General features: G+C 60.5%; 110 protein-coding genes and 1 pseudogene (1 of these 111 only partly in view). 58 read left to right on the top strand and 53 right to left on the bottom strand.

Annotated features, from left to right (window positions below; all coding sequences use genetic code 11):
* Positions 1-104 precede the first annotated feature (104 nt).
* Positions 105-1,568 (bottom strand): transglycosylase SLT domain-containing protein, encoded by a 1,464-nt coding sequence (locus D8U82_RS26445; protein ID WP_130903266.1) that lies wholly within the window; start codon positions 1,566-1,568, stop codon positions 105-107.
* 99 nt (positions 1,569-1,667) lie between these two features.
* Positions 1,668-2,435 carry a hydroxyacylglutathione hydrolase gene (gene gloB, locus D8U82_RS26450; RefSeq protein ID WP_130903267.1) on the bottom strand — a complete coding sequence of 256 codons (768 nt, stop codon included), beginning with the start codon at positions 2,433-2,435 and terminating at the stop codon, positions 1,668-1,670.
* A gap of 66 nt (positions 2,436-2,501) precedes the next feature.
* Between gloB and D8U82_RS26455 the strand changes: the two genes are divergently transcribed.
* From D8U82_RS26455 to D8U82_RS26470, 4 genes are all read left to right on the top strand, one after another.
* The gene (locus tag D8U82_RS26455) at positions 2,502-3,260 is read left to right on the top strand and encodes a methyltransferase domain-containing protein (RefSeq protein WP_130903268.1); all 759 of its coding nucleotides are present in this window, start codon (positions 2,502-2,504) and stop codon (positions 3,258-3,260) included.
* Positions 3,261-3,350: 90 nt separating this feature from the next.
* On the top strand, positions 3,351-3,821 hold the full coding sequence (gene rnhA / locus D8U82_RS26460; RefSeq protein ID WP_007910572.1) for a ribonuclease HI: 471 nt from the start codon (positions 3,351-3,353) through the stop codon (positions 3,819-3,821).
* Positions 3,822-4,023: 202 nt separating this feature from the next.
* On the top strand, positions 4,024-4,782 hold the full coding sequence (gene dnaQ, locus D8U82_RS26465) for a DNA polymerase III subunit epsilon (RefSeq protein WP_024012494.1): 759 nt from the start codon (positions 4,024-4,026) through the stop codon (positions 4,780-4,782).
* 292 nt (positions 4,783-5,074) lie between these two features.
* Positions 5,075-5,689: a GNAT family N-acetyltransferase gene (locus tag D8U82_RS26470; protein WP_016774208.1), complete on the top strand. Its 615-nt coding sequence runs from the start codon at positions 5,075-5,077 to the stop codon at positions 5,687-5,689.
* On the opposite strand, the gene D8U82_RS26475 is transcribed toward D8U82_RS26470, so the two are convergent.
* Together D8U82_RS26475 and D8U82_RS28550 are read right to left on the bottom strand one after the other, a co-directional pair.
* A complete protein-coding gene (locus tag D8U82_RS26475; protein ID WP_130903269.1) occupies positions 5,655-6,548 on the bottom strand; it encodes a LysR family transcriptional regulator in 894 nt (297 codons plus the stop codon). The genes D8U82_RS26470 and D8U82_RS26475 overlap by 35 nt on opposite strands.
* Before the next feature lie 85 nt (positions 6,549-6,633).
* The gene (locus D8U82_RS28550; RefSeq protein ID WP_016774209.1) at positions 6,634-6,864 is read right to left on the bottom strand and encodes a hypothetical protein; all 231 of its coding nucleotides are present in this window, start codon (positions 6,862-6,864) and stop codon (positions 6,634-6,636) included.
* Positions 6,865-7,047: 183 nt separating this feature from the next.
* Between D8U82_RS28550 and D8U82_RS26485 the strand changes: the two genes are divergently transcribed.
* Positions 7,048-7,605 (top strand): NAD(P)H-dependent oxidoreductase, encoded by a 558-nt coding sequence (locus D8U82_RS26485; protein WP_024012496.1) that lies wholly within the window; start codon positions 7,048-7,050, stop codon positions 7,603-7,605.
* A gap of 149 nt (positions 7,606-7,754) precedes the next feature.
* Complete coding sequence (locus D8U82_RS26490) at positions 7,755-9,038, top strand: arsenic transporter (RefSeq protein ID WP_016774211.1); 1,284 nt, start codon at positions 7,755-7,757, stop codon at positions 9,036-9,038.
* Between the two features lie 111 nt (positions 9,039-9,149).
* On the opposite strand, the gene D8U82_RS26495 is transcribed toward D8U82_RS26490, so the two are convergent.
* Positions 9,150-10,100 carry a DUF1853 family protein gene (locus D8U82_RS26495; RefSeq protein ID WP_130888662.1) on the bottom strand — a complete coding sequence of 317 codons (951 nt, stop codon included), beginning with the start codon at positions 10,098-10,100 and terminating at the stop codon, positions 9,150-9,152.
* Positions 10,101-10,214: 114 nt separating this feature from the next.
* Here D8U82_RS26495 and D8U82_RS26500 point away from each other — a divergent pair, with 114 nt between their 5' ends.
* From D8U82_RS26500 to pepN, 6 genes are read left to right on the top strand one after another with little or no spacing between them, the layout of a single operon-like run.
* Positions 10,215-11,105 carry an NAD(+) kinase gene (locus tag D8U82_RS26500; protein ID WP_016774212.1) on the top strand — a complete coding sequence of 297 codons (891 nt, stop codon included), beginning with the start codon at positions 10,215-10,217 and terminating at the stop codon, positions 11,103-11,105.
* Positions 11,105-12,076, top strand: coding sequence for a metallophosphoesterase (locus D8U82_RS26505; RefSeq protein ID WP_130888661.1), 972 nt, complete (start codon positions 11,105-11,107; stop codon positions 12,074-12,076). Before D8U82_RS26500 ends, D8U82_RS26505 begins: the two co-directional genes overlap by 1 nt.
* Positions 12,073-12,942: a rhomboid family intramembrane serine protease gene (locus tag D8U82_RS26510; RefSeq protein WP_130888660.1), complete on the top strand. Its 870-nt coding sequence runs from the start codon at positions 12,073-12,075 to the stop codon at positions 12,940-12,942. Before D8U82_RS26505 ends, D8U82_RS26510 begins: the two co-directional genes overlap by 4 nt.
* 35 nt (positions 12,943-12,977) lie before the next feature.
* On the top strand, positions 12,978-13,238 hold the full coding sequence (locus D8U82_RS26515; RefSeq protein ID WP_130888659.1) for a DUF1315 family protein: 261 nt from the start codon (positions 12,978-12,980) through the stop codon (positions 13,236-13,238).
* A complete protein-coding gene (locus tag D8U82_RS26520; RefSeq protein ID WP_024012501.1) occupies positions 13,235-14,065 on the top strand; it encodes a DUF2797 domain-containing protein in 831 nt (276 codons plus the stop codon). The genes D8U82_RS26515 and D8U82_RS26520 overlap by 4 nt, the downstream gene beginning before the upstream one ends.
* 10 nt (positions 14,066-14,075) lie before the next feature.
* Positions 14,076-16,733 carry an aminopeptidase N gene (gene pepN, locus D8U82_RS26525; protein WP_130888658.1) on the top strand — a complete coding sequence of 886 codons (2,658 nt, stop codon included), beginning with the start codon at positions 14,076-14,078 and terminating at the stop codon, positions 16,731-16,733.
* Positions 16,734-16,918: 185 nt separating this feature from the next.
* Here the strand turns inward: pepN and katG are convergent, their stop codons facing one another.
* Entirely contained in the window at positions 16,919-19,195 is a 2,277-nt protein-coding gene (gene katG, locus D8U82_RS26530) for a catalase/peroxidase HPI (protein WP_130888657.1), read from the bottom strand.
* A 235-nt stretch (positions 19,196-19,430) separates the two neighbouring features.
* Complete coding sequence (locus D8U82_RS26535; RefSeq protein ID WP_130903270.1) at positions 19,431-21,641, bottom strand: LTA synthase family protein; 2,211 nt, start codon at positions 21,639-21,641, stop codon at positions 19,431-19,433.
* Positions 21,642-21,968: 327 nt separating this feature from the next.
* On the opposite strand from D8U82_RS26535, the gene D8U82_RS26540 reads away from it, so the two are divergent.
* The gene (locus D8U82_RS26540; protein WP_130903271.1) at positions 21,969-22,985 is read left to right on the top strand and encodes an ABC transporter substrate-binding protein; all 1,017 of its coding nucleotides are present in this window, start codon (positions 21,969-21,971) and stop codon (positions 22,983-22,985) included.
* A 102-nt stretch (positions 22,986-23,087) separates the two neighbouring features.
* Here D8U82_RS26540 and D8U82_RS26545 read toward each other — a convergent pair whose 3' ends face one another.
* From D8U82_RS26545 to D8U82_RS26565, 5 genes are all read right to left on the bottom strand, one after another.
* On the bottom strand, positions 23,088-23,405 hold the full coding sequence (locus D8U82_RS26545; RefSeq protein WP_130888653.1) for a hypothetical protein: 318 nt from the start codon (positions 23,403-23,405) through the stop codon (positions 23,088-23,090).
* 124 nt (positions 23,406-23,529) lie between these two features.
* Positions 23,530-23,769 carry a helix-turn-helix transcriptional regulator gene (locus tag D8U82_RS26550; protein ID WP_125926181.1) on the bottom strand — a complete coding sequence of 80 codons (240 nt, stop codon included), beginning with the start codon at positions 23,767-23,769 and terminating at the stop codon, positions 23,530-23,532.
* The gene (locus tag D8U82_RS26555) at positions 23,766-24,140 is read right to left on the bottom strand and encodes a hypothetical protein (protein ID WP_123441672.1); all 375 of its coding nucleotides are present in this window, start codon (positions 24,138-24,140) and stop codon (positions 23,766-23,768) included. Before D8U82_RS26555 ends, D8U82_RS26550 begins: the two co-directional genes overlap by 4 nt.
* A 165-nt stretch (positions 24,141-24,305) precedes the next feature.
* A complete protein-coding gene (locus tag D8U82_RS26560) occupies positions 24,306-24,785 on the bottom strand; it encodes a copper chaperone PCu(A)C (RefSeq protein ID WP_056784698.1) in 480 nt (159 codons plus the stop codon).
* Positions 24,785-25,390 (bottom strand): SCO family protein, encoded by a 606-nt coding sequence (locus tag D8U82_RS26565; protein ID WP_016774221.1) that lies wholly within the window; start codon positions 25,388-25,390, stop codon positions 24,785-24,787. The genes D8U82_RS26560 and D8U82_RS26565 overlap by 1 nt, the downstream gene beginning before the upstream one ends.
* Positions 25,391-25,664: 274 nt before the next feature.
* On the opposite strand from D8U82_RS26565, the gene D8U82_RS26570 reads away from it, so the two are divergent.
* From D8U82_RS26570 to D8U82_RS26580, 3 genes are all read left to right on the top strand, one after another.
* A complete protein-coding gene (locus tag D8U82_RS26570) occupies positions 25,665-26,591 on the top strand; it encodes a Gfo/Idh/MocA family oxidoreductase (protein WP_024012507.1) in 927 nt (308 codons plus the stop codon).
* Positions 26,592-26,720: 129 nt separating this feature from the next.
* Entirely contained in the window at positions 26,721-27,350 is a 630-nt protein-coding gene (gene ycaC / locus D8U82_RS26575) for an isochorismate family cysteine hydrolase YcaC (protein WP_016774235.1), read from the top strand.
* Positions 27,351-27,494: 144 nt separating this feature from the next.
* Positions 27,495-27,695, top strand: a complete 201-nt coding sequence (locus tag D8U82_RS26580) for a hypothetical protein (RefSeq protein ID WP_016774226.1) — start codon at positions 27,495-27,497, stop codon at positions 27,693-27,695.
* Between the two features lie 70 nt (positions 27,696-27,765).
* On the opposite strand, the gene D8U82_RS26585 is transcribed toward D8U82_RS26580, so the two are convergent.
* Positions 27,766-28,392 carry a helix-turn-helix domain-containing protein gene (locus D8U82_RS26585; RefSeq protein ID WP_024012508.1) on the bottom strand — a complete coding sequence of 209 codons (627 nt, stop codon included), beginning with the start codon at positions 28,390-28,392 and terminating at the stop codon, positions 27,766-27,768.
* 46 nt (positions 28,393-28,438) lie between these two features.
* Here D8U82_RS26585 and D8U82_RS26590 point away from each other — a divergent pair, with 46 nt between their 5' ends.
* A complete protein-coding gene (locus D8U82_RS26590) occupies positions 28,439-29,134 on the top strand; it encodes a B3/4 domain-containing protein (RefSeq protein WP_130903272.1) in 696 nt (231 codons plus the stop codon).
* 412 nt (positions 29,135-29,546) lie between these two features.
* Here the strand turns inward: D8U82_RS26590 and D8U82_RS26600 are convergent, their stop codons facing one another.
* Together D8U82_RS26600 and D8U82_RS26605 are read right to left on the bottom strand one after the other, a co-directional pair.
* On the bottom strand, positions 29,547-30,284 hold the full coding sequence (locus D8U82_RS26600) for an SDR family oxidoreductase (RefSeq protein WP_130903273.1): 738 nt from the start codon (positions 30,282-30,284) through the stop codon (positions 29,547-29,549).
* A gap of 127 nt (positions 30,285-30,411) precedes the next feature.
* Positions 30,412-31,293, bottom strand: a complete 882-nt coding sequence (locus D8U82_RS26605) for an AraC family transcriptional regulator (protein WP_123441724.1) — start codon at positions 31,291-31,293, stop codon at positions 30,412-30,414.
* A gap of 257 nt (positions 31,294-31,550) precedes the next feature.
* Here D8U82_RS26605 and D8U82_RS26610 point away from each other — a divergent pair, with 257 nt between their 5' ends.
* Positions 31,551-32,315: an SDR family oxidoreductase gene (locus D8U82_RS26610; RefSeq protein WP_130888649.1), complete on the top strand. Its 765-nt coding sequence runs from the start codon at positions 31,551-31,553 to the stop codon at positions 32,313-32,315.
* A gap of 174 nt (positions 32,316-32,489) precedes the next feature.
* On the top strand, positions 32,490-33,407 hold the full coding sequence (locus D8U82_RS26615) for an AraC family transcriptional regulator (protein ID WP_130888648.1): 918 nt from the start codon (positions 32,490-32,492) through the stop codon (positions 33,405-33,407).
* Here the strand turns inward: D8U82_RS26615 and D8U82_RS26620 are convergent, their stop codons facing one another.
* Positions 33,408-34,337: a LysR family transcriptional regulator gene (locus tag D8U82_RS26620; RefSeq protein WP_130888647.1), complete on the bottom strand. Its 930-nt coding sequence runs from the start codon at positions 34,335-34,337 to the stop codon at positions 33,408-33,410.
* A gap of 94 nt (positions 34,338-34,431) precedes the next feature.
* Complete coding sequence (locus D8U82_RS26625) at positions 34,432-35,142, bottom strand: SDR family NAD(P)-dependent oxidoreductase (protein ID WP_125926049.1); 711 nt, start codon at positions 35,140-35,142, stop codon at positions 34,432-34,434.
* Positions 35,143-35,407: 265 nt separating this feature from the next.
* On the opposite strand from D8U82_RS26625, the gene ycaC (D8U82_RS26630) reads away from it, so the two are divergent.
* Complete coding sequence (ycaC, locus tag D8U82_RS26630) at positions 35,408-36,037, top strand: isochorismate family cysteine hydrolase YcaC (RefSeq protein WP_130903274.1); 630 nt, start codon at positions 35,408-35,410, stop codon at positions 36,035-36,037.
* Positions 36,038-36,230: 193 nt separating this feature from the next.
* Here the strand turns inward: ycaC (D8U82_RS26630) and D8U82_RS26635 are convergent, their stop codons facing one another.
* The 3 genes from D8U82_RS26635 to D8U82_RS26645 form a co-directional block, all read right to left on the bottom strand.
* Positions 36,231-36,929 carry a tRNA (adenine(22)-N(1))-methyltransferase TrmK gene (locus D8U82_RS26635; protein ID WP_347238871.1) on the bottom strand — a complete coding sequence of 233 codons (699 nt, stop codon included), beginning with the start codon at positions 36,927-36,929 and terminating at the stop codon, positions 36,231-36,233.
* A gap of 127 nt (positions 36,930-37,056) precedes the next feature.
* Positions 37,057-38,106, bottom strand: coding sequence for an NAD(P)-dependent alcohol dehydrogenase (locus tag D8U82_RS26640; RefSeq protein WP_125926051.1), 1,050 nt, complete (start codon positions 38,104-38,106; stop codon positions 37,057-37,059).
* 142 nt (positions 38,107-38,248) lie between these two features.
* Positions 38,249-38,476, bottom strand: coding sequence for a hypothetical protein (locus tag D8U82_RS26645; RefSeq protein WP_056784730.1), 228 nt, complete (start codon positions 38,474-38,476; stop codon positions 38,249-38,251).
* A gap of 164 nt (positions 38,477-38,640) precedes the next feature.
* Between D8U82_RS26645 and D8U82_RS26650 the strand changes: the two genes are divergently transcribed.
* On the top strand, positions 38,641-38,850 hold the full coding sequence (locus D8U82_RS26650; RefSeq protein ID WP_122507430.1) for a DUF2945 domain-containing protein: 210 nt from the start codon (positions 38,641-38,643) through the stop codon (positions 38,848-38,850).
* Here D8U82_RS26650 and D8U82_RS26655 read toward each other — a convergent pair.
* From D8U82_RS26655 to D8U82_RS26675, 5 genes are all read right to left on the bottom strand, one after another.
* Positions 38,847-40,100, bottom strand: a complete 1,254-nt coding sequence (locus tag D8U82_RS26655) for an FAD-dependent oxidoreductase (protein WP_125926052.1) — start codon at positions 40,098-40,100, stop codon at positions 38,847-38,849. The genes D8U82_RS26650 and D8U82_RS26655 overlap by 4 nt on opposite strands.
* A complete protein-coding gene (locus D8U82_RS26660; RefSeq protein ID WP_130903275.1) occupies positions 40,090-41,682 on the bottom strand; it encodes an aldehyde dehydrogenase (NADP(+)) in 1,593 nt (530 codons plus the stop codon). Before D8U82_RS26660 ends, D8U82_RS26655 begins: the two co-directional genes overlap by 11 nt.
* Before the next feature lie 63 nt (positions 41,683-41,745).
* The gene (locus D8U82_RS26665) at positions 41,746-42,693 is read right to left on the bottom strand and encodes a dihydrodipicolinate synthase family protein (RefSeq protein WP_130903276.1); all 948 of its coding nucleotides are present in this window, start codon (positions 42,691-42,693) and stop codon (positions 41,746-41,748) included.
* Positions 42,694-42,747: 54 nt separating this feature from the next.
* The gene (locus D8U82_RS26670) at positions 42,748-43,674 is read right to left on the bottom strand and encodes a 4-hydroxyproline epimerase (protein WP_130903277.1); all 927 of its coding nucleotides are present in this window, start codon (positions 43,672-43,674) and stop codon (positions 42,748-42,750) included.
* A gap of 22 nt (positions 43,675-43,696) precedes the next feature.
* Complete coding sequence (locus D8U82_RS26675; protein ID WP_130903278.1) at positions 43,697-45,322, bottom strand: APC family permease; 1,626 nt, start codon at positions 45,320-45,322, stop codon at positions 43,697-43,699.
* A 221-nt stretch (positions 45,323-45,543) separates the two neighbouring features.
* Between D8U82_RS26675 and D8U82_RS26680 the strand changes: the two genes are divergently transcribed.
* Positions 45,544-46,314: an AraC family transcriptional regulator gene (locus tag D8U82_RS26680; RefSeq protein ID WP_130888640.1), complete on the top strand. Its 771-nt coding sequence runs from the start codon at positions 45,544-45,546 to the stop codon at positions 46,312-46,314.
* Here the strand turns inward: D8U82_RS26680 and D8U82_RS26685 are convergent.
* Together D8U82_RS26685 and D8U82_RS26690 are read right to left on the bottom strand one after the other, a co-directional pair.
* Positions 46,311-46,907, bottom strand: a complete 597-nt coding sequence (locus tag D8U82_RS26685) for a LysE family translocator (protein ID WP_125915963.1) — start codon at positions 46,905-46,907, stop codon at positions 46,311-46,313. The genes D8U82_RS26680 and D8U82_RS26685 overlap by 4 nt on opposite strands.
* Before the next feature lie 54 nt (positions 46,908-46,961).
* Positions 46,962-47,798, bottom strand: coding sequence for an AraC family transcriptional regulator (locus tag D8U82_RS26690; RefSeq protein ID WP_095179599.1), 837 nt, complete (start codon positions 47,796-47,798; stop codon positions 46,962-46,964).
* A gap of 1,030 nt (positions 47,799-48,828) precedes the next feature.
* On the opposite strand from D8U82_RS26690, the gene D8U82_RS26695 reads away from it, so the two are divergent.
* The gene (locus tag D8U82_RS26695) at positions 48,829-49,125 is read left to right on the top strand and encodes a hypothetical protein (RefSeq protein WP_024012526.1); all 297 of its coding nucleotides are present in this window, start codon (positions 48,829-48,831) and stop codon (positions 49,123-49,125) included.
* A 79-nt stretch (positions 49,126-49,204) separates the two neighbouring features.
* Here the strand turns inward: D8U82_RS26695 and D8U82_RS26700 are convergent, their stop codons facing one another.
* From D8U82_RS26700 to D8U82_RS26710, 3 genes are read right to left on the bottom strand one after another with little or no spacing between them, the layout of a single operon-like run.
* Positions 49,205-50,443, bottom strand: a complete 1,239-nt coding sequence (locus tag D8U82_RS26700) for a nucleoside permease (protein WP_130903279.1) — start codon at positions 50,441-50,443, stop codon at positions 49,205-49,207.
* A 42-nt stretch (positions 50,444-50,485) separates the two neighbouring features.
* Complete coding sequence (locus tag D8U82_RS26705; protein WP_130903280.1) at positions 50,486-51,568, bottom strand: sugar phosphate isomerase/epimerase family protein; 1,083 nt, start codon at positions 51,566-51,568, stop codon at positions 50,486-50,488.
* On the bottom strand, positions 51,558-52,721 hold the full coding sequence (locus D8U82_RS26710; RefSeq protein ID WP_130903281.1) for a Gfo/Idh/MocA family oxidoreductase: 1,164 nt from the start codon (positions 52,719-52,721) through the stop codon (positions 51,558-51,560). Before D8U82_RS26710 ends, D8U82_RS26705 begins: the two co-directional genes overlap by 11 nt.
* Before the next feature lie 203 nt (positions 52,722-52,924).
* On the opposite strand from D8U82_RS26710, the gene D8U82_RS26715 reads away from it, so the two are divergent.
* Positions 52,925-53,938, top strand: coding sequence for a LacI family DNA-binding transcriptional regulator (locus tag D8U82_RS26715; protein WP_130903282.1), 1,014 nt, complete (start codon positions 52,925-52,927; stop codon positions 53,936-53,938).
* A gap of 5 nt (positions 53,939-53,943) precedes the next feature.
* Here D8U82_RS26715 and D8U82_RS26720 read toward each other — a convergent pair whose 3' ends face one another.
* Positions 53,944-56,325 carry a DUF3772 domain-containing protein gene (locus D8U82_RS26720; RefSeq protein WP_130888634.1) on the bottom strand — a complete coding sequence of 794 codons (2,382 nt, stop codon included), beginning with the start codon at positions 56,323-56,325 and terminating at the stop codon, positions 53,944-53,946.
* 165 nt (positions 56,326-56,490) lie between these two features.
* On the opposite strand from D8U82_RS26720, the gene D8U82_RS26725 reads away from it, so the two are divergent.
* The 6 genes from D8U82_RS26725 (at position 56,491) to D8U82_RS28195 (ending at position 59,646) form a co-directional block, all read left to right on the top strand.
* Positions 56,491-57,000 (top strand): CinA family protein, encoded by a 510-nt coding sequence (locus tag D8U82_RS26725; RefSeq protein WP_110599071.1) that lies wholly within the window; start codon positions 56,491-56,493, stop codon positions 56,998-57,000.
* The gene (locus tag D8U82_RS26730) at positions 56,997-57,515 is read left to right on the top strand and encodes a hypothetical protein (RefSeq protein WP_024012533.1); all 519 of its coding nucleotides are present in this window, start codon (positions 56,997-56,999) and stop codon (positions 57,513-57,515) included. Before D8U82_RS26725 ends, D8U82_RS26730 begins: the two co-directional genes overlap by 4 nt.
* Positions 57,516-57,522: 7 nt before the next feature.
* Positions 57,523-57,978: a YetF domain-containing protein gene (locus D8U82_RS26735; protein ID WP_024012534.1), complete on the top strand. Its 456-nt coding sequence runs from the start codon at positions 57,523-57,525 to the stop codon at positions 57,976-57,978.
* 86 nt (positions 57,979-58,064) lie between these two features.
* Positions 58,065-58,292, top strand: a complete 228-nt coding sequence (locus D8U82_RS26740; protein ID WP_024012535.1) for a PLD nuclease N-terminal domain-containing protein — start codon at positions 58,065-58,067, stop codon at positions 58,290-58,292.
* A gap of 41 nt (positions 58,293-58,333) precedes the next feature.
* Positions 58,334-59,503 (top strand): zinc-dependent alcohol dehydrogenase, encoded by a 1,170-nt coding sequence (locus tag D8U82_RS26745; RefSeq protein ID WP_130888631.1) that lies wholly within the window; start codon positions 58,334-58,336, stop codon positions 59,501-59,503.
* Positions 59,500-59,646 (top strand): hypothetical protein, encoded by a 147-nt coding sequence (locus D8U82_RS28195; protein WP_016774259.1) that lies wholly within the window; start codon positions 59,500-59,502, stop codon positions 59,644-59,646. Before D8U82_RS26745 ends, D8U82_RS28195 begins: the two co-directional genes overlap by 4 nt.
* A gap of 112 nt (positions 59,647-59,758) precedes the next feature.
* Here D8U82_RS28195 and D8U82_RS26750 read toward each other — a convergent pair whose 3' ends face one another.
* Positions 59,759-60,982 (bottom strand): MFS transporter, encoded by a 1,224-nt coding sequence (locus tag D8U82_RS26750; RefSeq protein ID WP_130903283.1) that lies wholly within the window; start codon positions 60,980-60,982, stop codon positions 59,759-59,761.
* A 107-nt stretch (positions 60,983-61,089) separates the two neighbouring features.
* Here D8U82_RS26750 and D8U82_RS26755 point away from each other — a divergent pair, with 107 nt between their 5' ends.
* Positions 61,090-61,545 carry a helix-turn-helix domain-containing protein gene (locus tag D8U82_RS26755; protein WP_123441645.1) on the top strand — a complete coding sequence of 152 codons (456 nt, stop codon included), beginning with the start codon at positions 61,090-61,092 and terminating at the stop codon, positions 61,543-61,545.
* 158 nt (positions 61,546-61,703) lie between these two features.
* Positions 61,704-62,129: a VOC family protein gene (locus D8U82_RS26760; protein WP_130903284.1), complete on the top strand. Its 426-nt coding sequence runs from the start codon at positions 61,704-61,706 to the stop codon at positions 62,127-62,129.
* On the opposite strand, the gene D8U82_RS26765 is transcribed toward D8U82_RS26760, so the two are convergent.
* The gene (locus D8U82_RS26765) at positions 62,130-63,044 is read right to left on the bottom strand and encodes a LysR family transcriptional regulator (RefSeq protein WP_123441644.1); all 915 of its coding nucleotides are present in this window, start codon (positions 63,042-63,044) and stop codon (positions 62,130-62,132) included.
* Positions 63,045-63,246: 202 nt separating this feature from the next.
* Between D8U82_RS26765 and D8U82_RS26770 the strand changes: the two genes are divergently transcribed.
* The 3 genes from D8U82_RS26770 (at position 63,247) to D8U82_RS26780 (ending at position 66,043) form a co-directional block, all read left to right on the top strand.
* Positions 63,247-64,587, top strand: coding sequence for a nucleobase:cation symporter-2 family protein (locus D8U82_RS26770; RefSeq protein WP_130903285.1), 1,341 nt, complete (start codon positions 63,247-63,249; stop codon positions 64,585-64,587).
* A gap of 33 nt (positions 64,588-64,620) precedes the next feature.
* The gene (locus D8U82_RS26775) at positions 64,621-65,130 is read left to right on the top strand and encodes a nucleoside deaminase (protein WP_130903286.1); all 510 of its coding nucleotides are present in this window, start codon (positions 64,621-64,623) and stop codon (positions 65,128-65,130) included.
* A 178-nt stretch (positions 65,131-65,308) separates the two neighbouring features.
* Positions 65,309-66,043: a class I SAM-dependent methyltransferase gene (locus D8U82_RS26780; protein WP_130903287.1), complete on the top strand. Its 735-nt coding sequence runs from the start codon at positions 65,309-65,311 to the stop codon at positions 66,041-66,043.
* Here the strand turns inward: D8U82_RS26780 and D8U82_RS26785 are convergent.
* The 11 genes and pseudogenes from D8U82_RS26785 to D8U82_RS26835 form a co-directional block, all read right to left on the bottom strand.
* Positions 66,040-66,288 carry a DUF6555 family protein gene (locus tag D8U82_RS26785; RefSeq protein ID WP_016774267.1) on the bottom strand — a complete coding sequence of 83 codons (249 nt, stop codon included), beginning with the start codon at positions 66,286-66,288 and terminating at the stop codon, positions 66,040-66,042. The genes D8U82_RS26780 and D8U82_RS26785 overlap by 4 nt on opposite strands.
* Before the next feature lie 84 nt (positions 66,289-66,372).
* Positions 66,373-66,612: a hypothetical protein gene (locus D8U82_RS26790; protein ID WP_016774268.1), complete on the bottom strand. Its 240-nt coding sequence runs from the start codon at positions 66,610-66,612 to the stop codon at positions 66,373-66,375.
* Positions 66,613-66,757: 145 nt separating this feature from the next.
* Positions 66,758-67,690, bottom strand: a complete 933-nt coding sequence (locus D8U82_RS26795) for an MBL fold metallo-hydrolase (RefSeq protein ID WP_016774269.1) — start codon at positions 67,688-67,690, stop codon at positions 66,758-66,760.
* 39 nt (positions 67,691-67,729) lie between these two features.
* A complete protein-coding gene (locus tag D8U82_RS26800; protein WP_130903288.1) occupies positions 67,730-68,932 on the bottom strand; it encodes an NAD(P)/FAD-dependent oxidoreductase in 1,203 nt (400 codons plus the stop codon).
* Positions 68,933-69,237: 305 nt separating this feature from the next.
* Entirely contained in the window at positions 69,238-69,597 is a 360-nt protein-coding gene (locus D8U82_RS26805) for a DUF6124 family protein (protein WP_130903289.1), read from the bottom strand.
* A gap of 116 nt (positions 69,598-69,713) precedes the next feature.
* Positions 69,714-70,079 carry a hypothetical protein gene (locus D8U82_RS26810; RefSeq protein WP_130903290.1) on the bottom strand — a complete coding sequence of 122 codons (366 nt, stop codon included), beginning with the start codon at positions 70,077-70,079 and terminating at the stop codon, positions 69,714-69,716.
* Between the two features lie 579 nt (positions 70,080-70,658).
* Positions 70,659-70,997 (bottom strand): DUF6572 domain-containing protein, encoded by a 339-nt coding sequence (locus D8U82_RS26815; RefSeq protein WP_130903291.1) that lies wholly within the window; start codon positions 70,995-70,997, stop codon positions 70,659-70,661.
* A 124-nt stretch (positions 70,998-71,121) separates the two neighbouring features.
* Positions 71,122-71,475, bottom strand: a complete 354-nt coding sequence (locus tag D8U82_RS26820) for a DUF6572 domain-containing protein (protein ID WP_016774273.1) — start codon at positions 71,473-71,475, stop codon at positions 71,122-71,124.
* 10 nt (positions 71,476-71,485) lie between these two features.
* Positions 71,486-72,686, bottom strand: a pseudogene (locus tag D8U82_RS26825) (S-type pyocin domain-containing protein).
* 310 nt (positions 72,687-72,996) lie between these two features.
* Positions 72,997-73,377: a response regulator gene (locus D8U82_RS26830; protein WP_110599083.1), complete on the bottom strand. Its 381-nt coding sequence runs from the start codon at positions 73,375-73,377 to the stop codon at positions 72,997-72,999.
* A gap of 96 nt (positions 73,378-73,473) precedes the next feature.
* A complete protein-coding gene (locus D8U82_RS26835; RefSeq protein ID WP_130903292.1) occupies positions 73,474-74,478 on the bottom strand; it encodes a DJ-1/PfpI family protein in 1,005 nt (334 codons plus the stop codon).
* A 203-nt stretch (positions 74,479-74,681) separates the two neighbouring features.
* Here D8U82_RS26835 and D8U82_RS26840 point away from each other — a divergent pair, with 203 nt between their 5' ends.
* Together D8U82_RS26840 and D8U82_RS26845 are read left to right on the top strand one after the other, a co-directional pair.
* Positions 74,682-75,353: a response regulator transcription factor gene (locus D8U82_RS26840; protein ID WP_016774275.1), complete on the top strand. Its 672-nt coding sequence runs from the start codon at positions 74,682-74,684 to the stop codon at positions 75,351-75,353.
* 56 nt (positions 75,354-75,409) lie between these two features.
* Positions 75,410-80,872, top strand: a complete 5,463-nt coding sequence (locus tag D8U82_RS26845; RefSeq protein ID WP_130903293.1) for an ATP-binding sensor histidine kinase — start codon at positions 75,410-75,412, stop codon at positions 80,870-80,872.
* 57 nt (positions 80,873-80,929) lie between these two features.
* Here the strand turns inward: D8U82_RS26845 and D8U82_RS26850 are convergent, their stop codons facing one another.
* Complete coding sequence (locus D8U82_RS26850) at positions 80,930-81,694, bottom strand: SDR family NAD(P)-dependent oxidoreductase (protein WP_073475193.1); 765 nt, start codon at positions 81,692-81,694, stop codon at positions 80,930-80,932.
* A gap of 115 nt (positions 81,695-81,809) precedes the next feature.
* On the opposite strand from D8U82_RS26850, the gene D8U82_RS26855 reads away from it, so the two are divergent.
* The 4 genes from D8U82_RS26855 (at position 81,810) to D8U82_RS26870 (ending at position 85,886) form a co-directional block, all read left to right on the top strand.
* Positions 81,810-82,754, top strand: a complete 945-nt coding sequence (locus D8U82_RS26855) for a GlxA family transcriptional regulator (protein ID WP_122699069.1) — start codon at positions 81,810-81,812, stop codon at positions 82,752-82,754.
* Positions 82,755-83,190: 436 nt separating this feature from the next.
* Entirely contained in the window at positions 83,191-83,550 is a 360-nt protein-coding gene (locus D8U82_RS26860; RefSeq protein ID WP_125926075.1) for a DUF6124 family protein, read from the top strand.
* 138 nt (positions 83,551-83,688) lie between these two features.
* Positions 83,689-85,230, top strand: coding sequence for a DUF2235 domain-containing protein (locus D8U82_RS26865; RefSeq protein ID WP_130903294.1), 1,542 nt, complete (start codon positions 83,689-83,691; stop codon positions 85,228-85,230).
* Positions 85,230-85,886 carry a DUF2931 family protein gene (locus D8U82_RS26870; protein ID WP_130903295.1) on the top strand — a complete coding sequence of 219 codons (657 nt, stop codon included), beginning with the start codon at positions 85,230-85,232 and terminating at the stop codon, positions 85,884-85,886. The genes D8U82_RS26865 and D8U82_RS26870 overlap by 1 nt, the downstream gene beginning before the upstream one ends.
* A gap of 435 nt (positions 85,887-86,321) precedes the next feature.
* On the opposite strand, the gene D8U82_RS26880 is transcribed toward D8U82_RS26870, so the two are convergent.
* Both D8U82_RS26880 and D8U82_RS26885 read right to left on the bottom strand, forming a co-directional pair.
* Positions 86,322-87,281 carry a DMT family transporter gene (locus D8U82_RS26880; protein ID WP_024012554.1) on the bottom strand — a complete coding sequence of 320 codons (960 nt, stop codon included), beginning with the start codon at positions 87,279-87,281 and terminating at the stop codon, positions 86,322-86,324.
* 167 nt (positions 87,282-87,448) lie between these two features.
* The gene (locus D8U82_RS26885) at positions 87,449-88,375 is read right to left on the bottom strand and encodes a LysR family transcriptional regulator (RefSeq protein WP_130903296.1); all 927 of its coding nucleotides are present in this window, start codon (positions 88,373-88,375) and stop codon (positions 87,449-87,451) included.
* Positions 88,376-88,487: 112 nt separating this feature from the next.
* On the opposite strand from D8U82_RS26885, the gene D8U82_RS26890 reads away from it, so the two are divergent.
* The 8 genes from D8U82_RS26890 (at position 88,488) to D8U82_RS26925 (ending at position 96,506) form a co-directional block, all read left to right on the top strand.
* Positions 88,488-89,240 (top strand): 3-oxoacyl-ACP reductase family protein, encoded by a 753-nt coding sequence (locus D8U82_RS26890; protein WP_071171903.1) that lies wholly within the window; start codon positions 88,488-88,490, stop codon positions 89,238-89,240.
* A gap of 7 nt (positions 89,241-89,247) precedes the next feature.
* Positions 89,248-89,844, top strand: a complete 597-nt coding sequence (locus tag D8U82_RS26895; RefSeq protein ID WP_206663340.1) for an NADPH-dependent F420 reductase — start codon at positions 89,248-89,250, stop codon at positions 89,842-89,844.
* 187 nt (positions 89,845-90,031) lie between these two features.
* Positions 90,032-91,672 carry a sensor domain-containing diguanylate cyclase gene (locus D8U82_RS26900; protein WP_130903297.1) on the top strand — a complete coding sequence of 547 codons (1,641 nt, stop codon included), beginning with the start codon at positions 90,032-90,034 and terminating at the stop codon, positions 91,670-91,672.
* Between the two features lie 156 nt (positions 91,673-91,828).
* Positions 91,829-93,412 (top strand): EAL domain-containing protein, encoded by a 1,584-nt coding sequence (locus D8U82_RS26905; RefSeq protein WP_130903298.1) that lies wholly within the window; start codon positions 91,829-91,831, stop codon positions 93,410-93,412.
* Positions 93,413-93,470: 58 nt separating this feature from the next.
* Complete coding sequence (locus D8U82_RS26910) at positions 93,471-93,773, top strand: metalloregulator ArsR/SmtB family transcription factor (protein WP_024012559.1); 303 nt, start codon at positions 93,471-93,473, stop codon at positions 93,771-93,773.
* A 63-nt stretch (positions 93,774-93,836) separates the two neighbouring features.
* Positions 93,837-94,811 carry a zinc-dependent alcohol dehydrogenase family protein gene (locus tag D8U82_RS26915; protein WP_130889206.1) on the top strand — a complete coding sequence of 325 codons (975 nt, stop codon included), beginning with the start codon at positions 93,837-93,839 and terminating at the stop codon, positions 94,809-94,811.
* A gap of 28 nt (positions 94,812-94,839) precedes the next feature.
* Positions 94,840-95,181, top strand: coding sequence for an antibiotic biosynthesis monooxygenase (locus tag D8U82_RS26920; protein ID WP_016774292.1), 342 nt, complete (start codon positions 94,840-94,842; stop codon positions 95,179-95,181).
* 179 nt (positions 95,182-95,360) lie between these two features.
* Positions 95,361-96,506, top strand: a complete 1,146-nt coding sequence (locus D8U82_RS26925; RefSeq protein WP_130903299.1) for a sensor histidine kinase — start codon at positions 95,361-95,363, stop codon at positions 96,504-96,506.
* A 39-nt stretch (positions 96,507-96,545) separates the two neighbouring features.
* Here D8U82_RS26925 and D8U82_RS26930 read toward each other — a convergent pair whose 3' ends face one another.
* The gene (locus tag D8U82_RS26930) at positions 96,546-98,402 is read right to left on the bottom strand and encodes an ABC transporter ATP-binding protein (RefSeq protein WP_130903300.1); all 1,857 of its coding nucleotides are present in this window, start codon (positions 98,400-98,402) and stop codon (positions 96,546-96,548) included.
* Positions 98,403-98,701: 299 nt separating this feature from the next.
* Here D8U82_RS26930 and D8U82_RS26935 point away from each other — a divergent pair, with 299 nt between their 5' ends.
* Genes D8U82_RS26935 through D8U82_RS26945 form a run of 3 tightly spaced genes read left to right on the top strand, consistent with a single transcriptional unit; the run spans position 98,702 to position 100,589 of the window.
* The gene (locus D8U82_RS26935) at positions 98,702-99,352 is read left to right on the top strand and encodes a hypothetical protein (protein ID WP_123442758.1); all 651 of its coding nucleotides are present in this window, start codon (positions 98,702-98,704) and stop codon (positions 99,350-99,352) included.
* Entirely contained in the window at positions 99,352-99,780 is a 429-nt protein-coding gene (locus tag D8U82_RS26940; protein WP_024012566.1) for a phage holin family protein, read from the top strand. Before D8U82_RS26935 ends, D8U82_RS26940 begins: the two co-directional genes overlap by 1 nt.
* Positions 99,777-100,589 carry a DUF3618 domain-containing protein gene (locus D8U82_RS26945; protein WP_125926086.1) on the top strand — a complete coding sequence of 271 codons (813 nt, stop codon included), beginning with the start codon at positions 99,777-99,779 and terminating at the stop codon, positions 100,587-100,589. Before D8U82_RS26940 ends, D8U82_RS26945 begins: the two co-directional genes overlap by 4 nt.
* A 54-nt stretch (positions 100,590-100,643) precedes the next feature.
* Here the strand turns inward: D8U82_RS26945 and D8U82_RS26950 are convergent, their stop codons facing one another.
* Both D8U82_RS26950 and D8U82_RS26965 read right to left on the bottom strand, forming a co-directional pair.
* Complete coding sequence (locus D8U82_RS26950) at positions 100,644-101,750, bottom strand: M20/M25/M40 family metallo-hydrolase (protein WP_130903301.1); 1,107 nt, start codon at positions 101,748-101,750, stop codon at positions 100,644-100,646.
* A gap of 1,026 nt (positions 101,751-102,776) precedes the next feature.
* Complete coding sequence (locus D8U82_RS26965) at positions 102,777-103,670, bottom strand: LysR family transcriptional regulator (protein WP_130903302.1); 894 nt, start codon at positions 103,668-103,670, stop codon at positions 102,777-102,779.
* A gap of 224 nt (positions 103,671-103,894) precedes the next feature.
* Here D8U82_RS26965 and D8U82_RS26970 point away from each other — a divergent pair, with 224 nt between their 5' ends.
* Positions 103,895-105,013, top strand: coding sequence for an MFS transporter (locus D8U82_RS26970; RefSeq protein ID WP_241668085.1), 1,119 nt, complete (start codon positions 103,895-103,897; stop codon positions 105,011-105,013).
* 1 nt (position 105,014) lies between these two features.
* Here the strand turns inward: D8U82_RS26970 and D8U82_RS26975 are convergent, their stop codons facing one another.
* Positions 105,015-105,173: a DUF2986 domain-containing protein gene (locus D8U82_RS26975; protein ID WP_110645778.1), complete on the bottom strand. Its 159-nt coding sequence runs from the start codon at positions 105,171-105,173 to the stop codon at positions 105,015-105,017.
* 128 nt (positions 105,174-105,301) lie between these two features.
* Here D8U82_RS26975 and D8U82_RS26980 point away from each other — a divergent pair, with 128 nt between their 5' ends.
* The 3 genes from D8U82_RS26980 to D8U82_RS26990 all read left to right on the top strand — a co-directional run bounded on the left by D8U82_RS26980 (position 105,302) and on the right by D8U82_RS26990 (position 107,850).
* Positions 105,302-105,799 carry an anti-virulence regulator CigR family protein gene (locus D8U82_RS26980; protein WP_130903304.1) on the top strand — a complete coding sequence of 166 codons (498 nt, stop codon included), beginning with the start codon at positions 105,302-105,304 and terminating at the stop codon, positions 105,797-105,799.
* A 153-nt stretch (positions 105,800-105,952) separates the two neighbouring features.
* Positions 105,953-106,927, top strand: coding sequence for a quinone oxidoreductase (locus D8U82_RS26985; protein ID WP_130903305.1), 975 nt, complete (start codon positions 105,953-105,955; stop codon positions 106,925-106,927).
* Complete coding sequence (locus tag D8U82_RS26990) at positions 106,924-107,850, top strand: LysR family transcriptional regulator (RefSeq protein WP_130903306.1); 927 nt, start codon at positions 106,924-106,926, stop codon at positions 107,848-107,850. Before D8U82_RS26985 ends, D8U82_RS26990 begins: the two co-directional genes overlap by 4 nt.
* A 238-nt stretch (positions 107,851-108,088) precedes the next feature.
* On the opposite strand, the gene D8U82_RS26995 is transcribed toward D8U82_RS26990, so the two are convergent.
* Both D8U82_RS26995 and D8U82_RS27000 read right to left on the bottom strand, forming a co-directional pair.
* Positions 108,089-108,565 (bottom strand): hemerythrin domain-containing protein, encoded by a 477-nt coding sequence (locus tag D8U82_RS26995; protein WP_024012575.1) that lies wholly within the window; start codon positions 108,563-108,565, stop codon positions 108,089-108,091.
* Positions 108,566-108,820: 255 nt separating this feature from the next.
* Positions 108,821-109,036 carry a PLD nuclease N-terminal domain-containing protein gene (locus D8U82_RS27000; protein WP_016774306.1) on the bottom strand — a complete coding sequence of 72 codons (216 nt, stop codon included), beginning with the start codon at positions 109,034-109,036 and terminating at the stop codon, positions 108,821-108,823.
* A 171-nt stretch (positions 109,037-109,207) separates the two neighbouring features.
* Between D8U82_RS27000 and D8U82_RS27005 the strand changes: the two genes are divergently transcribed.
* Together D8U82_RS27005 and D8U82_RS27010 are read left to right on the top strand one after the other, a co-directional pair.
* A complete protein-coding gene (locus tag D8U82_RS27005) occupies positions 109,208-110,335 on the top strand; it encodes a saccharopine dehydrogenase NADP-binding domain-containing protein (protein ID WP_125926093.1) in 1,128 nt (375 codons plus the stop codon).
* A 1-nt stretch (position 110,336) separates the two neighbouring features.
* Positions 110,337-110,712, top strand: partial view of a DUF2269 domain-containing protein gene (locus D8U82_RS27010; RefSeq protein ID WP_125926184.1) — the 5' portion only. It continues 122 nt past the right edge of the window; 376 of the gene's 498 nt are visible here — the first part of the coding sequence; it begins with the start codon at positions 110,337-110,339; the stop codon falls past the right edge of the window.

Below are 110,712 nucleotides of genomic sequence, written 5' to 3' on the forward strand. Positions count from 1 at the left end.
TGGGGGCGGTCCGACGTTTCGGGAGGGCTGGGGTGAGGGGGATGGATCTAAAGCACACCAAAAACTTCATCCAAAAAAAGCCCCTGAATTCAGGGGCTCTTCTGTCAGTGCGGCTGATAAACCGTAAGCATCTGCCCCGGCTTCAACGCCTTGCCCGCACCCGGGTTCCAGCGCTTGAGATGTTGCATCTCGACGTTGAAGCGCTTGGCCACCACATACAGGGTGTCGCCGCGCTTGACCTTGTACCGGGTCTGCTGCTTGCTCTCGTCCTTGCCTTTGCTCTTGGTATTCGCCGCGACCACGGTGTTGACCCGACCGGACTTGCGCGCCGGTGCACGCTTGGTGTTGTCCTGCATGACCAGGGTCTGGCCGACCTTGAGGTTCTTGCCGGTCAGCTTGTTCCAGCGCTGCAGATCCTTGACTTCGACCTTGTTGGCCTTGGCGATGGAGCCGAGGTTGTCGCCACGCTTGACCCGATAGGCGCGCTTGAGCTGTGCCACTTCCGACGGATCGGCGCCTTCGAACACCGGTTTCAGCGAGCGCGGGCTGATCAGTTCGTCCGGGCGCATGGTCTGCAGACTCGCGGTCAGCAGTTGCGCCTTGGACGTCGGCACCAGCAGATGCTGCGGGCCGTCGATGGTAGTGCGCTGTTTGAACGCCGGATTGAGCTGGAACAGTTCGTCTTCATCGATGTTCGCCACCGCAGCGACCTTGGACAGGTCCATGCGCTGGTTGATTTCGACGACCTGGAAGTACGGCTCGTTGGCGATTGGATTGAGGTTGACGCCGTAGGCTTCCGGTGCCAGCACCACTTGCGACAGCGCCAGCAACTTCGGCACATAGGCCTGGGTTTCCGCCGGCAGTGGCAGGTTCCAGTAGTCGGTGGGCAGGCCGAGCTTTTCGTTGCGCTCGATCGCGCGGCTGACGGTGCCTTCACCGGCGTTGTAGGCCGCCAGAGCCAGCAGCCAGTCGCCGTTGAACATGTCGTGCAGGCGAGTCAGGTAATCCATCGCTGCGGTGGTCGAAGCGGTGATGTCGCGACGACCGTCGTAGAAACGCGTCTGGCGCAGGTTGAAGTAGCGCCCGGTGGACGGAATGAATTGCCACAGGCCCACCGCATCGGCGCGGGAGTAGGCCATCGGGTTGTACGCGCTCTCGATCACCGGCAGCAGGGCCAGTTCCAACGGCATGTTGCGTTCTTCGAGGCGTTCGACGATGTAATGAATGTAGAGGCTGCCGCGTTCGCCGGCATTCTCGAGAAAAGAGGGATTACTGGCGAACCACAGGCGCTGTTGCTCGATGCGCGGATTGACGCCAAGGCCTTGCTGCAACTGGAAGCCCTGACGCATGCGTTCCCAGATGTCCTGGGGCGCCACGGGAGTGGGCTTCTCGGTCAGCCAGATAGGCTTCTGCTTGGCTCGCGCAGCAATGTTCGGCGTATGCGTCGCTTCAGTCTGCGGAGCGTGGCTGGAGCAACCCGCCAGCGTGGCGGACACAGCCACCGCGATGGCTTGCGCCAGGCGGGTCAAAGCATCTGAATTGACGGACTTACGTATGGATGACGACATTGGCTGGAAGTAAGTTCCGGGCAAAAATGTCGGGCGATTCTAGAAAGCGCACCCCCTGCGGTCAACCATTGAGAATTTTTGTCCCGGCCGGCGCGCTTGTCAGAACTTGTCTTTCCATGCCCGCAGAGCCGCAAATACCTCGCTCGGCTCCCGGTTTTGAGCGCCTTCCCGTTCGTCCACTTTTTGTGTAACCAATGTTTCAGAAGTGCGTAAAAACGGATTGGTGAGCTTTTCCAGGGCTAAAGTCGACGGCAATGTCATCACGCCGTTCTGCCGTTGCTGGGTGACCTTTTCCAGACGGGCGGCGATGTCCGGGTTGCCCGGCTCGACGGCGGCGGCAAATTTCAGATTGCTCAAGGTGTATTCATGGGTGCAGTAAACCAGCGTATCTTCCGGCAAGGCCGCAAGACGGCTGAGCGAGCGGTACATCTGCTCGGGTGTGCCTTCGAACAACCGGCCGCAACCGGCGGCGAACAGGGTGTCGCCGCAGAACAGCAGGCCATGGTGGTAATAGGCGATGTGCCCCAGGGTGTGACCGGGCACCGCATAGACGTCGAAGTCCCAGCCGAGCACGCTGACGCTGTCGTTGTCCTTGAGCGCTACGTCACGCGCCGGAATGCTTTCGCTGGCCGGGCCGTAGACCTTGGCGCCGGTCGCGGCTTTCAGGCGCTCGACGCCGCCGACATGGTCATGGTGATGGTGAGTGATCAGAATATCGCTGAGCACCCAGCCCGGATGGGCGTCAAGCCACGCCTGCACCGGGGCGGCGTCGCCCGGATCGACCACCGCACAGCGCTGGGTCTGATGATCCTGTAACAACCAGATGTAGTTGTCGGTGAACGCGAGCAGGGCACTGATCTGTATCATCGTCGGAATTCGCCAAGCGGAAAACATTGGCGCATCTTAGTAGTTCCTGGCGCGTTGGAGAATGACATGACCGATAAAGCGTTCGCTCAGGCCGATCCCGACTGGCTGGCATTGATCAGCGCCGCCCGCGAATGGCTGTCGGGGCCGCTCGGGCAATTTCTGCTGGATGAAGAGCGGCGCATGCTCGACGACGAGCTCGGCCGGTTCTTCGGCGGTTATCTTGTGCATTACGGCCCGTCCGCCGAAACCCCGCCGACCGCGCCGCAGGTGCAGCGTAACGTGCGTCTTGGCGCGCCGTTGCCCGGGGTCGAGATCGTCTGCGAAGAGCAGGCCTGGCCGTTGAGCGAGCACGCCGCCGACGTGGTGGTGATGCAGCATGGCCTGGATTTCTGCCTGTCGCCCCACGGTTTGCTGCGTGAAGCGGCGAGCAGCGTGCGCCCCGGCGGGCATCTGCTGATCATCGGCATCAACCCCTGGAGCACTTGGGGGCTGCGGCATTTCTTCGCCAATGATGCCCTGCGCAAGGCGCGCTGCATCTCGCCGTCGCGGGTCGCCGACTGGCTCAATCTGCTGGGCTTCGCGCTGGAGAAACGCCGCTTCGGGTGCTATCGTCCGCCGCTCGCGTCGCCCAAGTGGCAGAACCGTCTGGCCGGCTGGGAACGCAAGGCCGGTGACTGGCAATTGTCCGGCGGTGGCTTCTATCTGCTGGTGGCGCGCAAGATCGTGGTGGGGCTGCGGCCATTGCGCCAGGAACGTCGCGAGCCGATGGGCAAGCTGATTCCGCTGCCGATGGCCAAGGTCAACCGCCGCCGCATCGAACCGTAAATCTTCTTTTATTTGTGGCCGGGCTTGTCCCGGCCGCGGTCATTGTCGATCCGTGATTGGCAGGACAGGCATTTTTCTGGAAAGACTGGCATGAGCGAAAGCGTGGAAAGCGTCGACACCGTAGAACTGTTCACCGACGGCGCCTGCAAGGGCAACCCCGGCCCCGGCGGCTGGGGCGCGCTGCTGGTGTGCAAGGGCGTCGAAAAGGAACTGTGGGGCGGCGAGGCCAACACCACCAACAACCGCATGGAGCTGCTCGGCGCGATTCGTGGCCTCGAAGCGCTCAAGCGCCCCTGCGAAGTGCTGCTGGTCACCGACTCGCAATACGTGATGAAAGGCATCAACGAGTGGATGGCCAACTGGAAGAAGCGCGGCTGGAAAACGGCTGCGAAAGAGCCGGTGAAGAATGCCGATCTGTGGAAAGAGCTGGACGAGCAGGTCAATCGCCACAAAGTCACCTGGAAATGGGTGCGCGGGCACATTGGCCATCATGGTAACGAGCGGGCGGACCAACTGGCCAATCGCGGCGTTGACGAAGTGCGTGGTTACAAGCAGAGCTGATTTCGCTTCTAACCGTGGCGTGGCCGTTCGCGAGCAGGCTCGCTCCCACAGGGAAATGTATTCCAGGCCTTGAATTGGAATGCATTCCAATGTGGTAGCGAGCCTGCTCGCGAAGGACCCGCCACGGTCTGACTGAAACACCCCGCCGAGCGTGTTAACATCCGCGCCTTTGCCCGATTGACCCGTTGAGAGCTGAGCACTGATGGCCACCAGATCCGTTGTACTCGATACCGAAACCACCGGCATGCCGGTGACCGATGGTCACCGGATCATTGAAATCGGTTGCGTCGAACTGATCGGTCGGCGCCTGACGGGCCGGCATTTCCACGTTTACCTGCAACCGGATCGCGAGAGCGACGAGGGTGCGATCGGTGTGCACGGCATCACCAACGAATTCCTCGTCGGCAAGCCGCGCTTTGCCGAAGTTGCCGATGAGTTCTTCGAGTTCATCCAGGGCGCACAGCTGATCATCCACAACGCGGCGTTCGACGTTGGCTTCATCAACAACGAATTCGCCTTGATGGGCCAGCACGATCGCGCCGACATCACCCAGCATTGCACGATCCTCGACACCCTGATGATGGCTCGGGAACGTCACCCGGGGCAGCGCAACAGCCTCGATGCGTTGTGCAAGCGTTACGGCGTCGACAACTCCGGCCGTGAACTGCACGGCGCCTTGCTCGACTCGGAGATTCTCGCCGACGTCTATCTGACCATGACCGGCGGCCAGACCAGCCTGTCGCTGGCTGGCAACGCGTCCGACGGCAATGGCACGGGCGAGGGCGCCGACAACTCGGCTACCGAAATCCGCCGCCTGCCGGTCGATCGCCAGCCAGCACGCATCATCCGGGCGACTGAAGAAGAACTGGCGGCGCATCTGGTGCGGCTGGAAATCATCGCCAAATCGGCGGGAGCGCCGGCGTTGTGGACGCAGATTGCCGAGGCTGATGCGCAGGCCTGAAAAACCCGAAGATCAAAAGATCGCAGCCTTCGGCAGTTCTTACCGGGATTGCATTCCATAGTAGGGACCAGGAAGGCAGCGATTTTTTGCGTTTGGCGACATGGAGCCAAGTTGCCACTCTCGCCACATTCGTCGCAACCCTCTACCCTGAGTGCACTGGTCAGGTGCAAATCTGCCGCCTCAGGACACTGAGCCTCATGTACAAAGAGTTGAAATTTGCGCTGGCAATCATCCATCGCGACAGCAAGGTCGACACCGTCGGCTGCGTCAAGGAATGAGGACTTTTCCCAGTATGCAACCGGTCATGAATCCGAAATACCCAGGGTTGTCGGTGCGGGTCGCCGACGAAGGTTTTGCGCCGTATATCTGGGGCAGCGACTTCAGTTTCGAGGTCGCGGCCTACGGCGCTGCCGTGATCGGCAAACCGGTCGAGCAATGGCCGGTGACGCCAATCGTGCCGTACCGCAAGTGCTACGGCATCGATCCGGAAGAATTCAGCGCCTTTCACAACGCGCCCGACAGTGCGATTTTCATGGCGTACCTGGACGACGAGCCGGTCGGTCACCTGGTGATCAGCACCAACTGGAACGGCTTTGCCCACATCGATGAACTGGCGGTGCATGCCCCGGCCCGTCGCCACGGCGTGGCCAAGGCGTTGCTCGATGTCGCGCAGTTCTGGAGTCGCAAGAAGAAGCTGCCGGGCATCATGCTCGAAACCCAGAACAACAATCTCGGCGCCTGTCGGCTGTATGAGCGCTGCGGTTATGTGATCGGCGGCATCGACCAGTTGCGCTATCGCGGCATCGATCCGCATACCGCTGAAGTCGCGTTGTTCTGGTATCGCCTGTTCGATAATCCGCTGGAAAAACCACTCAGCTCGACAACATCGCCTCGGCTTGTTCCGTGACGATGGTCAGCAGTGTCTGAATCGCCGCCGACGGCGTGGCATGTTTGAAGGTCAGGGCGTAGAGGTTGATCGGCACAGCCGGTGAGAGCGGGCAGACGTCAAGCCCACCGGCGCGGGCGCCCACCGCGGTGAAGGGGTCGACGATCGCCAGGCCTTCGCCGGCCTCGACCATGCTGCGCATCATCTGATGGGTCTGCACGCGGGTCTGGATGCTTGGCGCCGGGCGCAGGGCCTGGAGTTTGTTTTCCAGTGCCGGGCTCAGCGGATCCTGACCTTCGAGACCGACCATGGCCTGACCGGCCAGATCCGCGAGGGAAATGTATTTCTGCTTGGGTTGCAGCCAGCCGTGCGGCGCGAGCAATTGCAGCTTGCCCTGGGCCAGCGGCTGGCAGTGGATATCGGGGTGTTCGGGATCGTGCAGGCTCAGGCCCAGATCGCTTTCGCGCAGTAACAGGCTGCGGACGATGTCGCGAGTCGGCGCGCTGAGCAGGCTGCACGGTGCGTCCGGCAAGCGCCGACGCAGAGTCGCAAGGCTTTGTGGCAGCAATTGCTGGGCCAGCGGCGGGGTGCCGATGATGCGCAGGGGTGGTGCGAGGTATTGCTTGAGGCTGCTGGCCAGACGCTGCACCGGCTCAAGCGCCTCGTAAACGTGTGCGATTTCCACCTGCAAAGCGCGCGCTTCGGGGGTCGATTGCAGGCGCCCGCGAACGCTGGCAAACAGCATGAACCCCAGCTGACTCTCGGCTTCGCGCAAGCGCTCTTCGACCTCGGTCACCGGCAATTGCAGCCATTCGGCGGCGGTGCCCAGGTGACCGGTCTGCAAGAGCGCCTGAATCACTTCGATGTGGCGTAAACGCATGCGTGAAGTCCATGTTCAGCAGGTGGGGTCAGACGCTGAATCCTACCCCAAGTCCGCTCGCATGACTTCTGCTCATAACGCTGGGTTATTGAGCGACGGTTGGCTCAGGTTCGCGAATCAGGGTAATGCCTGATTGAACCAGGAGAAACTCGCTGTCACTGACCTTATTGACCCGATCGCCAATAGCCAGTCTGTAAATGGGCTCCGAGCCAGTGGATCCGTCTGCAGACGGGTTCGATTCCTGGAATTCATGCACGGAATAAACGCGGCCTTCCGCATCTCTTGCATGAAACTGACCGACGAGTACTGCTGCCATCTGCTTAGAACCTCTGGAGATAAAACGCTTGATTTGCGGCTTTGTAGACCGTCACCAAGCTCGGTAAGTTTTCCTACAGGAAAAAAATATTCGCCGCGCAGGAAAAACCAATGACCACTGGTGAAAGCGTCACTGGATCATCTATAACTAGCGACTCTTCCCACGGACCATCGAGAGTCATCCATGAGCAATGTCTACAACGTCGCTGTAGTGGTCGGTAGCCTGCGCAAAGCATCGATCAATCGCAAAGTCGCACTGGCCCTCGCCGAACTGGCGCCGGCCAATCTCAAGCTCGAGATTGTCGAAATCGGTGAGCTGCCGCTGTACAACGAAGACATCGACGGCGCTTCTCCGCCGGCAGCCTACAGCACTTTCCGTCAGAAAGTGGCGTCATCCGACGCGGTGCTGTTTGTCACCCCCGAGTACAACCGCTCGATCCCGGCACCGTTGAAGAACGCCATCGACGTCGGTTCGCGCCCTTATGGCCAGAGCGCTTGGAGCGGCAAACCCGGTGCGGTGATCAGCGTATCGCCAGGCGCCATTGGTGGCTTCGGCGCCAACCAGCACCTGCGTCAGACCTTCGTTTTTCTCGATATTCACTGCCTGCAACAGCCGGAAGCGTATCTGGGCGGTGCGGGCAACGCGTTTGATGAAGCGGGCAAGCTGAGCGACTCGGTGAAGCCGTTCCTGCAGAAATTCATCGATGCGTACGGCCAGTTCGTCGAGCAACACAAGAAATAAACTTACCGAAACTCACTGTGGGAGCGAGCCTGCTCGCGAAGGCGGACTGTCAGATAACAATTTCACGTCTGACACACCGCTTTCGCGAGCAGGCTCGCTCCCACATTCGTTCGATTTCCACCCGTTTCGCTATTTGAAGGCTCCTGCGAATGCTCGCTGCGTCACTGATTTTCCTGCTGACCATCACCCTCGTCATCTGGCAACCCAAAGGTCTAGGCGTCGGCTGGAGTGCAACGTTGGGCGCCGTGCTGGCGTTGATTTTCGGCGTCGTCCACCTCACGGATATCCCGCTGGTCTGGCAGATCATCTGGAACGCCACCGGCACCTTCGTGGCGCTGATCATCATCAGCCTGTTGCTCGACGAGGCTGGCTTTTTCAATTGGGCAGCGCTGCACGTGGCGCGTTGGGGGCGGGGCAGTGGGCGCAAACTGTTTGCCTTCATGGTGCTGCTCGGTGCGCTGGTCTCGGCGTTGTTCGCCAATGACGGCGCGGCGCTGATTCTCACGCCGATCGTGATTTCGATGCTGTTGGCGTTGCGCTTTTCACCGGCGGCGACGCTGGCATTCGTCATGGGCGCCGGGTTTATCGCCGATACGGCGAGCCTGCCGCTGGTGGTGTCGAACCTGGTCAACATCGTTTCGGCGGACTTCTTCCACATCGGCTTCAACCGCTATGCCGCGGTGATGGTGCCGGTGAACTTCGTCAGCGTGGCGGCGACGCTGGGCATGTTGCTGTGGTTTTTCCGTCGTGACATCCCGGCGGCGTACGATCCTGCACAACTGGAAAACCCGCAAACCGCGATCCACGACAAGGCGACGTTCTATGCCGGTTGGGCGGTGCTGGTGATCCTGTTGATTGGCTGCTTCGCTCTGGAACCGCTGGGCATTCCAATCAGCGCGATTTCTGCCGTGTGCGCCGCGCTGCTGCTGGGCATCGCTGCGCGCGGTCACAAAATCTCCACGCGCAAGGTTATGAAAGAAGCGCCGTGGCAGATCGTGATTTTCTCGCTGGGCATGTACCTGGTGGTGTACGGCCTGCGCAACGCCGGGCTCACCGGTTACCTCGCCGGATGGCTGGATGTGTTCGCCGGCCACGGCGTGTGGGGCGCGGCCATGGGCACCGGGGTGCTGACGGCGCTGCTGTCGTCGATCATGAACAACTTGCCAACCGTACTGATCGGCTTGCTGTCGATTGACGCCAGTCAGGCCAGCGGCGTGATCAAAGAAGCGATGATCTACGCCAACGTCATCGGTAGCGACCTTGGGCCGAAGATCACTCCGATCGGCAGTCTGGCGACCTTGTTGTGGTTGCATGTGCTGGAGCGCAAGGGCATTCACATCGGCTGGGGCTATTACTTCCGCGTCGGGATTGTGCTGACGGTGCCGGTGTTGCTGGTGACGTTGGCGGCGCTGGCGGTGCGGCTTTCGCTGTAGACCCGGGTGGGCCCGATCGCTGGCAAGCCAGCTCCCACAGGATTTGTATTCACCGCGAAACCTGTGGGAGCTGGCTTGCCAGCGATTGGGCCAGTTCAGGCACCACAAATCTCAGGTTTGCCCCGGCACATTCGGCCAAAGATCCGCCACCAGAAACAACCGCTCCGCCTCTTCCCATTCGCCCAAGGCATTCTCGGTCAGGCGCACCATCAACTGCGCCGGGGCCAGTGCTGGCAGGTCTTCCAGCCACAAGCGCAGATGTTCGTCCGCCCAGACCTGATCCGCCGGGTAATGCGCCGGCGCCAGCCAGGCGTGGCGGGGCAGGGGTTGCCAGCGGCCCGGCGGGCGTTGGGCGACAAACGCCGGCCAGTCCTTCTGATGCAGCCAACTGCCACGCAAATGTTGCGGATGCGCGCCGTGCGGTGACTCGGCCTGCCCGGGCCACGGATACAGCAGATAACCGCCCAGCCACAGCTGCGCGCTGAAGGTTTCGATATCCAGCGCCGCGAGCACTTCGCGGCTTTCCGGGCGCGCCGAGATCGGCAATTGATGCTCGGCCAGATGCGCCAGTTTGCGATCCAGCCGATCATGACAACCCGGCCCCAGCCACTGCGCGGGATCGCGGCCATTGCCATCCTGCGGGCCAAGGTAGAGCTTGATCGCCAGTTCCAGATGATGCACGCCGTCGCGGTCACGCAGCAGCATGTCCAGCTCGCCGAGGGTGTGCCCGGCGCGGCGGATTGGCAGGTTGGCGGCGATCAGTTCGATGCCCGGCGCATGCGAGACGGCGAACTGCCACAGGCGCTCGTAATACAGGCCCAGACGGCGGGTGCGCGCCTGCGCCAGCCATTGCAGCAGGCCGTAACTGTCGTGGTCGAGCTGGCGCAGCCAGTGTTCGAGACGCTGCGGGTCGTGCACCCAGTCGCTGCCGGCGAGCGGATGGCGCTGCGGCCACGGTGTAGCGGCGAGCATCGGCGGCGCGAGGATCACCCACGCCAGGTCCCGCACTTCGGGATGGCGTAACTGATGGGGCAACTGCAACAAGTCGGGAAACAGGATCATCTTGCGAGCATAGCCTTAAACCTGAGCGCACCCTTGAGGCTGAAAGGATTTTGTCTATCTGGCGCTTTCGCCCATAATCGGGTTTTCGCGTTTTCGATTGTCCGCAGAGGTCCCATGGAGCAATTTCGTAATATCGGCATCATCGGTCGCCTGGGCAGCTCCCAGGTGCTGGATACCGTCCGCCGACTGAAACGCTTTCTGCTCGACCGTCACCTGCATGTGATCCTCGAAGACACCATCGCTGAAGTCCTGCCCGGCCACGGCCTGCAAACTTCGTCGCGCAAGATGCTCGGCGAAGTCTGCGACATGGTCATCGTCGTCGGCGGTGACGGCAGCCTGCTCGGCGCCGCGCGGGCGCTGGCCAAACACAATATTCCGGTGCTCGGCATCAACCGTGGCAGCCTCGGCTTCCTCACCGATATTCGCCCGGACGAGTTGGAAATCAAGGTCGCCGAAGTGCTCGACGGCCACTATCTGGTGGAAAACCGCTTCCTGCTGCAAGCCGAAGTGCGTCGCCATGGCGAGGCCATCGGCCAGGGCGATGCGCTCAACGACGTGGTGCTGCACCCGGGCAAATCGACGCGGATGATCGAATTCGAGCTGTACATCGACGGCCAGTTTGTCTGCAGCCAGAAGGCCGACGGCCTGATCGTCGCCACGCCCACCGGCTCCACTGCCTACGCCTTGTCTGCCGGCGGGCCGATCATGCATCCCAAGCTCGACGCTATTGTGATTGTGCCGATGTACCCCCATACCTTGTCGGGACGGCCGATCGTGGTCGATGGCAACAGTGAGCTGAAAATCGTCGTGTCCAAAGATATGCAGATCTACCCGCAGGTCTCCTGCGACGGCCAGAACCACTTCACCTGCGCACCGGGCGACACCATTACCGTGAGCAAAAAGGCACAGAAGCTGCGCCTGATTCATCCGCTCGATCACAATTACTACGAGGTGTGCCGCACCAAGCTTGGCTGGGGCAGCAAGCTGGGGGGCGGAGGCGACTGATGCTCGATCCCGCGCGCAGTTACGACCTGATCGGTGACGTGCACGGATGCGCCATGACCCTCGAACACTTGCTGGACCGTCTCGGTTATCACAAGCAGGGCGGGGTCTGGCGGCATCCGTCACGCATGGCGGTGTTCGTCGGCGACATCATCGACCGTGGCCCGCGCATTCGCGAGGCGCTGCACATCGTCCACGACATGGTCGAAGCAGGGCAGGCGCTGTGCATCATGGGCAACCATGAATTCAATGCGCTCGGCTGGGTCACCCCGGCGCCACCGGGCAGCGGCAAGCAGTTCGTGCGCGAACACACCAAACGCCATGCGCGGCTGTTGCAGGAAACCCTGACTCAATTTGAAGACCATCCCGGCGACTGGCATGACTTCCAGCAATGGTTCTACGAGCTGCCGCTGTTCGTCGATGCCCGGCGCTTCCGCGTCGTCCATGCGTGCTGGGACGCCGGTCTGATCGAGCCGCTGCGGGCGTTGTTCCCCAATGGCTGCGTCGATGAGCATTTCCTCCAGGCCTCGGCGGTGCCCGGCAGCTTCGCCTGCACCGTGTTCGACCGCTTGCTGCGCGGCACCGACATGCGCCTGCCCGGTGGCTTGACCATGACCAGCGGCGACGGTCTGGTGCGTTCGTTCTTCCGCACCAAGTTCTGGGAAGACGATCCGAAAACCTACGGCGACATCGTCTTCCAGCCCGATGCACTGCCGGAACCTGTCGCGCAGACGCCGCTGACTTCAACCGAAAAGAATTCCCTGCTGCGCTATGGCGTCGACGAGCCGTTGCTGTTCGTCGGCCACTACTGGCGCAGCGGCAAACCGGCGCCGATCCGCCCGAACCTCGCGTGCCTGGATTACAGTGCGGTGCTCTACGGCAAACTGGTGGCCTATCGTCTGGACGAGGAAACGCGCCTGGATCCGCAAAAATTCGTCTGGGTCGATGTCGAGCGGCCGGAGGTCCTGCAATGAGTGCGGTAGCGGTATTGCGCCTGCCGTTGGCGGTGGATTTGAGCGGTTTTGTCAAACTGCTGCAACGCATGCAAGTGCCCCATCGGGTCAGCGAAGAGGCGGGCGAACAGGTGTTGTGGGCGCCGGAGGAAATCAGCGAGGACGTGCGTTCCTTGTACGAGCGCTTCCCGGCCGGCGACCCGGATCAGCAACTGGACATTCCCGTGGGCCAGACCTTCAAGCGCCCGAGCTTCGCCGAGCAGCTGAAACACGCCAGGGCCACCGGATTGATTCTGCTGTTGAGCCTGATTGTCGGCGGTCTGACCTTTCTCGGTGAAAATCTCGAGACCCTGCGCTGGCTGACCTTCCTCGATTTTCGCGTGATCGGCGAGTACATCCACTTCACGCCGCTGGCCGACAGTCTGGCGGCGGGGCAGTGGTGGCGGCTGGTCACGCCGATGCTGATCCACTTCGGCATCCTCCATCTGGCCATGAACGGCATGTGGTACTGGGAGCTGGGGCGGCGCATCGAGTCGCGCCAGGGCAGCATCAACCTGATCGGCCTGACGCTGCTGTTCAGTCTGGTGTCCAACTACGCGCAGTTCGTCTGGAGCGGCCCGAGCCTGTTTGGTGGGCTGTCCGGCGTGCTTTACGGCTTGCTCGGGCATTGCTGGATTTTCCAGTTGCTGGCGCCGAACCCGGCCTATCGTTTGCCGCGCGGCGTGCTGGTGATGATGCTGGTGTGGCTGGTGGTGTGCATGTCCGGGCTGATTTCGCTGATCGGTTTCGGCCAGATCGCCAACGCCGCGCACCTGAGCGGGTTACTCATCGGATGCTTCACCGGTTTGTTGGGCGGTTTGTATAACCGCCGTAAACTGGCCGTCTAACATTTTTTGTTTCAGTAAAGAGCACGGAGACCCTGATGTCCTCTTTCAACGACATGATCAGCACCATCACCCCGGACATCTACGAAAGCCTGAAACTGGCCGTGGAAATCGGCAAATGGTCCGACGGCAACAAACTCACTGCCGAACAGCGCGAGCTGTCGTTGCAGGCGATGATTGCCTGGGAAATCCAGAACCTGCCGGAAGACCAGCGTACTGGCTACATGGGCCCGCAAGAGTGTGCGTCGAAGTCGATCGAAGTGCCGAACATCCTGTTCAAGTCGGATGCCATCCATTGATCGAGATTGGCCGCGGTGCAATCAGTAAAATGTCGGCGCGTCTGGACGGGCCGAACGTGCAGTACGCGTTTCGTCTGGATGACGTCGAGGTGCCGGTCAATCCGTTGATCGGCAGCACGTTGCGTCTGGAATTCCTGGGGGCGATCCACTGCACCCATTGCGGGCGCAAGACCAAAACCAGTTTCAGTCAGGGTTATTGCTACCCGTGCATGACCAAACTGGCGCAGTGCGACCTGTGCATCATGAGCCCGGAGCGCTGCCACTTCGACGCCGGCACCTGCCGCGATCCGGTGTGGGGCCAGCAGTTCTGCATGACCGACCATGTGGTCTACCTGGCCAACTCGTCGGGGATCAAGGTCGGCATCACCCGTGCCACGCAGTTGCCGACCCGCTGGCTCGATCAGGGCGCGAGTCAGGCGCTGCCGATCATGCGCGTGTCGACACGGCAGCAATCGGGCTTTGTCGAAGACTTGTTCCGCAGTCAGGTGGCGGACAAGACCAACTGGCGCGCACTGCTCAAGGGCGATGCGGCGGCGGTGGATCTGGCGCAGGTGCGCGATCAGTTGTTCGAAAGCTGCGCTGAGGGCCTGCAAGGGTTGCAGGAGCGATTCGGCCTACAGGCGATTCAGACGATTGCCGATGTCGAACCGCTGGAAATCCGCTATCCCGTCGAGCAATACCCGGCGAAAATCGTCAGCTTCAACCTGGACAAGAACCCGATTGCCGAAGGCACGCTGCTGGGGATCAAGGGTCAGTACCTGATCTTCGACACCGGCGTGATCAACATTCGTAAATACACGGCTTACCAGCTCGCCGTGCATCAATAAGGATTCCAGCATGCGCACCGAACAACCGAAGATGATCTACCTCAAGGACTATCAGGCGCCCGAGTACCTGATCGACGAAACGCACCTGACCTTCGAGTTGTTCGAGGACCACAGCCTGGTTCACGCGCAACTGGTGATGCGCCGTAACCCTGAACGTGGCGCCGGACTGCCGCCGCTGGTGCTCGACGGCCAGCAACTTGAGCTGCTGTCGGTGACGCTGGCGGATCAGGAGCTGACCGCCGCTGACTATCAAGTCTCGGACAGTCACCTGACCCTGCAGCCGACCAGTGAAACCTTCACCCTCGACACCAGCGTGCGCATCCATCCGGAAACCAATACCGCGCTGGAAGGCCTGTACAAGTCCGGCACGATGTTCTGCACCCAGTGCGAAGCCGAAGGCTTTCGCAAGATCACCTATTACCTCGACCGCCCGGACGTGATGAGCAAGTTCACCACCACCGTCGTGGCCGAACAGCACAGCTACCCGGTGTTGCTCTCCAACGGTAACCCGATCGCTTCCGGCCCCGGCGAAGACGGCCGGCACTGGGCGACCTGGGAAGACCCGTTCAAGAAACCGGCGTACCTGTTTGCGCTGGTCGCCGGTGATCTGTGGTGCGTCGAAGACACCTTCACCACCATGAGCCAGCGCACTGTCGCGCTGCGCATTTATGTCGAGCCGGAAAACATCGACAAGTGCCAGCACGCGATGAACAGCCTGAAGAAGTCCATGCGCTGGGACGAAGAGGTCTACGGTCGCGAGTACGATCTGGACATCTTCATGATCGTCGCCGTCAACGATTTCAACATGGGCGCGATGGAGAACAAGGGCCTCAACATCTTCAACTCCAGCGCCGTGCTGGCCCGCGCCGAAACCGCCACCGACGCCGCGCACCAGCGGGTCGAGGCGATCGTCGCCCATGAATACTTCCACAACTGGTCGGGCAACCGCGTGACCTGCCGCGACTGGTTTCAGCTGTCGCTCAAGGAAGGTTTCACGGTGTTCCGCGATGCCGGTTTCTCATCGGACATGAACTCGGCGACGGTCAAGCGCATTCAGGACGTGGCGTACCTGCGTACCCACCAGTTCGCCGAAGATGCCGGGCCGATGGCCCACGCCGTGCGTCCGGACAGCTTCATCGAGATTTCCAACTTCTACACACTGACCGTGTACGAAAAGGGCTCGGAAGTGGTCGGCATGATCCACACCCTGCTGGGCGCAGAAGGCTTCCGCAAGGGCAGCGATCTGTACTTCGAGCGCCACGACGGCCAGGCCGTGACCTGCGACGACTTCGTCAAGGCCATGGAAGATGCCAATGGCGTTGATCTCAGCCAGTTCAAGCGCTGGTACAGCCAGGCCGGCACACCGCGTCTGGCCGTCAGCGAGTCCTACGACGCTGCGGCGAAAACCTACAGCCTGACCTTCCGCCAGAGCTGCCCGCCGACCCCGGACAAGGTAGAAAAACTGCCGTTCGTGATTCCGGTCGAGCTCGGCCTGCTCGACAGCCAGGGCAATGAAATCGCCCTGCGTCTGGCTGGCGAAGCCTCGGCACAAGGTACCACCCGAGTGATCTCGGTGACCGAAGCCGAGCAGACCTTCACTTTCGTCGACATCAACGAACAGCCTTTGCCGTCGCTGCTGCGCGGCTTCTCGGCGCCAGTGAAATTGAGCTTCCCGTACAACCGCGATCAACTGATGTTCCTGATGCAGCACGACAGCGACGGTTTCAATCGCTGGGATGCCGGTCAGCAATTGTCGGTGCAAGTGCTTCAAGAGTTGATCGGCCAACATCAGAAAGGCGAGAGCCTGAAGCTCGATCCGCGTTTGGTGTCGGCGCTGCGCACGGTGCTGTCCGACGAGTCGCTGGATCAGGCGATGGTTGCCGAAATGCTCTCGCTGCCGGGTGAGGCCTATCTCACCGAGATCAGCGAAGTGACTGACGTCGAGGCGATTCATGTCGCTCGCGAGTTCGCCCGCAAGCAACTCGCCGAAGGCTTGTTCGAAGCGCTGTGGCTGCGTTATCAGGCCAATCGCGATCTGTCGAAAAAGACTCCGTACGTCGCCGAGGCAGAGCACTTCGCTCGTCGCGCCTTGCAGAACATTGCCCTGTCGTACCTGATGCTCAGCGGCAAGCCGGAAGTGCTGGCGGCGGCGCTGGAGCAGTTCGAGACCGCCGACAACATGACCGAGCGCCTGACTGCGCTGGCGGTGCTGGTCAACTCGCCGTTCGAAGAACAGAAGGCCCTCGCCCTGGCCAGCTTCGCCGAGCACTTCAAGGACAATCCGCTGGTCATGGATCAGTGGTTCAGCGTGCAGGCCGGCAGCACCTTGCCGGGCGGTTTGGAGCGGGTGAAGGCGTTGATGCAGCACCCGGCGTTCAACATCAAGAACCCGAACAAGGTGCGGGCATTGATCGGCGCGTTCGCCGGGCAGAACCTGATCAACTTCCACGCGGCGGACGGTTCCGGTTATCGCTTCCTTGCCGATCTGGTGATCGAACTGAACGGCTTCAACCCACAGATCGCCTCGCGCCAACTGGCCCCACTGACTCGCTGGCGCAAATACGACAGCGCGCGCCAGGCTCTGATGAAGGCTGAGCTGGAACGCATTCTGGCGTCCGGGTCGCTGTCCAGTGACGTCTATGAAGTGGTGAGCAAGAGCCTGGCTTAACGCCGATTAGATGTTTGGGGCGTTTAATTGATCGTTCCCATGCTCTGCGTGGGAATGACTCTCTCGACGCTCTGCGTCGGCTTTGGGACGCAGAGCGTCCCTTGCTGCATTCCTTTGCTGCGCGTGGGAACGATCAACAAAAAATGCCGCTCAACGAGCGGCATTTTTATTGGTACAACAAACAGCTATTTACGCAGATCAAACCGATCCAGATTCATCACCTTCGTCCATGCCTTGACGAAATCGTTGACGAACTGCGCCTTCGCGTCGGAACTGGCGTACACCTCGGCCAACGCGCGCAATTGCGCATTCGAGCCGAACACCAGATCCACCCGAGTCGCCGTCCACTTTGGCGCCCCGGTCTTGCGGTCACGGCCTTCAAACTCATCGGCATCCCGTGACGTTGGGGTCCACTCAACTCCCATGTCCAGCAGGTGGGTGAAGAAGTCATTGCTCAGCGTTTCGGTTTTATCGGTGAACACGCCATGCCGCGTCTGGCCGACATTGGTGTTCAATACCCGCAAACCACCCAGCAGCACGGTCATTTCCGGTGCCGTGAGCGTCAGCAACTGCGCCTTGTCGATCAGCAGGGTTTCCGCCGCAACCGTGTATTTTCCTTTGCTGTAATTGCGGAAGCCATCGGCAATCGGTTCGAGGAAGCCGAACGATTCGACATCGGTCTGCTCCTGCGAAGCATCGACGCGGCCCGGTGAAAACGGCACCGACACTGAATGCCCGGCGTTCTGCGCGGCTTTTTCCACTCCGGCATTACCGGCCAGGACGATCAGGTCCGCCAGCGAGATCTTCTTGCCATTGGCAGCAGAACCGTTGAACTCGTTCTGAATGCCTTCCAGGGTGCTTAGCACCTTGTCCAATTGCTCGGGCTGGTTGGCCTGCCAGAACTTCTGCGGGGCCAGACGCAAGCGTCCGCCGTTGGCGCCACCGCGTTTGTCCGAGCCGCGGAAGGTCGATGCTGCAGCCCACGCGGTCGAGACAAGTTGCGACACTGACAACCCTGAAGCCAGCACCTTGTTTTTCAGCGCCGTGGCGTCGCTGTCATCGATCAGCGGGTGCGTCACGTCGGGCAGCGGGTCTTGCCAGAGCAATTCCTCTTGTGGAAATTCCGGGCCGAGGTAGCGGGAGAGCGGACCCATGTCGCGATGGATCAGCTTGTACCAGGCGCGGGCGAACGCGTCGGCGAGCTGATCGGGATTGGCCAGAAAGCGCCGCGAGATTTGTTCGTAGGCAGGATCGAAGCGCAACGCCAGATCGGAGGTGAGCATGGTCGGCGAGAGCTTCTTGTTCGGATCGTGAGCGTGGGGAACGGTGCCTGCACCCGCGCCGTTTTTCGGTTGCCACTGATGGGCGCCCGCCGGGCTTTTGGTCAGCTCCCACTCGAAGCCGAACAGGTTTTCCAGATAGTTGTTGCTCCACTGCGTTGGTGTGGTGGTCCAGGTCACTTCCAGACCACTGGTGATGGTGTCGGCGCCTTTACCGGTGCCGAAGGCGTTTTTCCAGCCCAGACCCTGTTGCTCCAGACCGGCCGCTTCCGGCTCTGGGCCGACATTGTCGGCCGGGCCGGCGCCATGGGTCTTGCCGAACGCGTGGCCGCCGGCGATCAGCGCCACGGTTTCTTCGTCGTTCATGGCCATGCGGCCGAAGGTTTCGCGAATGTCCTTGGCCGAGGCCACCGGGTCCGGGTTGCCTTCCGGGCCTTCCGGGTTGACGTAGATCAGGCCCATCTGCACGGCGGCGAGGGGATTTTCCAGATTACGTTCGCCCTGATCGGTACGGCTTTCTTCACGGCCATGCAAATCGGGCTCAGCCACCAGCGTGCCGTCGCCGGGCTCTTGCACCGGGCCATTGCTCTTGCCGTAACGGTTATCGCCACCCAGCCATTCGGTTTCCGAACCCCAGTACACGTCTTCATCCGGTTCCCAGACATCGGCGCGGCCCCCGGAAAAACCGAAGGTCTTGAAGCCCATGGATTCCAGCGCGACGTTGCCGGTAAGCACGATCAAGTCAGCCCAGGAAATATTGCGCCCGTATTTTTGCTTGATCGGCCACAGCAGGCGGCGGGCCTTGTCGAGGCTGACGTTGTCCGGCCAACTGTTGAGCGGGGCGAAGCGTTGCTGTCCGGAGCCGGCGCCCCCACGGCCATCGGCGGTGCGATAGGTCCCGGCGCTGTGCCAGGCCATGCGCACGAACAGCGGGCCGTAGTGGCCAAAGTCGGCTGGCCACCAATCCTGAGAATCAGTCATCAGCGCTCTGATGTCTTGTTTCAGCGCCTGAAAGTCGAGGCTTTTGAAGGCCTTGGCGTAGTCGAAGTCCTGGCCCAGCGGATCGGACTTGGGGGAATGCTGGCTGAGGATTTTCAGATTGAGTTGATTCGGCCACCAGTCACGGTTCGTCGTACCGCCGCCGGCGGCGTGGTTGAACGGGCATTTCGATTCGTTTGCCATGTTCGTATCCCTATCAGGTCTGCGGCCGGCTCGTGCCGACTTCGGACTGGTAAGGCTAGACCCGAGTTGGCAAGTCGGCTAATAGCCCGACTATTGGATACCGATAGGCAAACTCTTTCACCGCACAGGTAGGTGTTGCCGAAGGCTGCGATCTTTTGCCTTTTATTTTTCATTGAACAGCAAGATCAAAAGATCGTCCGACCGCGGCCCGAGCCTCCGGCAGCGCCTACAGGGGTTAGCTGGATTGCGCGGTTTCGTCATCAGGAACGTCATCAAGGATGTCTTCCTGGCCGGGCAATTCGGTGATGACGCTGAAGTCGCTGACTTCAACCGCGCCATTGCCATACCCCAACAGATGAAACGAGAAGGCTTTGCGCGGCTGCGGGTTTTCAAAGCTGAAATCCATCTCCAGCGGCTGGTCCGCCGTGGCGATCATTTCTGCAGGCAGGCCCAGTTGCACGTCCTGTTCAAATTCCTTGGCCTTGAGCTGAATATACGCCGCCTGCTGCGGATCGACCGAGCGCACGGTCAGGCGTACGCGGGTGTGCGAGCCTTTGGGCATCTCCAGGTATTGCGCGCCGATCAGGTTGTCGGCCCAGTCATCCTTGATCTGCGCTTGCAGAGGGATGATGCTGTTGCTGCCGAACTGGTAGCGATGATTGAGTGGTGTGCGCAACAGGGACAAGTCGAGGGCATCGGCGCGCGCGGCGATCTGCCGGGCCGGATGGCCGCTGTAGGTGCCTTTGTAAGTAGCGCTTTCGGCGATGAAGCCGGTGCTTTGGTAGTAGCGGCAGCGGCGCGGCAGGTCGCATTCGGAGAAGATGCCCTGGCCGTCGTGGTAGCGCAGCTTGCCGTTGGTGAACGACATGATTTCTCGCCCGGAATCGTAATCGCGAAACAGCGAGCGGCCGCTCAGCGCAGTCGGCACCGGCAGGTCGAAATAGTCAAGGATCGAGGTGCTCAGATCGACGTGACCATAGACCCCGGCATGCAAGCGCGGCAGTTGCGCCTGCTCCGGTGCCAGCGTCAGGTTGAATCCCCACGAGGAGGCCAGTCGCACACCGTCGATGCCGTGGGATTCATCCGAGGTGATCACCACCAACGTGTCCTTGAGAATGCCTTGGCGCTTCAGCCCCGAAAGAAATTCATCCAGCGCATCGTCGAGATAACCCACAGCAGCCTGCTTCGGCGTTTCATAACGCTGCAGATAATCGTCCGGTGCGGAGTAGGGCTGGTGGGTGCCGACCGTCAGCAGGGTCAACATCCAAGGCTGCTTTTGCTTTTTCAACTGGCCGACATAATCCAGCGCACCTTCGAAAAACGCCTTGTCATCCTTGCCCCAGGGGAATTCCAGGTAGTTGCTGTTGCTGAACCATTCCAGACCGTGGGTCGCATCGAAACCGATGTGCGGCATGATCTTGTCTTTGGCCATGAAGCGCAGGCCGGCGCCTTGCAAGTAATGGGTGCTGAAGCCGTGCTCGCGTAGTTGCGCCGGCAGGCAGGCCTGATTGCGCTCGTTGAGGGTGAGCATTTCCACGCCTTTGGGCGTGCCGTTGTTGAGCTTGTCGTAGTCACCGCAGAGCATGGCATACAGACCGCGAATGGTCTGATGGGTGTGCAGCACGTAATCCGGGGTGTTCATGCCGCGCTCGGCCCAGCGGCTGAGGTTGGGCATCAGGTCTTCCTGATAATGACTGCCGATCGCTTCGCGGTTGGCGCGGATGTAGGCGCCGGGAATGCCTTCCAAAGCGATGATCAATACGTTGCGCGCCTGCCCCGGCGCGGCGAGCAGCTTCTGGCCATTGAGGTCGACGTCGGTGAGCCCGGCCATCGCCGGTGTGGGTTCTTCAACGTCGCCGTCGAGCCATTCCTCGGCCTGGATCTGCAGGTCGGCCACTTCACTGGCGAGCAATTGATGCGGCAGGTTGTACAGGCGCCAGGCGTCGCCGTCATTCGGCCACAGGTTTAGCGCGCCCCATTGCGCGGCGAACAAAGCGATCGGCGCGGCCCACGCAGCGCGCGGCAACGCCGGACGAGCCAGACCGCGCCCCATAAATTGGGCCAGCAGCCAGAAAACCAAAGCACCCAGCAAAGCCATGGCCAGGGCAGGGTGCGCAAGTCCGCCGCCAGTGGAGTTTTCGACGAATTGCGGGTCGATCAGATAGTGAATATCCGAAGGCGTCGGCAGGCGGCCGACGGCGCTGACCAATTCTGCCGTGGCGATCGCCAGCAGCGCCCAAAACACCAGCACCGGCAAGGTCAGCCACCATGCGCGGCGATGCAGCGTTACCACCAGCAAACTGCCCACGGCCAGATCCGACAAAAAGCCCAGCGGTGTCGACCAGCCCAACGCTGCACGCAGGCACACCGGCACGATCAATACCAGAACGATGAGAGAAAAAAGGCGGGCATTCGGCCGCCGCAGCCAGTTGAAAAGAGCGCTCACAAAAAAGGCCTGCTTGTCATCAAAGGGTCAAAAAAGTGTGGGTGATGATACCAAGGGCAGGAAGGCTGATCGGCTATTAAAACCTGCGGCTGGCGATCGCTGAAATTTCGCGCGCCCATAGCGGACGGGGTTTCGAGCCTTAAAGCCGTTTTTCAGAAGGGGCAGTTTTTTGTTTCAGACTGTTGTAGGTCCATCCACTGCTCCTGAGTTTCAGCAGCAGACGCTAAATCGTGGAGTGATATCGATATGCGATAAAGATATTTAATTTCTTTTTTTTATAGCTATAAAGTCAGGCCTTTCAGCCCACCCCCATGCTGCGAGGTTGTCATGGCCACACCGTTCAAACGTTCTGCGCTGACTCTGTTGGCTGCAACTCTGGCAGCGGGCGCGCTGTTCAGCAGCGGCACCCGGGCCGAGGGCAAAATCAGCATCGCCCAGCAATTCGGCATTGGTTACCTGATTCTCGACGTCGTGCGCGATCAACAATTGATCGAGAAACACGGCAAGGCCCAGGGCCTGGAGATCACGGTCGACTGGAACAGCATTTCCGGCGCCACGGCGATGAACGAGGCGCTGCTCACCGGTGCGCTGGACGTCGTCTCGGCCGGCGTGCCGCCGATGCTCACTGTGTGGGATCGCACCAAGGGCAAACAGAACGTCAAAGCCATCGCCGCGCTGGGCTCGATGCCCAATTACCTGCTGACCAACAACCCGAACATCAAAACCCTCAAGGACTTCAGCGACAAGGACCGTATCGCCGTGCCGGCCGCAGGCGTAGGCTTCCAGTCGCGTACCCTGCAGATAGAAACCGCCAGGGAATTCGGTGATGACCAGTTCAAGAAGTTCGACAACATTTCGGTCAGCCTGCCGCACCCGGATGCCACCGCTGCGCTGATTGCCGGCGGCTCGGAAATCAACTCGCATTTCTCCAGCCCACCGTTCCAGTACCAGGCGCTGCAAAACCCCAACGTGCATAAAGTGCTGAGCTCCTACGAAATCCTCGGCGGCCCGGCGACGTTCAACGTGCTCTACACCACGGAAAAATTCCACGACGAAAACCCGAAAACCTACAAGGCGTTCTACGACGCACTGGCCGAAGCCGAGAACATCATCAAAGCCGACAAACCCGCCGCCGCCCAAGCCTACATTCGTGTAGAGCAATCGAAACTGCCGCTGGCCCTGGTCGAGCAAATCGTCAAAGACCCGGAAATCGACTTCACCGTCGTACCGCAACGCACGTTTATCTATGCCGAAAAATTGCAGGAATTGGGCGTGCTGAAGAACAAGGCGGGGAGCTGGAAGGATTACTTCTTTGAAGAGGCGCATGGTGGTGCGGGGAGTTGAGGCGAGTGCAGCAGGATCCTGTGGCCTTACGCTGCCGAGCTTGGTTGACGCTTCATGCTGCTGAGTAATGGCTGTCCGTTGCCGGACAGCCGTCCCGAACCATCATGCAACGACCTTGAATGTGCTCTGGAAAACTTGGTTGTCGGGCCACCAGCGGAACGTACAGGTGACCGAATTGTTTTTGCTGCGCTCCAGACCCCAGCGGGGAACGATTCCGTAAGTTTCTGTCACGTTTGCGCTGGGAACAATATCGGTACTCAGACTGCTGCCGTCGGCAAAAGTGAAATTCAGATTGAGACGGGTCATTTGCTCCGTCGGCGTTATCTGCGCGCCGATGTCGCTGATCCTGGATAGCGAAATCTCGGTTTTCTCGGCATTCAACCCTTGGAACTTAAAAGGAAAGGCTACTGTGCTAGTCATCTTTGCAATGCTCCATCTGATCAATGAGACCCCTGCAATCATTGCCGGGAGTAGGCAGGATAGGGCGCATGGCATCGATGCAACACTGTAAAAGTTGACAGTTTTTAGCATGAATCGAAATCAACTACGGCTGTTTGCCACCCCTCACAGCAGTTTGCGAATCGGATTCTGCTTCCGGATCCTCGAAAATACTTTCAATGGCCAATCCAAACGTTCGCGCGATCTGAAACGCCAGCGGCAGGCTCGGGTCGTAGCGTTCATTTTCGATGGCGTTGATGGTCTGGCGCGAGACGTTCAAGCGCTCCGCCAGATCGACCTGTGACCACTTGCGCTCGGCGCGCAGCGCCTTGAGGTGATTTTTCATTGATAGCGACGTCGGGCGATTTGCAGACCGAGGATCCACATCGCGGCCATCACCGGCCATACGCAGGTCCACGGTATGTGCGGGGCGCCGATATTTTCGAGAAAGCCATAGCTGAACGTCAGTAACGCGGAAGCGGCGAAGGCAAAGCCCAGCGCTTCAAACTGGATGCGCAGGTGCATTTCATCCAGGCGCCGCAGGTTGCGCACGATAGCCCAGCACATCAATCCGGCGGGGATCATCGGCGCCAGCGCGACGGCTGAACGCAACAGCAGATGGGCGTCCAGAAAATGTTGGCTGGCAACCACCGAGGCGATCAGCACGAGCGTGTACAGCGTCAATGCGGCGCCCATTTCGAGGTAATAGCGATTCATGTTCAACTCCCTGTAAAAGACCCTTTACATCCTCATCGAAATCTTCGCTTATGTAAAGCAAGCTTTCCATGCGTCAGAGCATCGTTTTCATAAAAAACGGGGCGGCCTGATCATCGATCAGGCCGCCCCGTTTTTCTGTCAGGCGAACAGTCTTTCAGTCAGCGATCAATGCATCTTGCTGTGATCGTGGCCGCCCATGTTGGTCAGCGCGCGGACCGGTGCCTTGACTTCAATGGTTTCTTTCTCGCCCTTGGCGTTTTCCACGGTCAGGGTCAGCGGCACGTTTTCGCCTTCCTTCAACTGACCGGTCAGGCCCATCAGCATGACGTGGTAGCCGTTCGGATCGAAGCTCACGGCTTTGCCGGCAGGCAACTCAACCGACTTCACCGGGCCCATGGTCATCACATCGTTCTTCATGCTCATTTCATGAATCTGAACGTCCTTGGCCACTGGCGAGGCAACGCTGAGCAGTTTGCTGTCGCTGTCGGCAGTGACGGTCATGAACGCGCCGCTGGCGGACTGGGTCGGCACGGTGGCACGGACCCAAGCATCGTCGACTTTGGTCTGCGCCGACGCCTGAAAGGCCAGGCCGAGCAGGGACAGTGCACATACGGTGCGTTTGAGGTGATTCAGAACGGGATGCATCAGCAGACCTCCATAACAGTAAGCAAATCTTCCGTGCACTCTTGGGCTGTCAGCGAAGTGGACAGGCCCAGGCGCAACTCACCACGCGAGTCGTAGACGTAGCTGGTGGACGTATGGGAGATGGTGTAGGTGTCGCCGGCCGGGACTTTCTCGTAGAACACGTCGAATTCCTTGGCGGTGGCCTTGGTTTCCTCAAGCGTGCCGTACAGCGCGACGAAGCTCGGGTCGAAGGCTTTGACGTAGGCGTCGAGGATCTGCGGCGTGTCGCGTTCCGGGTCGAGGGTGATGAACACCACTTGCAAACGGTCGCCGTCGCGGCCCATCAGTTTTTTGATCTGTGCGGCGCGGGCCAGGGTAGTGGGGCAAACGGCCGGGCACTGGGTGAAGCCGAAGAAGATCATCGGCATCATCCCGCGAAAGCTCGACAGCGACATGGTTTCGCCTTCGGGATTCTTCAGCTTGAAGGTGCGTCCGAGAATCTTGTCGCTCAGATCCTTGCCGTACTTGTACGACAGTTGGCCACGGGTATCGCAACCGGCGAGCAGGCCGAGCCCGAGCACGCCCATTCCCGCAAGTACCTTGCGGCGAGTCAACAAAGCCGTCATCTAATACCGCCTTTTGCAGCCCGCCAGTCGGCAGGACTGGCGAGGGGTTAACCGTAAAAGCGCCGCATGATAGCAAACTGAGGCTGATCGCCGGCTGCCGATCGCCGCGCGGTGCGGGATCGGACGACAAAAGGTGTAAGAAGAAATGACGAATAAGCCATGCGTTCGCCGCGACCAAACTTTGATTTAAATAGTATGACGATTGGAGACGAGCGCAGAAACACGTACTCTTGCCGCTGCGCTGCAAAGACCAAAATAACAACAGGAGTCTGTAATGCAACCGATTCGTCTCGGCCTGGTGGGCTACGGCAAGATCGCCCAGGATCAACACGTTCCCGCCATCCTCGCCAACCCGGCGTTCCAGTTGGTGGCGGTCGCAACCCAGGGCAAACCTTGCGCCGGGGTGGAGAACTTCCAATCGCTGGGCGAACTGCTCGAAAACGGCCCGACTGTCGACGCAATTGCGTTCTGCACGCCGCCACAGGGGCGCTTCGCGCTGGTGCAACAGGCGTTGGCGGCCGGCAAGCACGTGCTCGTGGAAAAACCGCCCTGTGCGACATTGGGCGAGGCCATGGCCCTGGTCGATCAAGTCGCCGAACAAGGCGTCAGCGCTTTGTTCGCCTGGCATTCACGCTACGCACCGGGCATCGCCGCCGCCCGCGACTGGCTGGCCAGCCGCACCCTGCAAAGCGTACAGATTGACTGGAAGGAAGACGTGCGCAAGTGGCATCCGGGCCAGGCATGGATTTGGCAACCGGGCGGCCTCGGTGTGTTCGACCCGGGCATCAACGCCTTGTCGATCGTCACCCACCTGCTGGCGCTGCCGCTGTTTGTCGAAGCCGCCGAATTGCGCGTGCCGAGCAACTGCCAGTCGCCGATTGCCGCCTCGATCAAAATGTCTGACCCGCATCAGTTGGACGTACGCGCCGAGTTCGATTTCGACCATGGCCACGACGAACTGTGGAGCATCGAAATCCGCTGCGTCGAAGGCATCCTGCGCCTGGACAATGGCGGCGCCGTGCTGAGCATCGACGGCGTGCGCCAAAGCGTCTCGGAGGAGGGCGAGTACGCAGCGGTCTACCGCCACTTCCAGCAATTGATCAGCGACAAGGCCAGCGACCTGGATCTGCAACCGTTGCGCCTGGTGGCGGACAGTTTCTTTGTCGGCAGCCGGACGTTGGTTGAGCCGTTCTACGATTGAAGTGGATTGTCCGGTTTGAGTGGACGGTGTAACCCTTTTCAAGCGATTTATCCCTTTGCTGTGCGTCAGTAATCTGTACCCAACTTGAACGCAACAACAAAACTCCAAACTTGAAAAGGGACGCACACCATGACCACTCCAACCTACAACCGCCTGAACAAAGACGACGCTATCGTGCTGCTGGTTGACCACCAGACCGGTCTGATCTCGCTGGTGCAGGACTTCTCGCCGAACGAGTTCAAGAACAACGTGCTGGCGCTGGCGGATCTGGCCAAGTTCTTCGACCTGCCAACCATCCTCACCACCAGCTTCGAACAAGGCCCGAACGGCCCGCTGGTGCCGGAGCTGAAAGAGATGTTCCCGGACGCGCCGTACATCGCTCGTCCAGGCCAGATCAACGCTTGGGACAACGAGGACTTCGTCAAGGCGATCAAGGCCACCGGGCGCAAGCAGATCATCATTGCCGGTGTGGTCACGGATGTGTGTGTAGCGTTCCCGACCCTGTCGGCGCTGGCGGAAGGTTTTGATGTGTTTGTAGTGACTGACGCGTCCGGCACCTTCAACACCACCGTGCAGCAAGCCGCATGGAGCCGCATGACTCAGGCTGGCGCGCAGATGATGAACTGGTTCTCGGTGGCCTGTGAGCTGCACCGCGACTGGCGCAACGACATTGAAGGCCTGGGCAATCTGCTGTCGCAGCGCATCCCCAACTACCGCAACCTGATGAACAGCTACTCGGCGTTGACGCAGCAGAAGTAAGCGTTAAATCCAAAGCAAAAGCCTGCCTCGAAAGCAGGCTTTTTGCGTTTTCTACAGAACGCCGTTCGTCCATTGTCGGGCACTTGTCACGCGAGGGCATTTCACACGTTCAGGTACCTATCGCTGAACACTTCGGAGAACGACATGGACATTGATGAAAACGCACCGGGCAACCAGTCGCAACAAGCCGTGACGCGCACCACCGACAATGAGACCGGGCACGATCCCAAGCGCGAAAACCCCGAGGTGCCTTTGCCGCCGGACGATGAGGCGCCTGTAGAAGAAGACATGTCGGATGTGGATGCGGCCAATTCGGTTTCGACGGAGCATCCGCCGTCACGCTGACCGTGCTGTTTGAAGGGGAACGCTCCCTGTGATGGTCAACCCGGACAGTTCCCTCTCCTCGGGGAGAGGGCTAGGGTGAGGGGCTTTCCCTGGCACCCTGATGCAGTTCAGTCACTGACATCGTGAAAACCAGTTTCGCTCGCCCATGGTTGGCATACCCATGCGCCACATCGGTCCGCGCCACCGCCGAACACCCAGGCCCGACAATCAGCTCGGCATCGCCAACCTGCAAATGCAACGCGCCTTTCTCGACATGAAACAGCTCTGTGGTGCCATTCGGGTGACCGGCTGAAGAAAACGACTCGCCGGGAAACAATTCCCAGCGCCACAACTCGAGCATGTTCGGGCCGCCGGTGCCGGCCAGCAGTCGTGCCGATCCACCCAGCTCACCGGTCCATAGCGTGGGGATGTCATCACTGTCGATCAGATGCGCCGCCGGAGTGTCGGCGACATTGACGAAGTCCGCCACGGACAAGCCCAGCGCTGCGGCAATTTTGCACAATGTCGCGATGCTTGGGTTGGCCGAGCCCTTCTCGATCTCGACCACCATGCCTTTGCTCACGCCGGAGCGCCTGGACAGTTCATCCAGGGTGATGCCCTGTTGTTTGCGCGCCTGTTTGAGCGTGCGCGACACCGCCGCGCTGACGGTCTCGACGTCGGCGCCGGCCTCGGTCGTTATATTGACTTTCTTGGTCATTGATCGCTAGCATCGTTTGAAATTCGGGTATGAGGGGGATTCTGGGATGCTGTCTGTCGTGCCGTCAATCGATCCGGCTGTTGCGCAACTCGCGCCGGGCTTCAGAGCGCTGAGTATTGTCGTGCAAGCGGCGCCGATTACTCAGGCATACGTGGCCGGTGAAGCACTGGCCAAAGCCTGTCAGATCGTCGCCAACGGTGGCCCGTCATGGGGGCCCGCGCACTTGCAGGCCTGGGCGGACGTGTTTCGCCAGTTCGGTGCCAAGCCGCAGCGCACGCCTTGCTCGGCCGAGGCTCTGCGCAAACGGGTGTTGCGCGACGGCGAGTTGCCGAGCATCGATCCGGTGGTTGATCTGTACAACGCCATCAGTCTGGAATACGCGATTCCCGTGGGGGGCGAGAATGCCGAGGCCTACGTCGGCTCACCGCGTCTGGTCGTCGCCGATGGCAGCGAACCGTTCGACACGATGAAAGAAGGTCTGCCCGCGCATGAATTCCCGGACGCCGGCGAAGTGGTCTGGCGCGATGACCAAGGCGTAACCTGCCGGCGCTGGAACTGGCGCCAAGGCGTGCGAACCCGCCTCGATGCGCAGGCGCAGCACATGTGGTTCATCCTCGAAAGCCTGCCGGCGATGCCGCTGGAAGCGCTGACCGAGGCCGGCGACAAGCTCATCGAAGGCCTGCAGCAAATGATGCCCGGCGCCGAGATCGAAAGCATGTTGATCGGGCCGGGAGCGCGTTAGGTTAGATATGAGTGCCAGCCCGTTTCGTCAGCGGCACCGCGATTCCCTGTGGGAGCGAGCCTGCTCGCGAGACGGCGGCATATTCAACCTCTTTGCCCGCTGAACCACCGCTTTCGCGAGCAGGCTCGCTCCCACAATGTTCCGTGTTGACCATTGATTTGGTGGTGCCACAAAAACCCTGTGGGAGCGGGCTTGCCCGCGAAGACGGCGGTACATCCAAAATCTTTGCCGGCTGATCCACCGCTTTCGCGAGCAAGCTCGCTCCCACAATGTGTTGACCAATGATTTGGTGGCGCCACAACCACCCTGTGGGAGCGAGCCTGCTCGCGAAGACGGCGGTACATTCAACATCATGTTCGCCTGACCCAGCGCTTTCGCGAGCAGGCTCGCTCCCACAGATTGACTCCTGGTCTCAATAAGGGCTCGCGGTTGGACGCACGATCAGTTCGCTGACGTCCACGTCCGCCGGTTGTTCGACGGCATACGCAATCGCGCGGGCGATGGCTTCGGCGGGGATGGCGATCTTGCGGAATGACTTCATCTCTTCGCGGCCGCCTTCATCGGAAATGCTCTCGGCCAGTTCCGATTCGGTCACGCCCGGTGCGATGACGGTGACGCGGATATCGCCGCCCACCTCCTGACGCAAGCCTTCGGAAATTGCCCGTACGGCGTATTTGGTCGCGCAGTACACCGCCGCAGTAGGGCTCACCGCGTAAGCACCGATCGAGGCGATGTTGATGATCTGCCCGCCGCGCTGGCGCTGCATCAACGGCAGGCTGGCGGCTATGCCGTGGAGTACGCCACGGATGTTGACGTCGATCATGCGGTTCCACTCATCGACCTTCAGCGCATCCAGCCGTGACAACGGCATCACGCCGGCATTGTTGACCAGCACATCGACGCGGCCGTAATGTTCGACGGCAAAATCGACGAAGCGCTGCACATCCTGCTGATCGGTGACGTCCAGTGCGCGGAACTGCGCGTGGCCACCGGCGCCGTTGATCTCTTCGGCAATCACTGCCAGACGCTCGGTGCGCCGTGCGCCCAACACCACTTTGGCGCCACGTTCGGCGAGCAGGCGTGCGGTCGCTTCGCCGATGCCGCTGCTGGCGCCGGTAATCACGATCACTTTGTCTTGAATGTTCAGCATGATGTCGTCCTCTTCTGTGTGCCCTTGAGTGGGCTTGGAAGAAGATTAAGTGCGGCGGCTCATGGGCTATTAATCGATTCCTCCACGGGATTTGCCCAATTCTGCTGCATCGCTTTTCGACAGGTTTTCAGGCCCCGCGTGGCGCGTCCCGGTAGGCGCTCGGGGTGACGCCGACTTCACGGCGGAAAACCTGGGAAAAATGGCTGGGGCTGGAATAGCCAACCTCCAGGCCAATGTCGATCACGCTGCGTGCGGTCTCCAGCAACAGATGACGCGCGCGGCTCATGCGCAGGCGGATGAAGTATTGCGAGGGCGATAAACCGGTAGCGCGCTTGAAGGTGCGGCTGAAGTGGTAGTCGCTCAGCCCGGCGATGGCGGCCAGATGACTGAGGCTGAAATCCTCCGCCAGATTCGCATTCATGGCTTCGATCACCCGGCGCAGTTTGTAGGCGGGCAGGGCGTTGTCGCGGCGCGGGTTGCTGTCGGGGTCGAGGTAATGACGCAGCAGATGGATCGCCAGCGCCTGAGCCAGGCTGTGTACCAGCAGTGCACTGGGCTGGCGCTGTTCGGTCAGTTCGATGCGCAGTTGCTCAAGGATGAAGCTGACCTGCTCGTCACGCGCACCGGACACATCGACAAACGTCACTGCACCGGCCTGTTCGCCGAACGCTTCGCGCGCCGCTTGTTCGATCAGGCCCAGACCTAGGTAAAGGTGCATGACTTCGAACACCTCGCAACCTTCGGTTTGCCAGCGCATTTCATAGGGTTCGCGGGTGTTGGTCAGGAAGAAGTCGCCCGCCGTGACCTGGCTCGCCTGCCATTCTCCGCCCAACGAACGTTCTTCGACCCGGGCAGTGCCGGCCAATACCAGCACCAGCAGCGGTTCGGCCACGCAGGGCACGCGGATCGGTTCGAGCAGAGTCTGATGGCGGAACAGTTGCACCACTGCATCCTTGATCTGCGGCCGCGGCGTGGTCGTTTCCGCAACACCGGGCAGATGCTCCGGCATGGCTTCGGCAGCGATGCGCGCGGGCTGGCTGATTGTCGGCGTAGCAGGGCTGGCAGGGGGCACAGAACGCTCCATCAAAAGCTTTGGCTGAGAATGATTTTGCAGGTTAGGGCGGGCGAACGAGAAACTCCAGCGCAAAACTCCGACAGTCCCGGCAATCGCCCGAAAGCCCGGCGGCGGCCAGTGCGCGACAGTGAAGCCGTGTTTACGAGCGCGCCATCAGGCGCAACACCGATTCGCTATCGAGGAGTTAAACCATGACTGATTTCAACCACACCCTGCCACAAGAAGTCGCCGGTAAAGTTGCACTGGTCACTGGCGCGGCCAGTGGCATCGGCAAGGCGATTGCGCTGATGCTGCACGCTCGCGGCGCCAAGGTGATTGCCGAAGACCTCAACCCGGCTGTCGAAGAACTGGCTCGTCCCGATCTGGTGCCGCTGGTGGCGGACATCACCGAGGACGGCGCCGCCGAACGCGCAGTCGGCCTTGCCGTCGAGCAGTTCGGGCGCCTGGATATTCTGATCAACAACGCCGGGATCATTATCAACAAAGCAGTGATCGACATGAGTCGCGACGACTGGGAAAAGATCCAGGCAGTCAATGCCACGGCCGCCTTCCTGCACTGCCGCGAAGCGGTCAAGGCGATGATCCCGAACAAGTCCGGTGCAATCGTAAATATCGCTTCCTATGCGTCGTACTTTGCCTTTCCGACCATTGCCGCCTACACCGCTTCCAAAGGTGCGCTGGCACAATTGACCCGCACGCTGGCCCTGGAAGTCATCGAGCACGGCATTCGCGTCAACGCGATCGGCGTCGGCGATGTGGTGACCAATATCCTCAATGACGTGGTCGAGGACGGCCCGGGCTTCCTCGCGCAGCACGGCGAAGCGGCGCCAATCGGTCGGGCGGCGCAGCCGGAAGAAATCGCCGAAATCGTCACCTTCCTCGCCTCCGACCGCGCCAGCTTCATGGTCGGCTCGGTGGTCATGGCCGATGGCGGCATGACGGTAACGGCGGGTTGATAGTGGTGTGAGAAGCCATGGGCGCGTGTGATAACGCGCCCATGGCTTTGCTACGATCACGAGCACGCAGAATCAGGCAAATCTGCAGCATCTTTGATCTAGTCGCCGCTGGATAAAACTGGCTAATCTTCCTCCGCAGTTGACCCACCTTCGTCTGCTTTCGAGGCCATTTGCATGGATAACCACGACGCTTCCATCCTCCACGACACGGCGGTGTACCGCGCCGAACTGGTGCGCTTGCTGACTCAACGCTTTGACGCGCCGGGCACCTACGAAACCGCGATTGCGCCACTGCACGTGATCCGTCTCGATGGGCCGTCCGAGCTGATTCACGTTGTGCACCGGCCCGCGCTGTGCCTGATCGTGCAGGGGCGCAAGGAAGTCGGGCTGGGTGATGAGCGCTTCCTCTACGACCCGCTGAATTATCTGGTGGTGTCAGTGACGTTGCCGGTGTCGGGACGGGTGATCGAAGCCTCGCCCGAGGCGCCGTATTTTTGCGTACGGCTGGATTTCGATCCGGCACAACTGACGCAACTGATTGCCGAGTCGCCGCTGACCGGCATGCCACAGGACGCCGGGCGCGGGATGTTCCTCGACAAGATCGACGTGACCTTGCTCGATACCATGCTGCGTCTGGTGCGCCTGCTGGATAATCCACGCGACATCGGCATGCTCGCGCCGATGGTGTTGCGTGAGCTGTATTACCGCCTGCTGCGCGGCCAGCACGGGCATCTGCTGTATGAAATCGCCGTCAACGATTCGCAGACCCACCGGGTCACGCGCGCTATCGACTGGCTGAACAAGAATTTCACCGAGCCGCTGCGTATCGACGCGCTGGCGCAGGTGGCCAACCTGAGCAACTCGGCGCTGCATCACCGCTTCAAAGCCGTCACCGCCATGAGCCCGCTGCAATATCAAAAACAGCTGCGCCTGCAAGAGGCGCGGCGGCTGATCATCAATGAAGGGCTGGACGTCTCGAGCGCCTGTTACCGCGTCGGCTACGAAAGCGCTTCGCAGTTCAGCCGCGAATACAACCGCCAGTTCGGCTGCCCGCCGTCCAAGGAACTCAGCCGCCTGCGTCAGACCGGTTGATTACCGCGCGGGTCCTGTCCATTGCTCACGAAACCCCAGCAGAAAATCCACAAACGCCCGCACCCGCTGCGGCACATAGCGGCCGTGCGGGTAGAGCAGGGTGTAGGGGCGCGAACGTCCGGCGTACGGTTGCAGCACCTCAATCAGGCGGCCATCGGCGAGTTCCTGCTCGACGATGAAACGGTAAGTCTGAAACAGCCCGGCGCCGTGCTTGGCCAGCGTCACACCGCCGAGCACATCGTCGGAACAGGAATAGCCACCGTCGGAAATCACTTCCAGGTCCCGGCCGTTTTCCTGAAACAGCCAGGAAATCCGCCGCCCGCTGCTGGGCAATTCGAACTGGATGCACTCATGCGCGATGAGATCGTCCAGCGTCTGCGGCGTACCGGCTCTATGCAGATATTCGGGGGCGGCGACCACCACCAGGGCGGCGTCTTCCAGCAAGCGCGCGATCAGCGTCGAGTCCGGTTGTGCGCGCACGCGTATCGCCAGGTCGTAGCCCTCTTCGACGAAGTCGATATTGCGATTGCCCAAGTGCACGTCGACCGTGACCTCGGGGTACAACGCGCGAAATTTCGGTAGCAGCGGCAGGATGCGGTGATGCCCGTAGGTGGTCGGCAGGCTGATGCGCAGTCGCCCCGACGGCGAAGTCTGCGCGCCCATGACTTCCTGCTGCGCTTCAACCAGTTGCGTCAGCGCCTGGCTGCATTGTTCGAAGAAGCTCCGTCCGGCGTCGGTGAGGCGGATGCTGCGCGTGGTGCGCGCGAACAGTCGCGAACCCAGGCGTTGCTCCAGACGCAGAATCGACCGGCTCACCGCAGCGGGCGTGACTCCGGCCAGTTGCGCGGCGGCGGTGAAGCTGCCGGCTTCGGCGGCCAGGCAGAACAGTTCGATACTGCCTAACTGCAAATCTTCAAAATGGCGTTTCATTGTGGCTCGCACCGAGGATCGACGGACGTTCATCCTCTGTGTACCACAACCAACGACGCCGCCGGTATCCACCGGCGGCGTTGCAGGGTTTCGATCAATGGCCGGCGCTCTGGCCACCGTCGACATGCAGGATCTCGCCAGTGACGAAATTTGCACCGTCGAGGTAGAGGATCGCTTGCACGATGTCGTCGATTTCCCCCATGTGACCGACCGGGTGCAGGCTGCCCAGCGCCTGATGGGTTTCCTCGGCGTGCATCGGCGTTTTGATGATGCCCGGCGACACGGCGTTGACCCGAATCCCGCGCTTGGCGTACTCGATCGCCAGGGATTTGGTCGCGGCGTTGATGCCGCCCTTGGTCAGCGACGCCAATACCGAAGGTACGCCGTCGATTGCATGATCGACCAGGCTGGTGGTCACGCTGACGACGTGGCCGCTGCCGTGTTTTTCCATCTCGGCGATGGCCAGTTGCGAGATGTAGAAGAAGCCGCTCATGTTGGTCGCCACGACCTGGGCATAGTCCGCCTGGCTGTAAGCGGTGAACGGCTTTGCCAGAAAGATCCCGGCATTGTTGACCAGCGTATCGACGCGACCGAAGCGGGCGACAGCGGCGCGAATCACGCGCTCGGCGGTTTGCGGATCGGCAATGTCGCCGGCGACGGTCAGGACATTCGGGTCGCTCGACTCTTTGATCGAGCGCGAGGTAGCGACCACTTGATGGCCAAGGGCGCGAAAGCCTTCGACCAGACCTGCACCAATGCCTTGCGAAGCGCCGGTGATGACAACTACTTTTTTCGATGTGCTCATGATGATTTCCTCTGTCGCTGGCCCGTCAGGATGGCGGGTGGCTGTTGGAGGAGACTTTAGGAAGTTGAGCGAAGTTGATAAATGGGGGCTGAGGTACATCATTTGTACTGTGGTGTATCTAATCAGAGCGGACCTCGAATGATTGTCCCGTTTGAGTGGACGGTGAAACGCTTTTCAGCCGATTTATCCCTTTGCTGTGCGTCAGTAATCTGTACCCAACTTGAACGCAACAACAAAACTCCAAACTTGAAAAGGGACGCACACCATGACCACTCCAACCTACAACCGCCTGAACAAAGACGACGCTATCGTGCTGCTGGTTGACCACCAGACCGGTCTGATCTCGCTGGTGCAGGACTTCTCGCCGAACGAGTTCAAGAACAACGTGCTGGCGCTGGCGGATCTGGCCAAGTTCTTCGACCTGCCAACCATCCTCACCACCAGCTTCGAACAAGGCCCGAACGGCCCGCTGGTGCCGGAGCTGAAAGAGATGTTCCCGGACGCGCCGTACATCGCTCGTCCAGGCCAGATCAACGCTTGGGACAACGAGGACTTCGTCAAGGCGATCAAGGCCACCGGGCGCAAGCAGATCATCATTGCCGGTGTGGTCACGGATGTGTGTGTAGCGTTCCCGACCCTGTCGGCGCTGGCGGAAGGTTTTGATGTGTTTGTAGTGACTGACGCGTCCGGCACCTTCAACACCACCGTGCAGCAAGCCGCATGGAGCCGCATGACTCAGGCTGGCGCGCAGATGATGAACTGGTTCTCGGTGGCCTGTGAGCTGCACCGCGACTGGCGCAACGACATTGAAGGCCTGGGCAATCTGCTGTCGCAGCGCATCCCCAACTACCGCAACCTGATGAACAGCTACTCGGCGCTGGCGCAGCAGAAGTAAGTTCACGACCCACGAAAAAGCCTGCTTTTAACAGCAGGCTTTTTGTTTTTCCGACGGCTGCGGCCAACTTGGTTGCTGTGTAGCTTGACCCTCCGCTTTCGCGAGCAGGCTCGCTCCCACAGTTGGCCGTGTTTCCTCAGGAGAAATGCAATTTCCTGTGGGAGCGAGCCTGCTCGCGAAGGCGGCGGCACAGTCACCCGAGCAATTCACTGATCCACTGCATCTCTTGCTTCAGCGCAAGAATTTTGTCCTCCGGCAACGCCTGTTGCGCTCGCGTAAACTGCCCCAACGTCTTCTGCCGCTGCTTCAGCCTGCGTTGCCATTTGTGCAGAAATGCCGGGCAGCGTGCCTGCAGGTGCAGGGGGCCGAAAAACAGTTCCTTGGCGTCGTATGTCACCGGATCTGAATCGCGCTCGGCAACGATGATTTCATAGTCGAAACGGTTTTCGTGCAGGACTTCTTCGCAAACGATCCGGTAACTGTTATCCATCAACCACTGGCGCAGCGCTTGCTCGCCGCCGTTGGGCTGCAGGATCAATCGTTCGTGGCCGCTGAGATGGGCTTTGCCACTGTCGAAAATATCGCGAATGGTTTCGCCGCCCATGCCGCACAGGGTGATGGCGCTGATGCCGTCGTCAGGCCTGATCGCCGCCAGGCCATCGGCCAGACGCACGCTGATCTGGCCGTGCAGGTCGTTTTCATTGACGGTGCGTTGCGCTGCGTGGAACGGCGTGCGCGCGACCTCGCCAGCCACCGCCGCTGTAATCAGGCCTCGGCGCATCAGGGCAACCGGCAAATAGGCGTGATCCGAGCCGATATCCGCCAGCCGCGTGCCGACCGGTACGTGGGCAGCGACGCGCTCCAGGCGCATGGACAATGTCTGTTGGTTCAATGGCGACCCCGTTCACCCAACGGTGGAAAAAGGGGTGCGACTCTGGCGAGCAACGCTGGCGCTGTCAATTACGGGATTGAATTACTCGAGCCATCGGCAGCATCGCGCTGCCGATGGGCGCTTGTGCTTAGCCGGCGAGCGTTGCGTTGTCGATGACGAAGCGGTATTTCACGTCGCCCTTGAGCATGCGCTCATAGGACTCGTTGATCTGGTCGGCGCGGATCAATTCGATGTCGGAAACGATGCCGTGCTCGGCGCAGAAATCCAGCATTTCCTGAGTTTCGGGAATGCCGCCGATCATTGAACCGGCAATGGTGCGCCGCTTGGTGATCAGGTTGAACACGTTCGGCGACGGATGCGGCGATGCGGGCGCTCCGACCAGGGTCAACGCGCCGTCGCGCTTGAGCAGAACAAGGAACGCGTCGAGATCGTGCGGCGCTGCGACGGTATTGAGGATGAAGTCGAAGCTCTTGGTGTGTGCCGCCATTTCCTCGGCATTGCGTGACACCACCACTTCGTCCGCGCCCAGTGCCTTGGCCGCTTCACGCTTGGATTCGGAAGTGGTGAATGCGACGACATGGGCGCCCATGGCGTGGGCCAGTTTGATGCCCATGTGGCCCAGGCCACCGATGCCGACCACGCCGACTTTCTTGCCAGGGCCAGCGCGCCACTGACGCAGCGGCGAGTAGGTGGTAATGCCGGCGCAGAGCAGCGGCGCGACGGCGGCCAGTTGCGCCTCGGGATGACGGATGCGCAACACATAGCGCTCGTGCACGACGATGTTTTGCGAGTAACCACCGAGAGTCCAGCCCGGTGCGTCCGGGGTCGGGAAGTTGTAGGTGCCGATCATGCCGTCACAGTAGTTTTCCAAACCGGACTCGCAGTCATCGCAGTGCTGGCAGCTGTCGACGATGCAGCCGACACCGACCAGATCGCCGACCTTGTAGTTTTTGACGTGATCGCCGACCGCCGAGACGCGGCCGACGATTTCATGGCCGGGCACGCAAGGGAATTGCGTGCCAGCCCATTCGGCGCGCACCTGATGCAAGTCGGAATGGCAGATGCCGCAGAAGGCGATATCGATCTGCACGTCGTGCGCCGCCGGGGCACGGCGGTTGATCTGCATCGGTTCAAGAGGTTTGTCGCCAGCGTGGGCGCCGTAGGCTTGTACGAGCATGTGAGCATCCTCCATGGGGTTGTCGGACGCCCATTGTTGCGCCTGGGTCGGAGCGCGAGGTAGTGCATTTCTGTGAAATGCTTGCCTGATTCTGCTGTTGATTGCGCAACCGAAAGGCAGCCGTATGGCTGCCGTTTCAGGCTCAACGCGGATTGGGCTGGTCGTCCATCTCGGCGTTATCGGTTTCCTGACGTACGCGCTCCGGATCCAGGCCGGTACTGTCATCATCCAGCGGGATTTCGCCTTCGTTGTCGGGTAGCTCGTCGATGCCGCGTTCCTTCATCGGATCGACCTCGGTACGCCCCGGACTCAGCGGGTCGGGCGTGGTTGGGAGCGGATCGTCACCTTGCTTGCCTTGATCGTTATTCATCTCACACCTCGTCATGGCCGTTTTCTACGGCTTGTGCAGGTTGGAGGTGCGGGCGATTTTCGCCGTTCGATTTTTTTGCCTGCCTTCGGTCGCCTCGCAAAAAAGCGGAATTTCTCCGACGCGCGCGGCTCCATAAATCAACAGCCAGAGGCGAGGACGCAATGATGAGCAGTTCATTCAAGGTCGGCGAAGCGGTGCGCTGGAATTCCGAGGCCGGCGAGATCCACGGCAAAGTGGTCAAGGTGCACACTCGCGATACCGAGTTCATGGGCCGCCACCGGCCGGCTTCGAAAGACGCGCCGCAGTACGAGGTCAAGAGCGACAAGACCGGCCACCTGGCCATGCATCACGGCGACGCGCTGAAGCACGCTTAGAAACGTGCCAGTCGGTAGGCGTCGACACTCGGCAGCGCGAGAGCCGCGCCTGAGACCATCTGCCCGATCAATTCCGCCGTCAGCGCCGCTTGAGTCAGGCCCAGATGCTGATGACCGAAGGCAAGCAAGACCTTGCCGGCGCAAACCTGATCGATCACTGGCAGGGAATCCGGCAGCGACGGGCGAAAGCCCATCCACGGTGTGGCGCCATCAGCGTTCAGATCCTTGCGAAACAGGCCTTGGCTCAGGCGCTGCAACTGCCAGGCGCGTGCCATGTTCGCCGGCCGCTCCAGCCCGGCGAATTCGACCGTGCCGGCCAGGCGCAGGCCTTCGCGCATCGGCGTCATGATGAATTTGCGTTCCAGCGAGGTGACGGGGAAGGGCAGGCGATCATGCTCGTGCGGCAGCATCAGGTGATAGCCACGTTCGGTGTCCAACGGTACCTGCTTGCCAGTCAGCGCGGCAGTCAGTTTCGCCGAATGCGCACCGCAGGCCAGTAACACGCGTCTGGCCGTTACCCCGCCATTACCGGTCACTAATAAAACACCGTTCTCCTGCACGCAGCCGCCCTGAACCTGCTGCTGGAGAAAACTCACGCCGCTGCTGCGAGCCGCTTCGACCAGTGCGCAGACCACCCGATAGGGATCAAGGAAATGCCCGGTGCGCGGGAAAAACAGTCCGCCCTGAATCTGTTCGCTGAGCTGCGGCGCCGTTTCGCGGATCGCCCCCGCCTGCCAATAGTCCACCGGCACCTGCTGCTGATTCAGGCGTGCCTGCAAGGCTTCGAGGGATTGCCGCGATTCAGGTTTTTCGAAGACCAGTAACGAGCCGTCAACCTTGAGCAGATCCGGGCGCTGGATATCGCTGAGCAAGCGCTGCCACGCGTCGAGACTGCTTTCATTGAGCGCGCGCAGGCCGGCGACGGTTTTCTGAAAAGGTTCAGACCGCAGATTCAGCAGCAAGCGGGTGAACCACGGCAGGGCGCGCGGCAGATATTTCCAGTCCAGGCGTAGCGGCCCCATCGGGTCCATCAGCATGGCTGGCAAGCGCTTGAGGATCGACACGTCTGCAATCGGAAATACCTGCTCGGTGGCCAGATGCCCGGCATTACCGAACGAAGCGCCATGTCCCGGTTCCTGCTGATCGATGACCACCACGCGCAAACCCTGGCGGGCCAGGCGCAGTGCGCAAGCCACGCCAATGATCCCGGCGCCGACCACGGCGATGTCGTGCGAAGGGTTATTCGCCATGGCGTGTCGCTTCCCATTGGCCATCGAGCAAGCGCCGAAGGTTGAGCGGATTGGTCTGTTGCAGCGCCGTCGGCAGCAAGCTGTCGGGGAAATCCTGATAGCACACCGGCCGCAGGAAACGCAGGATCGCCGCAGTGCCGACCGAGGTGCTGCGCGCATCTGAGGTCGCCGGATAAGGCCCGCCATGCACCATCGCATCGCAGACTTCCACGCCGGTCGGCCAGCCATTGACCAGCAGGCGCCCGGCCTTGCGCTCGAGGGTTGGCAGCAACGTACGCGCCAAAGCAAGGTCTGCGTCATCCATGTGCAGGGTCGCGGTCAGTTGACCTTCGAGATGGGCGCAGACCTGACGGATTTCTTCGTCACTGCTGCATTGCACGATCAGCGATGTCGCGCCGAACACCTCAGCCTGCAAACGCTGATCGTCGAGAAAATCCGCTGCATCGGTGCTGAAGACATGCGTCTGACACTGATTCGGGCCGCTGCCGACTTGGCCAACCGCTATCGCGCGTGCACGGGGGTTGTCTTGCAGAGCGGTCACGCCTGCTTGATAGGCGCCGAAGATGCCGGGCGTGAGCATGGTTTGCGCCGCGCTGCGCGGGATCAGTTCAGCCACCGCGCTGAGGAACCCGTCGAGCGCCGGGCCTTTGCGGGCAATCAGCAATCCCGGGTTGGTGCAGAACTGCCCGGCGCCCAGTGTCAGCGACGCGACAAACCCTTCGGCCAGCGCCTGCGCGCGATTTTCCAGCGCGGCGGGTAACAGCAAAACCGGGTTGATCGAGCTCATTTCCGCATACACCGGAATCGGCTCGGGCCGCGCTTGCGCAGCTTTCATCAAGGCCAGACCGCCAGTGCGCGAGCCGGTGAAACCAGCGGCTTTGATGCGCCAGTCGCTGACCAATGCGATGCCGACTTCGTAGCCAGAATCGAACAACAAGGAAAACACACCCTCGGGCAGAGCGCAGGCTTTGACCGCTTGCGCGACTGCGCGGCCGACCAGTTCGCTGGTGCCCGGATGGGCGCTGTGCGCCTTGACGATTACCGGGCAACCGGCCGCCAGTGCTGCGGCGGTGTCGCCACCGGCCACGGAAAATGCCAGCGGAAAGTTGCTCGCGCCGAACACCGCGACCGGCCCCAAGGCAATCTGCCGCTGGCGCAGGTCGGAGCGCGGCAGTGGATGACGTTGCGGTTGCGCACTGTCGACGCGCACGTCCAGCCATTCACCCGCGCGTACGGAACGGGCGAACAGGCGTAATTGCTGGCAAGTGCGGCCACGTTCGCCCTGGAGGCGTGCACGCGGCAGACCGGTTTCGGCGTGGGCGCGTTCGATCAGTTCATCGCCAAGGTTTTCGATGTGCTCGGCAATGCTTTCGAGAAATGCCGCACGGGTGCTCAGGCTGGTTTCGCGGTACGCATCTTGCGCCGCCCAGGCCAGGGCGCAGGCCTGTTCCACCTGTTCGGCTGACGCCCCGGCGTACTGCGGTTCAAGTGTCTGGTTGGTCGCCGGATCGATCCCGCGAAAGGCCGGACGCGTACCCGTCACGGATTGTTGGCCGATCAGCATGTTGCCCGTCAGAGTCATGGTGTCTTCCTGTGAAATGAGCGAGGCCTGCCGCGAATCGTTTTGACTCGCGGCAGGTAGTAGTCAGGCGAAATTCTGCTCGGCGGACCAGTTTTCGTACCAGTGACGGAACAGCGAATACTGCTTCTCGGCATAGCGTCTTTGCGAATCGCTCAGCACGTCGCTTTCGTTGAAGTGCAGGGTGTATTCCTTGTCGCCGTTGAGCACCATCAGATGCTTGTAATACAGCACCAGATCGCAACCTTCGTCGAACGAGGACAGCACCGCCAGCGCCGACTCCAGCTCCCGCGCCTGGCGCCGGGCCTTGGCATCGCCTTGCGCGGCCTGCTTGCTCAGCGCCACCAGTTGCAGCACTTCGCGAGGAAGGGCGTTGCCGATGCCGGTAATGGCGCCGGTAGCGTTGCAGTTGACGAAGCCGTGCACCACTTGCGTGTCGACGCCGACCATCAGCGTCACGTCGTCATCCTTGGAGGTGATGTTCTCGGCCGCGTAGCGCAGGTCCGCGCCGCCGCCGAATTCCTTGAAACCGATCAGGTTCGGGTACTCGCGGCGCAGTTCGAAAAACAGATCGGCGCGGGTGGCGAAGCCGTAATAAGGGCTGTTGTAGATCACCGCCGGCAAGTTCGGTGCGGCTTGCAGGATCGCGGCGAAGTGGGCCTTTTGCGCCGTCGCCGAAGCGCCACGGGACAGCACGCGCGGGATGACCATCAAGCCTTGCGCGCCGACTTTCGCCGCATGCGCTGCGTGGGAAACCGCTTCACGGGTATTCACCGCGCCGGTGCCGACGATGGTCGGCACCCCGGCAGCGACCAGCCGCGCCACGCCTTCCTGACGCTCGGCTTCAGTCAGCAACGGCCAGTCGCCCATCGAGCCGCAGTAGACCACGGCGCTCATGCCGACATCGATCAGCTCGCGTCCCTTGGCCACCAGCGCATCGAAGTCCGGTTTGCGCTCGGCGGTGCACGGGGTCATCAGGGCCGGCATGCAACCAGTGAAGATGTTGTCGCTCATGATTCAACTCCTTGGCATTTCGTTTTATTCGAGGGAAAAAATCGGCGTGGCGGCTCAGATGCCCCACGCGAACGGGTCGGTTTCGTCGATCAGCAAGGTGCTGTCGGCGGTCATGTAGGCGCGGCCGGTGATGAACGGGCGAATGCGTTCGCCCTCCCATTCGAAGCGCCCTTCGAACTGGCTGCCGGTAATGCTCGCCTGGATCCACGGTGCGCCCGCTTGCAGCTTGTCGTCGGCGGCCAGGCAGGCAAGTTTGGCGCTGGTGCCGGTGCCGCATGGTGAGCGGTCATAGGCTTTGCCGGGGCACATGACGAAGTTGCGGCTGTCAGCCTGATCGTCATCGGCGAACAGTTCGATGTGGTCGATGACCGCGCCGTCTTCGCCACAAATGCCTTGGTCTTCCAGCGCCTTGAGCATCGCCCAGGTGTACGCGGTCAGGTGTTCGACGTTGTCCATGGTCAATGTCTGGCCATGCTCGGAGACGAGGTAAAACCAGTTGCCGCCATAGGCGATATCGCCGACCACGCGGCCATAACCCGGCACCTCCACCGGTACCTGTTTGCCATAGCGGTAGGCGGGCACGTTGCCCAGGGTGACCGAGCCATCGTCATGCAAAGTCGCGCTGACTTGCCCCACCGGCGTGTCGATCTTGTGCACGCCCGGCTGGATTTTCCCCAGATGCTGCAACGAATTGATCAGGCCGATGGTGCCGTGGCCGCACATGCCCAGGTAGCCGGCGTTGTTGAAGAAGATCACCCCGCAGGTGGCATCAGGCGACACCGGTTGGCAATAGAGCGCGCCGACCAGCACATCGTTGCCGCGTGGCTCGAGCAGACAGGCGCGGCGCCACTGATCGTGCTGGCTGCGCAGGGCATCGCGTTTCTCGACCATGCTGTTGCCGGACAGCTCGGGGAAGCCGCTCATCACCAGCCGTGTCGGCTCGCCGCCGGTGTGGGAATCAATGACGTGTACTCGTTTCATGAAGAGATCCCGTTGGATGATTTCAGTAGGCGCCGGCAGGCCGGGCGCTGACGGTGGACGAGGGCGCAGGGCTGTCGCTTTCTTCGTCCTCGTCGTCCAAGCGCAGCAGATGGGCAGGCACGCCGGTCGCGGCGCCCCAGTAGTAAATGCCGGTGGCGCAAGCGGCGACGACGATCGTATCGAACGGATGGGCGAGGATACCCAGGCCACCGAAGGTGCCGAGTTTCGACAGCACGATGGTCACCGCGTAGAAGGCGATCAGCCACGCCGATGAACGCACCTGACGCGCCAGGCTCAGGTGAGCGGTGGGCACAAAGCGGCCACAGAACAGATAGATGACAAACATCAGAATCTGCAGGCCAAGCAGCCACGACACGGTGTTCCAGCCTGACCAGTAGACGATCAGCGCGGCGATGATGAACGACACCGGCCCGAGCAGGCCCATGCTCTTGACCCGGAACGGGCGCGGCATGTCCGGCGCATTGCGCCGCAGCGCCGCAACCGATACGGGCGCCACCGCATAGCTCAACACCAGCGCGGCGGAGACCACGTTGATCAGCGCTTCCCACGACGGGAATGGCAGGGTCCAGAACACCGACAGGGCGAAAGTCAGCCACAGCGCCGGACGCGGGATGCCGGACTTTTCATCGATGTGGGTGAAGACCTTGAAGAAGGTGCCGGTCTGCGCCCAGCCGTAGATCACTCGCGGCGTGGCATTCATGTAGATGTTGCCGCAGCCGCTCGGCGAAATGACCGCATCGGCAACCACCAGATACGCCAGCCAGCCGACACCGAGCGCCAGAGCGATGTCGCGATAGGGCAGGGCGAATTCCTTGCTGATGCCAGCCCAGCCGTTGGCGAGCATTTCCGTCGGGATGCTGCCGAGAAAGGCCATTTGCAGCAGCACGTAAATCAGGGTCGACAGCAGCACCGAAAGAATCAGCGCAATGGGAATGGTGCGCTGCGGATTTTTCACTTCGCTGGCCACGGAAATGATCGGCGTCAGGCCCAGGTAGGCAAAGATGATTCCGCCGGCGGAGACCGCCATCTCGACGCCCGACAAGCCGAACGGGGCGAATCCCTGAACCTGAAAGTTCTCCGGTTTGAAGAAAGTGAACAGCACGCCGATGACCAGCAACGGCACGATGAATTTGAACACGCTGACCAGATTGTTGGCCTTGGCGAAGGTCTTCACGCTGCGGTAGTTGAGCAGGAAAAACACGCAGAGCAGGCCGAACTGCACCAGCCAGCCGAGGATCGTCGGATCGCCACTGCCAGCCTTGGTCAGGCCGGGAAACCACGCCGCCGCGTATTGGCGCGAGGCGACCACTTCGATCGCCACCAGACTGGAAAACGCAATCAGCGTAATGAAGCCCATCAGGTAGCCGAGCAGCGGGCCGTGGGAATAAACCGGGTAGCGCACCACGCCGCCGGCACGGGGCAATGCGGCGCCCAGTTCGCAGTAGACGATACCCAGCAGCAACACGGCGAAACCGCCCAGTAACCAGGAAAAAATCCCCGCCGGACCGGCAATCGCCGAGACATGGCTGGCGGCGAACAACCAGCCGGAGCCGAAGATCGCGCCGAGTCCGATAAAGGTGAGGTCGATCAATGAAAGCTGTTTTTTGAACTTGCCTTGGCCTGACATGGCATCGCCTTCTTGTGAGTTATTGGATAGGCAGTTGTGTCACGTGGACGAGCAGACTTTGCACTGGTCGGCAGTGGCGGCGATTGATGTTTTATGCCGGGATCGATGACGAATTCAGCACAATGGCGCCGATGAATGCGCGGCCTCGACAGGGCCGCGACGTTGCTGCAATCTGCTGGCGAGTGACATTTGCGGTGGTTCAGCTCAAGGGGAAGTCTTTGATGCAGTCAGCGTTTTCGATCCTGTGCCAGGGCACTGACGGCTTGCGTCCGCAGACCCTCGAAGCGATGGTCGCCGGTGCCGCGCAGCTGTTGCCGATACTCGATGTGATCCCGAATGCGGCGATCTTCATCAAGGATCTGCACGCGCGCTATGTGCTGGCCAACCGCACGCTGGTGCAGCGTTGTGGCTTGAAGGACCTACGCCCGTTGCTGGGGAAGACCAGCGCGCAAGTGTTCCCGGCGCAGTTGGGCCCGGGTTACACCGAGCAGGATCGCAAGGTGCTGGAGGAAGGATTTGTGCTGGAGGATCAGCTCGAACTGCACCTATATGGCAGTCGCGAGCCGGGCTGGTGCCTGACCCACAAGCGGCCGATCTACAACCGTGACGGGACGATCATCGGCCTGGTGGGGATTTCGGTGGATCTTCAATCAGCCAGCGAAACCCACCCGGCGTTCGAGCGCCTGGCGGCGGTCGATGAATACATTCGCGGCAATTTCAACCGGCGGGTGACGCTGGGTGAACTGACGCGGATCGCCGGGATATCCGTGGCGCAACTGGAGCGCTATTGCAAACGCGTTTTCCACCTGACACCACGGCAGATGATTCAGAAAGTCCGCCTGGAACACGCGCATCGATTGCTGCACAGCGACTTGCCGATTACCGAGGTTGCGCTGCAATGCGGCTACACCGATCACAGCGCTTTCACCCGTCAGTTCAAGGCCTCGACCGGGTTTACACCACGCGAATACCGGCAAGCCACCGGGCATTAGACCAACACGGCCAGCCAGGCCGAGAGCAGCAGAAGAAGGGCCAGTGCCGCGTTCATTCGCTTGAACGCTTGCGGTGAGCTGAGCAACCGCGCGCTGCCAACGCCGAGCAGCGCCCAGAGCGTCATGCACGGCAGCGACACCAGCAGAAATGCCAGCGACAACACCAGCAGGCGCAGGGTCTTGTCGCCGCCGCCAACGAATACGCTGACCACGGCCACAGCCATCATCCACACCTTCGGATTGACCAGTTGCAGCAGCGCCGCGCCGAAGACGCTCAAGCCTTGTTCCTGTGCAGCATTTGGGTCCAGCGATGGCGGCGGGCTGCGAAAGATCTGCCACGCCAGCCAGCTCAACCAGAGCACGCCAGCCCAGGCCATGGCTTGCTGCACGCGCGGAAAGCGCAACAGGGTTTCGCCAGCACCGAGCCCGACCACCAGCACAATCAGCGCCGCCGCCGCACAGGCGCCAAAAATGATCGGCAACGTGGCGATCAACCCGCGCCGCGAACTGTGGCTCAGCACCAGAATATTGGTCGGCCCCGGCGTGATCGAGGCGACGAAAGCAAACAGCAGAAAGGGCAGTAAAGAAGCCATGGTGCAGATTCCTGAAAGTCGAAACAGGACACCATGATCGTCAGTGGGCAGGCCTCAGTCTGGAAGATTTGAGCAGCGTTTGCGGTAGTCCGCCGGGGTCAATTGATAGGCGCGGCGGAACCAGCGCCCCAGATGACTCTGATCGGCAAAACCAAGCACGCTGGCCACCTGCGCTGGCGTCTCGCCGCGCGCGAGCAATTGCCGCGCCTTGGCCAGGCGCAGTTGGATCAGGTAAGCGTGGGGTGCCAGACCGAAAGCGGCCTTGAACGCGCGGGTCAAGCGAAAACGATCGACACCACAGGCTTGCGCTAGGTCGTCGAGGCCGATGTCTTCGTAGGTATGGGCATGCAGATAGTCGCGCGCAACCTGCGCAACCAGTGGCAGGCGCGGATCGAAGTCCTGACGCTTGCGCCAGTCGAGATGGCGGGTGAGGGACGCCAGCAGGCCATCCAGTGCAGTCTGCCGGACGATGCGCAGATCGCCGTCATGCAAAGCATGGAAGGCTTGCACGATCGCCGTCGACAGGCGCGGATCGTGGCTCAGGGTGTCGGCAAATCCTGGCTGACTGTCAGCGGGCGCTTCTTCGAACAGCGCGTGCAATTCGCGCTCCAGCCAGTGCGGATCGAGGTACAGCATCGAGTAGGTAAAGCCATCCTCGGTCGGCGCATGGCCATCGTGGATTTCTCCCGGCTCAAGCAGAAACACATGCCCCGGCGTACTGCGATGACGCACCCGGCGACAATTGAACTGCTGGACCCCTTGCTCGGTAACGCCGACGAGAAAGCTGTCATGCCAGTGCGGATCGTAAGCATGGCCACGGAAATGCGCACGAATCGACTCGATCCCGGTATCGACATCCTGGGAGAGAGAGATCCAGTTGCGTTTGTCCATGGGAGGACTCCATAGGGCGGTTGAGCAGGGGCGTTTCTAAAGTACCGCGTGGAGGAGGAGAGTGTTTAGAAGATTTGTGCAGGTGCGCAGGGGGATCGAGTCAGGCAATGTGTCCTGGATGGGGTGGGACCACAAAACGCAGACGAAAAAAAACCGCCTTCGCGGGGCGGTTTTTCAATCCTCGGTTTGGAGCCGAGGCCATGTGCTTCACTAGCCACACCAACATGTCCGCGCATGGTATTGAGTTTCTCCCGTCAGTGCAACGAAGGTTTAGCGTGATGTGCGAGGTTTTTTCGGAACGTCCAACGCATGTAACTGAATTCAGGTCTGTCAATAAACATTGTCAGAAATACGGTTTTACAAAGGTTCAGGCGTAGCCGCAGAATAACCTTGGCTACTCGGGTTTTCTCTTCTGATTTCTGCGTTAAGATGCCTGCGCTCATCTTGTTGGTAGAGCTGTGAGGTTTGGCTGGGGGCGCAAAAGGTTTCACGCCCTCTGACGCGGATTCGCACCCGCGCCGGAATGATGTCTCGGAGGGATTTCAACCGGCCGCCTCACTAGCTACACCAACATGTAGGCTGAAGGCACGCATGGTCCGGTAAGTTTGCTGGAGGTTTGGCCGCCAGCCCTGGAGGCCAAAACGTATGAAGCTTCTGCTGCGTACGCTGAGCCTTGTATGGAGATTGTTGAAAGCCTTGCGCTTTTACGAGTTCCTGCGAGACCACTTTGACGACTTGAAATAAGGTCGTCTAAGTGGGGAAAGACCCGTTTCGGTTTCGACTGATACGGGTCTTTTTTTGTGTGCAAAAAACTGTCAAAAACGAGATTGTCGGTTTTATGCTTTCGACTTTGTAGGGCGTTTCGCTTAATGACGTAAGCAACAGCATGAAGATCGATCCAATAGCGGCTCATGCTCGATCAACCATTGATTGCGTCAATAACAACCATTAAGTCAATGAAGTTCTCATATTCATAGCGCGGCGTAAGATCGGCTCCGTACCCAACCACTGCAATTCGGAGCACATCATCATGAAACGCCAGACTATCCTCGGTATCGCTTTCTCGGTTTTTGCACTGAATGCCTTCGCCGCCACCGAAACCGACCCACTGTTCAGCGACGCGGTCGCCTCCACTCAAACGGACCGCTTGTTCAGCGACGCAGTAGCCGCAACCGAAACTGACCCGCTGTTCAGCGATGCAGTAGCCGCAACCGAAACCGATCCACTGTTCAGCGATGCAGTAGCCTCTGATGGCTCCGATCATCTGCAAGGCAATCGGGTCGCCGAAGGTGGCGCTGACCGTCTGCTCGAACGTCGCACCGCTTGAGCGCAACGATGAGCATCGATAACGAATGCCGCCTCCACCACAGGCGGCATTCGTTCTATTCACGCTTTACAAGTCTGCTCTAAACCGCACTCGGCAGCACGGCCTTGTCGCGATCGCGGCTCTTGAATGTCGCCCAGAAACACAGCAATACCGCCACGGAAAAACCGGCGGGGAACAGCCAGATGCTTCTCCAGTCATGCCCCGCGCTTGATGTGAAGTGGTCGGTAATCCGTCCCGCGATCCAGAAACCAATCAACATGCCCAATCCGTACGTAGCCAAGGTGATCAAACCTTGCGCCGAGCTGCGGAAGCGTTCCGGCGCCTTGGCATCGGTGTAGATCTGCCCGGACACGAAGAAGAAGTCATAGCACACGCCGTGCAGGGCAATGCCGATCAGCAGCATGTATGCCTGATCGTCGTTATTGCCGAAGGCAAACAGTACGTAACGCAACGCCCAGGCAGCCATGCCGACCAGCAGGGCGATCTTGATGCCGAAGCGATGGATGAACAGCGGCAACAGCAACATGAACAGCACTTCCGACACCTGACCGATGGCCATCTTCGCTGTCGGGTTGGTCACGCCTATCTCGGCCAGAAACGGGTTGGCATTCTGGTAATAGAAGGCCAGCGGAATGCAGATCAGGATCGAGGCGAGGAAGAACACCAGATAGCTGCGATCCTTGAGCAAACCCCACGCATCGACGCCGAGCATCTGCTTGAGGCTTGATGAGCCGGCTGCGGTTTTCAGCGGCGCGGTGCTCGGCAGGCTGAAGCTGTAAAGCCCCAACAGCAGCGATGCGAGGGCGGACATCAGGAACGTATTGCGCAAGCCTCCGGCCGCGATGCTTTGCTGCGAGTCCCAGGCGAACACGAAGCTGATCACCACGCCGGCGACGATCCAGCCCACCGTGCCCCACACGCGAATGCGCGAGAACTCCAGCGCCGGGTCTTTGATCTGGCGGAACGCCACGGCGTTCACCAGTGCCAATGTCGGCATGTAGACCATCATGTAGGCGAGCACATAGGGATAAAACACGCTGAAGTCTGCCGCGCGATAGAGCTGATAAAGCAACACTGCGCCAAGCAGATGCAGCACTGCCAGAATGCGTTCGGCGTTGAAGAAACGGTCGGCAATCAGGCCAATGACAAATGGCGCCAGAATCGCGCCCCAGGATTGCGTGGCGAAGGCCATGCCGACCTGGCCGCCGCTGGCAGCCAGCGTTGTCGCCAGAAAAGTGCCGAGGGTGACGAACCAGCCGCCCCAGATAAAGAACTGCAAAAACATCATCACGCTGAGTCGCGCATTCATTACGTTCATTTCAGATCACCGTATTGTTTTTATGTCGGTAACGCGGATGAATCAGTCGTCGGTCAGGCCGAGCAGGCGTCGGTTGGAAGCAGCGTCAGCGTTGACTCCGGCGAAGTCGTCGAAGGCCTTGGCGGTCTTGCGGATCATGTGTCGCTCGATGAACGCCGCGCCTTCCGCCGCGCCCTGTGCGGAGTCTTTCAGGCAGCACTCCCACTCCAGCACGGCCCAGCCGTTGAAGTCGTATTGGCACAATTTGCTGAAGATCGATTTGAAATCGATCTGGCCATCGCCCAGCGAGCGAAAGCGCCCGGGACGCTCGACCCAACCCTGATACCCGCCGTAGACGCCGGAGCGCGCATCGGGGCGAAACTCGGCATCCTTGACGTGAAACATGCGGATGCGTTGGTGATAGCGATCGATGAAGCCGAGGTAGTCCATTTGCTGCAGCAGCAGGTGGCTCGGGTCATACAGAATCGCGGCGCGAGGGTGATGATTCACCGCTTCGAGAAACTGCTCGAACGACGCGCCGTCATGCAAGTCTTCGCCGGGATGGATTTCGTAGCACAGATCAACGCCGGCCTCTTCGAAGCAGTCGAGGATCGGCAGCCAGCGCTTGCCCAGTTCGGCGAAACCTTGCTCGACCAAACCGGCCGGACGTTGCGGCCATGGATAGACGTAGGGCCAGAGCAGGGCACCGGAAAAGGTTGCATGGGCTGTAAGTCCCAAACGCTTGCTGGCACGGGCGGCCAGTTTCAACTGCTCAATGGCCCACTCGGTGCGCTCCTGAGGTTTGCCGCGCAGCGCGGGCGGGGCGAAGTCGTCGAACAGGCTGTCGAACGCCGGATGCACCGCGACCAATTGCCCTTGCAGGTGCGTCGACAACTCGCTGATCACCACACCGGCGCGGGCGCACACGGCGATGAGTTCGTCGCAGTAATCCTGGCTCTCAGCGGCGCGCTGCAAATCGATGAACCGTTTGCCGAGGGTCGGTACCTGGATGGCTTTGTAGCCTTGCGAGGCCGCCCACTCGGCAATGTTGGCGAGGGAGTCGAAAGGCGCTTCGTCGGCGATGAATTGCGCGAGGAAAATCCCCGGACCTTTCAGGCCAGTCGAATTTTGCTGATCACTGTGCATTGTGCTGGGCTCCTGTCAGTGGGCCGGGGATCTCGCTCCACTTTTCATTGCCGAGGTGGTTGGCGATCGCGGTTTCAATGAAGGCCATGCCGCGCAAGCCGGTCTCGATGCCCGGTACGCCCGGTGCCTGATGGCCCTCGGCGCCATGCACAATCGCTTCGGCGAGATCGCCGTACAGGTTGGCCATGGCTTCCAGATAACCTTCGGGATGCCCCGCAGGCAGGCGCATGCGTCGGGTTGCGGCGGCACACAGCCACGGCTGACCGACCCCGGAGCGCAGAACGCGCATCGGCTCGTTCAACGGTCGATGAATCAGGCTGGCCGGGTCCTCTTGGCGCCACTCCAGCCCACCCTTGTCACCGTAGACGCGGATCTTCAGCGGGTTTTCTTCACCGGCGCAGACCTGGCTGGCGAGCAATACGCCACTGGCGCCGTCGCGCATTTTGAACAGCATCGCCACATCGTCATCCAGTTGCCGCCCCTCGACATGGGCGCCAAGCATCGCGCTGATGAACTGGATCGACTGGCCGGTGACGAACTCGGCGAGGGAAAACGCATGGGTGCCGATGTCGCCGATGCAGCCGCCGATCCCGGATTGCGTCGGGTCGTCGCGCCAGCCGGCCTGCTTGTTGCCTTGCCCGGCGACATCGGTGCTGAGCCAGCCTTGCGGGTACTCGACGAAGACTTTGCGCACGCGCCCGAGCACGCCGCTGGCGACCATTTCGCGGGCCTGCCAGACCATCGCGTAACCGAGGTAGGTGTGCGCCAGCCCGTAAATTCGCTGGCTGTTGATGACCACCGAGCGCAGCGCCTGCACCTCGGCGAGGTTCAGCGCCGCGGGTTTCTCGCTGAACACATGAAAACCGGCGCTCAACGCCTCACGGGCAATCGGTGCGTGCAGATGATTGGGAGTGACGATGACCAGCAGTTGCATGCGCTGCTCGGCGGGCAGGGCGGCCTCGCGGGCGAGCAGGGTTTGCCAATCGTCGTAACAACGCTCGACCGCGACACCCAAGGCCGCAGCGGTGCGCTGATTATTCTCCGAGTCGCGGCTGAATGCGCCGCAGACCAGTTCGAAGCGTCCGTCGAGGCCGGCGGCTTGCCGGTGGGCACGGGCAATGAATGAACCTTCACCGCCTCCAACAGAACCCATTCTTATTTTTGCGGCAGCGTACATGGCAGTCGTCTCGGTAGCTGGATGCAATGTTGATATGTGATGTAACCGGTTACATCGTGGGCAAAATCTAGGCTTGAATTAGCCGAGTGTCAAATGCCAGCGGATGATCGACAGCGTTTCGATCGCTCGTCGTCTGCGGTAAGCTCCGCGCCTGATCGACATGAAACAACGAGGTGGTTTTGTCCAATATTCGCGAAGTGGCTCGGCTGGCCGGGGTTTCCGTGGCGACGGTTTCGAGGACTTTGAAATCGCCCGAGCGCGTGCTCGCGCCAACCCGTGAGCGCGTGATGGCTGCGGTGGAGCAGGCCGGCTATCGGCCGAACCTGATGGCCGTGCAGTTTCGTTCGCGGCGCACCGGCAATCTGGTGATTCTGGTGCCGACCATCGCCAATACCTTCTTCGCCCGCGTCATCAGCGGCGCGCAGCAAGCGGCGCAGGCGGCCGGTTATCGCCTGCTGCTGTGCGACACCCAGGGCCGGGAAGAACTGGAGCGACAATTCGCCGAGCTGGTTTACGCTTATCAGGCTGACGGGGTGATCCAGTTGCGCGCCTACGATCCTTTCGAAAACGCCCCGGCCGACGCCGATGTGCCGCCGATCGTTAACGCCTGCGAAGTGATCAAGGCCGGGCGTTATCCAACCATCAGCCTGGACAACGTCGCCGCCGCCAAAGCCATGACCGACCACCTGATCGCCTTGGGACACCGACGCATCGGCCTGATCAAAGGCTCGAAAAACAGCCCGCTGACTTTGGATCGATTGGCGGGTTACGAAGCGGCATTGCGCGAAGCCGGGATTGCCTTCGATGAAGCACTGATCTGCCATGGCAATTTCAGCCTCGAGGCCGGTTTTGCCGGCGCGCAAAAGATGCTCGCATTGGCCGAGCGGGCGAGCGCGCTGTTCTGCGAAAACGATGAAATGGCCATTGGTGCGCTCAAGCGCATCCGGCAGGCCGGGCTGCGTGTGCCCGAGGATATTTCAGTGGTGGGTTTCGATGACATTCCCATGGCTGCGTACTGCGATCCGCCGCTGACCACCATCTCGCAACCAGCCGAGGCCTTCGGGGCCAGGGCGGTCGAAATGTTGATTGCCCTGATCGAAAAACAGCCGCTGACAGAGCGGCATGTCGTCTTGCCGTTCGAGCTGACGCCACGCAGCAGCACGGCCCGCATCGACAACACGGGCAAGCGCTAACCGAATCACGCCGCTGGCGGTTTCGCCAGCGCAATCCCCGCCGCGCCCAACCGCTTCAACACTTCGAACAACAAATCGCTCTTGGTCAGCCCGACAATCCTCGGGCTGCCGACATAGCCGGTGACCGTGAGGGTTATGCCGTCCGGCGACAATTTGCTGAAACGCACGAACGGCGCCGGTTTATCGAGGATAGTTTCGTTCTCGTGATAAGCATCCAGCAGCAGTTGTTTGACCTGCTCAGGATCGATATCCAGCGGGAACACCAGCTCCAGCGATGCCACGCCCTGAGCACTGCCGCCGAGGGTAACGTTGCGCAGATTCTGCGAGATCAGCTGCGAGTTGGGCACGATCACGATCGAGCGGTCGCTGAGCTGGATTTCCGTGGCACGCACGTTGATCCGGCGGATGTCGCCCTCGACGCCGCTGATGCTGATCAGGTCGCCGACTTTCACCGGGCGCTCGGTGAGCAGGATCAGGCCGGAGACGAAGTTCTTGACGATCTCCTGCAAGCCAAAGCCGATGCCCACTGACAGCGCACTGACGATCCACGCCAGATTGGTCCACTGCACGCCCAGCGACGACAGCGTCAGCAGAATCACAAAGGCGTAGCCGATGTTGGAAAACAGCGTGCTCAGCGATGCGCACATGCCCGGGTCCATGTCGGTCTTGGGCAGGAATTCGTTGTCGAGCCAGCGGCTTAATGCACGGATCAGCCAGATGCCAATCAGCAGTGCCAGTAGCGCGTTGAGCAGATGCGCCGGGACAATATTCAGCTTGCGCAAACCGGCGCCGCCAAGAATCGACATGATGTTGGTGACCAGTTGGCCGAGCGTGGTGCCGATGCCGCCGACAAACAACGAAATCAGCGCCATCAGCATCAGGCCGGCGCGGCTGACGCCGGACAACAGGATCGACGTCTGCTCGAGGCGCCGGTCGCTGACACCGAGCAACTGCTTGAGCGCCTGGCCGCTCGCGTGTTTCGGCGAAAACAGGTGCTCACAGGCGTCTTTGACCAGCTGAATCAGCAAGTAGAAGCCCGACAGCACGACATAGCCCCACACCAGCTCATAACAGATGAACCGTGCCAGCGAAACATAGCCGGCCAGCAGGGCGATGGCCGTCACCAACATCGAGAGACTGGCGACGCTGTAGATCAGCCCGGCGAACACGCTGTTCGTAGCCGACGCGTCATTGGCTGCGACCAAGGCCTTGCGCACTTTACCGACACGCAACAGCATCGTGCCGATGATCGCCAGCACCACCATGGAAATCACGCCGCGCCCGGCCATCACGATGTGGCTGCTCATGCCTGTGGCATTGGCGACTTGCACCAGCGTCACCAACACCAGCAACGAGCAGGCGAGGATTCGCGGATAAGGCTTGAGGGCCAGCGCCACCGGATCGGCAATCGACGGCAGGCGCCAGGACGGGTGCGCGGTGGAGAGCAATGCGCGGCTGAGGCCGGTGATCAGCACGCAGGCATAGACGACTTTCTCGAACTCTTCGGAGAAGGTTTCCAGCACCGGAGGCAGTGCGTCGTGGCGGGTGCAGGCGTAGAACAACAGCTTCAGGGCGATGGCGGTAGTGACGAAGGTCGCTATGGCTGAGGCGAAGGCCAAGGCACTGCGGCGCAGTCGGCCCTCCGCCACGCGATGGATGCAGAACCAGGTCAGCCCGCGCTCAGCCAGACGTCGGCCGAAGGTCCAGATCAGCAGCGCCAACAGCACCAGTACGCAGGTGTAAAACCGCTCGCCCGGCGCCCAGACCGTGGCCCATACGTCAGCCACCTGCTCGACGAACAGTCGCAGGCGCTGGCGGTCGTCTTCGCTTGGATTGACCAGCGGTGCCCAGAAATACGGGCTCAATACGCTGCGGGTGCTCAGGGTCAGTTCGCTTTCCAGCAGGGTGCGGCGGATGCCGGCGATTTGCGTGATCAGGTCGGCGGCGTTCTGTTTCAGTGCGGCTAGGCTTTTCAGCGTGCCATCGACCTTGCTTTTCTGCTCCGCCAGCGCCGCCCGCTGCGCGACGATATCGGCTTGCTCGGCGGCCACCTCGGCGTCGGGCGCCGTGCCGAGCACGCCCAGTTGCACCGCCAGTTGCGCCTGTTGCGGCAACAGCGCTGCCGACAACCGATCGACATCGAGAATGAACGCCTGCACCCGATCCTGCGGGCCTTCGAGCTGGTTGTAATTGTTTGCCGCCGAAATCTGCTGCTTGAGCCCGTCGAGGCGTTGTTGCAGGGCTTGCAGATCGCTTTGCGAAATCACTGGTAGCGGCGCTGCGCCTGTGTTTGCCGGTGCGCCAAGGTCCGCCGCCCACAGTGCAGCGCTGCCCGGCATGAGCAGTAGGAACAAAATGAAAAACAACGACTTGAATGAACAGCGCATGGGGGCGGCGGGCTCGAGTGGATCACACAGTCTATGAGGGTAGGTGATCGCGCCGAACGGGGCGGAAAACTTTCACTGCAAGAGGCGCTTACACGCTCATCCAATCCGGCGGAATGATCCGCGCAGCGAGCGGTCAACCGGCAATAACAGCTTCGAGAGCGTGCCATGTCCATCGCCAAGGAAACGATTGAATACCTGCGCCAACATTCACTGATCATCACCACCGCCGAATCCTGCACGGCCGGGGAGATCGTCATGTTGCTGTCGGAAGTACCCGGCAGCGGCGAGCTGATCGAGTGCGGCTATGTGGTCTATTCGCCGCAAGCCAAGCAGCGCCTGCTGCACGTCAGCCCGGCGACCATGGACACCTTCAATCTGACCAGCGTGGAAGTGGCCAGTGAAATGGCCATCGGTGCGTTGCGCGACAGCACCGCCAACGTTGCCGTCGCCACCACCGGCATTCTCGGACCCGATGATATGGATGGCATCAAGGCCGGTACGGTGTGTTTCGCCTGGGCATTCCAGTTCGATGACAAACATTTTCTGTTCAGCACCCAGCAATGGTTTGCCGGATCGCGCAGTGAAGTGCAGACCCTCGCTTCTGAATTCGCCCTGCAGCAGTTGCCGGACTATCACCGTCGCGCCTTGCGCGGCGAAGGAGGGTGGCGCCGATGAAGCACGACGCTGAGCATCCCGATCTGCGCAGTCGGCAGTTCCCGGTGCAGGAGGACATGGCCTATCAGTTGAAGGTCTGGCGCTTCGAGCACATTGGTTGGTATCTGCTGGTGCTGTGCATGCTGCTGGGTCTGTTGGGGCTGTTTTCCCGTGGCGTGCTCAGTTCGCAGGACGCCCGCAGCGCCGATGGCAAAGTCCAGGTCGAGTACGAGATGTTCCACCGCAACGGCTCGACCAACCCGCTGAAACTCAGCGTGCACACGGCGCCTGAAGCCACTGTCGAACTCGACATCGGTGGCGAGATGCTCGATGGCTTCAGCGTCGAAACCATGCAACCGGCCCCGGTGCGTATGCGCAGCTCAAAACAGGGCATGCGCTTGTGGTTGCAGGCGGATGCCCAGGGCCAGGCGACGCTCTATGTGACGCTGCGCGGTGACGGATTGGGCCTGTTTCGCAGCCAAATCCGCGTGCCGGGCTCGAGCGAAGTGAAGCTCACTCAATTCATTTATCCATAGGTGACCCATGGACTCGGTGTTGCGCGCACTCGCGATGTATCTGGCACTGATGGTGCTGTTCAAAATTGCCGGCCGGCGTTCGCTGGCCGAGTTGACGACGTTTGATTTCGTCCTGCTGATGATCATCGGTGAAGCCACCCAGCAGGCGCTGCTCGGTGATGATTTTTCTCTGACCAATGCGTTTCTGGTGATCATTACGCTGATCGCTGTGGATGTCGGTTTCTCCCTGCTCAAACAGCGTTCCAGTTGGGTGTCGCGGCTGATCGATGGCGAGCCGACGATCATTGTCGAGAACGGCAAGCTGTTGCACCGGCGCCTGCGCCATGCGCGGCTGGTCGAGGCGGATGTCATGGAGGCGGCGCGCTCCAGTCAGGGCATAGAAACCATCGACCAGATCAAATTCGCAATCATCGAGCGCAACGGCAAGATTTCCGTGATCCGCCAGGATCCGGAAGGCGGCTGAACCTTTGACGCCGCACGGCCGCAATTTTTTTGAACGCTGAAAACGCCTCACAGCCCAATGCTTACAAGTCATCGGAGGATTGCGAAATGAACGAGGCAGCCAGTTATTTTTCCATCGCCGTGGCGGTGATCATTCTGCTGGTCGACCTGTGGGCGATCGTCAGTGTGTTTCGCAGCAACAAAAGCGTCGGCGTCAAAGCCGCCTGGGCGATCGGTCTGATCGTATTCCCGGTGCTCGGCCTGATCGTGTGGGGCATCGCCGGCCCGCGCGGTGTCAAGGAAGGGCCTTCGTCGCCGGAGCACAGTAAGGGTTAAGAACCCTGATTTGCGCACATCCGGAAAATTGGAGGTGAACGATGAAAGCTGTTGTATTTCATGGCGTCGGGGACATCCGCCTGGACGATGTTCCCGATCCAACCATTCAAGCGCCGACCGATGCCATTGTCAGGCTGACCGCGTCGGCCATTTGTGGCACCGATCTGCATTTCATTCGCGGCAGTGCGCCGGACATGCAGCCCGGCACGATCCTTGGGCACGAGGGCGTGGGGATTGTCGAAGCGCTCGGTGAAGATGTGCGCAACCTCAAGGTTGGCGATCGCGTGCTCATTCCCTCGACCATTGCCTGCGGCAACTGCTCGTACTGCCGCGCCGGCTATTTCGCCCAGTGCGACGTGGCCAATCCCAACGGTAAAACCGCTGGCACGTCATTCTTTGGTGGGCCGAAAACCACCGGGCCATTCGATGGCCTGCAAGCCGAGAAAGCGCGAATCCCTTTCGCCAACATCGGCCTGATCAAGCTGCCCGACGCCATTACCGACGATCAGGCGATTGCCATGTCGGATATCTTTCCCACTGCCTGGTTCGGTGCCGACATGGCCCGGATCAAGGACGGCGACACGGTGGCGGTGTTCGGCTGCGGGCCGGTCGGACTGTTTGCGATTATCAGCGCGAAACTGATGGGCGCTGGCCGGGTGTTCGCCATTGATGGCCTGGAAGATCGCCTCGCTCGCGCGCAGGCATTGGGTGCCGAGTGCATCAATTTCGAGAAAGAAGATCCGGTTGAAACCATTGCGCGCCTGACTGCGGAAATTGGCGTGGATCGGGTGATCGAGGCCGTGGGCATCGACGCCAACCATTCCCATCACGGCCATCACCATCCTGCGCAGTGGCAACCGGGCGATGCGCCTTCGCAAGCGCTGGAATGGGCGGTCAAGGCTGTGGCCAAGGCCGGCACGATTTCCATCATCGGTGTATATCCCGCCGGGTTCGACAGCTTCCCGATCGGCGAGGCGATGAACAAGAACGTGCATATCAACATGGGCAACTGTCATCACCGCAAATACATTCCCAAGCTGATCGAAATGACCCTCGCCGGGCGCGTCGACCCAGCAAAAGTGCTGACGCAGGACGAGCCTTTGACTGACGCGATTTCGGCGTTCAAGGCGTTTGATCAACATCAATCCGGCTGGATCAAGGTCAAGCTGGAACCGGGTAGCGATACCACTGCTGGCAGGAGATCGTCATGAAAAAAATCTGTGTATGTCTGGGGTTCTGCTCGATGTTTCTGTTGAGCGGCTGCTTCGATTCCAACGATGCACCCAACAAGGACGGTGACAAAAGCAAACCGTCGGTGCAGATGCAGACCGAGAAGCCTGAGGAGGGCAAGTAACTGCTGGCAAATAATCCCTGTGGGAGCGAGCCTGCTCGCGAAGGCGTCAGGTCGGACAACTCTGTGCTGACTGATGCTCCGTCTTCGCGAGCAGGCTCGCTCCCGCATTGGTTCAGTTCGAGTAGCGGTATTCCAGCCATGCCCAATACAGTAAAGCCACAGCACTGATCCCGCCTCCGAGAAAACACACCGCCACCCAGCCATATTGCGCATAGGTATACGTCGCCGCGATCGCGCCCAAACCACTGCCCACCGAGTAAAAGCACATATACGCACCGACCAGTCGACTCTGCGCATCGGGCCGTGCGGCGAAGATCAGGCTTTGATTGGTCACGTGCACTGCTTGCACGGCGAAGTCGAGCAGGATCACTCCGACAGCCATGGCCAGCAGCGAACTGTCGACAAATGCGATGGGTAGCCAGGACAGCGTCAGCAGCGCCAGGGCGATGCCGATGGTGCGATTGCCCAAGCCGCGATCGGCCAGGCGCCCAGCCCGTGCGGCGGCGAGCGCGCCCGCCACTCCGGCCAGACCAAACAGGCCGATCTGCGTATGCGACAGCGACAATGGCGGCGCGCTGAGCGGCAGCACCAGCGACGTCCACAACACACTGAAGGCGGCGAAGATCAGCAGGGCGAAGATGCCGCGCACGCGCAGTACCCGCTCAGTCAAAAACAATTCCAATACCGAGCGCAGCAGTCGCCAGTAACTGCCCTGTGCGGGCGGTTTTGCCGAGGCGGGCAGGGTGCGCCATAACAGCAGAGCCATGCCGACCATCATGATTGCCGAGACAAAATACACGCCGCGCCAGCCGGCCAGATCAGCCACTACGCCGGAAACGAAACGCGCCAGCAAAATGCCCAGTACCACGCCACTGGTGACGGTGCCTACGGCGGCGCCGCGCTGCTGCGGGCGAGCAAGGCTGGCGGTGCAGGCGACCACCACTTGCACCACCACCGCCAGCAGACCCACCAGCATCATGGCGCCGAGCAGCACTCCCCAGCTCTCGGACAGGCCCACGGCACATAGCGCCGTTGCAGACAACAGCAGTTGGCTGACGATGAGTTTCTTTCGATCGAGCAGATCACCCAGCGGCACAATGAACAGCAGCCCGACCGCATACCCGGCTTGCGTGGCCGTGACCACTACGCCGATTGCACCGGATGAAACCCCGAGGCTGGCGGCCATCGATTCCAGCAATGGCTGTGCGAAGTAAACGTTGGCCACCGCCATCGCGCAGGTGATTGCAAAAAGCAAAGTCTGCAAACGACTCAGCCCGGTCGTTGCGCTGTCAGTTGCGGCTTGCGCATTGACCAGGGTTCGCGTCTGGCAGGGCATCCGTGCTTCCTCGTAGTGTGGTTTTGAATTGAAACCGAGGCGTTGATCTTTATTCATTCGGGTTGTTAAATGCAACCACATTCAATAGCCGATCCATCAGGAACCACATGGCCCGACAACAAACATTGGCGCAGAGCGAATGCCCGGTGGCCCGAACCCTCGAAGCCATTGGCGATCGCTGGGCCTTGATGATCATTCGCGATGCGTTCGATGACGTGCGCCGGTTCAGCGAATTCCAGAAACGTCTGGGCCTGGCCAAGAACATCCTCACGGTCAAACTGAAAATGCTCGTCGAGCTCGGCGTGTTGCAGATTCAGCCCGCGTCCGATGGCAGCGCCTACAAGGAATACGTGCTCACCGACATGGGCCGCGCGGTGTTCCCAATCGTCGTCAGCCTGCGGCAGTGGGGCGAGCGCTTCCTGTTCGCGGAAGGCGAGGAGCATTCGGTGCTGCTCGACAACGAGGGGGCCGAGCCCGTTGAAACCATTGTCGTACGCTCCAGAGCCGGTGCCGTGCTGAGCCCGGAGGATTGTCACCGACAGGTTGTCAGGCGCGGGCAGTGAAACTGGGCGGATAGCCGTGGCGCGTATCGATAGCCGCGCCTTCTCGTGACATGTCGGGTCGGCGTCCGCCGGGTTTTTGATCTAGGCTGTTTTCGATCCTCGATCAGCAGCGGTGCGCCGTTGCCATATTTCCAGCAACGCGATTACCGGAGTGCCTGATGAGCCTTTCACCTTTCCACCTCGCCATCCCGGTCTACGATCTTGCCGCTTGCCGGCGTTTTTACGGTGAAGTGTTCGGCCTGGAGGAGGGCCGGTCCAGCGCGCAATGGGTCGATTTCAACTTCTACGGCCACCAATTGGTGATCCACGAACAGCCGAAAACGGCTGCCCAGCAAAGCATTAATAGCAACCCGGTAGACGGTCACGACGTACCGGTCCCGCACTTCGGCATCATTTTGCAGTGGGAGCAATGGGAGGCACTGGCCGAGCGACTGAAGTCATTCGGCACGCAATTCGTGATCAAGCCCTACATTCGATTCAAGGGTCAGGTCGGCGAACAGGCGACCATGTTTCTACTCGACCCCTGCGGCAATGCGTTGGAATTCAAGGCGTTCAAGGACATGAGTCAGGTGTTTGCCAAATGATCAGAGCGTAGTGGTCTGGCCGTTGCGATCGCGCTCATAAACCTTGTTGGCCTGCAGCTTTTCCTTGAGCCAGCGCTCGGCCGTGCCCAGCGGCCGTTGGCGTGCCCATAACAGGTCGACGCCGATTTGCCAGTCGGTATGCGGGTACGCCGACAGCTGCAACTCGACCAGTTCGCCATTGCCCAGTTCACGCTGGATCAGTTGGCGCGGCAAGGTCGCCCAGCCGAGGCCGGCGCGGACCATTTCCAGCAGGGCCAGATAGCTTTCCGCTTGCCACAGTTGCGTCGAACGCAGGTATTCACTGCTCGGCAGTTTGCTGGCGTGCGCACTGAACGCCAGGCGCCGGTGCACATGCAAATCGTCGAAGGTGACGTTGTCCAGTTGCGCCAGCGGATGATCGGGATGGCAGACGTGCAGCATGATCAGTTTGCCCAGTTGCTGGAACGCCAGTTCCCGGGGATAGCCCGGCTGCGAAAACGCCACCCCCAGCACCGCCTCGCCACTGCTGACCAGTTCGCTGACATCGCCGTAGACCGGGTGGCGAATGATCAGATCGACAAACGGGAAGGCCTGCTCGAACGCTTGCAGCACCGGCATGATCGGGCCGTACGGCGTTTCAATCGCCAAGGTCAGGCTCGGTTCGACGCTATCGGAAAGGCAATCGGCGTGGGCCTCGAAGGTCATGCAGCGCTCCAGTACCGCTTCTGCCTGCACCAGCAATTTGTGCCCGCTGGCGGTGAGGGCAGGGCTGCGGTTGCTGCGGTCGAACAGCTCTACGCCAAGGTCGGTTTCCAGATTGGCAATAGCCGCGCTGATGGTCGACTGCGTCTTGCCCAGCTTGCGCCCGGCGGCGGAGAACGAGCCGCTTTTCACCACCTGGACGAACATCAGCAACTGATCGAGTGAGAAGCGCACGCGGTGTACTCCGAGGTTGAGCGAGACGGCGATTGTGCCGCGTCTTCGCCATCGAAAAAAGCGATGGTTGCCAATTTGTTTCATCGTTAAAAACATTCAAGGATGACCTCGCGTCTTCGAACGCCGGGGCCGATTCTCTCTGTGCATCTGTACCTGAGCGCCCGCGATTACAACCAACGCTGCCCCTTCAGGAGCTTGTGCCATGACTACACAACGCGTTCACCCGGTCGACGAGGTGTTGCCCCTGCGGCAGCTGGTCACCTTCGGTCTGCAGCATGTTCTGGTGATGTATGCGGGAGCGGTGGCGGTGCCGCTGATTCTCGGCAGCGCGATGGGGCTGACGTCGGCTCAGGTGGTTTTACTGATCAACGCCAACCTGCTGACCTCTGGTGTGGCGACGCTGATTCAGACCCTCGGCTTCTGGAAGTTCGGCGCGCGTTTACCGTTGATTCAGGGCTGCTCGTTCATTGCGCTGGCGCCGATGATCATGATCGGCAAGGAGTTCGGCCTCAGCCAGATCTTTGGCGCGGTGATCGCCGCCGGCTTCCTGACCATCGCACTGGCGCCGGTGTTCAGCCGCTTGCTGCGATTCTTTCCACCCGTGGTGATTGGTAGCCTGATCACCATCATCGGTATTTCACTGATGCCGGCGGCGGCAATCTGGCTGGGTGGCGGTAATCCCGATTCGCCTGACTTCGGTCGCCCGGCCAATCTGCTGCTGGGCCTGGCCACGGTCAGTGTGACGCTGGTGGTTTATGCGAAATTCAGCGGTTTCATCGGCAATCTCAGTGTGCTCATCGGCTTGTTTGTCGGCAGCCTGATCGCTGCCGCCTGCGGCATGACGCACTTCAATCGGGTCAGCGAGGCGGCGTGGTTCGAGTTGAGCGCGCCAATGGCGTTTGGTCCGCCGGAATTTTCTCTGGTACCGATTCTGATCATGACCCTGGCGATGCTGGTGATCATGGCCGAGACCACTGGCAACTGCCTGGCCATCGGCAAACTGGTCGGCAAACCGACTACGCAGCAGACCCTCGGCAACGCCTTCCGCGCCGACGGCTTGTCGACCATGCTCGGTGGTCTGTTCAACAGCTTTCCCTATAACGCCTTCACGCAAAACACCGGCCTGATTGCGCTTTCGAGCATCAAGAGCCGCTTCGTCGTCGCCGCCGCTGGCGCGATCATGGTGTTGATGGGCTTGTTCCCCAAGCTCGGCGCGCTGATTGCGGCGGTGCCGACGCCGGTGCTGGGCGGCTGCGCGATCGTCATGTTCGGCATGACCACAGTGGCGGGCATTCAGGAACTGTCACGGGTGCAGTTCGAGGGCACACGCAACGCCATCATTGTTGCGGTGTCGGTCAGCGTCGGCGTCTTGCCAATGTCGTTTCCGGCCCTGTTCGAACATGTCGGCCCGACGCTGAAACTGGTGCTCGATAGCGGCATTTTTCTCGGTGCGATCACCGCCATTCTGCTCAATGTGCTGCTCAACAAACAAAAACCATCGACCGACGCCGTCGGCGCTTCCACGGCCGAACTTGCCGACTGACTTTTGTCTTTTCTCACTGCCCAGGAGTTACCCATGAATCAATTCACTCAGCTTGTTCCGGCCGGCGTCAGCGATCTGGACCTGGCATTGCTGCGCCAGACCATCGCCCTGTCGCAGGCGTCGAAACAACGTGGCCGGCACCCGTTTGCGGCGCTGGTGGCGGACCGCGACGGCAGAGTCATTGCCGAAGCGGGCAACAATTCGATGCCGCCGGAGGGTGATCCCACCCAGCATGCCGAACTGGTCGCGGTCGCTGCGGCGGCGAAGCGGTTGTCACCCCCGGAGTTGGAGGCGTGCACGCTGTACACCAGCGCCGAACCTTGCTGCATGTGCGCAGGCGCGGTGTATTGGACCGGTGTCGGGCGAGTGGTGTATGCGTTGTCGGAACATGCTTTGCTCGGGCTGACTGGCGATCATCCGGAGAACCCGACGTTCTCGTTGCCGTGTCGCGAAGTGTTTGCCAGAGGGCAACGCACGGTCAGTGTCTTCGGGCCGATGCTGGAGGCAGAGGCGGCTGAACCGCATAAAGGGTTCTGGTCTTAGTCGATATGGATCGTTCCCACGCTCCTGCGTGGGGACGCATCCGCTGACGCTCTGCGTCACTTTTACTTCGCCGGGATGACATCCACACATTCCCCAGCGGAATGCCCCCCATGAAATCATTGAATTTTTCTTCTCCACGCTCACCGCGTAGCGTGTCGCAAAGACAAGGAGAATCGCCATGACCCAACCCGCCACTGACGCCGCCGGCAAATTCGACACCTCCCGCGCCAACGAATATGCCCGGCAAAGCCGCATTGCCCTGGCTGGCTACGATGCCTGTCACGATCTGTCGGCCTGCATGCTCGCCGCCAGCCTTGGGCAGTCGCGTTCGGCAAACGTGCTGGTGGTGGGCGCGGGGGGCACCGCGCAGGAAATCATCGCCATGGCCGCGCTGGAGCCGGAGTGGCACTTCACTGCGGTCGATCCTTCCGGGCCGATGCTGGATGCTGCGACCGAACATCTGCGCGCCAATGATCTATTGCACAGAGTCCAGATACATCTCGGTCATGTCGAAGACTTGCCGGCCGACGCATCTTTCGACGCCGCCACCCTGATCGGTGTACTCCATCACCTGGGCGGTGATGAGGCCAAGCAACAAATACTGTGCTTCATTCAGGCCCGCCTCAAACCCGGCGCGCCATTGATCGTGGCCGGCAATCATTACGCTTACGCCAGTCAGCCATTGCTGCTGCAAGCCTGGAGCCAGCGCTGGCGACAGCAGGGCGCAACCGCTGACGAGGTGCAGGCGAAGCTCGGGAAGATCTTGCAGGGCGCTGATCCGCCGCACTCGGAGGCGGCGGTTCAAACATTGCTGCATGACGCCGGATTCGGCGATGCAACACGGTTTTTCAGCAGTCTGTTCTGGGGCGCCTGGCTGACGTGCAAGCTCAGCCAGGCGACCCGACTTGCCTAAGCCTCCGTCCAGTCCAGCGCTGCCGTCTCGCGCCACTTCACGTCGGTGATCCCATAGCGCTCGGCCTGGGGTTTGGAAACCACTTTCAACGGTGGTTTACCCGGTTTCGGAATCGGCGCAATACCGGCGTCACAGCTCGCCCAATGCCAAGCGTCGGCGTTGCGCATACTCTTGGCGCGGATGACGAATGATTTTGGCTGGTCGTGATGTTTGTATTCGATGACGAAAATATCGGTGCTACGCATGAGTTCCTCCTTACGCTCATACGTAAATGATTTTGTCCGACAAGAAAAATTCAAAGGATTTTCTGGCCGGATGATCAGCGTCATTCAGCGCTCTAAAACGCGGTTCTTCATGAAACCGCGCAGGTTCATCAGGAACAGGCAAAGCTGCAGAACGATCAGCGCGTAAGCCCCGGCATGGACGCCCCAGATCACCCACAGCAAATTGCTCAGACTGAAACAAACGAAACCGCTCATGCGCCGTTGCGGTCGTTGCGAACCGATCAGCCAGGCGGCCAGAACGGTGACCAGCATCGCCGGCCATTGCACCCAATCCAGATATGCCAACGCTCTGTCCTCTGCACAGATTTGTTTGATGCAGAAAGGGTACACAGCAACCGAAGGATGGTCACCGCCCGCACGGCTCTGCGTAGCAATGGCGGTGAAAAAGGTTTCGCCCGGCAGAAGCCGGGCGAAGATTTCAGGCGCGCAATCAGTAATCCCAAATCGCAGGTATCCAACGGAAAGCAGCACCATTGATCGCGACCCTACCCACCGAAGGGAAGGCCAGATGCGTGGCGACGAACAGCTCGCCGCTGGCGGCGGCTTCCTTGAGCATGCGCACGCGCACTTCCACCGATTTGGCCGGATCGTGTTCGAAACCGTTGTGCCAGTCGGGGTGATCGAACGCCACCGGGAACAATGCGTCACCGGCAAAGGTCAGGCGCTCGCCACCGGAGTTGACGTAGACCACGCAGTGCCCTGGCGTATGACCACCGGTGAGTTTTGCAACTACGCCAGGTGCAACCTGACATTCGTCTTCGAAGATGTGCAACTTGCTTTCATAGTGGTCGATGAACGCGTTGGCGGTGCTGCGCAGGACGTCTGGTACTGGTGCGGGCATGTCGGTGCTGGTGAAGTCTGGCGTGGACCAGAAATTCACTTCGGCCGCGGTGACGTGGATGCGCACGTCGTGACGCAGACGGCTCTTCACCGAGTCGACCAGCAGGCCGCCGATATGGTCCATGTGCATGTGCGTGATGACGATATCAGTGATGTCGGCGAGATCCACCCCGGCAGCGGCCAGGCGCTTGGGGAACTGCCCGGCACGCGGGAAACCGGGGAATTGGCCACCGAGGCCGGCGTCGACGAGGATGACTTGTTCGCCGCTACGCACCACCAGCACGTTGAGCGCCCAGTCGAAGGCGTCAGGGCCCAGATACATTTCCTTGAACCAGGCGGCACGGTCGGCGGGGTCGGCATTGGTTGACATGGTCTGGGTCGGCAACGGCAACACGCCGTCGCTGATCACCATCACGTCAATGTCGCCCAGGCGCAGGGCGTAGCGCGACGGCACCAGTTCTTCGCTTTGCGTTTGCAGGGCCACCGCGCGGTTGGCGGTGAAGGAATCCAGATGCAGGGTCATGGTGTTCTCCTTGTTTTCAGGGCTAAAGCGGAGGTGAAATCAGGCTACAGGGATCAGCGGATCGGCGGCCGCGAGGGCAGCGCGACGATCGGCGGCGGGCGGGTAGATCCACACCGTGTTGATCTGCGTCTTCAGCTCTTTGGCTTCGGCCTTCACCAGTTTCAGCTGACGATCCCAGCCTTCCGTGTACACCGCGCCCCAGGCGCCCAGATCCAGGCAAGTCACGTACTTGGGCTGGCGATACATTGTCGGAGCGACGCCGAGGAGATCGGCGGCGGCGTTGTTGCCGGCGTAGCGACCCAAGCTGATCGCGTGCTGGCAAGACATCGCGGCATAGTTGCCGAGGTCGTCTGTGGCGGCGCGAGCGACATCACCAGCGGCAAAGACGTGATCGATTCCGTGCACCTTGAGGTTGCCATCGACGTGCAGGCGGCCCTGGCCATCGCGTTCGGCGTCGAGTTGTTCGGTGAGCGGGCTGGCGCGGAAACCTACGGTCCAGATCACGGTCTGGCTTTCGATGTGGCGGCCATCGGCGAGGGTGACGCCATTGGCATCCACAGCGGCAACGCTGGCATCGACGATCCATTCGATACCCAGGTCATTTGACGCCTCGATGATCGACGGGCGAATGCCATCACCCATGGTCGCGGCGATGTCCTTGCTGCGATCGACAATGATCACGCGCAGGTCTTGATCCTCACCGATGATCGCACGCAGGCGCGCCGGCATTTCCGTCGCAGTTTCAATCCCGGTGAAACCGCCACCGGCGACCACCACGGTGTTGCGCGCAACACTGGGCGGTTGGTTGCCGAGGGCGATGAGATGGCGTTCCAGACGCGCCGAGGATTCGATCTGATCGACATCGAACGCATGCTCCTTGAGGCCAGGCACCGGAGGCCGAGCGAGCTGGCTGCCGCTGGCGAGAACCAGCCGATCGTAGGCCAGTTCACCCGGACGCCCGGCCTCGTCGCGGTAACCGATTCGGCGCGCCCGGGCGTCGATGCTTTCAGCGGTGCCTTTGACGAAGCGCACACCCACCGCATCGAACAGCGCGTCGAGCGGCGCGTACATGCTGTGCACGTCCGGCTCGTAGAAGCGCGGGCGAATACGCAATTCGGCTTGCGGGGCGAGCAGCGTGATCTCGACATCCTGACGGGCATGCATATCCAGCAAACGCGCAGCGCTCAGCGCACTCCACAGCCCGCCGAACCCTGCACCGATCACCAATAATTGCTGTTTCATAATGTGCTCCCTGACGCTGATGGATGGATGACACCCGAGTCCGATGCGGACTCTGGCGTGACGATCAGTGGCCGCCGCAACTGCTTGCCGTACTACCTGGCGCTCAATCGTTCGCCGTCGAGAGTCATGCTAGGGCGGGGAGGATGCGGGCGCAGTTGTCCATCGGTGTGCGTGGGGTACGCATGGGTGGAAGAGGGGTATACGAAGGTATGGGGGGGGCGAGGTGGGAATACCGGGCGAGGTGTTGTTCGAAACGAACATCGCCGCGCAGGGTGCCAGCACGCCTGCACGGCCGATGCCGTTGTTCAGTCGGTGGGCACTACGTTATCCAACGCTTTGTTGACGGCCAATTCCCCCAGCATGACCACCTGTGCAATGCCTAACAGCGTATTGCGCCGTGAGCCTTCCAGCATCCCGGCGAAATCACCGAGCATCACCGTGGCGGACGCCAGGGATTCGCACGCATTGACCAGCAAGGATTCGGTGTCGGATTCCGGGTTGACCATAAACAGCGTGTTGGGACTGTAAGGCGTGGCGTTGACCTTGGCCGGCGCGAGGTAATGGTCGAGCGCGCGCTCGGCGGCGTCGTGAAGTTTTTTTGAATGGAAGGATTCATAAGGCGATACCGATTCGGTGACCGGCGGATGGGACGGTGTCTGTGACATCAGCTGAAACTCCGATGAGCGCCGCTTGAGCGTCTGGGTATGAGGACGACGCGCCACGGCTGTGGCGCGTCCGCTGGCAGTGAGGGGAGCACGCCCCCTCATGCCTCGATGGCCGGCTAGTTCGACACGCGTCGGCTGTCGAGCACGCGATTGACGATGAGCTCACTCAACATGGTCACCTGCTGCAACATCAGCAGCGATCGACGCTGTGGATGGTCAATCACGCCGCCGATTTCGCGGGCCATGTCATTGGCGGCTGCCAGCGATTCACAGGCTTCGACGAGCAACGTTTCCTCATCCACCGTCGGGTCAATGAGAAAGATCCTGCCTGGCTGGCGCTTGGGAATGGTGGTTTTGAGCGTCTGAGGGTCGAGGTAAAAGTTGATGGCGCGAGCAGCCGCATCTTTTATCCGCTGAGGTTCCAGAGCAGGGTCGTACGGGATTGAATCCGCTTCCGGCGGGTTTGGGGTTACTTTGAACATTGATGAAGCTCCTAACACATTTAAGGGAGGCTTCACCCTTTCGCTACCAAACGAAGGGTGGCGGCCATGCACAGGTTGGTAGACCGGGTGTTAGGATCCGGCGCGTCCTAGGACGCCCTATACATGGCCACCGCAAATCCGAGACAGAAATCTCGACGGCAGATCTGTATATCTAACACTGCGGGCTACCAAACCCGATCACCTATTTCGGTGACCGACAAACGATAGGACCCGCAGCCTAGACGCACAAGCCGGCGGATTCTGAAGTACCCGTAGGCAGCGGCGCAAGGCGTTGTAGGCTTTTTGGAGGAGAAATCGGTGTAATTTAAACGTGCTTGCCAAGTCGTGTTTATGCGCTGTACGTACCTGCTCATCTCACCTTTTCAGAATATCGGAGACCCGAATCTGTTTAGGCCGATCTCAAGGCCGTTGCGCCGTGGGGCGGAGAGTTTCAAGCAAGTCGCGTCGTAGACGGGCTTTTTAGCTCTTCCACTGTTGGCCGTAGATCAGCAGAAAAACGCCTCGGCTGGCAGGTGAAAAAATTACTTGTCAACACTGGGATCACAAATGACATAGCGCTTAGTCTGCTTTGAAAACGAACTCAAAACCGATTCCCATTTTTCTCAGGAGCTCGGCCACGCGCTCGAAGAACAATTCCCCCTGCTCCGAAACCTCGTACTTGCCGTAAACACGGATTACAAGTGACTTGCCGAGTGCAGCGGGAATCTTGTTATAGATCTCACCGCTTTCGATGAAAGCGATGTAGCCGTTTATCTTCCGTTGTAGCGCGAGCAGGTGCTCGGCTTGTAGGGTCTTATTGCCCCATTCTAGGTGGCCAGCGATGCCCAGGATGATGGTGCCACTGTCCGATTTGGGGATTCCCCACATATCGATAATGTTCGGGTCTGTTAAGGACACAGCGGATCCTTGGCCTCCAGCCGATTTGTTCAATCCCTCTGAGGGAACCGAGCTACAGCTCTGTGGCTTGCCGCCCTTTGCTTTGCTTTGCTTTGCTTTGCTTCAGCTCTACTAGCTCACACGCCTAGTGTCGAACAGCAAAGTCGTCCTTAAGCACAAATTCCATTCCGATGCCTACGCCTTTGAGTACCTCGGTCACGCGGTCGACAAAGGTTTCACCTTGCTCAGGTAGCTCATATAAACCATTGATGCGAATTTTCGGATTCTTGCCCTTGGCTGGCGGATAGCTTTCCAGCAGTTCGCCGCTCTCGATGAAGGCGATGTAGGTATTGATCTTCTCCTGTAGCAACAACAGGTGTTCACCCTGTTGGGCTTTGTCGCCCCATTCCAAGTGATCAGTGATGACGAGTACGACATTGTCGGGTTCCCACTCGGGCACTGCGATGATGTCGACGACTTTTGTTTCGGTGATGGACATGTCTGCTCCCTCAGAGGGTCGGGTCAGGTCGAATGATGTCGACTCTGGTAGGTGGGATTCGGGTGCCTCCGGTGAAGCCGGGTTTACCTTTGCCGACGACGGTTGCGCCGGTCTTTTCTATTTCTGGAAAGCCCAATTTCTGATTGCGCGTCAGTGGCGCTGTTTCCGAAGATTTGCATTCGACGCAGGAGATGTTGCCGTCCGCATCGCGGCCCATCATATCAATGCGCGTGCGTACACCGCTGTCGGTTTTGACGGTGACCTCACGAGCGGCTTCAGGTTTGATCTTACTGAATTCGTCAAAGGACGCTTCTTCGAACGCTTTGCCCTTTTGCTTATTCTTCTCTAGCTGCGTGCTGAGCACGACGTAGATGGGCTCAAGCCCCGCATCCTCCGGGAACCAGATGATCGCATCCTGAAACTCAGGTGGGTGCGCGGGGTTGGCCAGCAGCGTGTCCGACTGTGCTGTCGGCGGATAGACCCAGACGGGAGATAGCTGAGGGGCACCTTCCAGCGCTGGGATCCCCAGCACTCCATCCGGGCTTGCTCCGGGTGTCCAGGTCAGACCGATGCCGTTGCCGATGTCGGCGATGAATTTTTCGCCGTCTTTCTGCGCTTTGATGACCGGTACATTTTCCCAGTCCTTCTTGCCGCCGGTGTAAAAGCCGTAGGCGTTGACGGAGCCGTCCGGCAACGTTTTTACGTTGACACGGACACGCGTTCGGCCGGTTTCAAGCGTGGCGTATTGCTCGTCCTTTATAGAAGGCACTGTCCGGAGCAATGCTGGTGTTGGGCATCAATAGCGCGACGGTGCCCACGGCAGCGCCTGCTGCCACGGCGCCTGCGCCGTCGAGTAGGCCTAGCGCGAGTGAGCCACCCAGCCGTTGGGCAACGGCACTGCCAGTTGCGGAGCCGCCGACAAACTGAAGGGACGTGCCTTCGGCGGTAATCGCTGCGCCAGTGGCCAAAACGGCCCATAGCCCATAGTCGGCCAGCTTTTCGACGGGAACGAAGCCTGTCGGGTTGCTGTGGTTAATTTCACCGTCGGGCAGGTTGCAGCTTTTGGCGAAGACGCAGCCCTTGAGGTCGGGTTTCGCGTCTGGCGCTGGCGGGAGTTCTTTGTATTGCGCCCAGTGCTGGGCGTTTAGGTCGACGGGTTCGACGCCGGCGTTGCGGTAACCCTTGGGTGGGTTTGGGACGTAGCCGCTCAATCCTTGGTTCCTTGTTCTGGTCCTTTTGAACGGGGTGAAGGGTGACAGGCGGAGTTTGCAGTGGCAATTAGTGGCGCTTTGATTCTAGATTCTGAGGCGCCTCTCATTTCCATGTGATCAAGTCAGCGCTTAAGGAAATGGGGTAGCTCAACTACCTCCGTAATCTCTGGAGCTTCCCCTCGCTCCCAGCCCTCTCCTCGAGGAGAGGGAGCCGACCGTGTTGTCTTCTGTCAGAAATCGGCCTGATCGACCGAGTCGATAGGAGGCGATAAATCCAGGCGACACGCAATTCAATGCGATGAGGGCCTTATCAAGTGTTTTCAGATTTACGCGGTGCAAACTCAACCCAGGCAAGTAGCTCGTCCGCCGCAAAGGGTTTACGCAGGCAGGCAACGACATCGGCTTCCCGAAACTTGGCGCAAAGCAAACCACTCTGATCCGCCGACACAAAAATCACCGGCATCCGCCAGCCTTGCGCCCGCAGTGCATCCAGCATCTGCAAACCACTCATGCCCGGCATCTGAATATCGGAGATCACACAATCAGTCTGCGCCGGCCCGTCCGAGTCAAGGTAGTCCGCTGGCGCCGCATAGCAGAACACCTGATACCCCGACGCCCGCAGCAGGCTGCTCAGCGATGTGCGCATTGCCTCGTCGTCGTCCACTACCGCAATGACATGCGTCTTGTGCATAACGCTCCCGGGCCGGGCGGCCGAGCTGGTGACTCCTGTCGTTCTTGCACCATACGCTGATGGCCAGCGGGCAAAACTATACGTAGGTATAGCGGTTCAGCCATCGCGGCTGAAGCGACTGCGGTAGTCGCGCGGGGAGATCGACAGGTGGCGCTGGAAGCAGGCGCGCAGGCGTTCTTCATCGTTGAAGCCGCAGATGCGGGCGATTCGTTCGATTTTGTGCGGGGAGTTTTCCAGTAGGCGTTTGGCCGCTTCGAGTCGGAACAGCTCGAGCGCTTTCGACGGTGTGCGCCCGGTGCGCGCTTTATAGACCCGCGTGAAGTTGCGCAGGCTCATTGCGGCTTGCTCGGCGAGGCGCTCCACCGTCAGATTCGGATCGCCGAGGCGCTCCATGAGCCAAAGGTGCAGATCATCGAACATTGCAGCGTCCTGCGCCTGCGATTGCAGCAGCGTGCTGTATTGCGCCTGGCCGCCGGGGCGTTTGATGTACACCACCAATTCCCGCGCGACTTGCAACGTCACTTCACGGCCGCAATCGGCCTCGACCAGCGCCAGCGCCAGATCGATCCCGGCGGTGACTCCGGCCGAGGTCCAGACCTTGCCTTGCTGAATGAAGATCGCGTCGGCATCTACCTCGACCGCTGGAAAGCGATCGCGCAAAGCGTCGCACATCGCCCAGTGAGTGGCAGCGCGGCGGGCGTCGAGCAATCCGGCCTGAGCCAGCAGAAACGCACCACTGCACACCGAGACCACGCGGCGGGCGAGGTGAGCATGGTCCTGCAGCCAGTCGCTCAGTTCGCGGTGCTCCTCGAGGGTCTGGCAGATGTCAGGGGCGCCGGGCACGACCAGCGTGTCCAGCGCGGCGGTGTCGAGCGTGGTTAGCGCTTGGGTGTCGATGGCCAGCCCTTCGACGGTCTGGATCAAGCCGCCGCTGAGGCTGGCGGTGTGCAGTTGATAACCGGGCTGCCCGCGCTCGGCCATGGCTTTGCTCGCGGCCCAGAACACGGTCTGCGCACCGCTGAGATCAAGCAGGCTCAGGCGTGGGTAGGCGATAAACACCACGTCGCGCGGGACCGATGGAAAAGAGGAATGGTTGGACATCGCGGGCCTGCCTGTTTGCATCGCTAAAGGCGGGACTGCCTCGGCCTGGCCGATTTTCAGGGGTTTCTGGCCGGCCGGCAATGGCGCTGACTGTTAGCCTGATCGCTGAACGTCCGGCCGGCCGGTTGCTGGATGCGGTGGCCATCCTGAACTAGATTTATTGACCAGCCCAATGCGTGCTGCGATCTCGCCGAGGAGACACAATGACCTTGTGGTCGCATTCCAGCCCTGCGCAAAGTCCCGGCGTGCTCGGCGAGCCAGTGGTGTACGTGGTCGATGACGATGCCTCGATGCGCCAGGCGCTCGACAGCTTGCTGCGCTCGATCGGCCTCCAGGTGCAAACCTTCGACAGCGCCGGAGATTTTCTCGCGCAAGCGCAACGTGAGGTACCCGGTTGCCTGGTGCTCGACGTGCGCCTGCGCGGCGAAAGTGGCCTGACGTTTCAGGAACAGATGGAAAAAAACGGCTTGCGCATCCCCGTGGTGTTCATGACCGGCCACGGCGACATCGCCATGAGCGTCAAGGCGATGAAGGCCGGCGCGGTGGATTTTCTGGCCAAGCCGTTCCGTGATCAGGACATGCTCGACGCCGTGGCCAGTGCGTTGGCTCGCGACCGTGCGCGGCTGGCAGCCGAACACTCCGGCGCCGTTTTGTGTCGGGCTTACCAAACCCTGACCGCACGTGAGCGCGAAGTGCTCGGCTTCGTCATTGCCGGGCTGATGAACAAACAGATTGCCGGACAGCTCAACCTCAGCGAGGTCACGGTCAAGGTCCACCGTGGCCAGGTCATGCGCAAAATGGCCGCACGTTCAGTGGCCGATCTGGTGCGTATCGCAGAAGCGCTGGGCATCGAGCCTGTCCAGCGCAACCCCTGAGCGCTGGCGACGTGCAACTCACCGTGCGGCAAAAAACCTGAGCAGTGTTGACGCAGATGGCCAGCAGAAAACAGATTTTGTGGGACGACGGCGAGCGGGTGCTGTCCCGTGAGCGCGGTTCGAATGATGGCAGCCTACTGGCGGTGCGTCCGGCGATGGGCCAGCCATTGCCGAGCACCCTGGAGCGTCTGGCGCATGAATACAGCCTCAGGGACGACCTCAATCCTGCCTGGGCGCTGCAGCCGACAGCTTTCGAGCGTACGGGCACCCGAGTTCGTCTGCTGTTCGACGATCCGGGCGGCGAGCCGTTGTCGCGGTTGCTGGTCGCCCCGCTGGATATCGAAACCTGTCTGGAATTGGCCACGAACATCGCCAAGGCACTGGGCCATATGCATCAGCGTGGTCTGGTGCACAAAGACCTGAAACCGCAGCATGTTTTTGTCCATTGTCATGATGGGCAGGCGCGGCTGACCGGCTTCGGCCTGGCCACGCGCTTGCCACGGGAGCGGCAAGCGCCCACGCCACCGGAATCTATCGCCGGGACGCTGGCCTACATGGCGCCGGAACAAACCGGGCGGATGAATCGTTCGATTGATTCGCGTAGTGATCTGTATGCCTTTGGCGTGACGCTTTACCAGATGCTCACCGGCTCGCTGCCGTTCAGTGCAAATGACCCGACGGAGTGGGTGCATTGCCATATCGCGCGGCTGCCAATGCCCGTGTGTGAACGGGTGGCGACGGTGCCGCCGATGTTCTCGCGACTGGTCATGAAACTGCTGGCGAAAACGGCCGAGGAACGCTATCAGAGCGCAGCCGGTGTCGAGCATGACTTGCGCCGTTGCCTCGATGACTGGCGCCGTATGCGGCAGATCGAGACGTTCACGTTGAACGAGCAGGGCGCCTGCGAGCGCTTGCTGATTCCGGAAAAACTCTACGGCCGCGAACACGAAGTGCAAACGTTGATCGATGCCTTCGCCAATGTGGTGCAGACAGGCGCGCCGACACTGGTGCTGGTATCCGGCTATTCCGGCATCGGCAAATCGTCGGTGGTCAGTGAACTGCACAAGGTGCTGGTGCCGTCGCGTGGCTTGTTCGCCGCCGGCAAGTTCGACCAGTACCAGCGCGACGTGCCTTATTCGACCCTGGTTCAGGCCTTTCAGGGGCTGGTGCGGACGCTATTGGGCAAGCGCACCGACGTACTGGCGGGCTGGCGCGAAGCACTGTTGCGGGCACTGGAAGCGAATGCGCGGTTGATCACCGATCTGATCCCCGAACTCAAGCTGATCATCGGCGAGCCGCCGCCCGTGCCTGAGTTGGAGCCGCAACAGGCGCAGCAGCGGTTCCTTCAGGTCTTGCAGCGTTTTATCGGCGTGTTCGCTCAGGCCGAGCATCCGTTGGCGCTGTTCCTTGACGACCTGCAATGGCTCGACGCGGCCACCCTTGATCTGCTCGAAGATATGCTCAGTCGCGCAGAGACCCCTCATCTGCTGCTGGTCGGTGCTTATCGCGACAACGAGGTAGATGGCGATCACCCACTCAGCCGCACACTCAAGACCCTGCATCACGCCGACGTACACATTGACGAAATTCGTCTGGCGCCACTGGCTGGCGCGCACATCGAACAACTGATCAGCGAGTCACTGCGCTGCCCGCCGGCGAGCATTGTCGCGCTGGCGCGGCTGGTACTGGACAAGACCGCTGGCAATCCGTTCTTCGTCATCCAGTTTCTGCACGCCCTGGCCGAGGAGAAGCTGCTGACATACGAGCCTGCGCGCCAGCGCTGGCGGTGGGATGTGCACCTGATCAACGGCAAGGACTACACCGACAATGTCGTCGATTTGATGGTCGGCAAACTGGCGCGGCTGCCCCAGGAAACCCGCCAGGCGCTGCAACAACTGGCCTGCCTGGGCAACGTCGCGCGTCTCGACACGCTGGCCACAGTCCTTGATGTGCCGGTGCCTCACGCTCACTCCGCATTGTGGCCGGCGGTGCGGCTGGAGTTGGTCGAGCGTCAGGACGGTGCCTACAGGTTTGTGCATGATCGCATCCATGAGGCGGCGTATTCGCTGATCACTGAAACCGAACGGGCGCAAATGCACCTGCGCATCGGCCGGCTGCTGGCACTGCAAACCCAGGGGGAGCGGCGCGAGGAGGCGATCTTCGAGATTGTCGGCCAGCTCAATCGCGGTGCGCATCTGATCAGCCTGCGTGCCGAGCGCGAGCAGCTGGCCGAGTTCAACCTGCTCGCCGGCCAGCGAGCGAAGGCCTCGACCGCTTATACCTCAGCACTGACCTATCTGGGCGCCGGCGCAGAACTGTTGGGCGAGCAGGGTTATGACAGTCGGCATGAACTGGGTTTCGCTCTGGAGCTGAACCGTGCCGAGTGCGAATTTCTCACCGGCCAACTGCAGCTTGCCGACTCGCGCCTGGCGACATTGGCCGAGCGCGCCGTGACCACCGTCGAGCGCGCGGCGGTGGCGTGCATGCAGATGGATGTCTACTTGCTGCTCGATCGCAGTGACCGGGCGGTGACGGTGTGTCTGGCCTTTCTGCGTCAGGTCGGCATCGATTGGCCAGCGCGTCCGGACGATATTCAGGTGCGCGACGAATATCAGCAGGTCTGGACCAGGCTGCGCGGGCGCAGTATCGAGCAGATGATCGACTTGCCGCTGATGGAGGATCCTGCCGCGCGGGCCACCCTCGATGCGCTGGGCAAACTCTTCGCGCCGGCGGTGCAGTCGGATCTGAACCTCGCCAGCCTGACCATTTGCAAAGCGATCAGCCTGAGCCTGCAATATGGCAACTGCGACGCCTCCTGCCTGCTCTATGCCAACTTCGGGCGAGTGTCGGGGCCGCGTTTTGGCGACTATGCCGCTGGTTATCGATTTGGCCGTCTGGGCTGCGATCTGGTTGATCGGCGCGGGCTCACGCGTTATGAAGCGAGCACTTGGTTGTGCTTCTCGATCTTCGTGGTGCGCTGGATGCGGCCAGTGCGCGAGTGCCGCGAACTGTTGCGCCGTGCGCTCAACGCGGCCCATCGCAGCGGCGATCTGCCGTATGCAGCGTTCGCTGGAAACAGCCTGATTTCCGATCTGTTGTTTATCGGCGAGCCGCTGGCCGAGGTGCAGGCGCAAGCGGAATCAGGGCTGGTCTATGCACAAAAGGTCGGTTTCGGTCTGGTGGCGGATTTCATGCGCTGCCAGTTGACGCTGATCCGCATGCTGCGCGGGCAGACGCCGACGTTCGGCTGTTTCGACGATGAGGGGTTCGATGAAACAGCTGTCGAAGCGCATCTGGCCGGTTCGGCGGATCTGGCGCTGGCGCGCGGCAAGTACTGGGTACGCAAGTTGCAGGCGCGCTATCTGGCCGGGGATTACGCGGCGGCCGCTGAGTGCGCGGTCAAGGCGCAGGGACTTTTGTGGGTGGTTTCGGCGTTTTTCGAGGAGGCCGAATACCATTTCTACGCGGCTTTGACCTTGGCGGCCCACGGCGAAACTGACGCCGGTGCTTTGCAGCGTCTGGGTCAACATCATGAACAGTTGCAGACGTGGGCGCGCTTGTGTGCAGAGACCTTCGCCAGTCAGGTGGCGCTGGTCGGCGCGGAAATGGCGCGCGTCACCGGGCAGTTGCTCGAAGCCGAATTGCAGTACGAGCAAGCCATTCAATTGGCTCAGGACAATGGTTTGCTCCATATCCAAGCGCTGGCCAACGAACTGGCCGCACGGTTCTACAGCGCTCGCGGTCTGGCCAGGATATCCCGCGTCTACCTGCGCGACGCACGTTATGCCTATCTGCGTTGGGGGGCTGCTGGCAAGGTGCGGGAGCTGGAGCGACGTCATCGTTTTCTGCGTGCCGAAGAGGCGCAACCGAATCCGGTCACCACGCTCATTACGCCAGTTGAACATCTCGACCTGGCAACGGTGCTCAAGGTCTCTCAAGCAGTCTCCGGCGAGATCGTCCTGGACCGTTTGATCGAAACGGTGATGCGCACCGCGATCGAACAGGCCGGGGCCGAGCATGGCCTGCTTATTTTGTTGAACGCCGACGTTCCCTATGTCGCTGCGCGAACCCGTATCGGCGACGGTGCCACGCAGTTGTGCAACGCGCCGCTGCACACGGTGGCGCTGGCAGAGTCGGTGCTCTACCAGACGCTGCGCACCGGCGAAAACCTGTGCCTGGACGACGCGGTTGCCGATCCGCTGTTCGCCGCTGATCCATACGTTCAGCAACGAGGCGCGCGCTCGATCCTTTGCCTGGCATTGATGAATCAGGCGCGGGTCGCCGGGGCGCTGTATCTGGAAAACAACCTGTCCGCCGGGGTGTTCAGCCCGACGCGTCTCGCCGTGTTGCGCCTGGTGGCGTCGCAGGCAGCAATCTCGCTGGACAACGCGCGTCTGTACCGCGACCTCGCCGAGCGAGAAGCGAAGATCCGTCGGCTGGTCGACGCCAACATCATCGGCATCATCGTCTGGGGCGTGGAAGGGGAAATCATCGAGGCCAACGACGCGTTCCTGCGCATGGTCGGTTACACCCGTGATGAGTTGCTTTCGGGCAATGTCCATTGGCGTGACATGACCCCGCCGGCGATGCGCGCTAACAGCGATATCGCACTGGCAACGGCGATCCACACCGGCCGGGCCCAGCCATTCGAAAAGGAGTACATCCGCAAGGACGGCAGTCGGCTGCCGGTGATTGTCGGTCTGGCCGCCTTCGAAGCGAGTCAGCAACAGGGCCTTGCCTTTGTGCTGGATATCAGCGAACGCAAGCTGGCTGAAGAGCAAGTGCGCGACGGCGAGCGTCGTTATCGTCAGGTGCAAACGGAACTGGCCCACGCCAATCGTGTGGCAACCATGGGTCAGTTGGCCGCATCGATTGCCCACGAAGTCAATCAGCCGATCGCCGCCACGGTGACCCATGCCAATGCCGCGTTGCGCTGGCTCGGTGCAAAGCCACCAAATATCAACGAAGTCGAGCAGGGCCTGCGGCATATCATTCTCGACGGCAACCGCGCCGCCGACGTACTCGGGCGCATTCGCGCGCTGATTCACAAAACGCCACCGCAGCGTCAGCCTGTCAGCCTCAATTTGCTGATTGAAGAAATGGTCGGTTTCAGCCGTGGCGAAGCGCTCAAGCACGGCGCCGAAGTCAGCGTTGAGCTGGCGGCAGATTTGCCTTTCGTAGTGGCGGACCGGGTCGAACTGCAACAGGTGCTGCTTAACCTGATCATCAACAGCCTCGAAGCCATGACGATCATGGCAGAGGGGCAGCGACGTCTGCTGATTCACAGTGAGGCGCTGGGTGATAACGTGCACATCAGTGTCAGCGATTCGGGGCCGGGCTTTGCCTGCGAGCGGGCGGAGCAAGTGTTCACGGCGTTCTACACGACCAAATCCACCGGGCTGGGCATGGGCCTGTCGATTTGCCGCACGATCATTGAAGGACACGGCGGCAAATTGTGGGCCGAGCGCAATGAGCCGAGCGGGGCGCGGGTGGTGTTTGGCTTGCCGCGTTGTGAATGAACATGATCAACAGCCAGGCTGCCCGGGCATTGAGCCCGGGTGTTTCTGTCGGTGAGTTCAGGCCACCGGAATAGGATTTTCCAGCAGCGACAGGTTGAACTGCTCGATCAACCCATGCTCGTTCGCGCCCTGGTTGGCTCGCAGCGGCAAGACTCGGTCAACCAGCACTTCGGTAGTGGCGGTTTCCAGCTTGATCAGGGTTTCCTCGATAAACTCGCCCAGCGGCATGGCGCGCTCGTCGCCGCTCTTGTGAATCAGGTCGGTATCAACCCAAGGCGGCGCGATTTCCAGGACCTTGACGCTGGTGTCGCGCAGCATGAAACGCTGCGACAGCGAGTAGGAATGGATCGCCGCTTTGGTCGCCGAATATAGCGCCGTGGTCGCCAGCGGCAGGTAGGCCAGTACCGAGCTGTTGTTGATGATGTAGGCCTCGGGCTGACGCTTGAGGTGTTCGACGAACGCCGCGCTGACGCGCACCGGACCGAGCAGGTTGGTCTGCAACAGACCGACAGCCTGCGCATCGTCGTAGTCGCCTGAACCCGCGTTGTCGAAGGGCATGATTCCGGCGTTGTTGATGATTACGTTCAACGACGGATGGCGGCGGATGACTTCGGCGGCGACGTCCTTGATCTGCTGCGCATCGTTGATGTCCAGCTGCACGGTGTCGATGCCCGGATTCGCTTGGGCAATCTCTGCCAGGAGGGTCTGGCGACGACCAGCGATGATGACCTTGTTGCCGCGCTGATGCAGGGCCTCGGCCAGTGCGCGGCCGATGCCGGAAGTGCCGCCGGTGATGAAGATCGTGTTGGCTTCAAGTTTCATGAGCTGCGTCCCGCGAGTGGATTGATTGGTATGCAAGCCATGATGGAGAAAACCTGCTCCGACCTGAATGACGTATGTGGTAGTGTTTCAGGACATTCAACAACGGAGCGCGACCATGCATCGAGTCGGCTATCTGCTCACGGAAGGTTTTCAGGTCATGGCGCTGGCGACCCAGTCGGTGTTCGAGTTCGCCAACATCGTCACGGGCAAAGCCGTGTACAAGGTGCAGAACTTTTCCCAGGCCGGCGGCATCGTCAGCTCCTCGCTGGGCTTGCACGTCGATACGTTGCCACTGACGCAGGCGGGGCTGGCCGACAGTTGGCTGGTGGCTGGCACGCTGACTCCGCTGACGCCGCCCGATGCTGACGTGCTGCAAAGCGTGCGCGGGCTCGCCGACGGCGCACGCCGCGTGGCCGGCATCTGCACCGGCTCGTTCGTACTGGCGCAGGCCGGAGTGCTGGATAACCGCCGCGTGACCACGCACTGGGCGTTCGCCCCGGCGCTGCGCAGGATGCATCCGTCGGTGAATGTCGAGGACGACCGCATCTTCATCATCGACGGCCCGGTGTGGACATCGGCGGGCATGACCGCTGGTGTCGACATGGCGCTGGGTATGGTCGAGAAGGATCTGGGCAGCGAAATCGCCCGCTCGGTCGCCCATCGACTGGTGATGCATCAGCGTAGGTCCGGAGGCCAGTCGCAGCATTCGGAACTGCTCTCGCTGTCGCCCAAATCCGACCGCATTCAGAGTGCGCTGGATTACGCGCGCAAGCACCTCAATCGCCCGCTGAGCGTCGAAGAACTGGCCGAAGTGGTGCACCTGAGTCCGCGGCAATTCACCCGCGTGTTCACCGCCGAAACCGGCCAGTCTCCAGCCAAGGCGATAGAGAGCCTGCGCCTGGAAGCGGCGCGGTTGCTGATCGAGCAAAGCAGTCACAGTCTGGATGTGGTCGCCAGGGAAACCGGGTTTCGTGACCGCCGGCACATGCGCGAGGTGTTCATGCGCGGCTTTGGCGTGCCGCCGCAGGCGGTACGGCGGGATTCGCGGCGGATGGTGTGAGGCTCGTGTTGGTTAATCAACGTCCCAATACCAAGGAGCGAGCCTGCTCGAGATGACGTCAGCTCATTCACCACTACATAAACAGAAAACCCTCAGCCCGTTTAAACAGTAACTCCAGCCTTAAGCAAACGGCTACAACGCCTTGCGCCATTCCCTACGACTACGCCAGAATCCGCCGGCTTGTGCGTCTGCCGTTCCCTCCGTAACTTGATTCCTGTCACTGCTCATCAGTGATCGGGTCTGCAAGCCCGTCGGAAATCAGTCGCATAGCCCTGCCAAGGACACTCGTTCGTGTCCGCTCAATGGCGGCTTTGTGCGGGAGACCTTCGGGTCTGCCGGGTTCCTGATTTCCCGGTCTTGCAGACCCGCACACAGCTGCCACCCATCATCTGCAAGTGATGTTGGCAGCTCCAGACGAATAATCAGGAGTTCCACCATGTTCAAAGTCACACCCAATCCCCCAACCACCGACCCCGCATCGCCCTACGAATCCTGCGGCTCGAAAAAGCTCCACGAAGCCGCCGAACGCGCCCTCGATCACTACCTCGGCCCGGCAGACATCCTGGTCAGCACCAACACCCCGGAACAGATGTTCCTCGCCAACCCGAAATACGACACCGAGTCCCTGCTGGCCAATGCCAGCGAATCCCTCGGCTCGGCCACCACCATGCTCTACGACTTCGCCGCGCTGCTCGACAACCCGCGCCGCAAAACCCTGCTAGGCATCGCTCAGGTCGTCATGCTTGGCGAGATCGCGGTAAATCAGGCTTTGGATAAAGTCGAAATAGCCAAATGACCCGCAATGCGACGAGCGCAAAACCTCGTCGCAATCCCCGGGCGCGCCATGGCTGGCACACGGCCACGGCTTGCACCACCCGGGCTCGACTGTCACCCTTCGGGCCGTTCTTCAAGGATCAGAACAAGGAATCAAGGATTGAGTGGTTACGTTCCAAACCCGCCGAAAAACTACCGCTACGAACAAGCCAAACCCGTCGACCTACACGCCCAGCATTGGGCCGAGTATGAGAAACACGGTAAAGAGCCCGCGCGCGAGCCTGAGAAGATAGGCATTGCGTTGAGGATCGGGGTTTTCTTTGATGGCACAGGCAACAATGCGAACAACTCTGCTGCGGGGTTGTTGTGCGGTGCTCAGCATCCGATTGCGCCTGAGGATATACCAGCTAGCTGTATGCCTTACATGAGTGACCCGGATAGTAGTTATGGCGCCGGGCCTACGAATATCAGGAAATTGTTTTCTCTGTATAAAAAGACCCAGAAAGCCGAAGGCGATGGCTTTCTTAAGTACGTCTCAAGCCCAATATATGTCGAAGGTATAGGCACTGAAAGCAATCAGATGGATAGTGCTGTAGGTGCTGGAACGGGGCGAGGTGAGACTGGTGTTACGAGTCGCGTACAAGCGTCCTTCACGCAGATAAAACAAGCTATCGAAGAGGCACTGCAAGAGAACCCCGACAGTGAAATTGCGTCCCTGACGTTCGATACATTTGGCTTCAGTCGTGGGGCTGCTGCTGCACGGCACTTCGCAAATGAAGTGGTGCGGGGTAAGCAAGGAGCTTTAGGAGATCTCCTAAACCGGAACGCCGCAGATTTCAGTCGCACCTTTGATAATAAATACGGAAACGGCATCAAAATGGGTTTCATCGGGCTCTTTGACACGGTGCCCTCAATTGCCGGCTTCACCAATCTTGGCCGGGTGAAAAGTCCTATAGCTCCCGGTGTGAGGCTTTACCTGGACCGTCAATACTTCACGGATGTCGTACATCTCGTAGCGCGTGATGAGTGTCGCGCTAATTTTGCGCTCAGCCGAGTGAAGCCCGCGCACCCTGAGTACACTCTTCCCGGGGTTCATTCGGATGTTGGCGGCAGCTATCTTGATCAAGTAGAGGAACGCGTGCTTGTCAGTCCGATGCAAACTCTCGATGTACCTCGGTACGTAGACGTTTCAACGACGTCGATTTATCACGACGCCGCGCGCGTAAAAAGCGAGTGGCTTGCTAAAGGATGGCCTGCGCATCTGCTGGATATTGTCACCCCGGCTTCCTTCGAAATTCCGCAGGAGCATCAAGACAGGCTTTCACCGGGGCAGAAGCGCGTATATGCCGCTCTACAATTGACACGTCCGGTGAGTGGTAAACTTTCGAGAGTTTATTTAAGAGTCATGTATCAGCTGGCAAAAGAAAAGGGTGTTCAATTCATTGATATACCGGAAGATGACGAATATTCCGTGCCGGCAGAGCTGCAACCTCTTTGTGACCGATTTCTCACCGGAAACTACAGAACAACTGCTGAAGAAGAGGCTTTGCTCAAGCTGAAGTACATTCATACCTCTGCAAACTGGAATCATCCCCTTGGAAGAAGAGACGGGAGCGGTATTGATGCTGTTTACATCAACGCCCCGACGGAAGACGCGATCCGTGTACAACATCCTCACGTAGCTGATTGGAAGCTCTGGTAATGAAGTCTGTAATCGCTCTGCTTGTCGCCTTATTGTTAATGGGCTGCCAGAAAGGAGGTTTCGAGAGTGGAGAAAATGACCCCAAGTCTCCTTGGTGGCAAATAGGGTTCGTTGAGCCGAATTACATGAGGATCTGGGTTGAGGACAGCTCGGTGCTGGATATCAATAACAGAATGTTTTTCAGAGTCGGTGGAAAATCCGCTCCCGGAGGCGAACCAGAAGATGGGACGGAGTCTGCCCGTGGTTGGGGAACAGTCGGTGGTTCTGGAGTTATGGTTACTGGTGCTGACCTTCCTCGAATGATTTTTGTCCGTTGGCAGTCGATATCGGAGCAGAAAACCTATAAAGGCTTCATAGAGATTCCAGAGGAAGCGAGGCAACTGATGGTGCAGTCCACACATCAGCGGTGCCCGAAGACTCCCGAAAGAACCGCACGTTACTCCGCAACGCTGCTTGTGGGGCTCGCCCCGGGGGGAGTGCTTCAAGCGTGGGTCAGGGACTCCTGCCACCGCCCGATAAAAGTCTCCCATGCTCAAGGCGAACTCGAACCTCTCGGCCCGGAGCAGGGCAAGCATGGCGGGCGCTATGCCTATCCCGTGAGTGAGAAGGCTAAGCGTTACATTGATAAGTTCGGCATCCCGTACGGTAGTTGGTAAATGACGTTGATGGAGCGCCATCTACTTTTCAGGCGCCAGACCGTTTCAATTTCGCTGAGTCGAATTAGCGGGGCGGCGTCTTGAGAATAGAAAAGGCCGACCGTTTCGATGATGTCGACTACGACGCAGACTATGAGTATCGAGGGTTCAATTACCTGATTCTGGATGGTGTCGATCAGTTTCTCGTCAGAACTTACGATGACCAACCCGGTAGCGCGACGGTTGTACGCCCTGCCATGACCACAAGCACCAGACTCAGAACGCTGGCGGAATTCTTACGAACGGAGCTGGAGGTAACTGCGATTTATCTCTACAGGGGTGAAATAGGAAGCTATGCCCAGGTAGACCTCGAGAGCCTGCAATTCTGCTGATCCGGTATCGAGCCGGGGGCGATAAGCAGGACTCGCCAACCAAGAGTCCCGCCACCACATCCCCTCAAACCTCAGCCTTCACCCCAACCTTCACCGGCGCTTTGCGATACGTCAGCAAAACAATCCCGCTCACTACAATTACTCCACCTACGATCTGCCCTCTGCTGAGCATTTGATCCAGCACAATCCAGCCCATCAGCAATGTCGCCAGTGGTTCGATATTCATCACCGGGGCGTTGCGTGGCATGTCCAGTCGGGGCACGGAAATGAACAACACAATGAAGCCGGTCCCATAGAGCACGACAAGCGTGGCAAGGGCCAGCCAGCCGGTTGAAGTGGCGGGGAGGTTGAGTCCGCCGGGGAGGGCGCCGGTCAAGCCGGCCAGGTTGACGCTGCTGAAGACGATGAAGATGGTCAGCAGGCTGCGCACCGAGCCGCGCACTTGCGACAGTTTGTGGTCGGTGATCCACAGCGCGCAGGCGAAGACGCTGGCGGCGCAGAAGGCGAGTGCGACGCCCAGTAGCCATTCCGGGCCGACGCTCGCGCTGTCTGATAGACGTCCGGGAACGTCCAGCACGAACACCAGCCCGACGAGAATCAAGCCCATCAACATCGCGGTGCGCGCGCTTGGTCGTGGGCCGCCCAGCGCCCAGGTCAGCAGGGCGAGCAGGATCGGAAATACGTTGGCCACCAGCAGCGCCAGAGCGACCGGCACCCGTGCTACGGCGGAATACAGACACAGACTCTGCGCAGTGATCAACAGCCCCAACAGTAATTGCCAACGCCACGCGCCCGCCGGCAGACGCAGGCTTTGCCGCTGCCACAGGACGAGAATGGCCAGCACCAGCAAGGTCCCGCCGGAGCGCATCAGAATCGCCAGCAACACGCCCGCGCCATCATCAAAAGCGACCCGTGCCGCGACGTGGTTGCCGGCGAACGCACAGCCCATGCACAACAGAATGATCACGGCGAGATAACGAGGGAAGGGTGGCGGTACGGTTGGCGCAAACTCAGGACGGGACATGGCAGATCTCAAAAATGATAGCCACTCGGGGTGGCTCAGGTTTTTATTATGTTGTCGTACAACTTCCCGATTTGTACCGTAATCGAGCAGACGCGGCAAGCTAGAAAGGCTTGAAAGAACGCGTAGGCGTGATGCTGGTTGAGTTTCAGAGGTCGTATAACTTGCTTTTAAGCCCGAGCATCGAGGAGAGCGGCCCAACCATCCTCCCGAGCTTGGCCGACCAGAAAATCAACAAACGCCCGGGTTTTGGCCGGCAACAGTTTCTGGCTGGAAAAGTACAAATAGATCTGCCCCGCATCGACATGCCAACCCGGCAAAACCCTTTCCAGCGTGCCGTCCTGCAGATAAGGCAGCACATCCGGAACCGCCAACAGCGCAACCCCCAATCCCAAGCGCACGCACTGACACAGCGCTTGCGGATCGTTGACCAACAGGCGCGGCGCCAACTCCAGCGGTGCTCGTTGCCCGTCGGGGCCTTGCAGCATCCAGCTGCGCACCTTGCCGGTCTGCACCGAGCGCATGGCCAGATGATCCAGCGCCGCCAGCTCTTCGATGTGTCGGATGCGCTTGTGTGCCGAGAGGTATTCCTTCGATGCCACCAGAATCAGATGCGCCGGGGCGATGGCCCTGGCCACCACACCTTGCGCCAGCTCGATGCCGCCACCGATGGCCGCATCAAACCCGTCCGCGATGAGATCGACCTGGCGATTGTCGACGTGCCATTCAGGGGTCACGGCGGGGTATTGCTTGAGAAACTCGGGCATCAGCGGCAACAGAAAATCCCTGGCGAAACCGGGTGCTGCGCTCAGACGCAAAAGCCCTGAAGGCTCTCCGGCATTGCCGGCCACATCGGCAATCGCCGCTTGAACACTTTCCAGTCCCGAACCGACGTTGGCCAGAAAGCGTTCTCCCGCTTCGGTCAGCGTGAGTTTGCGCGTGCTGCGCTGAAACAAGCGTACGCCGAGGTTGGCCTCCAGTTGCGCGACATTGCGACTGACCGCCGCGGGAGTCAGGCCCAGGCGCCGCGCCGCCGCAGAGAAGCTTCCCGCCTCGGCGCTGCGCACGAATGAGAGCAAATTGCCTAAGGTTTCCATCTGCGCACCTTCAACGAATAATTGAAAGTGATTCTAGTGGGCTTCCACTACTGGTGGAAGATAAAAAGGCGTTTCATAGCCTCATCAACTCCAACCACCCAGAGGCTCGACCATGAACACTTCCACGCTTCCACTGACCGGCAAAATCGCCATCGTGACCGGTGGCTCACGCAGCATCGGCGCAGCAATCGCCAAGCGACTCGCGGCAGATGGCGCCACCGTCGCTATCACCTACAACGCATCGCCAGATCGCGCCGAAGCGGTGGTGCAGGAAATCGTTGCGGCGGGCGGCCAGGCTGTGGCGCTGGCGGCCGATGCGGGCAATCCCGAGGCTGTACGTGCAGCGATTGCCGAGGTTGCACAGCGTTTTGGCAAGATCGACATTCTGGTGAACAACGCTGGTATCAGCCTGCTCGGTGCCCCGGAGGACATCGCCTTTGAGGACTTTCAACGCATCCTTGCGGTGAACGTGACCGGCGTCTTCGTCGCCACTCAGCAAGCGCTCAAACACATGGGGCAGGGCGGTCGCATCATTCACATCGGCAGCTCGATGGTGCAATACGCTGCGTTCGCTACGGCCTCCGTCTACACCCTGAGCAAAGGTGCGCTGACCGGTTTCAGTCGTGGACTGGTGCGGGATCTGGGGCCGCGCGGCATCACTGTGAACACCGTCCATCCCGGCCCGACCGACAGCGACATGAACCCGGCCGACGGACCTATTGCGGACTTCCTACGCCCGAACATCGCCATGGGGCGGTACGGCGAGGGCAAGGATGTCGCCAGTGCGGTGGCGTACCTGGCCAGTGCGGACGCCGGGTTTGTCACCGGTGCAGAATTAATCGTCGACGGCGGCTTCACAGCGTAAGGAGAGCATCATGACTATCAGCATCATTGGTACAGGCTCCATCGGCACCGCCATCGCTCGGTTGCTCGTCAACGCAGGCCTGCCGGTCAGTCTGGCCAACAGCCGTGGGCCGCAGAGCCTTGCCGGTTTGGTCGACGAATTGGGTCCACTCGCACAAGCGGTGACGGCTCAGCAAGCCAGTCAGGCGGACATTGTTTTTCTGGCGGTGAACTGGTCGAAGATCCCCGACGCGGTACGCGATCTCGGGCCTTGGGATGGACGTATCGTGATCGACGCCAACAACCCGATCGAGGCACCACTGTTCAAGCCGTTCGATCTGGGCGGCCAGCCGTCTTCGCAAGTGGTGGCGCAGATGCTGCCCGGTGCGCACGTGGTCAAGGCCTTCAACCATTTGCTCGCGGCTCTGCTGAGCGATCCCTCCGCCGAGGGCGGCAAGCGGGTGCTGTTTTATTCCGGTGAAGATGCCACGAGCAAAACCAAGGTTGCAGAGCTGATTACTCAACTGGGTTTTTACGGCATCGATCTGGGCGGTGTGCAGCAAGGAATGCTTGCGCAGTTCCCGGGCGGACCGCTGCCAGCCTTGAACCTGGTCAAACATGGCTAACCGCTGAGCCCGGGCAACCGGGCTTCACACACCATTCTAGGTATCACAATGTCTTCGCGACACACTGAAACGTAGCAGGCGATTCGCTGCAGTAACACAAGCCCGCTCAGGCGTGTCACGCACAAGCGCATATACTCGCTGAGGCGCTTTCGCTGCGAACTCCCAAAGAGACCTGTCAGGGCAGACGATGATCGACAGAACGGACCCCCCAAATGAATCGGCCAGCGACGAGGCGCTGGGTGCCACGCAGCCCGTAACTGCGCTGAATTTGCGTTGGCTGATTCTCTCCCTGGTACTGCTGTCGGTTCTGGCGACGTTGGGCAACAGCCTTGTCACGGCCTACCGCGTGCAGCGCGATGCCTTGGTTGATCATGCGCTGCAATCGAACAGTGCTTATGCAGCTAAGGTCGCCTCGAGCCTCGCTGAATTCATTCATTCAGCACAGAACCATCTGCGGTACAGCGCCAGTGAATTGGGCAAGGCCTGGGGTGACCCCAGCGTCATGCGCGCCGAAGCGCTGCGCCTGCAAAAACAGGATGCCGATTTCAACTCGATTGCCATAATCGATAGCACTGCCAAGGTGCTGGAGGCGTATCCGGATACTCTGCAAATCAACGGTTCAACGCTGCGTTCGGATGCCATTCTCAAAGCCATCGATGCGAAGCGGCCCTTCATCAGCTCCGCGTATACGTCTGCCGCCGGCAATCTCGTCGTATTCATCTCCGAACCCGTTTACGACTCTGCTGAGCGTTACGTGGGCATCATCGGCGGCTCGGTTTATCTGCGCGAAGACAACGCGCTGCACACCCTGATCAGCCGCCATTTTCACCACGAAGGCACCTTTGCTTTTGTAGCGGATCAGGATCGCCAACTGCTTTTTCACCCTGAGGCGGCGCGCATTGGCGACACCCTGGGCTGGAGCAAAACCGTCGATGCGGCGTTGCGTGGCGAGAGCGGCTCGATGAGCGTGCGTAATTACAAAGGCGTACCCATGCTCGCCGGGTACGCTCAGGTGCCGGGCGCTGGCTGGGCGGTGGTCGCGCAGCAGCCGCGCGAGGTCAGCCTGGCGCCGCTGAACACCTTGATGCGCGATGTGCTGCTGGGAATGCTGCCTGCCGCCCTGATCGGCTTCGTACTGATCTGGTTCGGCACCTTGCTGATCTGTCGCCCGCTCAACCAGCTGTCGCGTATTGCCCGGCAGTTGTCAGCGCCGCAGGCCAGCGAGCAACTTCGCCACGTCAAGGCTTGGTATCACGAGGCATTTTCCATCCGCCAGGCGATGCTTGCCGGCGTGCAGTTGTTGCAAGCGAAGCTGGGCCACCTTAACCAGCAGGTGCTGACTGACCCCATGACCGGACTGGCCAATCGCAGAGCCATGGATCAGGAGTTGCGCCGCCTTGAGCGCAGCGGGCAGACATATTCGGTGTTATCGCTGGACATCGACAATTTCAAAAAGGTTAACGACACCTTTGGCCACGACAAGGGCGATCTGGCGATCAAACAGGTCGCGCATACACTGCAAACCTATTCCCGCGTCGGCGACCTGGCGTGCCGAGCCGGGGGAGAGGAGTTCTTGCTGATTTTGCCGCAAACCGATGTCGAGTCAGCCAGTGCCATCGCTGAGCGGATTCGTCAGGCCATTGCGACCAGTGATATTCCGACCGTGGGGCGCATTACCGCTTCGATCGGAGTGGCAACGTGTGAACACTTGCCGACTACTGCAGAAATCGTCCTCAAGAAAGCCGATGAGTGCCTCTACCGCGCCAAACAGGGTGGACGCAATCGAGTGGAATCGTACCTGTCGATGGCCTCGAGCGATTCCGAATGAGGCTACAAATTGATGCATGTCACGGGGCTTTCAACTAATCGGCAGAGTTGTTGATTCTGCCTCGATTCCACGCTAAAAGCAGCGGTAGGTGCCGCGCAAACGGCGCGTCCAGCAGTCGCGAAGACGCGTCACGGGCCAAATCATTCGGGCGGTGAAATGAAGCGTTCCAAGATCATGCGGCGGGGAATATTGCTGACGGCCCTTGCGGTGATCGTCCCGTTGGGCATGACCCTCGCGGCTGGCTGGATGCTGTCGATCTACGCGGCTCATGACCGCCTGCAAACGCTCGCCGCGATTGCCAACGATCGCGCCAGTCAGACATTTGCGCAGGCCTCCCAGGCGCTGAAAAGCATTGCTGTCACTGACCTCGAACCCTGCTCGCCACAGGGCATCGAGCAGATGCGCATGATTGCCATCAATACGTTTTCGGTCGAGACGGTCGGCTACGAAGAAGATGTATTTGCCTGCACGTCATGGGGCGCCACGCCGCCGCGGTCGAAGCAATGGGCGGAGGATTTCGTCACCGACGACGGGGTGAAGGTGTCCATCGATGCGCAGGATGACAACGAGCTGATCAAACCGATGCTGGCTTTGCAGTTTGCTGCGTTCAACGTGCTGGTCGACCCGGAACAATTTCGCGAAGTCGTACTGGATGAAGGCGTCAGGCTGGCCGTCGGCACACGTCAGGGCCGCTTGCTCGGCCCGGCGCACCCGAACATGGCGAGTTTCCTTGCCTTGGTGCATGAGGGGCCTACGCATGGCCTCAAGGACGGCTTTCTCTACACACTGGTGGCCCAGGGCAACTTCACCGTAATTGCCGCAATCCCGCGACAGGAACTGCTGCGCAGCCTCGGGCAACACGTGCTTTATCTGCTGCCGATCGGTCTTGTCATCAGCGTAGGCCTGGTCATTGCGAGCCTGCGCTGGTGGCGTCGCAAGCTGTCCCCGCTGGCGGCACTGGAGCGCGCGGTGCAGCGACAGGAGTTCGTGGTTCATTATCAGCCGATCATCGAAATTGAGACCCGGCGCTGCATCGGCGCCGAAGCCTTGATCCGCTGGCGCAAACCCAACGGCACGCTGGTCTACCCAGACGTGTTCATCCCGCTGGCCGAATCCAGTGGCTTGATCGAAGCGATCACTGACCAAGTGGTTCACCGCGTATTCGCAGACCTTGGCGGCATGCTCGCCAGTGACCGTTCGTTGCACGTGGCCTTGAACCTGGCCGCTGCCGATGTGAGCTCCGGACGACTGATACCGACTTTATTGAATGAAAGCCGTCGCCTCGACGTGCAGCCCGCGCAGATATGGCTTGAGGTGACAGAGCGCAGCCTCGTCGATCTGGCGTCAGCGAAAATAACACTGGAGCGCGCGCGAAGCGCCGGGTTTGTTGTCGCGCTGGATGACTTCGGCACCGGCTATTCGAGTCTGCAATACCTGCAGCAATTACCGCTGGACGTGCTCAAGATCGACCGATCCTTTGTTGAGCAGATCAGCGAAGCAGAGGAGCAGACCTTACTGGTCACTCACGTCATTCAGATGGGCCACGCGTTGCGCCTGACACTTGTCGCTGAGGGCGTCGAGACCCCGGCACAGCTAAACTTCCTGGGCGCCAACCAGGTGCGCTATGCACAGGGATGGCTGTTTGCGAAAGCCATGGAGTGCGCACAGTTCCAACAGCTCTATCTGGACGGTCGGCCTTGCACCGACGCGCGCATTCTTCAGGACCCGATTGTTTCCTGAAAGAAACGAGTCGAAAAAACCACATTGACATATCGAAAAATCTCGATATCCTCGGCGCATGGAACTGATCGAAATCTTCAAAGCCCTCTCGAACCCGACGCGCCTCAAGATCCTTGAAGGCCTGAAGGATCCCGTCAAGAATTTCCCCCCGCAGGATGAGGGTGACGTTCTCGTCGAGGGTGTCTGCGTCAGCAGCATCCAGGAAGGTATCGGCCTGTCGCAGTCGACGGTGTCGAGTTATCTGGCCACGTTGCAGCGGGTGGGGCTGGTGGAAGTGCGACGCATCGGTCAATGGACCTACTACAAACGCAATGAGGCTGCTATCAGCGCGCTTGCAGAGATCATAGGGAAAGAGCTGTAAATTTTTTTACTCTAAGATATCGAGAATTCTCGATATCCCTCTTTATCGATACGAGGTTTTGCCATGAAAGCGATGATTTTGAAATCCTTCGGCGGTCCTGATTCGTTCGAACTCAGCGACGTTCCAAAACCGGTTCCGCAAGCGGGCCAAGTGCTGGTCCGAGTGCACGCTACTTCCATCAATCCGCTGGATTATCAGGTTCGGCGCGGTGACTATCCCGATCTGGTGCCGCTGCCGGCCATTACCGGTCACGACGTGTCGGGCGTGGTTGAAGCCATCGGGCCGGGCGTCAGCGCTTTCGCGCCGGGCGACGAAGTCTGGTACACCCCGCAGATATTCGACGGGCAGGGCAGCTATGCCGAGTACCACGTGGCTGCTGAAAGCATCATCGCCAGAAAGCCTGCATCGCTGAGCCACCTTGAGGCGGCTAGTCTGAGTCTGGTCGGCGGTACGGTTTGGGAAGCGCTGACCGTGCGCGCCGTGCTCCGCGTTGGCGAAAGCATTCTGATCCACGGCGGCGCGGGCGGGGTCGGCCATGTGGCGATTCAGGTGGCTAAAGCCATGGGCGCCAGGGTCTTTACGACCGTGCGTGAGGCCAACGCCGATTTCGTCCGCAGCCTGGGTGCCGACGTGGTGATCGATTACACCCAAGAGGATTACGTCGAAGCGATCATGCGCGAAACCGCCGGGCATGGCGTTGATGTGGTGTTCGACACCATCGGCGGCGATACCCTGTCTCGCAGTGCCGACGCGCTCGCCCAGCTTGGCCGCGTCGTCTCGATCGTCGATATCGCGCAGCCACAAAACCTCGTTCAGGCCTGGGGCAAGAACGCCAGCTACCACTTCGTTTTCACCCGGCAGAATCGCGGCAAGCTCGATGAATTGAGCGCGTTGGTCGAGCGCGGCCAGTTGCGGCCCCACGTTGGCGCGGTCTATTCCCTTGCCGACATCCCGCTCGCCCATGCCCGACTGGAGAGCGCCAACAACGGTCTGCTGGGAAAAATCGCCATCGCCGTCGAGTCTTCACTCATCGTCTGAATCCGCTCACTGATTTTGGAGAAACATCATGGTTTACGAGATCGCTGTGCTGCCCGTTCACCCGCATCAGACTGAAGCCTTCCGACGCGCATTTGCCGAAGTCGAACCGTTGCTCACCCGCGCCAAGGGATATGGCGGCCACTTGCTGGCGCAAGGTATTGAAACCCCCGAGCAATTCAATTTGATCGTGCGCTGGCAATCGCTTGAGGATCACTCGCCGGGGTTTGAAGAAAGCGAAGACCACCAGCGGTTCATGCTGGGGCTGGAGGATTATTTTTCGGCAGAACCGAGGGTCTATCACATTGAGGGTGGTGCTTTTCCGGGGGGCGACTTGAGCGTTGCGGGCAGCAGCTCAAGCACAGGGAGTTGAGTGTTCTGATAGCTTTCGTCACAAGCGGCTGCTGCCGATTTTCCTCCCGCGTTGAACCACTGCAATGATGGTAGGCTGCACGAGGTCAGCCGTACCTTCTGTACTCCTGAGTTCGTTCTTTTACTGTCTGCGCCGGCGCGCCTGTCGGCGCAGATGGATTTCCTCTATGGATTACAGCCATGCGCCTGCCAGATTTCATTCTCGAAAACCTAGAGCCGATCCTGCAGGCCTGGGAAGATTTCGCCCGCACCATCGAGACGCCGGGGGTGGAGCTCGATAACGTCGCGCTGCGCGATCACGCCGAGCAGATGTTGCGCGCCATCGTGATCGATCTGCGGACCAAGCAGACCATGAGCGAACAAATCGCCAAAGCCCAGGGCCAAGCGCCGCGCGACGATGAAGAAACAGCTGCGGAAACCCACGCGGTGACGCGGCTGATGGCCGGTTTTACCATCGATCAGATGGTGTCGGAATACCGCGCGCTGCGCACCAGTGTGCTGACCCAATGGCTGCGTCAGGTCAAGGATGGCAAATCAGTGAATGTCGACGACATGACGCGCTTCCACGAAGCGATCGATCAGGCGCTGGCCGAGTCGATTGCCAGCTACTCGCGCGCCGTCGAGGCGTCGCGCAACGTGTTTCTGGGGATTCTCGGCCATGACTTGCGCACGCCGCTGGGGGCGATTCTGCTCGGTGCGGATATGTTGCGTCGTACCGAAGCCACCGACCCGCGCACCGGCAAAGTCGCCAGGCAGATCTACGCCAGCGTGCAGCGCGCCAGCCAGATCGTGGGCGACCTGTTGGATCTGACGCGCTGCCAGATGGGGCCGGGGATTCCGGTGAAAAAATCCCTGATCGATCTCAGCCCTGTGTGCGAGCGGGTGATCGAGGAAATCCGCGCCTTTCATCCGCAGGCCAACGTGCGGTTCGATGCGACGGAAGCGGTGATGGGAGCGTTCGATGGCGCCAGGATGGAACAGGTGTTTTCCAACATCATCAGTAATGCGGTGACCCACGGCGATAATCAGTTTCCGGTTACGGTTGCACTGGAAGCTCGGGAGGATTGCGCGGTGTTCACGGTGCACAACGGCGGCGAGCCGATTCCAGAAGACGTGTTGCCGTTCATCTTCAATCCTATGGGGCGCTTCTCGCAGCGCTCCGTAGTTGATCACGGGCCCGTCGCTGGCCTCGGGCTGGGCCTGTTTATCGCCTCGGAAATCGTCGCCTCGCATGCCGGGTCGATCGAGGTCAGCTCTGACCGGAACGGCGGAACCGTGTTTCGCGTAAAGCTTCCGATTGATGCTGAAAGCCCCGTCACCATCTAGGCCAATCGATGGAGGGCCGGCCCCGGCCCTCCAGCCTGATCACTCCTCCATCACCTCAACCAAACCGCGGTCCTCACCGAGGAACCCGCCGCTCTGGTGCTGCCACAGCCGCGCATAGGTGCCGTTCTTCTCGAGCAATTGCGCGTGGGTGCCTTGTTCGATGATGCGGCCTTCGTCCATGACGATCAGCCGGTCCATCGCCGCAATGGTCGACAAGCGGTGGGCGATGGCGATCACGGTTTTGCCCTGCATCATTTCATCGAGGCTTTCCTGGATCGCGACTTCGACTTCCGAGTCCAGTGCGCTGGTGGCTTCGTCGAGCAGCAGGATCGGTGCGTTCTTCAGCATCACCCGGGCGATGGCGATGCGTTGGCGCTGCCCGCCCGAAAGCTTGATACCGCGTTCGCCGACCAGCGTGTCGTAGCCGCTGTGGCCCTGCTTGTCGCTCAACTGGCTGATGAAACCATCGGCCTGGGCGTTCACTGCCGCGCGATGGATGTCTTCGTCGGTGGCGTCCGGGCGTCCGTAGGCAATGTTGTCGCGGATCGAACGGTGCAACAGCGACGTGTCCTGGGTGACCATGCCGATCACGCTACGCAGACTGTCCTGGGTGACCTCGGCGATGTTCTGCCCATCGATGCGGATTTCGCCGCGATCAACGTCATAGAAGCGCAGCAGAAGGTTGATCAGCGTCGACTTGCCAGCACCGGAGCGGCCGACCAGGCCGATTTTTTCGCCGGGGCGAATATGCAGGGTCAAGCCGTCGAGCACTTGGCGTTCGCCGTTGTAGTTGAAGCTGACATTGTCGAAAACCACTTCGCCGCCGGCAGGCTCAAGCACTTTGGCATCCGGCGCGTCCTGGACTTTCGGGCCGCTGGTCAGGGTGGCCATGCCGTCCTGCACGGTGCCGATGTTTTCGAACAGCGAAGTCATCTGCCACATGATCCAGTGCGACATGCCATTGATGCGCAACGCCATGGCGGTGATCGCCGCAACAGCGCCGGTGCCGACTTCGCCCTGATGCCACAGCCACAACGCGTAACCACCGGCACCGAGAATCAACTCCACCACCAGCGCCTGATTGACGATTTCGAACTGACTGACCAGCCGCATCTGGCGAAATCCGGTGAGCTTGAAATCTTCCATCGCTGCACGGGCAAAGTGCGCTTCACGCTTGGAGTGCGAGAACAGTTTGACCGTGGTGATGTTGGTGTAGGCATCGGCAATCCGCCCGGTCATCGACGAGCGCGCATCGGCCTGTTCCTGGCCGACCTTGCCCAGACGCGGGACGAAATACACCATCGCCAGCCCGAACAGAACGATCCACGCCAGAAACGGCAGCATCAGCTTCAGCGCAAAGCCACCGGCCAGCGCAATGATCGCGATGAAGTACACGCCAATGCCGGGGAGGATTTCGATCAGGGTGAACAGCACCTCGCGCACCGACAACGCAGTCTGCATGACCTTGGTCGTCACCCGGCCGGAGAACTCGTCGGAGAAGAACGACAGACTTTGCCGCAGCATCAACCGGTGAAAGTCCCAGCGCAGGCGCAGCGGCAGATTGATCGCGAGGATCTGATGCTGGACCATCGTGCGCAGCGCCACCAGACCAATGCTGACTACCAGCACGATGCCGATGCCCCACAACACGCGGCTTTCCTCATCACCGGCGGCGCCGCCGGATTGCCAGGTCGAGAGCAGATCCACCACTTGCCCAAGGAAAGAAAACAGCCACGCCTCGTAGATCGACACGCTGGCGCTGAGCAGGGCGAAGGCCAGGATGTAACCGCGCGCCCCCCGGGTGCAGGCCCACAAGAAGCGCATCAGGCCGACTGGCGGTGGCGGCGCCTCGTCGGGCGGGAAGGGGTCGAGCCTTTCTTCAAACAGGCGAAGCATTGCGGTCTCCGAAGTGATCAGGGTGTGGGGATTCTGCCATCTATCGGCGTTGTTGCGGGTTTCAGCGTCGTGTTGCAGATAAATGCTTGTGCCTTGTCTTGACCGCAGCCAGGCGCAGAAGCTCAACGCAATCGTGCCAAGCGCAACCTTTCGTCGCTGATCCAGACCTGATGTCGCACACTCATCAACCTCTTTGAACTCTCGCGCAAGCTGCTCCGTCATCTTCTATGTGGGGGCTCGAGGCAATGTTGCCGTGTAGCTCCGTTTTTCCGTTTTCAAGTCAGAACGCGAGGGGCCACATGAATACTCAAGACAGCAGGGCAGGCTTTGAATCAGGTGATCCGAACAGCAAGCCTGGACAGGCTTTTGAACATTTGAAGGACGACGTCAACGAAGCAATTGGCGGCGCGCGGCAACAGGCCGACGCGCAATTCGGACAGTACCGCGACACCGCGGCCGAACAGATAGAAGCACTGGCCCAAGGCGCAAAGAGCTTCGTCTCGGAGTTGCAGGACAAGGACACGCTGGGCATGTCCGACTACCTGACGGACATGGCGGATTCCATGACCGGGCTGGCGGGCAACCTGCGCGGCAAGAGTGCCGAGCAGTTGCTGCACGATGCGGCGGATCTGGCGCGCAGCAATCCGGGGCTATTCATCGCCGGCAGCATCGCCATCGGTTTCGGCCTGTCGCGGTTTCTCAAAGCCGGCACGGCCGCAGCAGCGACGGTCAGCGCCGAGCACGATCCGGCGGCGGGCACGACATCGACGCCACCGCCAGCCGATTACGGTGCGCAGCGACCCTATGAATCGTCAGTACCGTCATCGGCCCACGCCAATCCGGGACTGGCCACCGGCATCACCCCGACCTCGCCCAGTGACAGCGATCACCCCGCTGATTTTGCCGCGGCTTCCGTACCGCACGCACCCGACGCCAAAGGAGAACTGTGATGAACAGAGATGAATCTGATCTGAGCGGGGCAAGGCCCCTCGGCCAAACGGATGACGCTTCGGTGGTCGGTCTGTTGCGACAACTGTCCCGAGAGGTGCCAGCGTTGTTCACCAAGGAACTGGCATTGGCAAAAGCCGAACTGCAGAACAGCCTCAGCACGCTGAAGGCGGGCATCGGTGCGGTTGCTGGTGGTGCGATCGTGTTCCTCGCCGGCTTTATTATTCTGCTGATGTCGGCGGTGTACGGCCTGAGTATGTTCATGGCGCCATGGCTGGCCGCGCTGATCGTCGGCGTGGTGGTGATGATCATTGGCTTCGCCATGCTGCAATCCGGGAAGAAGCAATTCGAGCCATCTCACTTCAAACCTGATCGCACCCTCGACGCCTTGAACAAGGATCAGGAAGCGCTGCGGAGGAAAGTCTCATGAAAAGCGAACTGGATATCGAAGCGGAAAAAAGCCCGGAGCAGATCGAGCGCGAAATCGATGCGCAACGCGCGAGCATCGGCAACATCGTCGATCAACTCGAGAGCAAATTCACTCCCGGGCAAATGATCGATCAGGCCTGGGGGATGATGCAGAGCAACGGCTCGACGTTCTTCACCAATCTCGGCACCAGCGTGCGCAATAACCCGGTGCCGGCGGTGCTGACTTCGGTGGGACTGCTCTGGCTGATGATCAGCCAGAATCGCCCGCCAGTGCCGCAACCGACCTATCGCAGCGGGCCGGATCAGGACAAGGCCGGCGAGTGGGCCGACGGTTTGGCCGACGGCATCGACAGCGCCCGCGCGCATTTGCACTCGACTACTGACTCGCTGAAGGACGGCTACCAGTCGCTGAAAGGCAAGGCCAGCCACCTCGGGGAAAACGTCGGTGCGGCGAAGGAAAATCTGACCCATGCGATGCATGACGCCAGTGATCGACTGTCGCGTAATTCGCAAGTGCTCGGCCAGCAATTCAGCCACCTGCTCAAGGAGCAACCACTGATGGTGGCTGCCGCCGGGGTTGCGCTCGGTGCATTGCTCGGCGCGGCATTGCCGACTACGTCCACTGAGCAGCGCTACATGGGCCGCACAAGCGCGGGCATGGTCGACAAAGCCAAGCAGAAAGCTCAGGAAGGGTATGAAGCCGTGCGTGACACGGTGACTCGGACCACTGAACAAACCGAAGTGGAGACCAAGCCGGAAACGGCGCGGCCTTCGTCTTCCGATTTGTCACAGGGGTTGGGTACTTCTTGATGGTGAAAAACAAGGGAGGCCTGCAATGGGCCTCCCTTTTTATTGGACTGCGGGTCAGGTCGATACCTCATTCTGCAGGCCTTTCAAATATTCGACCAACGTCTGCGCGCACGCTTCAATCGCGCCATCCACGACCAGTTCAAACCCGTGGGTATTCTCGGTCGGGATTGCGATGCATCCGGCCTGGGCGCTGATGCCTGAGCTCATCACCGCGCTGGCGTCGGAGGCGAAATCCACCAGCAGGGCGAACTGTGGATCGAAGCCGCAACGCTTGGCTGCGTCGGCCAAGGCCATGACCACGCCGCGCGAGTAATAGCCTTTCTGGTCGCCGGTATCGATGATCGGGTCGACGCTCAATCGCGTTGCGTACTCGCTCATCACCGGGCCGACTTCCACCGCGATTGTGGTGTCACCGGGCAGGTGCGCAGCGGCGTACATTGCGCCGGCGTTGCTTTCTTCCTCAAGGGTGGTGAAGACAAAGTAGGTGTCGTGCGCCAATTCGGTCGGGCTGCGCTTGAGTTGCTCGGCGGCCTGGAGCATGGCGACGACAGGCGCGCGGTCATCGAGAAAGTGCGCAGCGGTGGCATCGCCCACTCTGAACGGCGTACGCCAGTGCTGGCTGAGCACGACACGGGTGCCGGGGCGCACGCCCATGTCTTGCAAGGTTTGCGGGTCGTGGCGGGTGATGATGTGCACGTCTTTCCACTCCACCGCGCCGCTCATCACATCCTGGCCCTGCGGCGAGCCTGTGGTGGCGTGCATCGAGCCGAATGAGAGCACGCCGGGCAGGGTTTGCGCATCGCCGAGAATATCCACCGGACAGACACCGAAATTCACCGGATTCGCACCGCCGAGGGCAACCACCCGCAACGTACCGTCCGGCTCGACGCGTTTGACCAGCATGGCGATCTCATCCATGTGGCCCATGATGCGCACGGCGTGCTGGCCGTTCGGATCGGGTTCGCTGCCCTTGAGCAGACCAATGACATTCCCGGCCCGGTCGGTCCAGACCTCGTCGCAATGGCGCTGCAGTTCTTCCAGGCAGATTGCCCGAACTTCGTCTTCCTGACCGCCAGGCCCGCGCGCCATGAGCAAACGGCTCAATAGTGTTTGGGTGGATTCCTCTGTGTTGCGCGGCGAAGGCGTTTGATTATCCGACATGCATGTTGACCCTCCTTGCATCGGCGGACGTGTATCGACCGCTCAGGATTTAGGGGGCAGGTTGGCGGGAAAATTCAGATGGGTTGAAGCCTTCTGATTCACCTGCATTCCCTGTGGGAGCGAGCTTGCTCGCGAAAGCGCAGTGTCAGGCGATGATGATGTTGACTGTGCCGGCGCCTTCGCGAGCAGGGATTTTGGTTGCGCTGAAGATTGTGGCCTTGCCCCGGACCATTGTGGGAGCGAGCCTGCTCGCGAAAGCGGTGTGACAGGCGATGATGATGTTGAATGTGCCGACGCCTTCGCGGGCTAGTCCGCTCCCACAGAGATTTGGGTTGGGCTGAAGATTGTGGCCTTGCCCCGGACCATTGTGGGAGCGAGCCTGCTCGCGAAAGCGGTGTGACAGGCGATGATGATGTTGAATGTGCCGACGCCTTCGCGGGCTAGTCCGCTCCCACAGGGATTTTGAGTGCGCTGAAGATTGTGGCCTTGCTCCGGACCATTGTGGGAGCGAGCTTGCTCGCGATATCGGTGTGACAGGCGATGATGAGGTTGAATGTGCCGAAGCCTTCGCGAGCAGGCTCGCTCCCACAAAGATTTGGGTTGCGACAAGGATTGCTGATCTGCCCCGGACCATTGTGGGAGCGAGCCTGCTCGCGAAAGCGGTGTGACAGGCGATGATGATGTTGAATGTGCCGACGCCTTCGCGGGCAAGCCCGCTCCCACAGGGGATTTGGGGTGCGACAAAGATCGTAAATTTGCCCCGGATCACTGTGGGAGCGAGCCTGCTCGCGAAAGCGGTATGACAGGCGATGATGATTTTGAATGTGCCGGCGCCTTCGCGGGCAAGCCCGCTCCCACATGGGGTTTGAGGTGCGACAAAGATTGTAGATCTGCCCCGGACCATTGTGGGAGCGAGCTTGCTCGCGAAATCGGTGTGTCATCCAACGTGGATGTATCTGATCTGGCGCCTTCGCGAGCAGGCTCGCTCCCACAGGTATCGGCGTTTTGCTCAGATGATTTGTGATGTCAGCGGTTGTATTTCAGCGCTTCGACAAACGCTGCAAACGCTGCCGAGCTCTGGCGCCTGTTGGGGTAATAGAGGTGATAGCCCTGAAACGTCGGGCACCATTCTTCCAGCACTTCCACCAATCGCCCGTCGGCCAGATACGGCGCGACCAATTGCTCGGGCACGTAGGCCACGCCGATGCCGTCCACGGCGGCGTTGAGCACATGCATGATGCTGTTGAACACCAGTTGCCCATCGACCTTCACGCTGAAATCCTGACCCTTGTGCGCAAACTCCCAGGCGTAGATCGCGCCGGCCGGTTGGTGGCGGATGTTGATGCAGGTGTGCTCCATCAACTGATGCGGCGTGGCGGGTGCCGGGTGACGAGCGAAGTACTCGGGCGAGGCGACCACGGCCAGGCGCCAGTCCGGGCCGATGCGCACGGCGATCATGTCTTTGCTGATCGATTCACCGAGACGAATGCCGGCGTCGAAGCGTTCCTTGACCACATTGGTGAAACCATAATCGACGTAAAACTCCAACGTGATATCCGGATAGTCCTGCAAAAACTGCGCAAGCATCGGCCGAATGCACAACTCGATCTGATCGTCCGTGCAGGAAACGCGGATCGTGCCGCTGGGCTTGTCGCGCAATTCGCCGAGGGCTTCGAGCTCGGCGCTGATCTGCTCGAACAGCGGCGCAATTGAGTGCATCAAGCGTTCGCCAGCCTCGGTCGGCGAGACATTGCGCGTCGTACGAGCGAGCAAGCGGATACCCAGACGCTGCTCCAGCGCGCGCACCGTATGACTCAGCGCAGACGGCGTGACGCCGAGGCGGGCGGCAGCCTTGGTGAAGCTTTGCTCCTGGGCCACCGCCAGAAAGGCCTGCAGGTCGTTGACTTTGGCGTTGCTCATTGCTGAATTTTTCTCAAAAGCACATGAAGATTACCGCTACTAATCAAGTTAAGCCTGATCCGTCAAGCTTTGCAGCCTGAGTAACGGGGCAGAAGTGCCTCGATGATTTCTTCTTCAAGACAGGTTTTCGCATGACGGCTCAAGTAATCGACACCCCGACAGCCCAGCCCATCGAAGCGTCCACTGACGGCGAACAACCGGCGTACTGGAGCGGTGTGTTCGCGATGACCTTGTGCGTCTTCGCCCTGATCGCCTCAGAGTTCATGCCGGTCAGTCTGCTCACGCCAATGGCTACGGACTTGCTTATCAGTGAAGGCCTGGCCGGCTATGGCATTGCCATCTCCGGCGCGTTCGCGGTGCTGACCAGCCTGACGATCAGCAGACTCGCCGGCTCGATGGATCGCAAGCGCCTGTTGCTGCTGTTGACCGCGCTGATGTGTGCGTCCGGGCTGGTGGTCGGCCTGGCGCCCAATTACACGGTGTACATGATTGGCCGCGCATTGATCGGTGTGGTGATTGGCGGCTTCTGGTCGATGTCGGCGGCGTTGGCCATGCGTCTGGTACCCTCCGCCAGCGTGCCCAAGGCGCTGGCCATTTTTAACGGCGGCAATGCCCTGGCGACCGTCGTGGCGGCGCCGTTGGGCAGTTATCTGGGCAGCGTGATTGGCTGGCGCGGGGCGTTTTTCTGCCTGATACCGGTGGCGCTGATTGCTCTGCTCTGGCAATGGATCAGCTTGCCCGCACTCCCGGCCGCGCCGCGCAAAGCCAGCGCAGCCAACGTTTTTGCGTTGTTCAAAAGCCGCCGGGTGGCGTTGGGCATGCTCGGCGCCGGTCTGTTCTTCATGGGCCAGTTTGTTCTGTTCACCTACCTGCGACCGTTTCTGGAGACCGTGACCCAGGTCGACGTTTCGATGCTGTCGATCATCCTGCTGGTCATTGGTGTGGCCGGGTTTATCGGCACTGTGATCATCGGGTCGGTGCTGAAGTCAGGTCTGTACAGAGTCGTGATCGCCATTCCGCTGCTGATGGCGGTGATTGCTGTCGCGCTGATCGGGCTGGGCAGTTCAGTGCTAGCAGTGTTCGTGTTGCTGGGCTTGTGGGGATTGATCGCCACGGCGGCGCCGGTAGGCTGGTGGTCATGGCTGGCCCGCACGCTGCCCGACGATGCCGAAGCCGGCGGTGGACTGATGGTGGCGGTGGTGCAGTTGTCGATTGCCTCGGGTTCTACCATCGGTGGTCTGCTGTTCGACGGCAGCGGTTATCGGCTGACGTTTTTCGCCAGCGCGGCATTGCTCGTGCTGGCGGCGCTGATGACCTGGCTGACGTCGCGGCAGACAGCCTGAATCAGCTTTCGGTGTTTTCGGCCGCCGCCTGCGCCGCTTCGGCTTCCAGCTTCAGGCGGTCGGCCTTGCAGATGTATTTGGGCTTTTTCGGCGCCAGTTTGGCATTGGCCTTTTTGGCCTTTTCCTTGAACAACTGCTGCAGCTTCTTTTGACGATTCATGATTTTTCGATCAGGGGTGGAGAGGGTGGGAATCCTGACGCAAGGCCGAGTGGTCAGCAAGAAGAAATCCACTAAGCTGAGCACATTCGCCCATACTCAAGAGCATCCCCCAACCGAAGGAATCGCACATGAGAAAAGCTCGCAGATTGATTACCGCGTTGTCTTGCCTCGCACTGGCAATCGGCAGCACGACGGCACTGGCTGACCCCGGCAATGGCAAGGGGCAGGGTGGTCAGGGCGGCCAGGGCAACGGCAAGGGCAAACCGCAAAACATGCAGGATCACGGCAAACAGGGCGGGGGCGGCCAAGGCAATGGCAACAAAGGCCAGCAACACTCTGGCAATGGCGGCGGGCCGAGCGTCGATCGCGGCAATATTCTCAGCAGCGTCGGCATCTATCGCGGCCAATACTGGAATCCTGGGCCGCCGCTGCCGCCGGGTATTCAAAAGAATCTGGCGCGGGGTAAACCGTTGCCCCCGGGCATCGCCAAGAAGCTGGACGGGCGAATGCTCGAACATCTGCCTCGTTATGACGGCTACGAATGGCGACAGGCGGGCACTGCCCTCATTCTCGTTGCGCTGGCCACCGGGCTGATCTACGAGGTGCTCAACGGCGCGTTCGATTGATTGTTGAAAAAGGAGCGGCCGCACGTGCCGCTCCTTTTTTATGTGGGTATTGCTGCAGCTTTTGCAGCAATGAACTGCATTCAGGCTGGGTTGTTCGTTGAGTGCTGCGCTTTCAGACTGAGCTCAACGCTTAACGAATGAATGGAGATGACCATGGCCAATGCAATCCGCTTCACCGCAACGGGCGCACCGGACGTCCTGCAATTGCACGCTGTCAGCGAACAAGCCCCCGGGTCCGGCGAGGTCTGGCTGGAGCAAGCGGCGGTGGGCGTTAATTACCTGGATGTGAGCCAGCGCAAAGGTGCGGTGCCGGTGGCGTTGCCGTCGGGGCTGGGGCTGGAAGGCGCGGGTCGGGTGGCGGCGGTCGGTGCCGGTGTGAGCAATGTGCGCGTCGGTGATCGGGTCGCTTACGCCACTGGCCCCTTGGGCGGTTACGCCTCGGCGCGGCTGTTTCCGGCAGAGCGGCTGGTGAAGATTCCTGAAGAGTTGACGTTCGAAGACGCGGCGGCGGTGTTGTTCAAAGGCATCACCGCGCAGTATCTGCTGAAGGCGACTTACCCAGTCGGGCCGGGCACGACGATACTGCTTTACGGCGTCGCGGGTGGTCTGGGGGAAATCATGGTGCCGTGGGCCAAACACCTTGGCGCAACGGTGATCGGTGTGGTGTCGAAGCAGGCCAGTGTCGACAAGGCTCGCGCGTCCGGTTGTGACGAAGTGCTGGTGTTCGATGCCGAGACTCTCGCCGCCGATGTGGTGCGCATCACCGAGGGGCGCAAGGTCGATGTGGTGTATGACCCGATTGGTCGGGTGTCTTTTCAGGCCTCGCTGGACAGCTTGCGCCCACGCGGATTGATGGTCTCGTTCGGCGCGCAGACCGGCGCGCCGGCAGCGGTGGAAATGGCCACGCTGAACGCCAAGGGCTCGCTGTTCCTGACCCGTCCGTCGCTGGCCGCGCACACCGCCACGACAGCTGAATATCAGGAGCGCGCGCAAGATGTGCTGGCCGCTGTTGCCGCCGGTATCATCACGCCGCGAATCCGCGCGCGTTATTCATTGGTTGACGCGGCACAAGCGCACGCCGATCTTGAATCGGGCCGATCATCAGGGGCGATCATTTTAAAACCATGAATCTGGATGTTCTGAGCAACCCGCACAGCGATGAAATCGCTGCTTTCCTGGCCGTCGCCGCGCAAGGCTCGTTTGTCGCGGCGGGGCGTTTGTTGCAGCGCCATCCGACCATCGTTTCCAAGCGCCTTGCGGCGATGGAGAAGCGACTCGGCGTGCGGCTGGTGGAGCGCTCGACGCGACACGTGCGTATCACCGAGGCTGGCCTGCAACTCGAACAGCGCCTGCGCGCGGCCGTCGAGTTGATGAACGAAGCGCAGCAGCAAGCGGTGCAGGTTGCCAGCGAAGTACGCGGCACCCTGCGCCTGGCCTTGCCGGCGGCGATGGGGCGGTTATGGCTGGGGCCGCTGCTGCCGGAATTTCTCAAGGCTCACCCGCAGGTCTCGCTGGTCGCCGATTACAGCGAAGGCCTGGTCGACATCATCGAGCAGGGCTTCGACGCGGCTATTCGCATCGGCGAGCTTGAGGACAATCGCCTGATTGCAAAAAAGCTCAGTGACCATCGTCGGATTCTCTGCGCATCGCCGGCCTACATCGAGGCCCACGGCATGCCGCAAACCGCGCAGGATCTGCTGCAACACAATTGCCTGCGCTTCAGCGGGCTGGCGTCGTTCCCGCTGTGGCGACTGCATCGCGGCAACGAAGTGCAGACCATTACGCCACACGGCAACCTGACCGCCAGCGACAGCGAATCCCTGCTCGCCGCCGCCCGCGCCGACGCCGGCATACTCGGTGCCGGCGACTGGCTGATGAGCCGCGATCTGGCGGCAGGGCGGCTGATTCGCGTGCTGCCCGACTGGCATCTGGATTCGGCGGGCGGCGTCTATCTGGTCAGGCCGTCATCGCGGTTTCCAGCGGCGGCGGTGGTGGCGTTCAAGGAATGGATCGAAGCGAAATTCGAGACCGGACCACCTTGGGCGGTTTGATTACAACCTGCATCAAGACCGACACTGGCCCTGTGGGAGCGAGCCTGCTCGCGAAAGCGGAGTGTCAGTCATGGATGATCTGGCTGACCTGACGCCTTCGCGAGCAGGCTCGCTCCCACAGGTTTCGTGGCTTGCTCAGAAACTCCCGAACGCCCAAATATCCAATGTGAGAGCGAGTGCCAATTTGGGCGCACAAAAAAGCCCGGCATCGCTGCCGGGCTTTGGTGTCTTCAGCGCTTTACGCGGCGATCTTGTTGGCCGCCATTTCCTTTTTGTGACTGGCTTTCATGGCTTCCATCTGTGCGCCCAATTCCTCGAGTTTTGCCTTGCCCAGAAGCTTCTGCGCTTTCGGGAACATTTCCTGTTCTTCCTCTTCGATGTGGTGCTCCAGCAGTTCCTTGACCACTTTGACCCGACCAGCAAATTCCGGGGTGCCCGGATCGGTTTCTTTCAGATCAGGCAGTACCAGCGAATCCACGGTGCGGTGCTCTTCCTTGGCTTCGTAATACATGATGTCTTCTTCCTTGCTGCCGGCTTCCTTGAACGCAGGATAGAGAATCTCTTCTTCGAGGCGGGTGTGAATGGTGATTTCCATTTCCAGTTTGCCCAGCAACTCGACGCGTTTTTTCAGCGCGCGGTCGGTGGACTCACTCAGTTGGCTGAGGATGGCTTTGACTTTTTCATGGTCGGCTTTGAGAAGGTCGATAGCATTCATTTTTGAGGCCTCTGCTTTTCACGGATTGAACACAGCGTTCTTTTTTTCGCGCTGCTGTGTATTCAGGAAGAGGCTATCGCAGGACTCATGCCAACTCGCCGATCGAGCGCAATCCGTCTAAATCAAGGGCTGGCATCGAAGCAGGCACAATGCTTTCGTGCAGCCTGCAAGAAATCCGCGTGGCGGGCATTGCATATAACAAGCCCGGCAAAAGCCGGGCTGCGGGTGATGCTTGAGACGGGCCTGCGTCGTTGCTCAACGGCTGGCCTGGGAAGGCGAGCCGCGACCGATATGCTTGGGCCCCGCCAACGCCCAGGCGATCAGGCCGAACAGCGGCACGAACACGATCAGCACGATCCACACGCCTTTATTGCTCGATTTCCCCTCGCTTTTGCGCACCCGGTTGATGGCCCAAAGCTCGATCAGCACGAGAATGACCGCCAATACGATCCACACGGTTTCGATTTGCATAGGCTTAACTCCTGATGGTCTGTGCGTTAGGCGGCGAGAGGTGCGTTGGGTTCATTCTTTTTGCCTGGGACGAGCGGACGCGGTGATACCCGGTTGCAAAATAAATGTCTGGTCGCCGCTGCGCCCTATATCCTCTGCGCCACACGTTTAGGCTGGAACAGGGACAGGGCAATGGCATTCAGGGTGATGGTCGTCGGTGGTTATGGCAATTTCGGCAGTATCGTTTGTCGGCATCTGGCGCAGATGCCAGAGATTGAGCTGCTGCTGTCGGGCCGCGATGCGCGCAAGTTGCAACGCCAGGTCGCTGAGCTGCAAGCGCAGTCGGGCCGAGCTTGCGAAGGCTGGTGCGGTGATGCGATGGGCGCAGGTTTTCAAGCGGCGTTGCGAGAGTTGAATATTCAGTTGGTGGTGCACACCGGCGGGCCGTTTCAGGGGCAATCCTACGCAGTTGCTGAAAGCTGCATCGATGCCGGGGTCAATTACTGCGATCTGGCTGACTGCCGCACCTTCGTCAACGGCATTGATGTGCTCGACGCCCGCGCCAGGGAGGCTGGTGTGGCCGTGCTCAGCGGTTGCAGTTCGGTGCCGACCTTGTCTTCGGCGATCATCGATCAGCAGCGCTCACGTTTTGCGCGAATCGACTCGATCGAGCATGGCATTTCTTCCTCGGCGAAGATGCCTGGGCTGTCCACAGTCGAGGGCGTGCTCGCCTACGCAGGCAAACCGATCAAACAATTGAAAAACGGCCAGGTTCACGAAGTATTGGGCTGGCTCGACCTGACCCTGCGCAGCATGCCGCAACTGGGCAAGCGGGTGCTGGCCAATGTCGATGTGCCGGACATGGATATTTTCGCTCGCCGCTATGGCGCACAGACGCTGCGCTTCAAGGCTGGCGCCGGCCTGAAGCTCGGCGGTGTCGCCAACGCCTTGCTGGCGCAAGCCTTGCGCTTCGGTCTGGTGCGCGATCATGTGCGCTGGGCGGCGCGTCTGCATCGACTGGGCACGTGGTTCGAACGCTTCGGTGATGGCAAAAGCGCGATGTACATCGATGTTCAAGGCATTGGAGTTGACGACCAGCCGCTGAGCATGACCGCGCAACTCACCGCACTGAATGACAAAGGCCCGGAAATCCCCAGCTGCGCCGCCGTCGCCCTCGCAACCAAAATGGCGCGGGGTTATGCACCGCAACCTGGCGCGCGGCCGTGTGTTGGCGAAATCAGCGTCGATGAATATCTGGCGGCGATCAACGATCCGGCCAACTTGAGCCTGTCGGTTCAATTCTCCGATGGGCAGCGTTGAGATGGTCTATCTGTGCCTGAAGTACCTGCATGTAATCGCGGCGATTTTCCTCTTCGGTTTCGGCATGGGTTCCTACCTCTACCTGATCGCCGCCAGCCGCAGCGGCAACCCGCAAGTGATCGCCCATGTCGCACGAATGGTGGTGCGCTTTGATACGTGGATCACCACGCCGGCCGGGTTTGTGCAGGTCATTACCGGCTATCTGCTGATGCGGCTCTCGGGGCTTTCGATGAGCACCGAATGGCTGCTGACTTCGCTGATCATTTTCTTCTGTGTCGGCGCGTTGTGGCTGCCGGTGCTGGTGTTGCAAAAGCGTTTGCAGAGCATGGCGCTGAGCGCGGGCGAAGGTAGCCTGCCTCTGGATGATCGCTACGCGA

It is taken from the genome of Pseudomonas sp. Sample_23 (genome assembly GCF_004307595.1).
GTDB lineage: Bacteria > Pseudomonadota > Gammaproteobacteria > Pseudomonadales > Pseudomonadaceae > Aquipseudomonas > Aquipseudomonas atacamensis.

Excerpts from the sequence above, each read along its gene's own strand:
- D8U82_RS26445 (WP_130903266.1), bottom strand. The coding sequence starts at position 1,568 with ATGTCGTCATCCATACGTAAGTCCGTCAATTCAGATGCTTTGACCCGC.
- gloB (WP_130903267.1), bottom strand. The coding sequence starts at position 2,435 with ATGATACAGATCAGTGCCCTGCTCGCGTTCACCGACAACTACATCTGG.
- D8U82_RS26455 (WP_130903268.1), top strand. The coding sequence starts at position 2,502 with ATGACCGATAAAGCGTTCGCTCAGGCCGATCCCGACTGGCTGGCATTG.
- rnhA (WP_007910572.1), top strand. The coding sequence starts at position 3,351 with ATGAGCGAAAGCGTGGAAAGCGTCGACACCGTAGAACTGTTCACCGAC.
- dnaQ (WP_024012494.1), top strand. The coding sequence starts at position 4,024 with ATGGCCACCAGATCCGTTGTACTCGATACCGAAACCACCGGCATGCCG.
- D8U82_RS26470 (WP_016774208.1), top strand. The coding sequence starts at position 5,075 with ATGCAACCGGTCATGAATCCGAAATACCCAGGGTTGTCGGTGCGGGTC.
- D8U82_RS26475 (WP_130903269.1), bottom strand. The coding sequence starts at position 6,548 with ATGCGTTTACGCCACATCGAAGTGATTCAGGCGCTCTTGCAGACCGGT.
- D8U82_RS28550 (WP_016774209.1), bottom strand. The coding sequence starts at position 6,864 with ATGGCAGCAGTACTCGTCGGTCAGTTTCATGCAAGAGATGCGGAAGGC.
- D8U82_RS26485 (WP_024012496.1), top strand. The coding sequence starts at position 7,048 with ATGAGCAATGTCTACAACGTCGCTGTAGTGGTCGGTAGCCTGCGCAAA.
- D8U82_RS26490 (WP_016774211.1), top strand. The coding sequence starts at position 7,755 with ATGCTCGCTGCGTCACTGATTTTCCTGCTGACCATCACCCTCGTCATC.
- D8U82_RS26495 (WP_130888662.1), bottom strand. The coding sequence starts at position 10,100 with ATGATCCTGTTTCCCGACTTGTTGCAGTTGCCCCATCAGTTACGCCAT.
- D8U82_RS26500 (WP_016774212.1), top strand. The coding sequence starts at position 10,215 with ATGGAGCAATTTCGTAATATCGGCATCATCGGTCGCCTGGGCAGCTCC.
- D8U82_RS26505 (WP_130888661.1), top strand. The coding sequence starts at position 11,105 with ATGCTCGATCCCGCGCGCAGTTACGACCTGATCGGTGACGTGCACGGA.
- D8U82_RS26510 (WP_130888660.1), top strand. The coding sequence starts at position 12,073 with ATGAGTGCGGTAGCGGTATTGCGCCTGCCGTTGGCGGTGGATTTGAGC.
- D8U82_RS26515 (WP_130888659.1), top strand. The coding sequence starts at position 12,978 with ATGTCCTCTTTCAACGACATGATCAGCACCATCACCCCGGACATCTAC.
- pepN (WP_130888658.1), top strand. The coding sequence starts at position 14,076 with ATGCGCACCGAACAACCGAAGATGATCTACCTCAAGGACTATCAGGCG.
- katG (WP_130888657.1), bottom strand. The coding sequence starts at position 19,195 with ATGGCAAACGAATCGAAATGCCCGTTCAACCACGCCGCCGGCGGCGGT.
- D8U82_RS26540 (WP_130903271.1), top strand. The coding sequence starts at position 21,969 with ATGGCCACACCGTTCAAACGTTCTGCGCTGACTCTGTTGGCTGCAACT.
- D8U82_RS26545 (WP_130888653.1), bottom strand. The coding sequence starts at position 23,405 with ATGACTAGCACAGTAGCCTTTCCTTTTAAGTTCCAAGGGTTGAATGCC.
- D8U82_RS26550 (WP_125926181.1), bottom strand. The coding sequence starts at position 23,769 with ATGAAAAATCACCTCAAGGCGCTGCGCGCCGAGCGCAAGTGGTCACAG.
- D8U82_RS26555 (WP_123441672.1), bottom strand. The coding sequence starts at position 24,140 with ATGAATCGCTATTACCTCGAAATGGGCGCCGCATTGACGCTGTACACG.
- D8U82_RS26560 (WP_056784698.1), bottom strand. The coding sequence starts at position 24,785 with ATGCATCCCGTTCTGAATCACCTCAAACGCACCGTATGTGCACTGTCC.
- D8U82_RS26565 (WP_016774221.1), bottom strand. The coding sequence starts at position 25,390 with ATGACGGCTTTGTTGACTCGCCGCAAGGTACTTGCGGGAATGGGCGTG.
- D8U82_RS26570 (WP_024012507.1), top strand. The coding sequence starts at position 25,665 with ATGCAACCGATTCGTCTCGGCCTGGTGGGCTACGGCAAGATCGCCCAG.
- ycaC (WP_016774235.1), top strand. The coding sequence starts at position 26,721 with ATGACCACTCCAACCTACAACCGCCTGAACAAAGACGACGCTATCGTG.
- D8U82_RS26580 (WP_016774226.1), top strand. The coding sequence starts at position 27,495 with ATGGACATTGATGAAAACGCACCGGGCAACCAGTCGCAACAAGCCGTG.
- D8U82_RS26585 (WP_024012508.1), bottom strand. The coding sequence starts at position 28,392 with ATGACCAAGAAAGTCAATATAACGACCGAGGCCGGCGCCGACGTCGAG.
- D8U82_RS26590 (WP_130903272.1), top strand. The coding sequence starts at position 28,439 with ATGCTGTCTGTCGTGCCGTCAATCGATCCGGCTGTTGCGCAACTCGCG.
- D8U82_RS26600 (WP_130903273.1), bottom strand. The coding sequence starts at position 30,284 with ATGCTGAACATTCAAGACAAAGTGATCGTGATTACCGGCGCCAGCAGC.
- D8U82_RS26605 (WP_123441724.1), bottom strand. The coding sequence starts at position 31,293 with ATGCCGGAGCATCTGCCCGGTGTTGCGGAAACGACCACGCCGCGGCCG.
- D8U82_RS26610 (WP_130888649.1), top strand. The coding sequence starts at position 31,551 with ATGACTGATTTCAACCACACCCTGCCACAAGAAGTCGCCGGTAAAGTT.
- D8U82_RS26615 (WP_130888648.1), top strand. The coding sequence starts at position 32,490 with ATGGATAACCACGACGCTTCCATCCTCCACGACACGGCGGTGTACCGC.
- D8U82_RS26620 (WP_130888647.1), bottom strand. The coding sequence starts at position 34,337 with ATGAAACGCCATTTTGAAGATTTGCAGTTAGGCAGTATCGAACTGTTC.
- D8U82_RS26625 (WP_125926049.1), bottom strand. The coding sequence starts at position 35,142 with ATGAGCACATCGAAAAAAGTAGTTGTCATCACCGGCGCTTCGCAAGGC.
- ycaC (WP_130903274.1), top strand. The coding sequence starts at position 35,408 with ATGACCACTCCAACCTACAACCGCCTGAACAAAGACGACGCTATCGTG.
- D8U82_RS26640 (WP_125926051.1), bottom strand. The coding sequence starts at position 38,106 with ATGCTCGTACAAGCCTACGGCGCCCACGCTGGCGACAAACCTCTTGAA.
- D8U82_RS26645 (WP_056784730.1), bottom strand. The coding sequence starts at position 38,476 with ATGAATAACGATCAAGGCAAGCAAGGTGACGATCCGCTCCCAACCACG.
- D8U82_RS26650 (WP_122507430.1), top strand. The coding sequence starts at position 38,641 with ATGAGCAGTTCATTCAAGGTCGGCGAAGCGGTGCGCTGGAATTCCGAG.
- D8U82_RS26655 (WP_125926052.1), bottom strand. The coding sequence starts at position 40,100 with ATGGCGAATAACCCTTCGCACGACATCGCCGTGGTCGGCGCCGGGATC.
- D8U82_RS26660 (WP_130903275.1), bottom strand. The coding sequence starts at position 41,682 with ATGACTCTGACGGGCAACATGCTGATCGGCCAACAATCCGTGACGGGT.
- D8U82_RS26665 (WP_130903276.1), bottom strand. The coding sequence starts at position 42,693 with ATGAGCGACAACATCTTCACTGGTTGCATGCCGGCCCTGATGACCCCG.
- D8U82_RS26670 (WP_130903277.1), bottom strand. The coding sequence starts at position 43,674 with ATGAAACGAGTACACGTCATTGATTCCCACACCGGCGGCGAGCCGACA.
- D8U82_RS26675 (WP_130903278.1), bottom strand. The coding sequence starts at position 45,322 with ATGTCAGGCCAAGGCAAGTTCAAAAAACAGCTTTCATTGATCGACCTC.
- D8U82_RS26680 (WP_130888640.1), top strand. The coding sequence starts at position 45,544 with ATGCAGTCAGCGTTTTCGATCCTGTGCCAGGGCACTGACGGCTTGCGT.
- D8U82_RS26685 (WP_125915963.1), bottom strand. The coding sequence starts at position 46,907 with ATGGCTTCTTTACTGCCCTTTCTGCTGTTTGCTTTCGTCGCCTCGATC.
- D8U82_RS26690 (WP_095179599.1), bottom strand. The coding sequence starts at position 47,798 with ATGGACAAACGCAACTGGATCTCTCTCTCCCAGGATGTCGATACCGGG.
- D8U82_RS26695 (WP_024012526.1), top strand. The coding sequence starts at position 48,829 with ATGAAACGCCAGACTATCCTCGGTATCGCTTTCTCGGTTTTTGCACTG.
- D8U82_RS26700 (WP_130903279.1), bottom strand. The coding sequence starts at position 50,443 with ATGAACGTAATGAATGCGCGACTCAGCGTGATGATGTTTTTGCAGTTC.
- D8U82_RS26705 (WP_130903280.1), bottom strand. The coding sequence starts at position 51,568 with ATGCACAGTGATCAGCAAAATTCGACTGGCCTGAAAGGTCCGGGGATT.
- D8U82_RS26710 (WP_130903281.1), bottom strand. The coding sequence starts at position 52,721 with ATGGGTTCTGTTGGAGGCGGTGAAGGTTCATTCATTGCCCGTGCCCAC.
- D8U82_RS26720 (WP_130888634.1), bottom strand. The coding sequence starts at position 56,325 with ATGCGCTGTTCATTCAAGTCGTTGTTTTTCATTTTGTTCCTACTGCTC.
- D8U82_RS26725 (WP_110599071.1), top strand. The coding sequence starts at position 56,491 with ATGTCCATCGCCAAGGAAACGATTGAATACCTGCGCCAACATTCACTG.
- D8U82_RS26730 (WP_024012533.1), top strand. The coding sequence starts at position 56,997 with ATGAAGCACGACGCTGAGCATCCCGATCTGCGCAGTCGGCAGTTCCCG.
- D8U82_RS26735 (WP_024012534.1), top strand. The coding sequence starts at position 57,523 with ATGGACTCGGTGTTGCGCGCACTCGCGATGTATCTGGCACTGATGGTG.
- D8U82_RS26740 (WP_024012535.1), top strand. The coding sequence starts at position 58,065 with ATGAACGAGGCAGCCAGTTATTTTTCCATCGCCGTGGCGGTGATCATT.
- D8U82_RS26745 (WP_130888631.1), top strand. The coding sequence starts at position 58,334 with ATGAAAGCTGTTGTATTTCATGGCGTCGGGGACATCCGCCTGGACGAT.
- D8U82_RS28195 (WP_016774259.1), top strand. The coding sequence starts at position 59,500 with ATGAAAAAAATCTGTGTATGTCTGGGGTTCTGCTCGATGTTTCTGTTG.
- D8U82_RS26750 (WP_130903283.1), bottom strand. The coding sequence starts at position 60,982 with ATGCCCTGCCAGACGCGAACCCTGGTCAATGCGCAAGCCGCAACTGAC.
- D8U82_RS26755 (WP_123441645.1), top strand. The coding sequence starts at position 61,090 with ATGGCCCGACAACAAACATTGGCGCAGAGCGAATGCCCGGTGGCCCGA.
- D8U82_RS26760 (WP_130903284.1), top strand. The coding sequence starts at position 61,704 with ATGAGCCTTTCACCTTTCCACCTCGCCATCCCGGTCTACGATCTTGCC.
- D8U82_RS26770 (WP_130903285.1), top strand. The coding sequence starts at position 63,247 with ATGACTACACAACGCGTTCACCCGGTCGACGAGGTGTTGCCCCTGCGG.
- D8U82_RS26775 (WP_130903286.1), top strand. The coding sequence starts at position 64,621 with ATGAATCAATTCACTCAGCTTGTTCCGGCCGGCGTCAGCGATCTGGAC.
- D8U82_RS26780 (WP_130903287.1), top strand. The coding sequence starts at position 65,309 with ATGACCCAACCCGCCACTGACGCCGCCGGCAAATTCGACACCTCCCGC.
- D8U82_RS26785 (WP_016774267.1), bottom strand. The coding sequence starts at position 66,288 with ATGCGTAGCACCGATATTTTCGTCATCGAATACAAACATCACGACCAG.
- D8U82_RS26795 (WP_016774269.1), bottom strand. The coding sequence starts at position 67,690 with ATGACCCTGCATCTGGATTCCTTCACCGCCAACCGCGCGGTGGCCCTG.
- D8U82_RS26800 (WP_130903288.1), bottom strand. The coding sequence starts at position 68,932 with ATGAAACAGCAATTATTGGTGATCGGTGCAGGGTTCGGCGGGCTGTGG.
- D8U82_RS26805 (WP_130903289.1), bottom strand. The coding sequence starts at position 69,597 with ATGTCACAGACACCGTCCCATCCGCCGGTCACCGAATCGGTATCGCCT.
- D8U82_RS26810 (WP_130903290.1), bottom strand. The coding sequence starts at position 70,079 with ATGTTCAAAGTAACCCCAAACCCGCCGGAAGCGGATTCAATCCCGTAC.
- D8U82_RS26820 (WP_016774273.1), bottom strand. The coding sequence starts at position 71,475 with ATGTCCATCACCGAAACAAAAGTCGTCGACATCATCGCAGTGCCCGAG.
- D8U82_RS26830 (WP_110599083.1), bottom strand. The coding sequence starts at position 73,377 with ATGCACAAGACGCATGTCATTGCGGTAGTGGACGACGACGAGGCAATG.
- D8U82_RS26835 (WP_130903292.1), bottom strand. The coding sequence starts at position 74,478 with ATGTCCAACCATTCCTCTTTTCCATCGGTCCCGCGCGACGTGGTGTTT.
- D8U82_RS26840 (WP_016774275.1), top strand. The coding sequence starts at position 74,682 with ATGACCTTGTGGTCGCATTCCAGCCCTGCGCAAAGTCCCGGCGTGCTC.
- D8U82_RS26845 (WP_130903293.1), top strand. The coding sequence starts at position 75,410 with ATGGCCAGCAGAAAACAGATTTTGTGGGACGACGGCGAGCGGGTGCTG.
- D8U82_RS26850 (WP_073475193.1), bottom strand. The coding sequence starts at position 81,694 with ATGAAACTTGAAGCCAACACGATCTTCATCACCGGCGGCACTTCCGGC.
- D8U82_RS26855 (WP_122699069.1), top strand. The coding sequence starts at position 81,810 with ATGCATCGAGTCGGCTATCTGCTCACGGAAGGTTTTCAGGTCATGGCG.
- D8U82_RS26860 (WP_125926075.1), top strand. The coding sequence starts at position 83,191 with ATGTTCAAAGTCACACCCAATCCCCCAACCACCGACCCCGCATCGCCC.
- D8U82_RS26870 (WP_130903295.1), top strand. The coding sequence starts at position 85,230 with ATGAAGTCTGTAATCGCTCTGCTTGTCGCCTTATTGTTAATGGGCTGC.
- D8U82_RS26880 (WP_024012554.1), bottom strand. The coding sequence starts at position 87,281 with ATGTCCCGTCCTGAGTTTGCGCCAACCGTACCGCCACCCTTCCCTCGT.
- D8U82_RS26885 (WP_130903296.1), bottom strand. The coding sequence starts at position 88,375 with ATGGAAACCTTAGGCAATTTGCTCTCATTCGTGCGCAGCGCCGAGGCG.
- D8U82_RS26890 (WP_071171903.1), top strand. The coding sequence starts at position 88,488 with ATGAACACTTCCACGCTTCCACTGACCGGCAAAATCGCCATCGTGACC.
- D8U82_RS26900 (WP_130903297.1), top strand. The coding sequence starts at position 90,032 with ATGATCGACAGAACGGACCCCCCAAATGAATCGGCCAGCGACGAGGCG.
- D8U82_RS26905 (WP_130903298.1), top strand. The coding sequence starts at position 91,829 with ATGAAGCGTTCCAAGATCATGCGGCGGGGAATATTGCTGACGGCCCTT.
- D8U82_RS26910 (WP_024012559.1), top strand. The coding sequence starts at position 93,471 with ATGGAACTGATCGAAATCTTCAAAGCCCTCTCGAACCCGACGCGCCTC.
- D8U82_RS26915 (WP_130889206.1), top strand. The coding sequence starts at position 93,837 with ATGAAAGCGATGATTTTGAAATCCTTCGGCGGTCCTGATTCGTTCGAA.
- D8U82_RS26920 (WP_016774292.1), top strand. The coding sequence starts at position 94,840 with ATGGTTTACGAGATCGCTGTGCTGCCCGTTCACCCGCATCAGACTGAA.
- D8U82_RS26925 (WP_130903299.1), top strand. The coding sequence starts at position 95,361 with ATGCGCCTGCCAGATTTCATTCTCGAAAACCTAGAGCCGATCCTGCAG.
- D8U82_RS26930 (WP_130903300.1), bottom strand. The coding sequence starts at position 98,402 with ATGCTTCGCCTGTTTGAAGAAAGGCTCGACCCCTTCCCGCCCGACGAG.
- D8U82_RS26935 (WP_123442758.1), top strand. The coding sequence starts at position 98,702 with ATGAATACTCAAGACAGCAGGGCAGGCTTTGAATCAGGTGATCCGAAC.
- D8U82_RS26940 (WP_024012566.1), top strand. The coding sequence starts at position 99,352 with ATGAACAGAGATGAATCTGATCTGAGCGGGGCAAGGCCCCTCGGCCAA.
- D8U82_RS26945 (WP_125926086.1), top strand. The coding sequence starts at position 99,777 with ATGAAAAGCGAACTGGATATCGAAGCGGAAAAAAGCCCGGAGCAGATC.
- D8U82_RS26950 (WP_130903301.1), bottom strand. The coding sequence starts at position 101,750 with ATGTCGGATAATCAAACGCCTTCGCCGCGCAACACAGAGGAATCCACC.
- D8U82_RS26965 (WP_130903302.1), bottom strand. The coding sequence starts at position 103,670 with ATGAGCAACGCCAAAGTCAACGACCTGCAGGCCTTTCTGGCGGTGGCC.
- D8U82_RS26970 (WP_241668085.1), top strand. The coding sequence starts at position 103,895 with ATGACCTTGTGCGTCTTCGCCCTGATCGCCTCAGAGTTCATGCCGGTC.
- D8U82_RS26975 (WP_110645778.1), bottom strand. The coding sequence starts at position 105,173 with ATGAATCGTCAAAAGAAGCTGCAGCAGTTGTTCAAGGAAAAGGCCAAA.
- D8U82_RS26980 (WP_130903304.1), top strand. The coding sequence starts at position 105,302 with ATGAGAAAAGCTCGCAGATTGATTACCGCGTTGTCTTGCCTCGCACTG.
- D8U82_RS26985 (WP_130903305.1), top strand. The coding sequence starts at position 105,953 with ATGGCCAATGCAATCCGCTTCACCGCAACGGGCGCACCGGACGTCCTG.
- D8U82_RS26990 (WP_130903306.1), top strand. The coding sequence starts at position 106,924 with ATGAATCTGGATGTTCTGAGCAACCCGCACAGCGATGAAATCGCTGCT.
- D8U82_RS26995 (WP_024012575.1), bottom strand. The coding sequence starts at position 108,565 with ATGAATGCTATCGACCTTCTCAAAGCCGACCATGAAAAAGTCAAAGCC.
- D8U82_RS27000 (WP_016774306.1), bottom strand. The coding sequence starts at position 109,036 with ATGCAAATCGAAACCGTGTGGATCGTATTGGCGGTCATTCTCGTGCTG.
- D8U82_RS27005 (WP_125926093.1), top strand. The coding sequence starts at position 109,208 with ATGGCATTCAGGGTGATGGTCGTCGGTGGTTATGGCAATTTCGGCAGT.